Origin of the sequence: Brevundimonas subvibrioides (genome assembly GCF_027271155.1) — a bacterium.
Taxonomy (GTDB): Bacteria; Pseudomonadota; Alphaproteobacteria; order Caulobacterales; family Caulobacteraceae; genus Brevundimonas; species Brevundimonas subvibrioides_D.
Window position 1 is genome coordinate 2,179,680 of sequence record NZ_CP114542.1, and the last position, 111,817, is coordinate 2,291,496.

The 111,817-nt window shown below is 67.6% G+C and carries 111 protein-coding genes, 3 tRNA genes and 2 pseudogenes (1 of these 116 running past the window's edge); 37 read left to right on the plus strand and 79 right to left on the minus strand.

Going from position 1 to position 111,817, the window contains the following annotated elements:
* The 9 genes from O3139_RS10945 to O3139_RS10985 form a co-directional block, all read left to right on the plus strand.
* Positions 1-1,013, plus strand: partial view of a TldD/PmbA family protein gene (locus O3139_RS10945; RefSeq protein WP_269514107.1) — the 3' portion only. Its footprint begins 319 nt before the window's first position; only the last 1,013 of its 1,332 coding nucleotides appear in the window; the start codon falls outside the window, past its left edge; its stop codon occupies positions 1,011-1,013.
* Between the two features lie 30 nt (positions 1,014-1,043).
* Entirely contained in the window at positions 1,044-1,751 is a 708-nt protein-coding gene (locus O3139_RS10950; RefSeq protein WP_420022353.1) for a DUF4159 domain-containing protein, read from the plus strand.
* A gap of 28 nt (positions 1,752-1,779) precedes the next feature.
* Complete coding sequence (locus O3139_RS10955) at positions 1,780-2,778, plus strand: AAA family ATPase (protein ID WP_269514109.1); 999 nt, start codon at positions 1,780-1,782, stop codon at positions 2,776-2,778.
* A gap of 8 nt (positions 2,779-2,786) precedes the next feature.
* Positions 2,787-3,674 (plus strand): DUF58 domain-containing protein, encoded by an 888-nt coding sequence (locus O3139_RS10960; protein ID WP_269514110.1) that lies wholly within the window; start codon positions 2,787-2,789, stop codon positions 3,672-3,674.
* Positions 3,671-4,825, plus strand: a complete 1,155-nt coding sequence (locus O3139_RS10965) for a BatA domain-containing protein (protein WP_269514111.1) — start codon at positions 3,671-3,673, stop codon at positions 4,823-4,825. Before O3139_RS10960 ends, O3139_RS10965 begins: the two co-directional genes overlap by 4 nt.
* A complete protein-coding gene (locus tag O3139_RS10970) occupies positions 4,822-6,993 on the plus strand; it encodes a DUF4175 family protein (protein WP_269514112.1) in 2,172 nt (723 codons plus the stop codon). The genes O3139_RS10965 and O3139_RS10970 overlap by 4 nt, the downstream gene beginning before the upstream one ends.
* Entirely contained in the window at positions 6,990-8,828 is a 1,839-nt protein-coding gene (locus O3139_RS10975; RefSeq protein WP_269514113.1) for a hypothetical protein, read from the plus strand. Before O3139_RS10970 ends, O3139_RS10975 begins: the two co-directional genes overlap by 4 nt.
* Positions 8,829-8,900: 72 nt before the next feature.
* Positions 8,901-9,380 carry a glycohydrolase toxin TNT-related protein gene (locus O3139_RS10980; RefSeq protein ID WP_269514114.1) on the plus strand — a complete coding sequence of 160 codons (480 nt, stop codon included), beginning with the start codon at positions 8,901-8,903 and terminating at the stop codon, positions 9,378-9,380.
* A complete protein-coding gene (locus O3139_RS10985) occupies positions 9,377-9,655 on the plus strand; it encodes a hypothetical protein (RefSeq protein WP_269514115.1) in 279 nt (92 codons plus the stop codon). Before O3139_RS10980 ends, O3139_RS10985 begins: the two co-directional genes overlap by 4 nt.
* On the opposite strand, the gene O3139_RS10990 is transcribed toward O3139_RS10985, so the two are convergent.
* Entirely contained in the window at positions 9,648-11,039 is a 1,392-nt protein-coding gene (locus tag O3139_RS10990; RefSeq protein WP_269514116.1) for an Nramp family divalent metal transporter, read from the minus strand. The genes O3139_RS10985 and O3139_RS10990 overlap by 8 nt on opposite strands.
* A gap of 76 nt (positions 11,040-11,115) precedes the next feature.
* Entirely contained in the window at positions 11,116-11,550 is a 435-nt protein-coding gene (mntR, locus tag O3139_RS10995) for a manganese-binding transcriptional regulator MntR (protein ID WP_269514117.1), read from the minus strand.
* 262 nt (positions 11,551-11,812) lie between these two features.
* Between mntR and O3139_RS11000 the strand changes: the two genes are divergently transcribed.
* On the plus strand, positions 11,813-13,180 hold the full coding sequence (locus tag O3139_RS11000) for a pectate lyase family protein (RefSeq protein ID WP_269514118.1): 1,368 nt from the start codon (positions 11,813-11,815) through the stop codon (positions 13,178-13,180).
* Here O3139_RS11000 and O3139_RS11005 read toward each other — a convergent pair.
* The 4 genes from O3139_RS11005 to O3139_RS11020 form a co-directional block, all read right to left on the minus strand.
* Positions 13,177-13,464 (minus strand): SemiSWEET family sugar transporter, encoded by a 288-nt coding sequence (locus tag O3139_RS11005; protein ID WP_269514119.1) that lies wholly within the window; start codon positions 13,462-13,464, stop codon positions 13,177-13,179. The two genes, O3139_RS11000 and O3139_RS11005, sit on opposite strands and share 4 nt — an antisense overlap.
* Positions 13,461-13,955 (minus strand): low affinity iron permease family protein, encoded by a 495-nt coding sequence (locus O3139_RS11010; RefSeq protein ID WP_269514120.1) that lies wholly within the window; start codon positions 13,953-13,955, stop codon positions 13,461-13,463. The genes O3139_RS11005 and O3139_RS11010 overlap by 4 nt, the downstream gene beginning before the upstream one ends.
* A 50-nt stretch (positions 13,956-14,005) precedes the next feature.
* Positions 14,006-15,532, minus strand: a complete 1,527-nt coding sequence (locus O3139_RS11015) for an amidase (RefSeq protein ID WP_420022354.1) — start codon at positions 15,530-15,532, stop codon at positions 14,006-14,008.
* 267 nt (positions 15,533-15,799) lie between these two features.
* Positions 15,800-18,037 carry a S9 family peptidase gene (locus tag O3139_RS11020; RefSeq protein ID WP_269514122.1) on the minus strand — a complete coding sequence of 746 codons (2,238 nt, stop codon included), beginning with the start codon at positions 18,035-18,037 and terminating at the stop codon, positions 15,800-15,802.
* Positions 18,038-18,154: 117 nt separating this feature from the next.
* On the opposite strand from O3139_RS11020, the gene O3139_RS11025 reads away from it, so the two are divergent.
* Positions 18,155-18,967 (plus strand): ferredoxin--NADP reductase, encoded by an 813-nt coding sequence (locus tag O3139_RS11025; RefSeq protein ID WP_269514123.1) that lies wholly within the window; start codon positions 18,155-18,157, stop codon positions 18,965-18,967.
* Positions 18,968-19,114: 147 nt separating this feature from the next.
* Positions 19,115-19,447, plus strand: a complete 333-nt coding sequence (locus O3139_RS11030; RefSeq protein WP_269516477.1) for a chorismate mutase — start codon at positions 19,115-19,117, stop codon at positions 19,445-19,447.
* 76 nt (positions 19,448-19,523) lie between these two features.
* Here the strand turns inward: O3139_RS11030 and O3139_RS11035 are convergent, their stop codons facing one another.
* Positions 19,524-19,877 (minus strand): Hpt domain-containing protein, encoded by a 354-nt coding sequence (locus O3139_RS11035; RefSeq protein WP_269514124.1) that lies wholly within the window; start codon positions 19,875-19,877, stop codon positions 19,524-19,526.
* Positions 19,877-21,328 (minus strand): amino acid permease, encoded by a 1,452-nt coding sequence (locus O3139_RS11040; RefSeq protein WP_269514125.1) that lies wholly within the window; start codon positions 21,326-21,328, stop codon positions 19,877-19,879. The genes O3139_RS11035 and O3139_RS11040 overlap by 1 nt, the downstream gene beginning before the upstream one ends.
* 196 nt (positions 21,329-21,524) lie before the next feature.
* Here O3139_RS11040 and O3139_RS11045 point away from each other — a divergent pair.
* A tRNA-Lys gene (locus O3139_RS11045) sits at positions 21,525-21,600 on the plus strand.
* A 156-nt stretch (positions 21,601-21,756) separates the two neighbouring features.
* Here the strand turns inward: O3139_RS11045 and O3139_RS11050 are convergent.
* The 12 genes from O3139_RS11050 to O3139_RS11105 all read right to left on the minus strand — a co-directional run bounded on the left by O3139_RS11050 (position 21,757) and on the right by O3139_RS11105 (position 31,346).
* The gene (locus O3139_RS11050) at positions 21,757-22,170 is read right to left on the minus strand and encodes an HK97-gp10 family putative phage morphogenesis protein (protein WP_269514126.1); all 414 of its coding nucleotides are present in this window, start codon (positions 22,168-22,170) and stop codon (positions 21,757-21,759) included.
* Positions 22,171-24,291 carry a hypothetical protein gene (locus tag O3139_RS11055; RefSeq protein ID WP_269514127.1) on the minus strand — a complete coding sequence of 707 codons (2,121 nt, stop codon included), beginning with the start codon at positions 24,289-24,291 and terminating at the stop codon, positions 22,171-22,173.
* 3 nt (positions 24,292-24,294) lie between these two features.
* Positions 24,295-24,723, minus strand: a complete 429-nt coding sequence (locus tag O3139_RS11060) for a GTA-gp10 family protein (protein WP_269514128.1) — start codon at positions 24,721-24,723, stop codon at positions 24,295-24,297.
* Between the two features lie 96 nt (positions 24,724-24,819).
* Positions 24,820-26,211, minus strand: coding sequence for a phage major capsid protein (locus O3139_RS11065; RefSeq protein ID WP_269514130.1), 1,392 nt, complete (start codon positions 26,209-26,211; stop codon positions 24,820-24,822).
* Positions 26,212-26,404: 193 nt separating this feature from the next.
* Positions 26,405-26,626, minus strand: a complete 222-nt coding sequence (locus O3139_RS11070; protein WP_269514131.1) for a hypothetical protein — start codon at positions 26,624-26,626, stop codon at positions 26,405-26,407.
* Positions 26,623-26,781, minus strand: a complete 159-nt coding sequence (locus O3139_RS11075; protein WP_269514132.1) for a hypothetical protein — start codon at positions 26,779-26,781, stop codon at positions 26,623-26,625. Before O3139_RS11075 ends, O3139_RS11070 begins: the two co-directional genes overlap by 4 nt.
* On the minus strand, positions 26,778-27,134 hold the full coding sequence (locus O3139_RS11080) for a hypothetical protein (protein ID WP_269514133.1): 357 nt from the start codon (positions 27,132-27,134) through the stop codon (positions 26,778-26,780). The genes O3139_RS11075 and O3139_RS11080 overlap by 4 nt, the downstream gene beginning before the upstream one ends.
* A gap of 232 nt (positions 27,135-27,366) precedes the next feature.
* The gene (locus O3139_RS11085) at positions 27,367-28,689 is read right to left on the minus strand and encodes an AAA family ATPase (RefSeq protein ID WP_269514134.1); all 1,323 of its coding nucleotides are present in this window, start codon (positions 28,687-28,689) and stop codon (positions 27,367-27,369) included.
* Positions 28,690-28,864: 175 nt separating this feature from the next.
* Positions 28,865-29,092, minus strand: coding sequence for a hypothetical protein (locus O3139_RS11090; protein WP_269514135.1), 228 nt, complete (start codon positions 29,090-29,092; stop codon positions 28,865-28,867).
* A gap of 69 nt (positions 29,093-29,161) precedes the next feature.
* Positions 29,162-29,350, minus strand: a complete 189-nt coding sequence (locus O3139_RS11095; protein ID WP_269514136.1) for a helix-turn-helix transcriptional regulator — start codon at positions 29,348-29,350, stop codon at positions 29,162-29,164.
* Between the two features lie 53 nt (positions 29,351-29,403).
* Entirely contained in the window at positions 29,404-30,090 is a 687-nt protein-coding gene (locus O3139_RS11100; RefSeq protein WP_269514137.1) for a hypothetical protein, read from the minus strand.
* A complete protein-coding gene (locus tag O3139_RS11105; RefSeq protein ID WP_269514138.1) occupies positions 30,087-31,346 on the minus strand; it encodes a tyrosine-type recombinase/integrase in 1,260 nt (419 codons plus the stop codon). The genes O3139_RS11100 and O3139_RS11105 overlap by 4 nt, the downstream gene beginning before the upstream one ends.
* A 277-nt stretch (positions 31,347-31,623) precedes the next feature.
* On the opposite strand from O3139_RS11105, the gene O3139_RS11110 reads away from it, so the two are divergent.
* Positions 31,624-31,905, plus strand: a complete 282-nt coding sequence (locus O3139_RS11110) for a hypothetical protein (protein ID WP_269514140.1) — start codon at positions 31,624-31,626, stop codon at positions 31,903-31,905.
* A gap of 18 nt (positions 31,906-31,923) precedes the next feature.
* On the opposite strand, the gene O3139_RS11115 is transcribed toward O3139_RS11110, so the two are convergent.
* The 7 genes from O3139_RS11115 to O3139_RS11145 all read right to left on the minus strand — a co-directional run bounded on the left by O3139_RS11115 (position 31,924) and on the right by O3139_RS11145 (position 38,253).
* Entirely contained in the window at positions 31,924-32,445 is a 522-nt protein-coding gene (locus O3139_RS11115) for a hypothetical protein (RefSeq protein ID WP_269514141.1), read from the minus strand.
* A 14-nt stretch (positions 32,446-32,459) separates the two neighbouring features.
* Positions 32,460-33,860 carry an MBOAT family O-acyltransferase gene (locus tag O3139_RS11120; protein WP_269514142.1) on the minus strand — a complete coding sequence of 467 codons (1,401 nt, stop codon included), beginning with the start codon at positions 33,858-33,860 and terminating at the stop codon, positions 32,460-32,462.
* A gap of 1 nt (position 33,861) precedes the next feature.
* Positions 33,862-34,629 carry a GDSL-type esterase/lipase family protein gene (locus tag O3139_RS11125; protein ID WP_269514143.1) on the minus strand — a complete coding sequence of 256 codons (768 nt, stop codon included), beginning with the start codon at positions 34,627-34,629 and terminating at the stop codon, positions 33,862-33,864.
* Between the two features lie 32 nt (positions 34,630-34,661).
* Positions 34,662-35,546: a DUF459 domain-containing protein gene (locus O3139_RS11130; RefSeq protein ID WP_269514144.1), complete on the minus strand. Its 885-nt coding sequence runs from the start codon at positions 35,544-35,546 to the stop codon at positions 34,662-34,664.
* A 93-nt stretch (positions 35,547-35,639) separates the two neighbouring features.
* Positions 35,640-36,704 (minus strand): peptidase, encoded by a 1,065-nt coding sequence (locus tag O3139_RS11135; protein WP_269514145.1) that lies wholly within the window; start codon positions 36,702-36,704, stop codon positions 35,640-35,642.
* A 91-nt stretch (positions 36,705-36,795) separates the two neighbouring features.
* Complete coding sequence (locus O3139_RS11140; protein ID WP_269514146.1) at positions 36,796-37,206, minus strand: DUF2177 family protein; 411 nt, start codon at positions 37,204-37,206, stop codon at positions 36,796-36,798.
* A gap of 12 nt (positions 37,207-37,218) precedes the next feature.
* A complete protein-coding gene (locus O3139_RS11145; RefSeq protein ID WP_269514147.1) occupies positions 37,219-38,253 on the minus strand; it encodes an SAM-dependent methyltransferase in 1,035 nt (344 codons plus the stop codon).
* A gap of 179 nt (positions 38,254-38,432) precedes the next feature.
* On the opposite strand from O3139_RS11145, the gene O3139_RS11150 reads away from it, so the two are divergent.
* The 6 genes from O3139_RS11150 to O3139_RS11175 all read left to right on the plus strand — a co-directional run bounded on the left by O3139_RS11150 (position 38,433) and on the right by O3139_RS11175 (position 43,558).
* Positions 38,433-39,794: an NAD(P)/FAD-dependent oxidoreductase gene (locus O3139_RS11150; RefSeq protein ID WP_269514148.1), complete on the plus strand. Its 1,362-nt coding sequence runs from the start codon at positions 38,433-38,435 to the stop codon at positions 39,792-39,794.
* 53 nt (positions 39,795-39,847) lie between these two features.
* Complete coding sequence (locus O3139_RS11155) at positions 39,848-40,720, plus strand: DUF1365 domain-containing protein (protein ID WP_269514149.1); 873 nt, start codon at positions 39,848-39,850, stop codon at positions 40,718-40,720.
* Between the two features lie 87 nt (positions 40,721-40,807).
* Positions 40,808-41,512 carry a CoA transferase subunit A gene (locus O3139_RS11160; RefSeq protein WP_269514150.1) on the plus strand — a complete coding sequence of 235 codons (705 nt, stop codon included), beginning with the start codon at positions 40,808-40,810 and terminating at the stop codon, positions 41,510-41,512.
* Positions 41,505-41,915 carry a carboxymuconolactone decarboxylase family protein gene (locus O3139_RS11165; RefSeq protein ID WP_269514151.1) on the plus strand — a complete coding sequence of 137 codons (411 nt, stop codon included), beginning with the start codon at positions 41,505-41,507 and terminating at the stop codon, positions 41,913-41,915. Before O3139_RS11160 ends, O3139_RS11165 begins: the two co-directional genes overlap by 8 nt.
* Positions 41,915-42,574 carry a 3-oxoacid CoA-transferase subunit B gene (locus O3139_RS11170; RefSeq protein WP_269514152.1) on the plus strand — a complete coding sequence of 220 codons (660 nt, stop codon included), beginning with the start codon at positions 41,915-41,917 and terminating at the stop codon, positions 42,572-42,574. The genes O3139_RS11165 and O3139_RS11170 overlap by 1 nt, the downstream gene beginning before the upstream one ends.
* A gap of 48 nt (positions 42,575-42,622) precedes the next feature.
* On the plus strand, positions 42,623-43,558 hold the full coding sequence (locus tag O3139_RS11175) for a toxic anion resistance protein (RefSeq protein WP_269514153.1): 936 nt from the start codon (positions 42,623-42,625) through the stop codon (positions 43,556-43,558).
* Here O3139_RS11175 and O3139_RS11180 read toward each other — a convergent pair.
* The 13 genes and pseudogenes from O3139_RS11180 to O3139_RS11235 form a co-directional block, all read right to left on the minus strand.
* A tRNA-His gene (locus tag O3139_RS11180) sits at positions 43,537-43,613 on the minus strand. The genes O3139_RS11175 and O3139_RS11180 overlap by 22 nt on opposite strands.
* Positions 43,614-43,765: 152 nt before the next feature.
* On the minus strand, positions 43,766-44,473 hold the full coding sequence (locus tag O3139_RS11185; protein WP_269514154.1) for an energy transducer TonB: 708 nt from the start codon (positions 44,471-44,473) through the stop codon (positions 43,766-43,768).
* Positions 44,474-44,487: 14 nt separating this feature from the next.
* Positions 44,488-44,925, minus strand: coding sequence for a biopolymer transporter ExbD (locus O3139_RS11190; RefSeq protein ID WP_269514155.1), 438 nt, complete (start codon positions 44,923-44,925; stop codon positions 44,488-44,490).
* Between the two features lie 5 nt (positions 44,926-44,930).
* On the minus strand, positions 44,931-45,803 hold the full coding sequence (locus O3139_RS11195; protein ID WP_269514156.1) for a MotA/TolQ/ExbB proton channel family protein: 873 nt from the start codon (positions 45,801-45,803) through the stop codon (positions 44,931-44,933).
* Positions 45,804-46,209: 406 nt separating this feature from the next.
* Positions 46,210-46,285 (minus strand) — tRNA-Phe (locus O3139_RS11200).
* Between the two features lie 61 nt (positions 46,286-46,346).
* Positions 46,347-46,514: a DNA gyrase inhibitor YacG gene (locus tag O3139_RS11205; RefSeq protein ID WP_209323072.1), complete on the minus strand. Its 168-nt coding sequence runs from the start codon at positions 46,512-46,514 to the stop codon at positions 46,347-46,349.
* 5 nt (positions 46,515-46,519) lie between these two features.
* Positions 46,520-47,548, minus strand: coding sequence for an RNA-binding protein (locus O3139_RS11210; RefSeq protein ID WP_269514157.1), 1,029 nt, complete (start codon positions 47,546-47,548; stop codon positions 46,520-46,522).
* The gene (locus O3139_RS11215) at positions 47,545-48,123 is read right to left on the minus strand and encodes a Maf family protein (protein ID WP_269514158.1); all 579 of its coding nucleotides are present in this window, start codon (positions 48,121-48,123) and stop codon (positions 47,545-47,547) included. The genes O3139_RS11210 and O3139_RS11215 overlap by 4 nt, the downstream gene beginning before the upstream one ends.
* Positions 48,124-48,130: 7 nt before the next feature.
* On the minus strand, positions 48,131-48,352 hold the full coding sequence (gene infA, locus O3139_RS11220) for a translation initiation factor IF-1 (protein WP_013269122.1): 222 nt from the start codon (positions 48,350-48,352) through the stop codon (positions 48,131-48,133).
* A gap of 148 nt (positions 48,353-48,500) precedes the next feature.
* A complete protein-coding gene (locus O3139_RS11225) occupies positions 48,501-50,327 on the minus strand; it encodes an autotransporter domain-containing protein (RefSeq protein ID WP_269514159.1) in 1,827 nt (608 codons plus the stop codon).
* 88 nt (positions 50,328-50,415) lie between these two features.
* Positions 50,416-51,672, minus strand: coding sequence for a phosphoglycerate dehydrogenase (gene serA, locus O3139_RS11230; protein WP_420022355.1), 1,257 nt, complete (start codon positions 51,670-51,672; stop codon positions 50,416-50,418).
* A gap of 108 nt (positions 51,673-51,780) precedes the next feature.
* A pseudogene (locus tag O3139_RS14735) lies at positions 51,781-52,305 on the minus strand (HAD-IB family phosphatase); the annotation flags it as partial.
* Between the two features lie 51 nt (positions 52,306-52,356).
* Complete coding sequence (locus O3139_RS11235) at positions 52,357-53,802, minus strand: SDR family oxidoreductase (protein WP_269514161.1); 1,446 nt, start codon at positions 53,800-53,802, stop codon at positions 52,357-52,359.
* 149 nt (positions 53,803-53,951) lie between these two features.
* Here O3139_RS11235 and O3139_RS11240 point away from each other — a divergent pair, with 149 nt between their 5' ends.
* On the plus strand, positions 53,952-54,893 hold the full coding sequence (locus tag O3139_RS11240; protein WP_269514162.1) for an Hsp33 family molecular chaperone: 942 nt from the start codon (positions 53,952-53,954) through the stop codon (positions 54,891-54,893).
* Here the strand turns inward: O3139_RS11240 and phoB are convergent.
* The 6 genes and pseudogenes from phoB to O3139_RS11270 form a co-directional block, all read right to left on the minus strand.
* On the minus strand, positions 54,890-55,579 hold the full coding sequence (phoB, locus tag O3139_RS11245) for a phosphate regulon transcriptional regulator PhoB (RefSeq protein WP_269514163.1): 690 nt from the start codon (positions 55,577-55,579) through the stop codon (positions 54,890-54,892). The genes O3139_RS11240 and phoB overlap by 4 nt on opposite strands.
* 11 nt (positions 55,580-55,590) lie before the next feature.
* Entirely contained in the window at positions 55,591-56,331 is a 741-nt protein-coding gene (gene phoU / locus O3139_RS11250; RefSeq protein WP_269514164.1) for a phosphate signaling complex protein PhoU, read from the minus strand.
* Positions 56,328-57,296 carry a phosphate ABC transporter ATP-binding protein PstB gene (gene pstB, locus O3139_RS11255; RefSeq protein ID WP_269514165.1) on the minus strand — a complete coding sequence of 323 codons (969 nt, stop codon included), beginning with the start codon at positions 57,294-57,296 and terminating at the stop codon, positions 56,328-56,330. Before pstB ends, phoU begins: the two co-directional genes overlap by 4 nt.
* Positions 57,297-57,300: 4 nt before the next feature.
* Positions 57,301-58,597 (minus strand): annotated as a pseudogene (pstA, locus tag O3139_RS11260) (phosphate ABC transporter permease PstA).
* Positions 58,590-60,032 carry a phosphate ABC transporter permease subunit PstC gene (pstC, locus tag O3139_RS11265; protein ID WP_269516478.1) on the minus strand — a complete coding sequence of 481 codons (1,443 nt, stop codon included), beginning with the start codon at positions 60,030-60,032 and terminating at the stop codon, positions 58,590-58,592. Before pstC ends, pstA begins: the two are co-directional and overlap by 8 nt.
* 150 nt (positions 60,033-60,182) lie before the next feature.
* Positions 60,183-61,565 (minus strand): ATP-binding protein, encoded by a 1,383-nt coding sequence (locus tag O3139_RS11270; RefSeq protein WP_269514166.1) that lies wholly within the window; start codon positions 61,563-61,565, stop codon positions 60,183-60,185.
* 203 nt (positions 61,566-61,768) lie between these two features.
* Between O3139_RS11270 and O3139_RS11275 the strand changes: the two genes are divergently transcribed.
* Positions 61,769-64,027 (plus strand): ATP-binding protein, encoded by a 2,259-nt coding sequence (locus O3139_RS11275; protein ID WP_269516479.1) that lies wholly within the window; start codon positions 61,769-61,771, stop codon positions 64,025-64,027.
* Positions 64,028-64,033: 6 nt separating this feature from the next.
* Here the strand turns inward: O3139_RS11275 and O3139_RS11280 are convergent, their stop codons facing one another.
* Positions 64,034-64,243 (minus strand): hypothetical protein, encoded by a 210-nt coding sequence (locus O3139_RS11280; RefSeq protein ID WP_209320292.1) that lies wholly within the window; start codon positions 64,241-64,243, stop codon positions 64,034-64,036.
* A gap of 20 nt (positions 64,244-64,263) precedes the next feature.
* A complete protein-coding gene (gene aceA / locus O3139_RS11285) occupies positions 64,264-65,544 on the minus strand; it encodes an isocitrate lyase (RefSeq protein ID WP_269514167.1) in 1,281 nt (426 codons plus the stop codon).
* A gap of 160 nt (positions 65,545-65,704) precedes the next feature.
* On the opposite strand from aceA, the gene O3139_RS11290 reads away from it, so the two are divergent.
* Positions 65,705-67,132 (plus strand): helix-turn-helix domain-containing protein, encoded by a 1,428-nt coding sequence (locus tag O3139_RS11290; protein WP_269514168.1) that lies wholly within the window; start codon positions 65,705-65,707, stop codon positions 67,130-67,132.
* A 109-nt stretch (positions 67,133-67,241) separates the two neighbouring features.
* Here O3139_RS11290 and O3139_RS11295 read toward each other — a convergent pair whose 3' ends face one another.
* On the minus strand, positions 67,242-68,240 hold the full coding sequence (locus O3139_RS11295; protein WP_269514169.1) for a helix-turn-helix transcriptional regulator: 999 nt from the start codon (positions 68,238-68,240) through the stop codon (positions 67,242-67,244).
* A gap of 91 nt (positions 68,241-68,331) precedes the next feature.
* Between O3139_RS11295 and O3139_RS11300 the strand changes: the two genes are divergently transcribed.
* The gene (locus tag O3139_RS11300; protein WP_269514170.1) at positions 68,332-68,556 is read left to right on the plus strand and encodes a hypothetical protein; all 225 of its coding nucleotides are present in this window, start codon (positions 68,332-68,334) and stop codon (positions 68,554-68,556) included.
* 2 nt (positions 68,557-68,558) lie between these two features.
* Here the strand turns inward: O3139_RS11300 and O3139_RS11305 are convergent, their stop codons facing one another.
* Both O3139_RS11305 and O3139_RS11310 read right to left on the minus strand, forming a co-directional pair.
* Positions 68,559-68,978, minus strand: a complete 420-nt coding sequence (locus O3139_RS11305) for a DUF1801 domain-containing protein (RefSeq protein WP_269514171.1) — start codon at positions 68,976-68,978, stop codon at positions 68,559-68,561.
* 14 nt (positions 68,979-68,992) lie between these two features.
* Positions 68,993-70,096 carry an acyltransferase family protein gene (locus tag O3139_RS11310; protein WP_269514172.1) on the minus strand — a complete coding sequence of 368 codons (1,104 nt, stop codon included), beginning with the start codon at positions 70,094-70,096 and terminating at the stop codon, positions 68,993-68,995.
* Between the two features lie 385 nt (positions 70,097-70,481).
* Between O3139_RS11310 and O3139_RS11315 the strand changes: the two genes are divergently transcribed.
* On the plus strand, positions 70,482-71,768 hold the full coding sequence (locus O3139_RS11315) for a lytic murein transglycosylase (protein ID WP_269514173.1): 1,287 nt from the start codon (positions 70,482-70,484) through the stop codon (positions 71,766-71,768).
* Between the two features lie 150 nt (positions 71,769-71,918).
* Here O3139_RS11315 and cysS read toward each other — a convergent pair whose 3' ends face one another.
* On the minus strand, positions 71,919-73,328 hold the full coding sequence (gene cysS, locus O3139_RS11320; RefSeq protein WP_269514174.1) for a cysteine--tRNA ligase: 1,410 nt from the start codon (positions 73,326-73,328) through the stop codon (positions 71,919-71,921).
* Between the two features lie 153 nt (positions 73,329-73,481).
* Here cysS and folE point away from each other — a divergent pair, with 153 nt between their 5' ends.
* Positions 73,482-74,096, plus strand: a complete 615-nt coding sequence (gene folE, locus O3139_RS11325) for a GTP cyclohydrolase I FolE (RefSeq protein ID WP_269514175.1) — start codon at positions 73,482-73,484, stop codon at positions 74,094-74,096.
* Between the two features lie 148 nt (positions 74,097-74,244).
* Positions 74,245-74,682 (plus strand): biopolymer transporter ExbD, encoded by a 438-nt coding sequence (locus tag O3139_RS11330; protein WP_269514176.1) that lies wholly within the window; start codon positions 74,245-74,247, stop codon positions 74,680-74,682.
* Positions 74,683-74,745: 63 nt separating this feature from the next.
* Here the strand turns inward: O3139_RS11330 and O3139_RS11335 are convergent, their stop codons facing one another.
* The gene (locus tag O3139_RS11335; RefSeq protein ID WP_269514177.1) at positions 74,746-76,203 is read right to left on the minus strand and encodes a mannitol dehydrogenase family protein; all 1,458 of its coding nucleotides are present in this window, start codon (positions 76,201-76,203) and stop codon (positions 74,746-74,748) included.
* Positions 76,200-77,615: a glucuronate isomerase gene (gene uxaC / locus O3139_RS11340; protein ID WP_269514178.1), complete on the minus strand. Its 1,416-nt coding sequence runs from the start codon at positions 77,613-77,615 to the stop codon at positions 76,200-76,202. The genes O3139_RS11335 and uxaC overlap by 4 nt, the downstream gene beginning before the upstream one ends.
* A 263-nt stretch (positions 77,616-77,878) precedes the next feature.
* On the opposite strand from uxaC, the gene O3139_RS11345 reads away from it, so the two are divergent.
* The gene (locus O3139_RS11345) at positions 77,879-80,329 is read left to right on the plus strand and encodes a TonB-dependent siderophore receptor (protein WP_269514179.1); all 2,451 of its coding nucleotides are present in this window, start codon (positions 77,879-77,881) and stop codon (positions 80,327-80,329) included.
* Positions 80,330-80,452: 123 nt separating this feature from the next.
* Positions 80,453-81,475 (plus strand): LacI family DNA-binding transcriptional regulator, encoded by a 1,023-nt coding sequence (locus O3139_RS11350; RefSeq protein ID WP_269514180.1) that lies wholly within the window; start codon positions 80,453-80,455, stop codon positions 81,473-81,475.
* A gap of 3 nt (positions 81,476-81,478) precedes the next feature.
* On the opposite strand, the gene O3139_RS11355 is transcribed toward O3139_RS11350, so the two are convergent.
* The 9 genes from O3139_RS11355 to guaB form a co-directional block, all read right to left on the minus strand.
* Complete coding sequence (locus tag O3139_RS11355; RefSeq protein WP_269514181.1) at positions 81,479-82,726, minus strand: MFS transporter; 1,248 nt, start codon at positions 82,724-82,726, stop codon at positions 81,479-81,481.
* Positions 82,701-83,678: an ROK family protein gene (locus O3139_RS11360; protein ID WP_269514182.1), complete on the minus strand. Its 978-nt coding sequence runs from the start codon at positions 83,676-83,678 to the stop codon at positions 82,701-82,703. The genes O3139_RS11355 and O3139_RS11360 overlap by 26 nt, the downstream gene beginning before the upstream one ends.
* The gene (locus O3139_RS11365; RefSeq protein ID WP_269514183.1) at positions 83,675-85,498 is read right to left on the minus strand and encodes an alpha-amylase family glycosyl hydrolase; all 1,824 of its coding nucleotides are present in this window, start codon (positions 85,496-85,498) and stop codon (positions 83,675-83,677) included. The genes O3139_RS11360 and O3139_RS11365 overlap by 4 nt, the downstream gene beginning before the upstream one ends.
* An 80-nt stretch (positions 85,499-85,578) precedes the next feature.
* Positions 85,579-86,685, minus strand: a complete 1,107-nt coding sequence (locus O3139_RS11370) for a CaiB/BaiF CoA transferase family protein (protein WP_269514184.1) — start codon at positions 86,683-86,685, stop codon at positions 85,579-85,581.
* 81 nt (positions 86,686-86,766) lie between these two features.
* Positions 86,767-88,320 carry a glutamine-hydrolyzing GMP synthase gene (guaA, locus tag O3139_RS11375; RefSeq protein WP_269514185.1) on the minus strand — a complete coding sequence of 518 codons (1,554 nt, stop codon included), beginning with the start codon at positions 88,318-88,320 and terminating at the stop codon, positions 86,767-86,769.
* The gene (locus O3139_RS11380; protein WP_269514186.1) at positions 88,317-88,958 is read right to left on the minus strand and encodes a 5'-methylthioadenosine/S-adenosylhomocysteine nucleosidase; all 642 of its coding nucleotides are present in this window, start codon (positions 88,956-88,958) and stop codon (positions 88,317-88,319) included. Before O3139_RS11380 ends, guaA begins: the two co-directional genes overlap by 4 nt.
* Before the next feature lie 14 nt (positions 88,959-88,972).
* Positions 88,973-90,388: an RsmB/NOP family class I SAM-dependent RNA methyltransferase gene (locus O3139_RS11385; protein ID WP_269514187.1), complete on the minus strand. Its 1,416-nt coding sequence runs from the start codon at positions 90,386-90,388 to the stop codon at positions 88,973-88,975.
* Between the two features lie 23 nt (positions 90,389-90,411).
* A complete protein-coding gene (locus O3139_RS11390) occupies positions 90,412-90,828 on the minus strand; it encodes an MAPEG family protein (RefSeq protein WP_269514188.1) in 417 nt (138 codons plus the stop codon).
* A 12-nt stretch (positions 90,829-90,840) separates the two neighbouring features.
* Positions 90,841-92,298 carry an IMP dehydrogenase gene (guaB, locus tag O3139_RS11395; RefSeq protein WP_269514189.1) on the minus strand — a complete coding sequence of 486 codons (1,458 nt, stop codon included), beginning with the start codon at positions 92,296-92,298 and terminating at the stop codon, positions 90,841-90,843.
* A 139-nt stretch (positions 92,299-92,437) separates the two neighbouring features.
* Between guaB and O3139_RS11400 the strand changes: the two genes are divergently transcribed.
* A complete protein-coding gene (locus O3139_RS11400; RefSeq protein WP_269514190.1) occupies positions 92,438-92,971 on the plus strand; it encodes a DUF2061 domain-containing protein in 534 nt (177 codons plus the stop codon).
* Between the two features lie 6 nt (positions 92,972-92,977).
* Here O3139_RS11400 and O3139_RS11405 read toward each other — a convergent pair whose 3' ends face one another.
* Entirely contained in the window at positions 92,978-93,700 is a 723-nt protein-coding gene (locus O3139_RS11405) for an RlmE family RNA methyltransferase (RefSeq protein ID WP_269514191.1), read from the minus strand.
* Positions 93,701-93,768: 68 nt separating this feature from the next.
* Here O3139_RS11405 and O3139_RS11410 point away from each other — a divergent pair, with 68 nt between their 5' ends.
* A complete protein-coding gene (locus tag O3139_RS11410) occupies positions 93,769-94,218 on the plus strand; it encodes a peptidylprolyl isomerase (protein WP_420022317.1) in 450 nt (149 codons plus the stop codon).
* A 41-nt stretch (positions 94,219-94,259) separates the two neighbouring features.
* Here O3139_RS11410 and O3139_RS11415 read toward each other — a convergent pair whose 3' ends face one another.
* The 3 genes from O3139_RS11415 to O3139_RS11425 all read right to left on the minus strand — a co-directional run bounded on the left by O3139_RS11415 (position 94,260) and on the right by O3139_RS11425 (position 96,549).
* Positions 94,260-94,805: a hypothetical protein gene (locus O3139_RS11415; RefSeq protein WP_269514193.1), complete on the minus strand. Its 546-nt coding sequence runs from the start codon at positions 94,803-94,805 to the stop codon at positions 94,260-94,262.
* A 65-nt stretch (positions 94,806-94,870) separates the two neighbouring features.
* Positions 94,871-95,500 (minus strand): methyltransferase family protein, encoded by a 630-nt coding sequence (locus O3139_RS11420; protein WP_269514194.1) that lies wholly within the window; start codon positions 95,498-95,500, stop codon positions 94,871-94,873.
* Between the two features lie 86 nt (positions 95,501-95,586).
* Positions 95,587-96,549, minus strand: a complete 963-nt coding sequence (locus O3139_RS11425) for a M20/M25/M40 family metallo-hydrolase (RefSeq protein WP_269514195.1) — start codon at positions 96,547-96,549, stop codon at positions 95,587-95,589.
* A 112-nt stretch (positions 96,550-96,661) separates the two neighbouring features.
* Between O3139_RS11425 and ligA the strand changes: the two genes are divergently transcribed.
* Positions 96,662-98,977, plus strand: a complete 2,316-nt coding sequence (gene ligA, locus O3139_RS11430; protein WP_269514196.1) for an NAD-dependent DNA ligase LigA — start codon at positions 96,662-96,664, stop codon at positions 98,975-98,977.
* On the opposite strand, the gene O3139_RS11435 is transcribed toward ligA, so the two are convergent.
* The 5 genes from O3139_RS11435 to O3139_RS11455 are packed head-to-tail and all read right to left on the minus strand — an operon-like array spanning position 98,974 to position 103,395.
* Positions 98,974-99,963: an aldo/keto reductase gene (locus tag O3139_RS11435; protein ID WP_269514197.1), complete on the minus strand. Its 990-nt coding sequence runs from the start codon at positions 99,961-99,963 to the stop codon at positions 98,974-98,976. The two genes, ligA and O3139_RS11435, sit on opposite strands and share 4 nt — an antisense overlap.
* A gap of 58 nt (positions 99,964-100,021) precedes the next feature.
* Positions 100,022-100,411 carry a type II toxin-antitoxin system VapC family toxin gene (locus O3139_RS11440; RefSeq protein WP_269514198.1) on the minus strand — a complete coding sequence of 130 codons (390 nt, stop codon included), beginning with the start codon at positions 100,409-100,411 and terminating at the stop codon, positions 100,022-100,024.
* Complete coding sequence (locus O3139_RS11445) at positions 100,408-100,662, minus strand: type II toxin-antitoxin system VapB family antitoxin (RefSeq protein ID WP_269514199.1); 255 nt, start codon at positions 100,660-100,662, stop codon at positions 100,408-100,410. Before O3139_RS11445 ends, O3139_RS11440 begins: the two co-directional genes overlap by 4 nt.
* A gap of 34 nt (positions 100,663-100,696) precedes the next feature.
* Entirely contained in the window at positions 100,697-102,508 is a 1,812-nt protein-coding gene (locus O3139_RS11450; protein WP_269514200.1) for an aminopeptidase P family protein, read from the minus strand.
* Positions 102,509-102,525: 17 nt separating this feature from the next.
* Positions 102,526-103,395 carry a 50S ribosomal protein L11 methyltransferase gene (locus tag O3139_RS11455; RefSeq protein WP_269514201.1) on the minus strand — a complete coding sequence of 290 codons (870 nt, stop codon included), beginning with the start codon at positions 103,393-103,395 and terminating at the stop codon, positions 102,526-102,528.
* Positions 103,396-103,496: 101 nt separating this feature from the next.
* Here O3139_RS11455 and O3139_RS11460 point away from each other — a divergent pair, with 101 nt between their 5' ends.
* Positions 103,497-104,087 (plus strand): hypothetical protein, encoded by a 591-nt coding sequence (locus O3139_RS11460; protein WP_269514202.1) that lies wholly within the window; start codon positions 103,497-103,499, stop codon positions 104,085-104,087.
* A gap of 73 nt (positions 104,088-104,160) precedes the next feature.
* Here O3139_RS11460 and O3139_RS11465 read toward each other — a convergent pair whose 3' ends face one another.
* The 3 genes from O3139_RS11465 to O3139_RS11475 form a co-directional block, all read right to left on the minus strand.
* Entirely contained in the window at positions 104,161-104,373 is a 213-nt protein-coding gene (locus O3139_RS11465; protein ID WP_269514203.1) for a DUF3126 family protein, read from the minus strand.
* Positions 104,374-104,444: 71 nt separating this feature from the next.
* Entirely contained in the window at positions 104,445-105,266 is an 822-nt protein-coding gene (gene cysE, locus O3139_RS11470; RefSeq protein WP_269514204.1) for a serine O-acetyltransferase, read from the minus strand.
* Between the two features lie 19 nt (positions 105,267-105,285).
* Positions 105,286-105,933: an NUDIX domain-containing protein gene (locus O3139_RS11475; protein ID WP_269514205.1), complete on the minus strand. Its 648-nt coding sequence runs from the start codon at positions 105,931-105,933 to the stop codon at positions 105,286-105,288.
* A gap of 46 nt (positions 105,934-105,979) precedes the next feature.
* Between O3139_RS11475 and O3139_RS11480 the strand changes: the two genes are divergently transcribed.
* Both O3139_RS11480 and O3139_RS11485 read left to right on the plus strand, forming a co-directional pair.
* Positions 105,980-106,588, plus strand: coding sequence for a nitroreductase family protein (locus O3139_RS11480; protein ID WP_269514206.1), 609 nt, complete (start codon positions 105,980-105,982; stop codon positions 106,586-106,588).
* Between the two features lie 99 nt (positions 106,589-106,687).
* The gene (locus O3139_RS11485) at positions 106,688-107,119 is read left to right on the plus strand and encodes a hypothetical protein (RefSeq protein WP_269514207.1); all 432 of its coding nucleotides are present in this window, start codon (positions 106,688-106,690) and stop codon (positions 107,117-107,119) included.
* Here O3139_RS11485 and O3139_RS11490 read toward each other — a convergent pair whose 3' ends face one another.
* From O3139_RS11490 to queF, 4 genes are read right to left on the minus strand one after another with little or no spacing between them, the layout of a single operon-like run.
* Positions 107,120-107,839 carry a class I SAM-dependent methyltransferase gene (locus tag O3139_RS11490; RefSeq protein WP_269514208.1) on the minus strand — a complete coding sequence of 240 codons (720 nt, stop codon included), beginning with the start codon at positions 107,837-107,839 and terminating at the stop codon, positions 107,120-107,122.
* On the minus strand, positions 107,836-108,636 hold the full coding sequence (locus O3139_RS11495) for a DUF817 domain-containing protein (protein ID WP_269516480.1): 801 nt from the start codon (positions 108,634-108,636) through the stop codon (positions 107,836-107,838). The genes O3139_RS11490 and O3139_RS11495 overlap by 4 nt, the downstream gene beginning before the upstream one ends.
* Before the next feature lie 59 nt (positions 108,637-108,695).
* Positions 108,696-109,310 carry a hypothetical protein gene (locus O3139_RS11500; RefSeq protein ID WP_269514209.1) on the minus strand — a complete coding sequence of 205 codons (615 nt, stop codon included), beginning with the start codon at positions 109,308-109,310 and terminating at the stop codon, positions 108,696-108,698.
* Positions 109,311-109,362: 52 nt separating this feature from the next.
* A complete protein-coding gene (gene queF / locus O3139_RS11505; protein WP_269514210.1) occupies positions 109,363-109,824 on the minus strand; it encodes a preQ(1) synthase in 462 nt (153 codons plus the stop codon).
* A gap of 244 nt (positions 109,825-110,068) precedes the next feature.
* Here queF and O3139_RS11510 point away from each other — a divergent pair, with 244 nt between their 5' ends.
* Positions 110,069-111,004 (plus strand): NAD(P)H-dependent flavin oxidoreductase, encoded by a 936-nt coding sequence (locus O3139_RS11510; RefSeq protein WP_269514211.1) that lies wholly within the window; start codon positions 110,069-110,071, stop codon positions 111,002-111,004.
* A gap of 151 nt (positions 111,005-111,155) precedes the next feature.
* The gene (locus O3139_RS11515) at positions 111,156-111,734 is read left to right on the plus strand and encodes a fasciclin domain-containing protein (RefSeq protein ID WP_269514212.1); all 579 of its coding nucleotides are present in this window, start codon (positions 111,156-111,158) and stop codon (positions 111,732-111,734) included.
* Positions 111,735-111,817 lie beyond the last annotated feature (83 nt).

A 111,817-nucleotide genomic window follows, 5' to 3' on the forward strand; every position in this document is an offset into this window, starting at 1 on the left:
ACACGCCGACGAACACATTCACGGCAGCGACGGCGGCCATCACGCCCGAGAACCGCGCCGAGGTCGCCCGCGCCTCGATCGAGCCCTGCAAGAGCCAGAACCTGATCGCCGCCGGCTTCCTGAACGATAATCAGAGCTTCACCGCCTTCGCCAATTCCAACGGGGCCTTCGGCTATCAGCAGTCTACCGGCATGGATTACACCTGCACGGTGCGGACCGAGGACGGGCGCGGCTCCGGCTGGGTCGGACGCAACCTGCAGGACGCCAGCCGCTTCAACGTCGACAACGACATCCAGATCGCCATGCGCAAAGCCAGCGCCTCGGCTGACGCCCAGGCACTGGAGCCAGGCAAGTACACGGTGATCCTGGAACCAGCGGCGGCCGCGGGCCTGATCTCCTTCATGTTCAACTTCTTCGACGCCCGTTCGGCCGACGAAGGGCGCAGCTTCCTGTCGAAGGCCGGCGGCGGCAACAAGATCGGCGAACAGGTCTTCGATCCGCGCGTCAACGTCTACTCCGACCCTGCCTTTGCCGAGTCCCCCGCCCTGCCCTGGGACGGCGACGGCCTGCCGCGCGGACGCGTCAACATTATCGAGAACGGTATCGTCCGCAGCCTGCAGTACTCGCGTTACTGGGCTGAAAAGCAGGGCGTGCCGCAACAGGCGCAGCCCGGCAACATCATCATGGAAGGCGGCACCAAGTCGACCTCCGACCTGGTGCGCGAGACAGAGCGCGGCGTGCTGGTCACCCGCACCTGGTACATCCGCATGGTGGACCCCCAGACCGTACTGCTGACCGGTCTGACCCGCGACGGCACCTTCTACATCGAGAACGGCGAGCTGAAGTATCCGCTGAAGAACTTCCGCTTCAACGAGTCGCCGGTCATCATGCTGAACAATATCGACGAACTGGGCCGCTCGGTCCGGGTCAAGGCCGATGAAGGCGGCTCCCTGATGATCCCGCCGATGCGCCTGCGCGACTTCACCTTCACGTCGCTGTCCGACGCCGTCTGATCCTGGAAAAGGCGCGTGTCGGGTTCGAGTATGACACGCGCCGACTGTCTCAAGCTGCTGATCGGCGGTGGCTTTGGGGCCATCCTCACGGGGCTCCCCCGATCGGCCAGCGCACAGGCGACCTACGATTTCTGGTTCACGCGTCTGCGTTACGATTCCGGCGACTGGGACGTGGATCAGCGGATGCCCGCAAATCTGCTGACCTCGCTGGTCGACTACACCAATCTTCGGGTCGATCCGGAAGAGCGGGTGATCGACCTGGCCGATCCCGCCATGCTGACCGCACCCTTCTGCTATCTGGCCGGTCACAAGCTGGTGGAGTTCAATGCGGCCGAGGCCAGGAACTTCGAACGCTATGTTCGCAATGGCGGCTTCGTCTTCGTCGATGACTGCAACCACGACATTGACGGCCTGTTCGCCACCTCGTTCGAGCGACAGATGCGCTCGATCTTCGGTGAGGACGCCCTGAAGAAACTGCCCGACGACCACGGGATCTATCGCAGCTTCTTCCGCTTCGAGGACGGCCCGCCCGCGACCAGTTTCGAACTGAACGGCTGGGGCGACGACCTGGTACACGACTATCTGAAGGGCATCGAGATCGAAGGTCGCCTCGGCCTGCTCTATTCCAACAAGGACTATGGCTGCGAGTGGGATTACGACTGGCGCAACAAGCGCTTCCTGGCCGAAGACAATACGAAGTTCGCGGTCAACATCGTCATCTATGCCCTGACCGCATGACCCGCCTCTTCTCCTCCCCGGAGCCTGTATGACCACGCCGACCCAATCCGAAATCGACGCCCGCCTGGTTGAACTCGGCAAGCTGAAGGCCGCGATCGGCCAGGCCATCGTCGGCCAGACCGAGGTCGTCGAACAACTGCTGATCGGCCTGCTCGCCGGCGGTCACTGCCTGATCGAGGGCGTGCCGGGGCTGGGCAAGACCCTGCTGGTCCGCACCCTGGGTCAGGCGCTCGCGCTCGAGTTTCGCCGCGTCCAGTTCACCCCGGACCTGATGCCGTCCGACATCCTCGGCACCGAGGTGCTGGAAGAAGACCACGGCACCGGCCACCGGTCGTTCCGTTTTCAACCCGGCCCGGTCTTCACCAACCTGTTCCTCGCCGACGAACTGAACCGCACGCCGCCCAAGACCCAGGCCGCCCTGCTGGAGGCCATGCAGGAACACACCGTCAGCTACGCCGGGGTCACCCACCGGCTGAACGAGCCGTTCTTCGTGCTGGCGACCCAGAACCCGCTGGAACAGGCCGGGACCTATCCCCTGCCCGAAGCCCAGCTGGACCGGTTCCTGCTCAACATCCGCGTCGGTTATCCGACCGCCGACGAGGAACGCGCCATCCTGGTCCAGACGACCAGCGGCGCGGGCGGTGCCGTGCCCCGGGTCATGACCGGGGCCGACGTCGTCGCCCTGCAGGGCTGGGTGCGTCAGGTCTATGTGGGTGAGGCCTTGCTGACCTGGATCACCGCTCTGGTCCGCGCGACCCGCCCGTCCGCCGACGCGCCCAAGGCCATCCAGGACTATGTCCGCTGGGGGGCCGGTCCCCGCGCCGGTCAGGCGCTGGTGCTGGCCGCCAAGGCCCGGGCCCTGCTGAACGGCCGCCTGGCGGCGACGCGGGAAGACGTCGTGGCCCTGGCCGCTCCGGTGCTTCGCCACCGCATCCTGCTGTCCTTCGCCGCCGAGGCGGAGCGCAAGACGGCCGACGACGTCGTCGCCGCCCTGCTGGCCGCCCTGCCCCCGCCCCGTCCGGACTGACGTCGGCCATGTCGCCGCTGGACCTGCCTCCCGAACTGCGGACGCGCCTTCGCGCCCTGTCCATCGTCCCGCGGCGCGCGGCGGCGCTGGCCAGTGCGGGGATGCACGACAGCCGCAACCGCGGCGGTGGCCTGGAGTTCGCCCAGTACCGGGCCTATGAGCGCGGCGACGACCTGCGCGGCATCGACTGGAAGCTCTATGCCCGGTCCGACAGATTCTTCGTCCGCGACGCCGAGCGCGAAAGCCCGATCGCCGTGTGGTTCGTCATCGATGCCAGCGCCTCCATGGGTCAGGTCGATCTGGCCCGCCCCGGCTGGTCCCGCTTCGATGCCGCCCGCCGTCTGGTCGCCAGCCTGATCGAGATCGCCCTGTATCAGGGCGACCGCTTCGGTCTGATCGTGGAGGCCGCGGATGGCCCCGTCGTCATCGCGCCCGGCGGCGGCGGGCGTCACCGCGACCGTCTGCTGTTGACCCTGGCCCCGATCCAGCCCGGGGGCGTCGCCCGGTGGGAACGGGACGTCTCCGTCTTTGGCGAACAGATAGGCCGCAACGACCTGATCCTGCTGGTCAGCGACGGCTTCGACGAGGCCTGCATCGCCACCGCCGAACGCCTGGCCGCCTCCGGCCGCGACGTCGCCCTGTTCCAGGTCCTGACCACCGACGAGCGCGATTTTCCCTTCGCTCAAGGCTATCGCTTCCACGACCCTGAGACCGGCCGGGAGATCGTGGGCGATGGCCGCGCCCTGCGTCAGGAATTCAACGCCCGCTTCGCCGACGCCCGCGCCACCCTGTCCGCCCGGCTTGAGGCGAGCGGCATACGACACGTCGAGCATTTCACCGACGAGAGCGCCGACGTCCCGATCCGCACCCTGTTCCGAAGCGCAGGCCGCGCATGAGCCCCGCCCTTCTGGCCTCCCTCGGCCTGCTGGCCCTGCTGGCCCTGGCGATTCCGGTCGTCATCCACATCGCCCGCCGGACCGAGAACCGGACGATCGACTTTGCGGCCCTGCGCTGGCTCGAGGCGCGTCCGAACCCCCGGCGCAGCGTGACCGTCGACGAGCGCTGGCTGCTGGCCGTCCGTCTGCTGCTGTTGACCCTGCTGGCCGTCTGGCTGGCCCGCCCGGTGCTGTGGAACGCCGGAGATACCCGACCCGTCGTCGCGGTCGCGCCCGGCGTCGATGCCGCCATCCTCGCCTCGCTGACGGACGATGAGGAACGACGGGTCTGGCTCGCGCCCGGCTTTCCGGCCGTCGGTGGCCCCGCGCCGCGCGCCGGTCCGGACATCGCCAGCCAGATCCGGCAGCTCGACGCAGAGCTGCCGCCCCGGACCCCGCTCGCCATCGTCGTGCCCGCAACCCTGGACGGCGTCGATGCCGAACGGCCCAGACTGTCCCGTCGTGTCGACTGGCGCCTCGGGCCGGAGGCGACCTCACCTGCGACGCCGGCACCAGTCCCGCCGCTCGCCCTGTCGGTCCGCTATGCGCCAGAGACCGAAGGGGCCGTCCGCTATTTCCGGGCCGCCGCCACGGCCTGGACGACGGCCGACGCTCAGGTGGATTTCGATGCGGTCACGACGGATCGGCCCATCGGACGTAACGCCCGTGCCCTCGTCTGGCTGAGCCCCGGTCCGGTTCCCGACCGGATCGTCGCCTGGGTTCGCGACGGCGGGACCATTCTCGCTGCACTCGACGCCGCTGTTCCGGTCGAGGGCGAAACTACGCCCGTCTGGCGAGACGAGACCGGCGCAACGCTCGCGCTCGCCGGAGCCCTCGGTCGCGGCCGCGTCGTCCGCCTGACCCGTCCCCTGGAGCCGGCCTCCATCCCGGGTCTTGTCGAGGCCACCTTCCCCGATGCCCTGATGGCGATGTTGCGCCCGGCACCCGCCCCGACCCGTGTCGCTGCCGCCGCCTGGTCGCCCCTGACCGGAGCCGTGCCCTACGAACAGCCACCGCTGGACATGCGTCCCTGGCTGGCCCTGCTGATCACCGCCGCCTTCGCCGCCGAGCGATGGATGGCCACCCGGCGGCAAAGGGCGGTCGCGCCGTGACCGCAGTGCCCGTCCTTCTGGACCGCCAGCGCGAAGCCCAGTGGCGGACCGTTGCCGACACCCTGGCCATCGGCCTGCCCGCCGTCGTGGTCGCGTCGGCGCTCGGCGGGCGGTTCCTCGGGCTCGCGGGGCTTTTCGTGCCGGGTCTTCTCGTCCTGGGCGTCCTGGCGGTCTTCGCCATCGGCCGCGCCCGGCGGCTGGACCGGGACTGGCTGATCGGCGCGCTGGACGCCCGCCTGCCAGGCTTCGAGGACAGCTCGGCCCTGCTGTTCCGCGACCGCGACGACCTGCCCGGTCTCACAGGCCTCCAGCGCGCCCGCATCGAGGGGCGTATCGACGACGCCCGCACGGTCGATCTGCGGCCAGCATGGTCCCGTCGTCGGATCGCCATAAGCTGGGCCGCGGGGGCGGTCCTGACCACGCTTATCCTGGCCTGGCCCGCGCCCGGCACGACCGCCCGCACGACGACCGATGGCCAATCCGCGCCCGGCGCTGCCGGTCCCCCCGCGATCACTGCCGTGCGCCTCAGGATCACGCCCCCCGCCTACACCGGCCTCCCGGTCCGTGAGCAGACCGCCCTGGACGCCAGCGTGCCCGAAGGCTCCCGCGTCGAATGGATCGTCGACTTCGCCCCCCAGCCGACGACGGCCAGCGTCGATGTGCCGGAAGGCCGTGCAACGCCGCTGCTGCGCGACGGCACCCGATGGACGGGCAGCCGCCCGGTCGACCGACCGACCCTGTATCGCATCGCGGCAGACGGCTTGCCCCGCCAGCGCCTGCACCGGCTCGACGCCGTCGCCGATGTCGCCCCCGTGGTCCAGCTGATCGAGCCCGATCGCCAGCTTCTGCTCGTCACCCCTGGCCAGACCCGCTGGACCCCGGTGTTCGAAGTCAGCGACGACTATGGCGTACTCGACACCGCCACCCTCAGGATCACCGTGACTAAGGGCGACGGCGAGACCATCACCTTCGAACAGCGATCGACCGCGCTGACCGGCACGGGCGAGGCGCGCCGACGCCGCTTCTCCACGACCCTGGACCTGGCCCGCGAAGGGATGGCTCCCGGCAGCGACCTGATCGTCCAGCTGGTCGTCAGCGACAACCGCGCTCCCGAACGCCATGTCGTCGAGGGACCCAGCGTGATCCTGCGCTGGCCAACCGACCTGGGTCTGGCAGACGGTCTGGACGGCATGGCCGCCCCCGTCCTGCCCGTCTATTTCGCCAGCCAGCGCCAGATCATCATCGACATGGAGGCCCTGATCGCCGAACGATCCCGGCTGGATCCGGCAAGGTTCGTCAGCCGCTCGGACGCCATCGGCAACGATCAGGCCCGTCTGCGCAACCGCTACAGCCAGTTCATGGGCGGAGAGAATGAGGTCGGCGGCTCGACCGGCGGCATCGTCCTGCCCACCAGTGACGACCCGCCTGCGCCTGCCTTGCCGACCAACGACGCCCCCGCCCCGCCCCGTTTCGAGCGTCCCGACGACCACCCCGATCACGACGGTCACCAGGAGGGCGACACGGCCCCCTCCGGCATCGGTCACGAGGAGGACGTCCTGCACGCCTTCGGCCATGCCCATGACGAGGGCGACGCCGCCACCCTGTTCGACCCCGGCACCCGCTCGACGCTCAGCCAGATGCTGGACGCGATGTGGAGCTCCGAGCGCGCCCTGCGTCAGGGCCGACCCGAGGATGCCCTGCCTTTCGCCAACATCGCGCTGGAGCTGCTGAAACAGGCGCAGCAGGCGACCCGCATCTTCCTTCGCCGGACCGGCTCGGACCTGCCGCCGGTCGATCTGTCCCGCCGCCTGAGCGGAAGGCGCGACGATATCGTCGCCGAGGATCCGCCTCCGCCCGTCCGCACGCCGGCCGACACCGTCGTCGCGGAGGCCTGGCGCGCCCTGGACGAAAGGCCGACGCCGGGACGCGCGCCATCGCTGGCCCTGGGTGCCCTGGAGCGCTGGGTGCGCGAGAACCGGGGACGGCTGTCCGATCCGCTGGCGCTGGGCGCCGCCATCGACACGGTGCGGAACGAACCCGGCTGCCTGGACTGCCGCCGCCGCCTGCGCGCGCTTCTCTGGAGCGCACTGGAACGCCCGCCCGTCGCCGTGCGCCGTCGTGAGGCCCCCGGCACACGCGGCCAGCGTTATCTGGATGCCCTACGATGACGGCCGGTGCCTTCGATGCCCGTCTGTGGGTGGCGCTGGTCCTTGGTGTCGCCGTTGCAGCAGGCCTGCTGCGCCTCCTGATCTGGCAACGTGCGTCGGTCGAGGCAGACAGGGCCCCACGCTGGCGTCTGCTGACGCTGGGGGCGCTTCAGGTCGCGGCCGGGGCGCTGGTCTGGTTCACCCTGTTTCCCCCCGCGGCCATCCTGCGCACCGGCACCCTGATCGTCGCCACCGCCGGATCGCCGACGACGATCGCCATGATGCCCGGCGATGTGCGCGTCGCCCTGCCCGAAGCGGGCGAGATCGCGGAGGCCGAGCGTGTCCCCGATCTCGCCACCGCCCTGCGCCGCCATGCCTCGGCCAGCCGAATTCGCATCGAGGGCGGTGGGCTGATCCCACGCGACCGGACGCCCTTGCCCCGACCCGTCGACTTCGACCCGCCGCCGGTCCCGGCCGGGCTGATCGACCTGACCCTGCCCGCGCCCACCGCCCCCGGAGGGACAGTCCAGGTCGGTGGACAGGTCGGCCGTCTGCCCTCCGGCGCGATCGAGCTGGTCGATCCGGCCGACACGGTCGTCGACCGCCTCCGTGTCGTCGCCAACCAGCGCTTCGTCCTGACCGCCAGCACCCGTGCGCCCGGCCTCGCCCTGTTCGACCTGCGTCTGCGCGACACGAACGGAAAGATCGTCGAGCGGATCGCCATTCCGGTCGAGACCCAGGCCCAGACGCCGCCCCGCATCCGCGTCCTGGCCGGTGCACCCGGTCCGGAAACCAAATACCTCCAGCGCTGGGCCCTCGACGCCGGGATCGATCTGGGCATCGACATGGACCTGGGTGCCGGCATCCGGCTGGGGGATGCGCCCCTGATCCTCAATGCGGCGTCGCTCGACGCCGTCGATCTGGTCGTCATCGACGACCGGCGCTGGGAAGCGCTTGGGGTCGGTGGCCGAACCGCGCTGGCCGGAGCCGTCGATCGCGGCATGGGCCTGTTGCTGCGTCCCACAGGCACATTGTCGGCCGCGACCCGCCGCGACTGGGCCAGTCTGGGCCTGACGCTGACCGGCAGTGGCGAGGTCCTGCCGCTCCGGCTCGATCGCCCGACGGCCGGATCGGCCGCCCCGGAATCCGCCGCGCCCGAGGAAGAGGCCCTGCCCGAACTCGGCCGTCTGGACACGACCCCTGCCGGCACCGACGCCGTCTCCATCATCAGGGATCCCGAGGGCCTCCCCCTCGCCAGCTGGCGCGCGCGAGGCCGGGGGCGGGTCGGCCTGTGGACGGTGACCGACAGCCATGCCCTGGTCCTGACCGGGCGGTCGGATCGATACGGAGACCTGTGGAGCGCCCTGTTTTCGGACCTCGCCCGCGCGGGCGATGCCACCCGCGCCTCGGTGTCCGGCATCCCGCACGCCGGAACGCGCTTTGCCATCTGCGGCCTTGCAGGACAGGCCAGCGTCATTGGACCTGACGGGTCTGAGCAACCCCTTCGCATCGACCCGATCACCGGCGCCCAGGCCTGCGCCGGTGTCTGGCCCGAGCGCAGTGGCTGGCATCTGGTTCGCGACGGGCGCGGACGCGAGACCAGCGTCTACGTCCAGCCGGCCGAGGCGACGCCCTCGCTCGTGGCCGCCGAGCGCAGAACCGCCACCCTGGCCCTGATGCACGCCACCTCCCGGACCGCGTCATCGGCGGCCCCGATCCGTGCAGAGGGTTCACCGTGGCCCTGGTTCATTGCGCTGCTGCTGACACTGACTGGCCTGTGGTGGCTGGAGCGCAATCGCACGTTCGCCCTGCCCATCCGGGCACAGTGGTTCCAGCGTCGACCGCCCGTGGCCTGAACAGTTCAGCGTGCGAGGTTCTTGCCCATCGGCCGAACCCGTGTAGCGTCACCGTTCGAGACGGAGGGGATCATGACAGACCGCAACAATCGCACGGCCTGGCACGCAAGGTTGCAGCGATGGCTGACCACGCCCCTGATGCTGATGTCGATGACCCTGACGCTGGGCCTCGCCGCCTGCGCCACGCCGACCGGCAACCCCACCACGCCACCGACCGCCGCCGTCATGGTCGAGGCCTGGATCGGACCGGTCGAGGAAGTCCGCACCGACCGCGTCATGACCTTCTACCGGGCCTATGGCGGTGGCGCGAACCGGCTGGGAGCCTGGCTGTCACCGACCCCGCCCGCCTCCCGCCAGTCGGTGCGCGAAAGCCTGGCCCTGCCGCCCCAGAACACGGCCGAGTTCTATTCCGTGGTCACCGTACCGGCCGGCACGCTGATGAAGGTCGGCACGGCCGCCCCCGCCTTCCACCAGCCGGGCGGTGGCCGGCAAGTGCAGCTGCTGGAGCTGATTCCACCCGAAAGCTTCTCTGACCCCATGCCCCTGCCATGAGACACCCCGATGAGGCGACCGCGATCGACCTGCCCGGTGGCGACCGGCTTGCCCTCTATGCCTTTTCCGCGAGCGCAGCGGATCGCGGCACGATCGTCCGCCTGCATCACCGGCGCCGTCTCTGGACCGCCAACCCGCCCGCCAGCGACGCCCCGGACGCCTTCGTGTCGCTGGGTTACGAGGGGAGCGTCGTGATCGCCGACACCTGGCAAGGTCTTCGCGTCCGCATCGACCCGGACACGGGCGCGATCCTGGACAGCACCTTCGTCAAATAGGCTGCGGTCCCTTGTATCCGAACCGGACCCACAGGGCGAACCCGACCATGACCGCCGCGATCAGCACCAGCCAAAGCGGCCCGATCGTGCTCCACAGCAGATAGAGGTTCAGGACCGCGATGATGCCGCAGATCGCATAGCCCACGATCTGTACCGGCAGCGGATTGGCGAAGACCCCCATCCTCGCCCTGGACGAAGTCAGCATCATCAGCGGAAAGATCGCGAACGGCAGCTGCATCGACAGCACCACCTGCGAGATGACCAGCAGCTGCACCGTATTCCGCCCGCCGGTCGCCGATACGATCACCAGGGCGGGAACGATGGCGATGGACCGCGTGATGATCCGTCGGACCCAGGGCTTGATCCGGATCTTCAGGAAACCCTCCATCACGATCTGACCCGCCAGGGTGCCGGTGATGGTCGAGGACTGGCCCGACGCCAGCAACGCGACCGCGAACAGCGTCGCCGCCGCCCCACCAAGGGCGGGCGTCAGCAGTTCATGCGCCTGGCGCAGGTCGTCGACCACGATCCCTGCCTTCCAGAATACCGCCGCCGCCAGCACCAGGATCGCCGCGTTCACGAAGAAGGCGCAGCCAAGGGCGAAGATGGTGTCGAAGGTGTTGTGCCCGATGGCGGCCTTCAGATCGGCCGCACCTCGCCCGTGTCGGCGCGTCTGCACGATCGACGAATGCAGATACAGATTATGCGGCATCACCGTCGCGCCCAGTATGCCGAGGGAAATCAACAGCGCCCCGCCTCCCGGAAGGCCCGGCACCAGCGTGCCCGCGGCGACGGCCAGCCAGTCCGGTCGGGCCAGGAAGATCGACCAGGCGAAACAGGCCGCGATGGTCGCGACCAGGGCGATGATGATCGCCTCCATCCACCGGAAGCCAAGGTTCATCAGCATCAGCAACAGGATGACGTCGAACCCGGTGATGACGACGCCCCAGACCATCGGGATGCCGAACAGCAGGTTCAACGCCACCGCCGCCCCGACCAGTTCGGCCAGATCGCAGGCGATGATGGCGATCTCGCACAGGAACCACAGCGCGATGGACGTGGGTCTGGAAAAACGGTCCCGACACGCCTGGGCCAGATCCTGTCCCGTCACCAGACCAAGCCGCGCGCACAGCACCTGCAGGAACATGGCCATCAGACTCGACGCCAGGATGACCCACAGCAGGGCGTATCCGAACTGGCTGCCCCCCGCCAGATCGGTGCCCCAGTTGCCGGGGTCCATATAGCCGACGGCGACCAGGAATCCCGGCCCGCCGAACGCCAGCATCCGGCGCCACCACGGGCGCGCGACCTCACCTTCGGACCACACGCCGACGGTCCGGTGCACTTCCGGCAGGGATCGGTCGAAATCGGTCTCGGACGGCACGGAGGCTCTCGACTCGAGGAAATTCAGCTTAGGCTGAATCTCTATACGCGCGCCGGGGCTTCGGGATGCAAGGAATTCAGCGACCGCTGCGCAGTTGCTCGGTCATCTTCTGGAACAGGGCCAGGGTTTCGGGGCTGACATGGTGCTCGATGCCCTCGGCATCGGCCTCGGCCGTCTCCCCGCTGACGCCGAGCGCTGTCAGGAATTCGTGCACGATCCGGTGCCGCTCGCGCGACGCCGCCGCCATCGTTTCTCCGGCCTCGGTCAGGGTGATGGCGCGATAGGGCTTTGTCTCGACCAGTCCATCCCGCTGCAGCCGCTGCAGTGCCTTGGCTGCTGTCGCGGGGGCCACGCCGAGGCAGTCGGCCAGATCGGTCAGCCGCGCCGAGCCGTGTTCCGCGATCAGGTCGCCGACCAGTTCGACGTAATCTTCCGCCACCTCGCTGGAGCGGGCATCCCGCATCCGTCGAAAGGCGGCGGCTCGTCTGGCGGCACCGGGAACCTGGACCACGTCTGTCACTCCACTGGCGGCAGAACCGCGAAACATCGACAGCTTTAGCCGATCCGGTCGAATTGCGAAGCCGTCGTCATTCCGGGCCCGGGCTCGTGAAAACAAGGCCGGAGGCGATCGCTCGGATCCGGCCCGGATCCGCGTTCAGGGGCGCACGACTTCCACGGCGCGCCGCTCCCCCGGGGTCGGCCGCGATTGACACCGGTATCATCGCCGCGCGAAACACTGTCTGACACCGGTATCAGAACGCGAGCCCATCCCGATGACGCAGACCGTCACCAGTCGCATCCTGTCGATGGGCCCCGGTGTGGCAGCGCTTGTGGCGATCGCGGCCTGCGCGCATGCCGGTCCCCGACCGACACCGGCACCCGAAGCCGTCGTCGCCTTTCCCGGGGCCGCGGGTGCCGGCCGCATCTCGATGGGCGGACGCGGCGGTGCCGTCGTCCGGGTCACCAACCTGAACGACTCCGGCCCGGGCAGCCTGCGTGCCGCCGTGGAGACCGAAGGGCCGCGCACTGTCGTCTTCGACATCGGCGGGACCATTCACCTGCTGACACCCCTGCGCATCCGCGAGCCGCGCATCACCCTCGCGGGCCAGACTGCGCCCGGCGGCGGTATCACCCTGCGCGGCCAGCCGCTGCTGATCTCGGCCGACGATGTCGTGGTCCGCTATATCCGCTCCCGCCTCGGTGACGCCGACCGGGTCGAGACCGACGCCGTCACCATCGACCGGGGCAGCCGCATCATCCTCGACCATGTCTCCGCCTCCTGGTCGGTGGACGAGACCCTGTCGATCGGCAGCCGGGACCGGGTCATCGACGCCGTGACCGTCCAGTGGTCGGTCATCGCCGAAAGCCTGAACCTGTCGACCCATTCCAAGGGGGACCACGGCTATGGCTCCCTCGTGCGCGGCAATCGCGGGGCGCACTTCACCTTCCACCACAATCTTTGGGCCAGCCACCGGGCGCGGATGCCCCGCCCCGGCAACTATCTGAGCCCGGATGTCGACCCCGTCGGGGCGCGGTTCGAGTTCACCAACAACGTCTTCTACAACTGGGGCCAGGGTCATGCCGGCTACAACTCCGACAAGGAACCCGCGACCGTCTCGACCTATGCCTTCGTCGCCAATGCCTATCGCCGGGGCCCGGATTCGACCGGCGCGATCATCTTCGAGGAAGAGAGCACGGCCGCCCACGCCTGGTTCGACGCCAACAGCATCGGCGGCGTCGTGCCCGGCGATCCGTGGGAAGCGGTGACCGGCGACGACACCCCCGGCTACCGCCTGACCGCCCTCCCCGACTGGGCCACCCCCGCCACCGAAACCGCCGAACAGGCCTATGCGTCCGTCCTGGCCAGGGCCGGCGCGTCCCATGTCCGTGACGCCGTCGACACCCGCATCCTGGCCGGCGTCGCGGATGGTACCGGTCGCATCATCGACAGTCAGAGCGACGTCGGCGGCTGGCCCGACCTGGCCCCCGGCACACCCTGGACCGACACCGACGGCGACGGCATGCCCGACGACTGGGAGACCGCCGAGGGTCACGATCCGCGCGCCGCCGACGGCACCGCCGACCGCGACGGCGACGGCTACACCAATCTGGAAGACTGGCTGAACAGCCTGGCCGGCTAGCGTCCGGTCGTTTCCGGATCCCCGTCCCGGAACCGCCACTTCATGCCCAGAACGCCGGCGGCCATCAGCAGGGCGCAGGCATTGGCGATCGTCACTGGCCAGGCCTCGGTCAGCACGCCATAGACCACCCACAGCACGAAACAGGTCACGGTCAGCGCATAGGTCCGCAGCGACACGGACGACGCGTCCCGCTCCTTCCAGATCTTGATCATCTGCGGCGCGAAACTGGTGATCGAGCACAGGGCCGCGGCGGTACCGAAGGCCGTCGCGATCCAGTCGCTCATGTCGAGGCCTTCGGACGCGCGCGGGTGGCGGGCTTGCGTTCGGCGGCGGGGGTCGCGGCCCTCGGCTCTGCCACCTCCACGTCCTCGGCCCGGACGGCGGGTTTGCCCTTGATGGCCCGCGCAGGCTTGCCGGCATGGACTTCCTGCGCCCGGTGCTCGACCTCTTCCAGGATCTTGTCCAGTTCGCGCTCGGTCAGGTGCTCGATACCGATGAACCGCGCGTCGGCCTTCTTCACCGCATAGACCAGCTCGTCCAGCTTGGCCTGCATCGCCGCGCCGTCGCGGTTCTGGGTGTTCTGGATCAGGAACACCATCAGGAAGGTGATGATGGTCGTGCCGGTGTTGATGACCAGCTGCCAGGTCTCGCTGAACCTGAAGATCGGCCCGGTCACCGCCCAGATCAGGACGATCATCAGGCAGGCGATGAAGGTCCAGGGCTTGCCCGCGACCTTGGCGGTCAGGGTGGCGAAGCGGATGAACAGTCTTTCCATGGCGTCCTAACTGCACCGCCTGGCGGTGGTTTTTGGGTCGGCGAGGCGACCTAACGACCGTGCGGGGCCAGCAGCGGAGCCAGGTCCGGCAGGTCGTCGGCCGAGCGCGCAAACGTCGGCGGCCGGATCGCATGGGTCGCCTGTTCATAGGCGTATCCCAGCGACAGGATCCGCGCGTCGTCCCACTTCGTGCCGATGAAGCTGATCCCGACCGGCAACCCCTGGACGAAGCCCATCGGCACGGTCAGGTGCGGATAGCCCGCCACCGCCGGCAGGGTGGACGCCGCCCCCAGATAGTGGTCGCCGTTGACCGCATCGATCGACCAGGCCGGCCCCACCGTCGGAGCCACCAGCGCCACGACATTGTTCTCGCTCAACATCTTGTCGATCCCTTCGACCCCCGCCAGCCGCAGCGAGGTCTCGCGCGCCGCGATATACTCCGGCGTGTTCAGCCCGGTCGTGGCTTCCGCCGCAATGAAGGTCTCCTGCCCGAACAAGCCCATCTCACGCGGCGTGGCGTCGTTGAAGGCGATCACGTCGGCCAGGGTCCGCGTCTTCACCTGGGTGGGATCGGTCGAGGCCAGATAGGCGTTCAGGTCGGCCTTCAGCTCGTAGTGCAGCACTGTGCCCTCGGCCTCCCCGATGGCCTCCATGTCGGGCCCCTCGGTGATCTCGACCAGCACCGCGCCCGCATCGCGCAGCGCCTGCAGATTCGCCTCGAATACCCGGTCCGTCCCGGCGGAGTAGCCCGTCAGGAAGCGCGCCACCCCGATCCGCGTGCCCCTCAGCGACCCAGCATCCAGCGCCGCCCGGAAGTCGACCTTCCGCGCATCGGCCTCCGCCGTCGCGGGGTCGGCGGGGTCGGATCCCGCGATGACCGACAGGACGATAGCTGCGTCCTCGACCGTGCGGGTCATCGGCCCGGCCGTGTCCTGCGAATGGCTGATCGGCACGATATGGGTGCGGCTGACCATGCCGACCGTGGGCTTGAAGCCGACGATGCCGTTGATCGCCGCCGGACAGACGATCGACCCGTCTGTCTCGGTTCCGATCGCCGCCGGTGCCAGCCCCGCCGCCACCGCCGCCCCGCTGCCCGAGGACGAGCCGCAGGTGTTCCGGTCCAGCGCATGCGGATTGCGCGTCTGTCCCCCCACCGCGCTCCAGCCGGACACGGAGGCCGAGGAGCGGATGTTGGCCCATTCCGACAGATTGGTCTTGCCCAGGATCACCGCCCCGGCCGCGCGGAGGCGGGCGACCAGAGGCGCGTCCCGGCCGGGGGCGTTGTCGAGCAGCGCCAGCGATCCGGCGGTGGTCGGCATGTCGCGCGTTTCGATGTTGTCCTTGAGAAGGATCGGCAAGCCCATGATCTGCCGGCTTACCGAGGAGTCGAGACCCTGCACGTCGGCCCATCTGATAACAGCGTTCGTGCCATTTTCGTCAATCGCGCAGTAGCCCCTAACGCTGACATCAATGTACCGGACACATCGCGGTGACCAACGTTCGTCAGCTTCATTCGAGGTCGAAGCGGCCGCTGCAGCGGCCGAGGCGGCCGCATCCGCTGCTGCGGCAGCGGCTATTCTCGCAGCGGCAGCAGCTTGCGAAGGGGTCGCGGGTGGGCCGTCATAATCGTCGTATAGCGCAGACGGCGTCGAAGTCTCGCATCCAGCAAGGAAGAGGACAGTCATCAGGCCAGCAAACGCCACTGCCCTCCGCTCATCCCGGCGAAAGCCAAGAGCCAGTGCTTTGGGCGATGACTGCCACTCGTTTCTCTTCGACATCGATCCCGGCCACCCTGCTTGAGCGAAAGAACTGGATCCCGGCCTGCGCCGCGATCAGCGAAACGTCTAATCGGACGTCCCGTGCGACCGCGACCCGATGGTCCGGTCGAGGAAGTCCAGATACGTCTGCCACTGCTGAAGCTGGCGCTCATTGCCGCGCACCCCGTGGCGCTGGCCTGGATAGAGCATCATCTCGAACGGGATGGACCTGGCCTGCAAGGCATCGATCACCCGGGTCGAGTTCTCCAGGATCACGTTGTCGTCCGCCATCCCGTGCATCAGCAGCATCCGGCCCGTCAGGTTGTCGAGCCGCGGAATCGCATCCGCCGCCGCATAGCCCTCCGGATTCGCTTCCGGCGTCGACATGAACCGCTCGGTGTAGTGGGTGTCGTACAGGTTCCACTGGGTCGGAGGTGCCCCCACCGCCGCCGCCGCCAGCCCCATATCCGGCTCGGTAATGGCCCGCAGGCTCATGAACCCGCCATAGGACCAGCCCATCATCGCGATGCGGGCGTCATCGACATAGGGCAGTGTTCTCAGATAGTTGGCCGCCAGAACCTGATCCTCGATCTCAGGCTGTCCCATACGCAGATGCAGGGCCTGTTTGAACCGCGCCGAGCGATAGCCCTCGCCGCGGTTGTCCAGCCGGAACACGATGTATCCGGCCTCAGTCAACAGTTGATTGGTCGCCGGCTGCCATCCCGCCCGCACCCCGCCCGCCGACGGCCCGCCATACACCTGCATGATGACGGGATAGGTCCTGCTCGGGTCGAAGCCATAGGGCTTGGTCATCATCCACTGCAGGGTCTCGCCGTGGCTTTCCAGCGTCCCGAATTCCGGGTCCATCCGCCGCTCGCGGTACGGCCAGAACGGATGATCCTCATCCAGCCTGTTCTCTTCGATCCAGCGCACGAAGGTCCCGTCGGCGCGGTAAAGCGCGGTCTGCGGTGGCGTATCGACGTCGGAATAGGTGGTGACATAGGCTGTGGCCGTGTCGTTCAGGGTGAACGATCCGCTCGTCTCCGTGACCGCGACCGGCGCCCCGCCCGAAAGGGCCACGGTGAACAGACGACGCTCCAGCGGCGCCTCGACCCCGTCGCGCATCGAGGCGGAGAAGAAGACCCGGCCGGTCTCCTCATCGACCCCGTCCAGCGTCTGGACCGGCCAGTCGCCCTCCGTCAGGGCCCGCACCTTCCGGCCCGCGGCGTCGTACAGATACAGGTGCCGCCAGCCGGTGCTCTCGTCCGACCAGATGAAGCCCCCGTCCTTCAGCGGCTTGAAGTCGTCGGTCAGCTCGACCCAGGCGTCGGAGGTCTGGGTCGCGATCACCCGCGATGTGCCCGTCGCCGGATCGACGCTCAGCAGATCCAGCGTCTTCTGGTCCCGGCTCTGGCGCTGGACGTACAGGGTCTTTCCGTCCTGCGACCAGTTCACCCGCGCCAGATAGATGTCGGTGTTGTCGCCAAGGTCGACCTTGACCCGCCGGTTGGCCGTCACGTCCTGAACATAAAGCTCGACAACCGCATTGGGTCGGCCGGCACGGGGATAGCGCTGCTCGACCACGCTGGCCCCGCCCCCGGAGATATCCAGCCGGGGCACGACGTCCACGGTCGATTCATCGGTCCTCTGCAGGGCGATGAACCGCTCGTCCGGGCTCCACCAGTAGCCGGTGTCGCGGTCCATCTCCTCCTGGGCGATGAACTCGGCGGTGGCCCAGGTGATCAGACCCTCACCGTCGCTCGTGACCGCTTGCTCGTCTCCGCTGGCCAGGTTCAGCACCACCAGGTCCTGGTCGCGCACGAAGCTGACGAAATTGCCCTTGGGGCTGACCTTGGCATCGATCTCGTCGGCCGGGGTCTCGGTCAGGCGGCGCACCTGCCCGCCCTCGCGGCTGGCCAGGAAGATGTCGCCTTCCAGCGGGGCCAGGATATAGCGCCCCTGCTCGTCCCACGAGTATTCGACCACCCCGCGCTGCGAAATCCGCATCCGCTCGCGGCGGGCCTTCTCGGCCTCCGACAGTTCGCCCGCATCGGGCACCAGGGCGCGCGCGTCGATCAGCTTGAACGGTTCGCCCGCCCCCGTCGGCGCGGCCCACAGGTCCAGCACCGAAACATCGTCCGGCCGCGCCCTCAGGAAGGCGACCAGCGCCCCGTCGGGCGACAGGCTGACCCCCTGCGCCACCGGCCCGTTCAGGCTTGGACTGGAAAACACCCGCTCCGGCGTCAGCACGGCGGGATCCGGCGTTTGAGCGAGCGCCGATCCGGCGGTCAGGACGAGGGCGGAGACGAGAAGGACTGTGCGCATGGGCGGACGCTAGAGAATGATTTTGCCGACGTCACTCCCTCTTCCCTCTCCCTCCGGGAGAGGGACGACACTTCGGCACCTTCCTTCCTCTCGCCCGACCCCTTAAACACCGGAGCGATGACCGACACCGCCTCCGCCCCGCCGCCGAAATCTTCGGCCTTCCATGAACTGGAGGTTTTGTCCGTCCGCCGCTGGACCGAGGGCCTGTTCAGCTTCCGCGTCGCCCGGCCCGAGGACTTCCGCTTCCGTTCCGGCGAGTTCGTGATGATCGGCCTGCCGGGCGAGGACGGCGGTAAGCCGATCCTGCGCGCCTATTCGATCGCCAGCCCGGCATGGGACGAGGAGTTGGAGTTCCTCTCCATCGCCGTGCCCGACGGCCCCCTGACCTCACGCCTGGTCAGGATCGAGCCGGGCGACACCGTCCTGATGGGCAAGAAGCCCACCGGCACCCTGGTGCTGGATGCCCTGACCGGCGGCCAGACCCTGTGGCTGATCGGCACGGGCACGGGCCTGGCTCCCTGGCTCAGCGTGGCGCGGGATCCCGACACCTATGCCCGGTTCGGCCGCGTCATCGTCTGCCATACAGTGCGCAATGTCGCCGACCTGGCATACCGCGACTTCTTCACCTCGGGCATCCACGACGATCCCCTGATCGGCGAGGAGGCGGCGGCCCAGCTGACCTACTATCCGACCGTGACCCGCGAGGCCTTCGAGACGCCCGGCCGCATCACGGACCGCATCACGTCCGGCGCAGTCTTCGCCGATCTGGGTCTGCCCGCCGGGTTCTCGCCGGAGCGAGACCGCGTGATGCTCTGCGGCTCCATGGCCATGATCAAGGAAACCGCCGAACTGCTGGAAGGCTTCGGCCTGAAGGAAGGCTCGAACGCCGAGCCCGGCGACTATGTCCTGGAGCGCGCGTTCGTTGGCTGAGTGTTTTTCTCCCGCTCATCCCCGCGAACGCGGGGACCCAGGGCTTTGCGCGACGAACGAGACCGATTTCGCACCGCTGCTGATCCCCGCCGCCGTGCCTCACAACAGGACTTGGTCCCCGCGTTTGCGGGAACGAGCGGAGACATGATGCACAAGCCGACTGTAGTTGCGGTCGATCCCCGAGTGGATCCAGGCGAATGCATCTCGATGGTCGAGGTCCGCCAGGGCGTCGATGCCCTCGACCGTGCCCTCGTCGCCCTGCTGGCCGAACGTCAGCGCTATATGGACGCCGCCGCCCGCATCAAGCCCAACCGCGACGCCGTCCACGACGACGCCCGGATCGAGGACGTCGTGTCAAAGGTGCTGGCCGCCGCCGAGGCCCACCATCTGTCGCGCGACATCGCCGAGCCCGTCTGGCGCCTGCTGATCGACCGCTGCATCGCCCACGAGTTCAGCGCCTACGACCGGACACGGAACTGATCCGGAATTCATGCCTGTCTTGCCGTCGGGGTCTGTTCGACGGTGTCACCCTGACCCAGGTCACCCCTTGCGGCGATCACGGCTTCAGGGATCTCAGCATCAGTTCGTGGCGCCAGGCCGCGACATCGGCCAGGGCGATGTCGAGCGCGTCGCGGACCCGATCCAGCAGCGGCGGAGCGTCGGCCTTGTCCGCGGCCTCCGCGGCTTTGCAGACAGCCGCAAGCGCCCCGGCCCCGATCCCCGCCGCCGCGCCCCGGATCGTGTGCACTGCGTCCTTCCAGCCCTCCTGACGCGCGTCCAGCATCGGCGACCACATCCCGGCCTGCTGGACGAACAGGCCCAGCACCTCCTCGGCCACGGCGTCGTCGCCGCCCGTCGTCCGGTCCAGCACCGAGAAATCGACCGCCCCGGTCAGGTCGCGCCGCGACATCAGGCGGCCTGTTCGGGGTTCTTGGCCAGACGGGCGTTCCGCGACGACCACAGGAAATAGATCACCAGCCCGAAGGCGTTCCAGTACAGGAAATACAGCTGTGTCCGCGCCTGCAGGCTGAAGAAGAAGACCACGCATCCGATGATGGTGATGGCCCCGACCAGCCACCACAGGGGTGCCCGGAACGTCCGCGGCCGGTTCGGATCGCGCAGCCGCAGCACGATCAGGCACACGCCCACCGCCGCAAAGGCTGCCAGCGTCCCGGCATTGGCCAGCGATGCCAGCTCGTCCAGCCGCATGACGCCAGCCAGGGCCGCAACCACGATGGCGGTGAACACTGTCACCACCGCCGGCACGCCCCGGCTCGAGATCCTGGCCAGCGAGGTCGGCAGCAGACCGTCCCGCGCCATGCCGAGGAAGATCCGGCTTTGTCCGAACAGGAAGGCGAGCAGAACGGTCGGCAGGGCGATGACCGCCGAGGCCGCGATCGCCTGCGCCGCTGCCCCCTGCCCCATCTCGCGCAGGATCAGCGCCAGCGGTTCCGGACTGGCCGCAAAGCTGGCTACGGGCCGCGCCCCGATCGCGGCGGCCGCCACGACCAGATACAGGGCCGTGCAGATCAGCATGGATCCCACGATGCCGATGGCCAGATCCCGCTCGGGCTTTTTGGTCTCCTCCGCCGCCGTCGAGATGGCGTCGAAGCCGTAGAAGGCAAAGAAGATGATCGCCGCCGCCGCCATGACCCCGGTCTGGACCACCGGCTGGCCCGTGATCGCCTCGGCGAACGGCAGGGCGGGCGATCCGAACCCGTTGGGCATGAAGGGCGTGAAATTGGCCGCGTCGAAGGCCGGAAGCGCGATGGCCACGAACCCGATCAGCGCCGCCACCTTGATGACCACCAGAATCGCGTTCAGCGTCGCGCTCTCCCGCGTGCCCAGCAGCAGCAGACCGGTGACCACCGCGATGATCGCCACGGCCGGCAGGTTGACCAGCCCGCCCGGAACGTGCGGCCCGACCGTCAGCGCCGTCGGCAGATCGATCCCCAGCCCGGTCAGGAATCCGACCGCATAGCCGGACCAGCCCACCGCCACGGCCGAGACGACCAGCGAATACTCCAGGATCAGCGACCAGCCCACGACCCAGGCGATCACCTCGCCCAGCACCGCATAGGAATAGGCGTAGGCGCTGCCGGCCTGCGGCATCATGGTCGACAGCTCGGCATAGGCCAGGGCCGCGCAGGCGCAGACCAGACCCGCCAGAGCGAAGCTGATCATCACCGCCGGTCCCGCCAGTCCGGCCCCGACCCCGATCAGGGTCAGGATGCCGGTGCCGACGATCGCACCGACGCCGAGCGCCAGCAGGTGCGGCCAGCTCAGCGTCGCCTTCAGGCGCGGCCCGTCCGAAGCCTGATGCATCGCATCGATGGACTTTCGCCGATTCCAGAACGCCATGCCCGATCCTCCCCACGCCCGGTCGGGGCGATTCCGCTTCGGATGCTAGCCGCTTGCGACCGGATGCGGAACCGGCGCAAAAGCCCTTGCATCTGCGAGCCATTATCTCTATCCCGCCCGTTCGCCTGCGACGTCCCATGACGCCACACGCGAAGGTGGCGTGGCGATTGCATCGTCTGCCCCGACGACATGGTACGGGTGATTAGCTCAGTTGGTAGAGCAGCTGACTCTTAATCAGCGGGTCGTAGGTTCGAACCCTACATCACCCACCATCGTTCTTGTTGAAAATGCAGATAAATTCGGGCGACACGGAATCGGCGGCCTCGGCCGTGACGCGGTGTAGGTATCGCTTTAGGTAACGGCCTTGTTATCTGTGGTCCGCAGGTGCGCACCGCTGAAATCCAGTGATGGCGGGAAGCTCCCCGGCCTTAACTGTCCTGCGCCGCCTTCTTGAGCGTGTTGCGGAGCCGGGCGTTGAACTTCTTGCGCTCCCGATCCCGGACGGGCCGAAAGAACGGCTGCGGAGGGGTGTCCGACGTCCCGTATTCGATGGCGCGGGCGTAGTCATACGGGCGGCCGCTGGCCGTCTGGCGGGTCGTGAGAGGCCCCCCGGCCGATACCCGGACGCGGAGCCAGCTTTCGGTCGAAATGTCCTCCGCACGGATCGATGCGTCGAGGGCACCCTCCCCGTCCGGTGAGCCCAGCTTCATCTGATCGACGATCCGGGCGGCGGTTTCATCGATCAGCTTTTTGGCCGCGTGACGCATCCGTTCGGGGATGGCCTCGAAGTCCTTTTTCAGCTGGGCACGGGCCGCCGGGGTCAGGGGACGAACCTTGGCCATCTAGCGGGTCCGGTAGGTCTGTTTGCGCGCCAGGTCGGTCGGCACCTGTGACCGCGAGGCATTGAACGATTGAACCCCCGCACGGGCTGCCGCAGGATCGGCCACGCGCTCGACCGCCACGTCGAAGTAGGGTGACGGCGTGACGTGAACCGCCAGGGCTCCGCCGCCCGTGGCCTGTCCCGGCTTCCTGATATCGACCATCTCGCCCGGCGTTGCCCGGAAGGCGACGGTCTGGCTATCGAGTCCGCCCGACCCGCCGACCTTGAAGCTGCCGCCCGTCTTGAAGCCCGGGAGCTTGAAGCCGCCGAAGATCGAGGAAGCCACCTTGCCCAGGCCAGAGGCCGTGTTGCCGTTGCCCTGCCGGTCGAGGAGCGAAAAGAGATCGTCGGCCAGGTTCTCCAGCAACCGATTTGCGAAGCGGTCGGCCAGGTTCTCGAAATAACCCCCCAGCTCGCCGTCCAGGGCCGCGCGCATCCCGCTCACGAACTCATTGCGGAAGTTGGCCTTCGCCTCCTCCGCAACGGCCCTGGCCGCCTCATTGGCCGCCCGGTCCTTATTCAGGGCGTCGATCAGCTGGGCACGGGCGCGCTCGATTTCGGACTGGTTCAGGGTCTGGGCAATGTTCGCTTCCCGCGCCAACCAGACGCCGCGCTCTGCCTCGATCAGGCGCTGCTTATCCGCCTCGCTGATCTGGCCGTCCGTCACCTGGCGCTCAAGATCCATGAGACGCGACTGGCGTTCCTGATCCAGTAGCAGGATGGCGATCGACGCCCGCTGCTGCGCCGTGGTGGCGAGTTGGCTTTGCGCCTGAAGGGTGTCCCGCTGGGCGCTGGCCATCTGATCGTCAAACCGGCGAGCCCGTGCCAGGGCATCGGCGGCGGCGCGGTCGGTTTCGGCCTGTGCCCGGCCGGTCGATCCCGATCTGGACCCTCTCCCTCCCGACCGCGTCGGGGCGTTCGGGGCGTCGCCGATCTCACGGGTCCGGTCGGCGGCCGAAGGGCCGGCCGAAGAAATGCTGGACCGGGCGCGGCGGGCGATTTCGGCATTGACCTCGGCAAGCCGGCGGACCCATCCCTGCTGAACCTGTGTCAGACGGCCGCCGGGCTGGCGTGGGGCCTGCTGATAGGCGCGAGTGACCATGCCCTGCAGACGGGCGCTTTGATCGGCCAGGACGCGGCCCTGGCGGTTTTCCGCCCGGTCCATCGAGTTGATGAAATCGCCGACCGCGCGGGTCAGGGTGGCGAAGCTGTTGGTCACCCAGACGAAGAATGGTGCCAGGCTGGCCTGCATCGATCGGACGTTGGCGTCGATCTGCTGTTTGTTGCGCTCCAGGGCGCGGTCGGTTTCGTCCAGACCCTTCACCACGTCGCCGGAAAGAACCAGGCCAAGGTCGCGGCTCTCGCGCGCCATGTCGTTCAGGCCAGCGGACCCCCTGCGGAGCATGGGCAGGAGCGGTTCGATCCCCAGCTTGCGGGCGATCTGGACTTGCTCGGCACGGTCGCCGATCTGCGAAATCTTGTCGGCCAGGATGGGCAGGAGCTCGGTCGCGTTATCGACGGACGCCAGGGCCTCTTTCGTGAGACCCAGGCGCTCGAACACCTTCGTCACCTTCCCGGCACCGATGCCGGTCACGAAAGCCCCCAGAGAGCCGTTCAGGGCCTCCAGACCGCCCTCCAGCTTGGCAATGTCCACGCCGGTCTCGTCTGCGGCATAGCGGAGCTCCTGAAGGGCTTCCACGCCGACGCCGATGCGGTCCGCCGAGTCGGACAGGTCCGCCGCGAACTTGGCCGCGTCCTTCACGCCCTGGAGCGCCACCACAAGCGCGCCGACCCCGACAGCCGCCCCGGCACCCGCGATGCCCAGATTGCCCATCCCGGCCCCCAGACCCGGAAGGCCCGCGCCTGCGCTGCTGATCGATGACGTGAGGTCGGCCAGGCCGGACCGGGCGGCCTGGGCCAGCCCGCCGGTCTGTTTGCGGACGTTGGAGTTGGCGGCCGTGAACCGCCGCTCCATAGCCGCCAGCTTCGTGTCGGTCTGATTCGACGCCTTCAGGAGAGCTTTCTCAAAGTCCCGGAAGTCGGCTTTGACTGTGACGCCAAAGGCTTCGGTCGCGGCCGCCATGGCCTATGCCTCCGAAGGCGGGTCGATCCCGACCAGGTATGCGGCCAGGATGCTTTCGGCCATCGCGACGCCCGTGGCGAACGGATAGTCGTCCATGATCCGGTCGACGATCGGACCGACCTTCACCGCGTCCGGCTGGCCGCGTTGTGCGCCCTTCAGCCCAGCCCGGATGACGCCCGCGATCTCGCGCGGGGTGCCCTTGCCAGTGACGACACGTTGATAGAGCTCCATCGGGCCGAAGGCGTTCAGTGCGGGCTCTTCGCAGATCTCATTGACCCGCAGCTGGAACCGATAGCGATCCGCGCCGATCGACAGGTCCACGAAGGTCACCTTGCCCTCGCCAGATGCTCTCGCCTCGTTCAGTGCCGCCATCTGACCGGCTGCGCTCTCGCGGACCGCGTCGATCAGTTTTCCGTCGTTCTCTTTCGTCATGGTCGCCTCATGTTTTGAATTGTGGATGCGCGTGTTTTTGACCCGCACCGGGCCGGCAAACGGGGGGCCTCAGAACCTTGAGACCCCCCTGACCCGTTAGGGCTTGATGCCGGTGATCTTGTGGAAGGCCGCGACGTGCTCGACGGCGAAGGTTCCACGAAGGTGGGCGACGAAGGCGAACTGGAAGTTTTCCGCGTAGCGCTCCTTGAGGATTTCGATCCGCAGGCCGTTACGGATGCCGATCAAGTATCGGCTGAAGTCGCCGGTGATGATCGACGCCTCGTTCGTTCCCACGCCGCCGTTGATCGGAACGGCCGTGGTCGTCAGCTGCTGGATAGCCGCGACCTTGGCGGCGGCCTGCAGGGGCTGGCCTTGAGCGTCCACCAGGCCCGTCAGCTTCCCATCCTCGCGGGGGTGCATGATGTAGGCCGTGGGCGTGGCGTTGGCCGTCAGAACGGCAGTCCGGGCGGTATTCAGGGGGAGATAGTTGGCCAGCACTGCGTTGTGAGCGAGCGCCCCGATGCCGGCCATATTGACCAGGCCCTCGGGCTCCGAACCCGTGCCCGAACCGAAGAGACCAGCGCGGTCAAACTCGACCGCCATTGCTGCCGTCAGGCTCCTTTGCAGGGCCTCCTCGATGTTCAGGCTGTCCTCCAGAACTTCGCGGCTGACCTTGACCAGCACGGCGAGGGATTTCGGGGCCATCGACACCCGGGTGAAGGTCGGGTCGCTTTCCGCGATCGCCGCGTTCTCAGCCCGCCAGGCCGGAACCGGGTCGGTCGCGATCTTGGCGATGTAGTTTTGATCGGAGGAGAGCGGGACCGTGCGAGCGCCAGCGCGGACCAGGACCGATTGCGCCCGCAGGCGGTCGATCAGCTGGGCCGACAGGATATCGGGAACGGTGAAGCCACCGGCCGAGTCGGTGCCTTCGGACAGGGCGCGCTTTTCTTCGTCGTTCTTCGGGCCGAGCACCATCGCGCGGAGGAGAGCCCCGGCCGAGACGCCGAACTCCTGACGGTTCTTGCCATGCTCGCGAGCCCAGTCCGCCATCCGCTGTTCGGGACGAAGGGCATAGGCAAGGTCAACGTCCGGCGCTTCATGGCCGCCACGGCCTTCGGAACGCGCGCTCTCACCATACCAGACCGAGTCACGAGGGATGGGACGCCGGGCGGCGCGGGCGGACTCAGTGCGAGCGCCGCGGTTGCCTTGCTCGATCCTGTAGTCCTTCTCTTCCGAAATCAGATCATAGACGGCCATGAGGCCGTCATGGGCTTCCGACAGCGAGCGTTCCTCGGCTTCATCTGCGCCGTCCATCTTGTCGAGCACACCGCGAGAGATATCGCCGACCGAACGCTGGGCAGCGTTCAGCTTGGACCATTCCATCAGGTGCGGCTCGAAATTCTCAGGGTCAGGGATGCCGATGCCGCGCAGCTTGAGGCCCGCGTGCTTTTTGACCGCCTGGGCGGTGCGAAGTTCCATGATGCTCATGGGGTCTGTTCCTTCTCAGATGCGGGCGCAGGGCGTATCGACGCTCGAGCGAAACCGCAGGGTTGAACCTTGGGGTTTGCCCAGCGCGCGACCCCATCAGGGCACCGTCTGGAAGGCTGCGATGCATCCGCGCCATCAGCGCGGACGATCAACCAGCCCGTCGAATGTGCCCGATTTGTTCTCTCACAGCAAGTCAATGCGCAGTGCCCTGCGAATGTCTGCGGGCGATGGCTTCGACCAGCACGTCGAAGGCCGATAGGGCGCGTGGCGCATCCCAGGCCATGCTCAGAATGTCCGCCCCGGCGGCGAGCATGGTCAGCGCGAGCTCAACGGGACTGTGGCCGGCGGCCATCTGCTCGTTGACCAGAGCCTCAACGCGGCGGGCGGCGTCCGTTCGGTTGTCTTCGCTGCTCATCCTTGTTCCTTTTCGGTGAGGGCCGCCGTGATGGCAGCGCGTGTGGATTTCCGAAGACGCTTGATCGTCCGTTCGGTGAAGCCGTTCCTGCGAAGGCCCTCCTCGGCGAGGGCCAGCACCCGGGCGATTTCGGCAGGATCTGGAGCATTGCTCATCGGCCAGGCCTCCTCATGGGTGCCCGCGCGCGCGAGAAGTCTGTGTTTGGGTTATCGTTCCAGAACCCGGCCGGTGTCCGCGTCGAACCCGCCAGAACGCTCAATGCCCCCTCTGCCCGCTCGATCATGGCCTCCGCAGTTTGAAGCTGGGTGATGAAGCCGGGCAGGCTGTCGCCGCGAATATGGAACCGACGAAACGGGCGATCAGGTGGTGTCTTCCCAATGGGAACCTCCTGAAGCTGGAGATGCAGGCTGCCGCGCATCCAGACCAGCGAGGCCAACATTGCTACGCCGGGGTTCAGATCGACGAGGCCGAGCTTCGCCTCCACGGTGCCGTGTGGTTTGACGCTCATTGCTGACGCCCCATGATCGGACAGCCCAGCTCTTCGGCCGACCAGGTCCAGAGATCGGAAGGCTCGCCGTCTATCAAGGTGGTGCATTCGATCACCCGAAGCGGTGAGGCCGTTTCCGCACCACCACCACTGCCCCCCTCTATAGGAGGTGGGGCAGGTGGTGCAGTGGTGCAGACGGGTGCAACACCGGGTTCAGATGCGTGGTGGTGCAAGGTGGTGCAGTGGTGCGCTTTCATGCTGTTTCGGCCCATTTCCCGACCTCAATCATCGGCCGTTCCTGACGTGTCTTGTCGGGTGCCATCACCCGGTTGAGCGCCCCCTCCTTCAGCCATCTGGCCAGCAAGCTCTTGACCTTGGACTTGTCGCCCGCGTCATCGAGGTTGAGCCCCAGCGTGTCGGCGACAGCGCGTCCGGCCCATTCGTTCGCCTGACTGTTCTCGCGCCACTGGCCGCCATCGATCGCCCGCTGAACAGCAAGCAGATCGGCCGCCGTGACCCCGTCGAAGGCATCGGGCCACTGCCAGGTGCGAACCGCTCCGACATTGTCGGATGGCTCATAGTCGTCGCCGTTGCCCAGATCGACGCTGGCCACCTGAAACCAGTCCGCGCCTTCGGCCGGCGGCGCGAGGTTGGCCTTGCCGTTCTCGACCCTGAAATACGCTTCGCCCGGCTTGACGCCGGCTCGCTCTCGCTCCTCTTTCGACATGGCATTCAGGACGCGGGCGGACCTGGCGGCATTGAGAAGCGACACGGCTCCCCGGCCATCCTCGACCGTGGTCTCGGCACCGTTCGTCTTGCGGGTGTGGTGCACCAGCTCGATCGCCGTGTTCGTCACGTCCGCGATCTTGCCCCAGCGTTTGGCCACCAGGTCGATCGCGTTGTTATCGTTCTCAGTGACCCGGTGCGAACTGACGAACGGATCAATGATGACGACATCGAGTCTCAGGGTGCGGATGGTGTCCAGCACGGCCTCGACGTTCGGCCCTAGGATGGTCGCGCCGGATGGACCTTGCTCGGCAATGATGACCTCATCCTCTCGACCGCTGCCCAAGTGAAGCCACCCTTCCAGATCGTCGCGATAGAGGTCGTGTAGGAGAGACGCCGCGAGGGCCCGGCGTTCGGTTTCCTCGAACGGATCTTCGCCGTTCCAGTAGCCGACCCTCAGACGCTCGCGGGGCCGGATGCCCAGGACCGGCTTGCCGCTGGCCATCGCCATTGCTTCAGAGAGAACCAGGGCGGACTTGCCGACACCGCCGGGGGCAAAGGTAGCGCTCACGAACCTGCGGATCAGATGCCGGCCATAGACCCACTGGCGACGCGGCATGGTGGCCGGGTCGCGCCAAACGAATGGTCGGACGAACTGGCCGAGCGGTCGGTCGAGATCGTCAGCAGTCGTCCCATCGAGATCGACGCCCCAGTCTTCGGCGCTCATCACGTCGGGAATGCCGGGCCTGGTCGTGGTCGTCTGGGCATCCCACCATGCCTCGACCTCTGCATCGGTCCTGCAGTCTGACAGCTTCTCAGGGTGATCGTCGGCGGCTGGATAGGCGCTCATCGCACCACCTCCAGGCCGCAGAAATGGCCGTCATCGTTGAAGCTGGACCGCAGTTTGGTGTAGTGTGTCCCTGCCTCGTCATGGTGGCGCTCCGACTGAACCGCCCCGGTTTCGCCCGCCAGCGAGCCGGGGTTTTTCGTGAATGGCCGTGTCGGGCAGTAACCTGTTGCGACCCTCAAAAGGCGACCTCCGGCTCGTCGTCCCCGGTGATCGCCCCCTCGTCTTCGCAAGCCTCCTCGGCGTCGATCCAGTCCGACCCCAGGGGTTCCGACTTAATCGCCCAGTCCTGATCCATAGCGAGCATGAACGATAGTGATGGTTCGAGGTCGTTGCCGGGCTCGAAATCGGCATCGCCATCCATCCGGTCCAGGGCGAGGATCAGCCGGTCAACGGCGGCCTCCATTTTGCTGCGAAGGCGTTGCCGGGCGACGGCGGGGTGTTCGGTTATGGGGAGGTGAAGGACAACCATGCCTCACACACCCTCGCGTTCGGCAATCCGGGCCTCGACCCACCCATTGACTTCGCTTTCAAGCCATCCGTTGGCCCGCAGGTTCAGCTTGACCGGCTTGGGGAAACTGCCGTTGCCCATCTTCTCATAGATGGTCGATCGGCGCAGGGACGTGCGCTCGATGACCTGCGGAAGCCTCAGTAACTTTTGCATTGCCGTCTCCGGTGCATTTCGGACGGCCAAGCACTTATGCGGACGCTAACGCCCTAATCACCTCGTTTAGGGCGCTTTCGCGGAGAGTAATAATCGGCCTCAATCGCCTTGGCCGTGACACCCTCCTGCTCTGCGATGATGGCAAAGGCAGCTGTTTTCTTGATCGGGGCCGGTCCATTGCAGAGAGCGTTAACGGCCGTGACGCGCTCGGCCTGGCTACGTCCCTTTCGAGAGTCCTTCCCAGCCTTATGGATCGTCTTTCCGGTGATCCAGACGCGTTCGTGCTCCAGCTTGATCCGGGACTCCGCCCTCAGGACGCCCAAGTAGTATGCGAATAGTGCAGCGCGGGCGTGGTCGCCGCGCGCCTGATTATCCCGGATCCAGTGGACTCTATCCATCATCGCGGCAGCTAAGCCGGCGGGACTATCTTTCGCAATGCCCTTAGCTTGAGCGAGCGGCTCTACCGTGTTGGCGATGCCCCATCCTGCCAACCAGTCTTCGTCTGCCCAAGGCTTCCATTCGCCCGAAGTCTTATAGGCGTAGCAGCCATGGGAGCTGGGTAAACCCGCATCTAGCAACGGCCCCCGACAGGCTCGCTCGATCGATGCAATGAGTCCATCCAGGCCTGCGGCTTCTAGAGCGGAAACGACCTCCGGGTTTTCTCGGTCCTCGTTCAGGTCCCAGCGGAGGGTCGCCTTTTCCGTTAGGCCGCTACCGGTTGTTCCTCTTCGCAGTGTCATCGTAGCGCCACCACGTTACCCCGCTCTGTAGCCGTCACGATCCGCTTGACCTCGGCTGCCCATGCGTCCAGTGCGTGCCGCTTTTCCTCCAGGAAGTCGTGGCGCTGATAGACGCCGACCAGGCCGCCGCGTGTCCCTGCGACGTGGTTCAGCACCGCCTCAGTGACCTCTAGCCGGATAGCCAAGCGTTGAAGGCCGGTCGCCATCGTTCGCCGAAGATCGTGCAGCGTCCAATGCTCAACCGGCCCCCCTAGCTCCTTGGCCATGTTTCCGATGATCCTCGCCAGCGCCTTGCTGAAGCCTGACGCGCCACGTTCAGGGTCAGTGCGCGAGGGAAATAGCTTCGCGCTCCCGTCGATCGTCGGCAGGGCCTTTACGATTGTCACCGCCGCCGGAGATAGCGGAACAAGGTGCGCCTTACCGTTCTTCGCCCGGTCGCCTGGGATGGTCCACAAGCCCGCCTCTAGGTCGAACTCATCACGATCGGCGCTAAACACTTCATCGCGGCGCTGCCCGGTCAGGATCAGCAGTCGGACGGCAGGGCCCCAAGGGTGCCCCTCCTCCTCCAGCACCGTCCACAAGGCTTTGATTTCATCGATGGTCAGCACCCGCTCGCGGGCCTTCGGCCTGTCCGGCTTTCCCGCGTCTCGGCACGGGTTGACCTCCAGGCGGTGAAGACGAGGCATGGCCCAGGAATAGAACGCCGACAGCTGGGCAGCGACAGCGCGGGCCATGACGGGGGTAGGCTTGCCGCCGGCAGTCGCCACCCCGTCGACCAGCCGGGTTATGTCGGCGCGGGTGATGCTGTCCGCCAAGCGGTCCCCGATTGCCGGCAGGACATACCGCTCGAATATCCGTTCGATTTCGCCGATCGAACGCTTGCCCGCCTTCGCCTTCTTGTAGTTGGCAAACAGTGCGCGGATCGTGCCCGAGCCCGCGCCGCTCGCCTTGCGGGTTTCACCTCTCGGGTCGGCACCACCCTCGATGTCGTTCAGCAGGGACCGCGCTTTCTTGCGAGCGTCTGACAGAGTGAAGCGCCGGTCATGGAAGCGGCCGACGGTGAGGTTGGCAATGCGCCCGCCGATGCGCTTTCGGATGATGAACGTCCGGACACCGGATGCTCCGATGCGGATCCGAAGGCCAGGAACAACCTTGTCGCTGTATTCGGCCTGTCCCTTCTCTGGAACGTCCAGCCCCTTGATCTTCGCGTCCGTCAGACCGACTGCGCCCGCCATCGTGACCTCCTGCATCTGCATCAGCGGGTCTTGGGGTCCGTTACCTAAAGTAACAGGTTGAGACACATACCCTCGGAAACCGCCGGACGAACATGGACGGCAAATGCCTATTTTACAAGGGTTTTGGGACGGTCGCGGACCCGATCGGACGGTCGCGAAAATAACTCTTAATCAGCGGGTCGCAGGTTCGAACCCTGCATCACCCACCATCGTCCCCTCTGGAACCTGATCCACGGATCGGCGGTTGTCCGGACAGGCGGCGCACAGGCCGCGTGATGTTCAGGGACAGGATCAGGCCATGAAGACCGCTTCCATACTCGTCGTCGCCGCGCTGGCGACGCTGTCGCTCTCGGCCTGCACCAGGGCTGAGGATACACCGGCGAATGTGCCGGAAACCGCCGCCACCATGGCCGAGGGTCAGAATGAGGCGACCGGGGCGATCGAACCTGGTGTTGGCTCGCCTCCCGAACCCGGCGCGGGCGTCCCCGATGCCTCCCGGCCTGACGTCACGCCGAACCCGGACGGTACCAATCCCGTTCCGCCCCAGCCACGGGACCCGGTTCAGGCCCCGCCTGCCTGAGGCTGTTTCAACCGTCAATTATCGCGGCTCGTTCACCAGCCACTCGGCGTCACGCCCCGCCTCATAGCCGTCTCTCAGCGCTTGTCGCGGCTGGTCGGCCCCCAGTTGCGAGATCTGCTCGACCCAGACATCGGCCAGGCGGCGCACCGTCGTCGTGACCCATCCCGGCGCCTGCTGGCGCGACCAATTCTGGATCGAGACGGCGTTGAAGATCAGCAGAAAGGCCCCCGCGATGACGATCGTGCGGCTGGCCCAGCGCCGGTCACGGGCGGCGACGCCTTCATCGTCGGGCGGCAGTCCCGGCGGAAAGGCGAACTGGCCCAGCGCGATCAGCGGCGTCAACGCCGATGCGACGGCAGGCGCTGCCGTCGACAGATCGTGGGCGTCGGCGGTTTCGATCCAGTCGCTGTCAGGGTCGGCCGCGACGCTGTCCAGATAGGGCTCGGCGCGCTCACCGTCCAAAGGCGGAAAAGGCGACACCGTATTGGCCACGGGAAACGGGCCCAGCGGTATCTCGGGCTCGTCGGGATGATCGGTCATCGGCCTGCCCCCCCTCAGAACTGGAAATAGATGAAGGGGGCCACGCCGTCCGGACGCACGGCCTCGACCATCAGGATCGCAGCGCCGAGCAGCAGCCCCATGGTCAGGGACGGTGCAGGCTTCAGCCAGCCCGCCACGCCCTCCGCCGCGCGCGGGGGCAGCCAGTGCATGGCCAGTCCGCCGACGATCAATACCAGCAGGAAGGGCGTGACCATTGTCGCCGGCGACCAGCGGCCGAGTCCTGACACAACCTCCATCGCCATCGGGAAGCTCTCGGCCCTGAACAGGATCCACCCCAGACACACGATGTGGAAGGTGATGAGCCCGCCCAGCCAGGCGGGCGGCCCCCTGCCCGGCCCAAGGATGGACCGACCGAGCCGCTCGACCACCTGGACCCCGCCGTGCAGGGCGCCCCATGCGACGAAGGTCCAGGCCGCCCCGTGCCACAGCCCGCCCAGCAGCATGGTGAGGAAGACGTTCAGGCAGGATCGCACCAGCCCCTTCCTGCCGCCCCCCAGGGGCACATAGAGGTAGTCCCTCAGCCAGCTGGACAGGCTGATGTGCCAGCGCCGCCAGAACTCCTGCATGGAACTGGCCCGGTACGGCTGGTCGAAATTCCTCGGGAAGGAATAGCCCAGAAGGGCTGCGATCCCGATCGCCATATCCGAATAGGCCGAGAAGTCGCAGTAGATCTGGACCGCATAGCCATAGACCGCCGCCATCAGGTCCAGCGTCCCATAGGCAGCCGGGTCAAAGAACACCGGATCAACCAGCCGGACCGACAGCTCGGACGCGATCACCGTCTTCTTGAACAGGCCCCAGACGATCAGCAGCAAGCCGTGCGCCGCCATCTCGCGCGTCAGCCGGGGCACGCGCTCGAACTGGGGCAAGAGGTCCGACGCCCGCACGATCGGCCCGGCAACCAGATGCGGGAAGAAGCTCATCAACAGCATCACGTCGAGCAGCGACTTCGCCAGCGGCGTCTTTCCGCGATGAACGTCCACGACATAGGAGATGCCCTGGAAGGTGAAGAAGGAGATCCCGACCGGCAGCACCACCTGCAACAGCGGCAGATCCCGCTCCCACCCGAACCGGGTCAGCAAGTCGCCCGCCTGTTCGACGAAGAAACCGTAATACTTGAAGAAGCCCAGGATCAGCAGATTGCCTGCGACGCCCAGCCCGACCAGCCAGACGCGCCGGTCGGCCGGCCTGCGCGCGATCAGGACCGCCACGCCCCAGTTCAGCACCGCCGAACCGATCAGCAGGCCGACGAAGCGCCAGTCCCACTGGGCATAGAAGAACCAGCTGGCCAGCAGCAGGAACAGCTTTCTGCGTCCATTCTCGCGGTCCAGCGACCAGGCGGTGAAATAGACGAACAGGAAGAACACGCCGAAGGCCAGCGTCGGGAACAGCACCTCAGAACCCCCGCCGGTCGTACGCCGTCATCAGGTCGGCGAACAGCAGGGCACCGATCCAGTCGCCGCCGGCCCGGGTGAAATGCACATGATCGCCACGCATCAGGGGCGCGTCCCCCAGCGTCAGGGCGAAGGCCGAACAGTCTCCCCCCATACGGCCCTTCCAGTCCCAGAACGCGACGCCCGTCGATGCCGCCACCCTGTGCTGCACGTCTCGCACCACCGAAAGCATGGCGGGCGCCTTCCAGCGCTGCTCCGTGTCGCCAGGACAGGTCCCGCCGCCGTCCCCGCGCATCGCCTCGGGTGCCCCCAGGATGAGGATGGATGCGCCGGGTGCCGCGCGCCTGACCCGGTCGATCTTGTCCCGCAGCAAGGCCTCATAGGCGGCCGGGTCCAGCAGCTCGTCGAACCCCTCGTTGGTGCCATAGGCGATGACGACCAGGTCCGGCGTCCCGTCGGGGCCCGGCAGCGGTTCGGTCGCGGCCATGGCGTTCAGGGTCGCGCCGACCCGTCCATGGGCGTCCATGATGATCTCACGCCCTTCGAACCGCCCTTTCAGCCGCCACAGCAGCGAGGCCTCGATGTCGCCGCCCGCCGTGTGACTGTCGCCGAACTGGACGATGCGCACGATCCGTCCCGGCTGTTGCAGGGCGCGAAAGAAAGATGCCAATGCCCCGGGCTGGCAGAGTCCTTCCGGACAGGTCGCACTGACCGGCGACGGCAGGGCCACATAGGGCCGTTCCTGCGCCTGACCTGCCCCGGCGAGCATCGACAGGCTCCCTGCGATCAGCGCCGCGCGGATCACGCTCCGGCGGCGGGTGCCGGGGGCACCGCGGCGTCCAGGCCCGCGTCATGCTTCAACCGCGCGGCGACCGGCTCGGCGATCCGCAGATAGCCCGCCATCGACATGTGGATTCCATCGTTGGCCCGCATCAGGCGCCGCCGCCCGGTGCCCGTCTCGGGCAGATAGGCGTCGTAGTCGCCGTCCGCGTTCTCGGTGAGGCTTTCAGTCTCGATAAAGGGCACGCCCAGCGCCGCCATCCGGGCGGACACCACCTGGTTGATCAGGGTCATCTTCTCGTCGAACCCGGCTCGCTTCATCCGGGGCAGGCCGACCCAGTAGACCGCGATGTCCCGGCCCCGCAGCATCCCCACCAGGTCATCGACCCGTTTGGCATAGGCGACTTTCCAGCCCTCGGTGCCGAAATCATGAATCTCGCCGTCCATGCTGATGCCCTGGGCATCGTTGGTGCCAAACAGGATCACGGCGACATCGACCGGCTGTTCCGCGATCTGGCGCGCCGTCTTGGCCTGGATATCGACATAGTCGTAGCGGCTGAGGCCCGTGGAGACCTCGCTGAACTTGGTGACACTGACGCCCGGCCGGGATCGCAGATCGCGATAGAGCGCGGTCCACAGCCCGTCGCCCATGGAATCGCCGAACACCCCGATGCGAAGATGTCCGCGCGCGGCCTTCTCCTGCAGCGGGGTCAAGGTCGGCAGCACGGGCACGGCGACCGGCAGGGCGGCCGGCTCGCCGGGTCCCGGCCCTGCGGAGGCACTGGCGGCTCCACCCGGCATCAGGGTGGGATGGCGCAGCCAGGCACGGCCGTCCGGCGTCAGGACCAGCCCGATGCCGATGCCCACGAGCAGAGCGGCCGTCACGGCATTGATGCCCGCCTTCACCCCGATACGCCCCCAAACGCAAACGACCCGGCTTCTATAGCCGGGCCGTCCAGCGCCGCGCCATGGCGCACGCGTCACGCACGAGCGAAAAGGTTAACGCAGCTCGGTGAAGAACAGCTCGGCCGGGAGGCTGTCGCCGCCGTAGGATCCAACCCAGATGTCATAGACACCCGACTGGGGCCGCCGGAAGGTCAGCTCGGCATCGTTGCTGCCGCCCGAGTCGTCGTCGCAGTACCACTGGCCATCCGGCCCGTTGACGACCAGGGTCACGTCACCGTTCGAGGTCGCCCCGATGGTCAGCGGCAGACTGCCCGCATCGTAGGTGATCTGGAAATCCGGAGCCGAGGCGATCCGGCCCGCGCAGCTGTCATCGACGGTCGAGGCATCGATACTGCCGCCCGCCAGCACCGACACGGTGTAGGGATCGCCGCGGAAGCCCGAGCTCAGATCGATCTCGCCATAGGCGGCCGTCGCCGAGCTGTCGGGATAGGTGCTGCCATAGTCGGCGTTGCGACCGTTGTTGCGGTTGTCGTTGTCGTAGAAATCATTCCGGCGGTCGTCGTCGCGCCGGCCGTTTCCACGGTCGTAGCTGTCGTTGTCGCCATAGTTGTTGCTGCGACCATAATCGCTGCCCAGCTCGGTCACGAACAGTTCGGCCGAACCGCTGTCGCCGCCGAACGCGCCGACCCAGACGTCATAGGTGCCGGACTGCGGGCGCGAATAGGTGATTTCCGGATCGGTCCCGCCACCCGAATCATCGTCGCAGGTCCAGCGCCCGTCGGGGCCGTTGATGACAAGGGTCGTATCGACCTCACCGTTGACGCCGAACGTCAGAGGCAGGCCGCCGGCGTCATAGGTCAGCTGGAAATCGGGGGCCCGTGCGACCATGCCGGTGCAGCCGCTGGCGATCTCCGAAGCATCGATGCTGCCCCCCGAGGTCACCGACACCCGGTAGGGATCCTCGTCGAAACCGGAGTCCAGATAGACCTCGCCATAGGTCGCCGTGGCGCTGGCATCCACGCCGGTGCCATACGACTGGCCGTAGCCACTGTTGCCATACTGACCATAGGGTGCGGTGGTCCCCGTGGTGTATGGATCGACCGCACAGCCCGACAGGCCGATCGCAGCCGCCCCGCCCAGTACCAACCAAAGTTTCATGACCCGTCTCTCCCGGACTTCTCGTCCCCGGGTGCAACAGATATCATTGCCCGGCACAAGACAATGCCTCCGGCCAAGCTGTCTGAATCCGTCAGGTGCGGCCAGCCACCGCGCGGGTCGCCAGGTAACCCAGGGTCGCCGCCGCCGTGGTCAGGAAGGTGCCCCAGCACAGGTCTATGATCGTCAGCTTCCACTGCCAGACCGCCAGCGTCGCCTGATTGGTCAGGTCATAGGTGGCATAGGCCACGAACCCCAGGGCCGCGCCATTGATCGCCGCCCGCGTCCAGGTCCCCTCCTTCAGCGCCGGGGCGACCGCCAGGAAGACCACGCCGCCGATATAGATCAGATAGAAGGCAACCGCCGCCACCATGTCCGGCTGGGGCGTCATGATCGGTCCGATGATCGGCTTGTACAGCCTGTCGGTCATGGTGGTCAGCCAGCCGTAGTCGACGGCCGCCATCGCCACGCCGGTGGCCACATAGGCCACGATCCATTTCAGCATTGAGTCAGGTCCTCAGGCGGGTTTCAGGCGATAGTGGGTGACGGCCCAGGTGTTGCCGCCGTCGTTTCCGAACAGGCCCGCCGTCGCCAGATAGAAGCGGCGCCAGCGACGGACCCACAGCCTGGCATTCTCGCGGCCATAGGTCTGCTGCATCAACTCCAGAACGCGGTCCGGGTTCGCATCCATCCTGGCCAGCCAGTCCTCGGCCGTGCGGGCATAGTTCATCCCGTTCCAGGTCCACTGCTGCTCGACTGTGAACAGGTCGGGAAACTGCCGCATCAGGTCCTGGCTCGGCATCACGCCGCCGGTGAAGAAATGCTGGGCGATGAAGTCGCCGCTGTCGGTGTGATCGAATCGATAGGGTGCGTCGCGGTGGGTGAAGATGTGGATGAACATCCGCCCGTCGGGCTTCAGCCAGCCCCTGGCCCGGGTCAGCAGGGCGCGCCAGTTGGCCATGTGCTCGAACATCTCGACCGAGACGATCCGGTCATAGGTCCCGGCCGCCGGGGCGTGAAAATCGTTCATGTCGCAGGTGATGACGTTCAGGTTCGCCAAGCCCCGCAGCCGGGCCTGCTCCTCGATATGGCCGCGCTGTCCGTGGCTGTTCGAGACCGCCGTGATCCGGCTGTTCGGATACTTTTCCGCCATCCACAGCGATAGCGATCCCCAGCCGCAGCCGAGTTCCAGCACGCCCTGCCCGTCCACCAGCTCGGCATGGGCGCAGCTTTCGGCCAGCGCCTTCTCCTCGGCCTGATCCAGTGTCTCGGCTCCGTCGCCGTACAGACAGCACGAGTATTTCAGCCGCGCGCCCAGGCAGATCCGGAAAAACTCCGGTGGCAGTTCGTAGTGCTGGTCGTTGGCGGCATCGGTGTGCTCGGCGATAGCCCGTGCCGCCATCTGGCGCGCGAACGCGGCCGAATCGTGCGGCCCTTCGCGGTCCAGCTTCTTCCGCGCTTCGGTCACCAGGCTGGCGATCGCCGGGCGGGTGACGAAGTCGGGAAAGGGCGCATCCTGCAGCTGGCGAATGGCGACGTTGGTGAGGTTCATGCGGCGATCCTGACATTGCGTGGGCGCTCGCGGCCCATTACGCCTGAGATCAGGTGTAACGGCTCCGCTGCGGAAGACCACCCAGCTACGCGGCTTCAGGCGCGACGGATGATCTCATCCACGCACGGGCCCGCGCCGTAGCTTCGGGCCGAACACCCCGCCTGCTGTCCGGAGACCCCATGAGCGCCCACCTCGTCGCCTCGACCGATCACCCCGTTGCCAGAAAGCGCATCGCTGTGGTCGGGTCCGGCATCTCCGGCCTGTCCTGCGCCTGGCTGATGTCGAAGTCTCACGACGTCACCCTGTTCGAGGCCGACGACCGCATCGGCGGCCACTCCAACACGGTGGAGGCCCCCAGCCCCTCGTCGCCTGTCGCCGTCGATACCGGCTTCATCGTCTACAACGAGGACAACTATCCGAACCTGAAGGCCCTTTTCGAACACCTGTCGGTGCCGACCAAGGCCGCCCACATGTCCTTCGCTGTCAGCATGGACGACGGGGCCTTTGAATATTCCAGCCACGGCATCGCCGCCCTGTTCGCCCAGAAGCGCAACTACGCCAGCCCTCGCTTCTGGGGCATGATCGGCGACCTGCTGAGGTTCCAGAAACAGGCCCCCCGGGACCTGCCGGAGATGGAGCGGTCGGGTGAGACGCTGGTCCAGTACCTCGATCGCAACCGCTACGGCCGCCTGTTCCGCGACGCCCATCTGCTGCCCCAGGCCGCCGCCATCTGGTCCTCGACCCTGGACCAGATGACCGGCTATCCGGCGGCGTCCTTCGTCCGGTTCTATATGAACCACAACCTGCTGACCTATGACCTGAAGCCGACCTGGCGCACGGTGGATGGCGGCAGCCGGGAATACGTCCGTCGCCTGCATGCGGACTTCGCAGGCGAGACGGTGCTGGGCGCGGGGGTGGTCGGCGTGTCCCGCGACGCGCCCGGTGCCTCGGTCCGGTTCGCCGACGGACGCACCGAGCGGTTCGACGACGTCGTGCTCGCCACCCATTCCGATCAGGCCCTGCGCCTGCTGGACCAGCCGACGGCGGACGAGCGCCGCCTCCTGGGTGCGATCGGCTATCGCCCCAACCGCGCCATCCTGCACCGCGACACATCCCTGATGCCGAAACGCCGCAAGGCCTGGGCCGCCTGGACGCACAAGGGCTATTCCGACCGCGCGGGCGAAGGCGGCGTCACCTACTGGATGAACGAGCTCCAGTCCCTGTCCGGCCCGCCCCTGTTCGTCAGCCTGAACCCGGCCAAAGACCCCGACCCGGCCCTGGTGCTGGATGCGTGGGATTACGAACACCCGGTCTTCGACACCGCCGCCGTCCGCGCGCAAGGCGAGCTCTGGTCGCTGCAGGGCAAAGGCGGCGTCTGGTTCGCCGGTGCCTGGTTCGGCTCGGGTTTCCACGAGGACGGTCTGCAGGCCGGTCTGGCCGTGGCCGAGCAGCTCGGCGGCGTGCGTCGGCCCTGGTCGGTGGCCAACGAAAGCGGTCGCATCGCGCTGGCGGCACCCGCCGCCCTTTCCGAGGCGGCGTGACGACCATCCAACAATCCTCCCCCGCGCAGCGGGGGAGGGGGACCGCGCGAAGCGTGGTGGAGGGGGCGGACGCACGCACCGTCTCTGGGGTCGCCCCCTCCACCGCTTCGCGGTCCCCCTCCCCCGTTTCGCTGCGCTACTCGGGGGAGGATTTTTCGAACGCCCTCTACGTCGGCGAGGTCGTCCACCATCGCGTCTCCGGCATCCAGCACACCCTGCGCTACAGCCTCTATATGCTGCTGCTGGACCTCGACGCGGCCGAGGACGCCATCCGCCCCCTGCGCTGGCTCCGGAACGGTGCGTTCGGCCTGATGACCTGGCGCGCCCGAGACCATGGTGATCGCAGCGACACGCCCCTGCGCACCCAGGTCGAGCATCACCTGTCTGCTGCCGGCATCGACATTGCGGGCGGCCCGATCCGTCTGCTCTGCATGCCCCGCATCCTCGGCTACGGCTTCAACCCGCTGGCGGTCTATTTCTGCCATCGTCCCGACGGCACCCTGTCCGCCCTGCTCTATGAGGTGACCAACACCTTCAACGAGCGCCATTCCTATCTCGTCGCTGTGCCCGCAGAGGCCAGGCCGGGCGTGGTTCGCCAGACGACGGACAAGACCTTCTTCGTCTCGCCCTTCATGGACATGGCCTTGACCTATGACTTCACCGTCCATGCGCCGGATGAGGCGGTTTCGGTCGTCGTCGCCGTCCGTCGGGACGACACCCCGATCCTGACCGCGTCCTTCGCCGGAACGCGCCGCCCCCTGACCGACGCGGCCCTGTTGAAGGCCTGGATCACCCATCCCCTGCTGACGTGGAAGGTGATGTTCGGCATCCATTGGGAGGCCTTGCGCGGTCTGTTCAAGGGTGCGCGCTATCGGGAACGCGGCAAGCCTCCCGCCTATCCGGTGACGGTGGGCAAGGCGCGCTGATCCGGCTATCCCTTGCCCATCGGGCGTCGCCGATCTAGAGACGACCCGACGCCGCGTTATTCATCAGACGGTGAAAAAGGGGGAGCGATGCGCAAGATCTACGCCGATGCCAGAGCCGCACTGGAGGGTCTGACCTTCGACGGCATGACCGTCATGTCCGGCGGGTTCGGCCTGTGCGGCATCCCGGAGAATCTGATCGCCGCCCTGCGCGACACCGGCGTCAGGGACCTGACCGTCATCTCCAACAACGCGGGCGTCGATGGCTTCGGCCTGGGCCAACTGCTCGAAACGCGCCAGATCGCAAAGATGATCTCGTCCTACGTCGGCGAGAATAAGGAGTTCGAACGCCAATACCTGGCCGGTGAACTGCAGCTGGAGTTCAATCCCCAGGGCACCCTGGCCGAGCGCATCCGCGCGGGCGGGGCCGGCATCCCGGCCTTCTTCACCGCCACCGGCGTCGGCACCCTGGTGGCCGACGGCAAGGAGGTCCGGACCTTCGACGGCCGGGACTATGTCATGGAGACCGGCCTCGTCGCCGATCTGTCGATCGTCAAGGCCTGGAAGGCCGATGAGCGCGGCAACCTGGTGTTCCGCAAGACGGCCCGCAACTTCAATCCGATGATGGCCACCGCCGGCAAGGTCTGCGTCGTCGAGGTCGAGGAGATCGTGCCGACCGGCTCACTCGACCCCGACCACATCCACACGCCAGGCATCTACGTCGACCGCATCATCCAGGGCAGGTTCGAGAAGCGCATCGAGCAGCGCACCGTCCGCCAGCACGCCAATGCCTGACACCGACCCGCGCGCCCGACGCGGCGCGGCCTATATGGCGACGCTCGATCCCGGCCTCGAGGATGCCCTGCGCAAGGGCATGGCCCCGATCGCTCCCGACTTCGCCGACATGATGGTGCAGTTCGGCTATGGCGAGATGATGAGCCGTCCCGGCCTGGATCCTCGCGGTCGCCAGCTGGTCACCATCGGGGCCCTGACCGCGCTCGGCCACCCCGTGGATCAACTGAAGGGCCACATCAACGGAGCCCTGTCGGTCGGCGTCACGCCCGCCGAGATTGTCGAGGCGATCATGCAGGTCGCCCTCTACGCCGGCTTCCCCGCCGCCACCAATGGACTGCGCATCGCCAGGCGCGTCTTCGCCGACCGGGGCGTCAGCCCCCTGCCCGCAACCGGAGAACTCTGATGCCCCGCACCCGCGAACAGCTCGCCGAACGCGCCGCCCAGGAACTGCAGGACGGCTTCTATGTGAACCTGGGCATTGGCATCCCGACCTTGGTGGCCAACTATATTCCCGAGGGCATGGAGGTCACCCTGCAGTCCGAGAACGGCATGCTGGGGATGGGGCCCTTCCCCTATGACAACGAGGTCGATGCCGACCTTATCAATGCCGGCAAGCAGACCATCACCGAAATCCCCGAGAGCGCCTATTTCAGCTCCGCCGACAGCTTCGCCATGATCCGGGGCGGGCATATCAACCTGTCGATCCTGGGGGCCATGGAGGTGGCCGAGAACGGCGACATCGCCAACTGGATGATCCCCGGCAAGCTGGTGAAGGGTATGGGCGGGGCGATGGATCTGGTCGCGGGCGTCAAGCGCGTGGTCGTGGTGATGGAGCACGCCAACAAGCACGGCCAGTCCAAGGTGCTGAAGGCCTGCACCCTGCCCCTGACCGGAACCGGCGTGGTCAGCCGCATCATCACCGACCTGGCCGTCTTCGACGTCAAGCCGGACGGCTCGGGGCTGGAACTGATCGAACTGGCCGACGGCGTCACCCTGGACGAGGTCGCGGCCAGGACCGAGGCCAGCTACACGGTTTCGCAAACCCTGAACTCTGCGCCATAGTGAAGCCGGATATCGGACCCGCCAGAGGTCCGGGGGATGGAGGGGTCTATGGGTCGATCGAGGTCTGCCGGTTTGCCGGGCGGTGGTGCGCCTGTGCCGGACGCCGAGCGGGTCGCGGCGATCCGCTTCACCATCCTGGACGACCCTGACGCCAACGCAACCTTCGCCCAGGCCCCGCACGACGCCCTGACGGCCATCCATCAGCAGCAGGACGACGACGCCGTCGCCGGGACACTCGCGGAATGCCAGGCCGTCCTGACGCGGCTGAAGGCCGATGTCGAAGCCCTGGACGTCGCCGCCCTGGAACCTCGCAAGGGGCTTGCGGGCCTGTTCGACAGTCGGGCAAGGCGACTGAAGGCGTTCCGGGTAGCCTATGGTTCGGCTGCGTCGGCCGCGACCCGGATGGCGGATGACATCCACCGTCATGCCAGCCGCATTGCCGACCGCTCGGAAGCGCTGAACATCCTGTGGGACGAAGCGCGCGACGCCATCGTCGAACTGGATGCCCACATCGCCGCCGCCCGCGCCTGGCTGGATGACCGGGCGGACCCGGGGCTGCCTGCGCCCGAAGCGAGCGAGCCCGGACCGCTCGCGGAACCGGCTCCAGACCCGGCCGCGCCGCACCGCCTCGCCATCCGCGTCGAGGACCTGACCGCGTTGAGGCCGCCCGCCATTGCGCGGTTGGCGGACCTGCGTGCGGCCCAGAACGCCGTTCATGGCGTGCCGGCCGTGCTGACGGCGCTGCACGATCAGGTCGAGGCCTGGCGCGCGGACGGGGCGGACGTCCTGGGCCTGTCGGGCAGGAAACCCCGCAAGGTGAGACCGGCGGCGGACCGGCTGGTGGCGGCGCGGGACAGCCTCGCCCTGCGCATCTCGGCCGCCCTGGCCGAGATCGGCACCGCCATGGAGCGACGAGCAGAGATCAAGGCCCGCAGCCTAAAGCCCGGCCCGAAGGCCGAAGATGGTACCGCCTCTCAGGCTTGAACTGAGGACCTCCGGTTCCACAAACCGGCGCTCTAACCAACTGAGCTAAGGCGGCGCAGACGGCCCCGTGGGGCGACGCGAGGGGCGTTCTCTAGCGGGCCTGACGGAGCCGATCAAGACCGCATTCCCTATCCACAGCAGCGCCCAAAACAAAACGCCTCGGGGTGGCCCCCGAGGCGGTCTGTCGATTTGAAAACGTCGCCTGCCCTAGTCTGGCGCGTTGAAGCGGACGTTCCAGGTCACCCTGCCGCCAACGGCAACGCCATCAACAGATCTGGGTGAAAGCCGGGCACTCCTCGTCGAAGCCAAAGCGGCCCTTCCGAAGCCAGCACCCGCAGGCGTTTCAGAAACGACGCTACAGTTGCTGACACTGCCATTCGGATTGACGGTGCAGCTTAGCTGAACCGACCCAGAAATGCCCCGCTCCAGCGCCCGTTCGGGATAGTCCGGGATCGCCTGCCGTGACCACACAGGGTTCGTGATCACCGGCGGACGAACCGGAGCCGGCGGAGCGGGCGGAGGCGGCGGACCGGGGACGATCACCGGGGGACCCCGATACTCGACGCGGTCTTCCTTCTTCGTCGGCTCGATCGGCAGGGTGATCGGCGGCGGCGGAGCCGTGGTGTTGATCACCGGCGGACGGACCTGCAGCTTGGGCGGCGGCGGGGTGTCCGGCGGAGGTGGCGGCGGCGGAGGCGGCGGGGGCGGCGGGATCGGTTCGACGATCTCCACCTGAACCGCGTCGTCCTTGAACTCCAGCTTCTTCAGTTCGAACTTGGTCTTCTGCACCCAGAAGATCAGGACGCCGAAGAGGATGGTAACCACGCCGAGGGCGACGATCCAGACGACGGGCGACTGTTTCGTGCGCGGCGCGTCATACCGGCTGCGGTGATATTCAACGGGTGTATCTGTCATGTGATTTCCCGTTCCTACTGCGGCGCTTGGTCTTCGCCGACCAGGGCGACGCTGTAGAAGCCCGCGTCCTGGAGCGCGTTCATCGTCTGCATGAAGTCACCGTAACGCGTCTGCTGGTCCGCACGGATATAGATGCGTTCCTTGGTCGGATCGCGCCGACCGATCTGCTCGGTGAGCTCGCCTCCCAGGGTGTCGAAGCTGGTCTCATGGTCGCCGATGAAGACGCGCCCGTCGGTCTGGATCGAAATGAACACAGGCTTGGGCGGGTTTTCAGCGGGCGGCGCGAGGGCAACGGGAAGTTTCACCTCAATCGACACGGTAGCGACCGAAGACGCCACCATGAAGATGATCAGCAGAACCAGCATGATATCAACGAATGGCGTGACGTTGATATCAGCTGTTTGTTCGACGTGATACTTACCGCCGCCAGAACCTCCGAGTTTGGCGGCCATCTCGATTAAGCTCCCTTGTCGAGCTGGCGGGAAATGCCGTTCAGCAGTTCAGCGGCGAAGCCGTCCGAACGCGTGCCGTAGGCCGAGATGCGGGTGTTGAAGTAGTTGTAGAACACCACCGCCGGGATAGCGGCGAACAGGCCGATGCCGGTGGCCAGCAGAGCTTCGGCGATACCGGGGGCAACCGAGGCCAGGTTGGTGGTGTTGGATTCCACGATGCCGATGAACGAGTTCATGATGCCATAAACCGTACCGAACAGACCCACGAACGGGCCGGTCGATCCGACCGAGGCGAGGAACTGCTGTCCGCCGGAGAGACGCGAGGCCAGACCGGCCTGAACGGCGGCAACGGCCGATTGGGCACGGAACAGGGCCGAGTCGCGATGATCGCCGGTGACCGACAGGCCGGCCTGACGGGACAGTTCGACTTCTTCGGTGGCGGCGGCAGCCATATCGGCCAGCGGATTGCCGTCATATTCGTCCGAGGTGGCCACGCGGCGCATGTCGGCGATGGTGCGAGCGCCCCGGAACTCTTCCAGGAAACGGTCGGTCTTGCGGTTCAGGCCACCGTACTCGAGCAGCTTGATGATGAGCAGGGTCCAGGAGAAGACCGAGGCCAGCAGCAGGCCGATCATGACGACCTTAACGACCGGGGTCGCTTCCATGAACATGGAGACCGGGGTGATGCCGCCACCGTGTCCGCCAGCCTCTGCGGCAGGAGCTGCGGGGTCTGCGGCAGGAGCGGCCGCCGGGGCGGCTGTGGTCGCGGCGGAGGCGGCGGCGTCCGGAGCGGTCGTCGGGGCCTGGGCCAGTGCCGGCGAGCCCGCCATCAGCACGGCAGCGCCGGCCAGAGCGAGAAGAATGTTGGTCTTTTGCATGTGTCGCCAGTTCCTGCTTTTTGGTCTGACTCGTGGAACCCTGGAACCACAACGCGTCAGCACGCTGGGGCCCTTGATGAAATCGGTTTTGTCCCGCCGTCGGCCGGAATGGCCTTGACGTCGAAACGCCTTCTGTCGCGTCCGGTTGCCGAAAGGCCCCATCGGCGGGTTGGTCGGACGACCGTCAGACAAGAATCCGGCGATCGTTCGGCCGCTCACGCAAAGAAAGCGGTCAAGCTCCTTTGGCGAAGCGATACCGGAGCGTCAAGGGTTCAGAGGTGCTTTTCACCCCTCGGGCGAGCGCTTGCCCCAAATGCCTGCAATGTCACGCCACTGCTGCATTTCATCGTTAGATAAAACACCCCGTAATCCGGGATAACGGACCTGACGGATGGCGGGGGGAAGGTGGTGCCTGGGGGCGGATTCGAACCACCGACACGCGGATTTTCAATCCGCTGCTCTACCAACTGAGCTACCCAGGCGCACGCATCGAAATGCGGAGCGGGGTCTATAGGCGAGGCGAAACGGGGTGTCCAGCCGGGATCAATCGTCGTTTTCGGGATCGGCGTCGGGCAGGCCCTCGTCCGTGTCCGGCAGGACGTAGGCCCCGACCAGCCAGCGCTGCAGGTCAAGATCGGCGCACCGCCTGGAACAGAATGGTCTGTAGGCGGCGACCGTCTGGTTTTTGCGGCAGATCGGACAGAGGGGCATGGCGTTCATCCTTGTTCCACCGCCGTGTTTCCGCGCACCGCTGCTGGATCGACGACCAGCGAGGCCCGTGGACCCAGCCGCGCCACCAGCGGCCCGGCGGCCTCGGCTTCAACGGATGAGCATCGAATCCGGAGTCGCGGGCTGGCTGTGTCCAGTAGTAGCGCCAGGCGGAGCCGGCGGGTCAGATCGACGGCGCGGCTGGCGAGCGATGGGCGACCGTTCGCGTCCAGCAGCGCATCGTCGATCGGACGTCGCCGCCAGGTCAGCGACAATTGCAGCAGGCCGAAACGACTGACCGGGCCGATCGTCGCTTCACCGCCGAAAGCGGACCGGGCCATCCCGGATATCGCGCCGGGATCGAACGCCGTGCCGACCAGGTCGACGGCGACCAGCCCGGCCCACCCCTTCAGGCCGATCAGCCGGGCGGCCTGGATCAGACCCTCCCCATTGGCGCGCTCGCGGCCCCTGCGCGCGTCACGCCCCGGCAGGTGGGCATAGTCGATATCGACGGCGATCAGGGCCCGCGTCCGCTGAACGGCCAGATCGAGGGCGAAGGCGGGGAAGGCATGCACGGTGCCCAGGGCCTCTTCTTCAGCTTCCAGACTGGCCCGGATCGCCTCGACACCGGTCACGGGCGTGATACCGGGTGCCAGGGCACCGAGGGCCTCGATCACTGTAGGGCCCGGGGCAAGAAGTCGCGGTGGCCCCTCCCCTGCCCCGCGCAGGCGTAGTGCGGGCCCCTTGGCCTCCCGGGGTTCGGCGGCGACCTCGACCTCGACCGCCTGGCTCTCCGTCAGGCGAACGGTCTTCGAGAGCGGCAGAAACCCCATCGGGCCCGCGCCGCCCAGATCGACGAAGGCGGCGCGAAAGGCGGTATCGATCCTTGCGATCCGCCCGACGGACACGGCCCCCAGCCGGTGTGCGGCAGCATCCGTCTCGCGATGCACGATCAGGTGTTCGTAACGGCCATTCCGCGCGACGATGCCACGGACCTCCCCCGGCGTGTCGTCCAGAAACACCTCGACGTCGGTCATCGACGCCAGCCGGCCCCGGCCAGCAGATTCACCGTTTCCGGCAGGGGCAGCCCCATCACCGCCGGATGACTGCCGATGATCTTCAGGACGAAGGCTGCGGCGGGCCCCTGGATGCCATAGCCTCCGGCCTTGCCGCGCCAGTCTCCAGCATCGACATAGGCGTCGATCTCGGCCTGCGACAGGCGCTTGAAGGCGACGCGCGTATCGACGCAGCGATGCAGGATCCGGTCCCCGGCGGCCACGGCGACCCCGGTGAAGACGCGATGGTTGCGGCCGGAGAGACGTTGCAGGAACCGCCCGGCCTCATCGGGGCCTTCGGGCTTGCCGAGCAGGCGGCGGCCCACGGCGACAACGGTATCGGCGGCCAGGACGACGGCGTCCGGTGCCCGTGTGGCGACAACCTCGGCCTTGGAGCGTGCCAGGCGCACCGCAAGACGCGCCGGCGTTTCATCCTTCAGCGGCGTCTCGTCGATGTCCGCCGGGTCGATTCGATCGGGCGTGATCCCGATCAGCGCCAGAAGTTCGATGCGGCGCGGACTGGCCGAGGCCAGAACCAGTTCGGGGCGGGCGCGCACGAACGCCTTACTTGAAGCGGTAGGTGATGCGGCCCTTGGTCAGGTCATAGGGCGTCATTTCGACCAGCACCTTGTCGCCGGCCAGCACCCGGATGCGGTTCTTGCGCATCTTGCCGGCTGTATGGGCGATGATCTCGTGGTCGTTCCCCTCGAGCAGCACGCGGAACGTGGCGTTGGGCAGCAGTTCGCTGACCACGCCGGGAAACTCGAGCAGTTCTTCCTTAGCCATGCGGCCTCTCGCGCCCGGTGAATACGAAGAAAGGCTCGCGCCGGGCGAAAGCGCGAGCCGTAACAGGTGGGCGCTAATGCACCAAAACGTTCGGTTAGTCGAGTTCCCCTCCCCGCCGATCGTCGGCGAGGAGGGAAGGCTTCGTTCGTTACAGCGGCAGGGTGAAGGTGATCCCGCCCATGTTGCTGTCCGCGTGATCGCCGAAGCGACCGCGATAGGACAGCTCAACCTTGACCGGACCCAGGTCGCCCGACACGCCGGCCGAGGCCAGGATCTGACCGCCGAAGGGATCATCGTAGCGACGCGCCAGCGTCTGCGCCGGGTTGCCCGCGATGCCGACACGCACGTTGTTGGTGCTGTCATCGACGTTGTCGCGATAGCCGCCCTCGACATAGACGCCGAAGCCACCCACCTCGCCCTCGGCGCGAACCGAAGCCTCGGCCGTCACGGCGTGAACCGAGCGGTCGCTATAACGATAGGAGGCCGCGACACCCTGCTCGGTGTAGCCGTCCACATTGGCCGTCACATAGCTGACGGCCGCGCGGGGGGAGACGGCGATGCCGCCCAGGTCCAGCCACAGGCCACCCTGCACGCGCGCGCCGGTGCTCTGGCCGCGCGTCTCGCCCATCATGACGATCGGTGCCAGGGACGAGATGCGCTTGATGTCGTTGTAGTCGTCGCTGGCCACGCCGGCGGCGGCGTTCACGAACAGATCGCCCGACCGGTAGCCGGCATAGACGTCCAGTCCGATCGACTGCAGGTCAAAGCGATTGCGACCCGATTCGACATTGCCCTCGCGATAGGTGCCGGCCAGGCCGAACCGCATCGTCTCGGTGCCGGCTTCCAGAGCGCCGCGCACGACCGCGCCGTCGGCGGTCGCTTCCGCTACGTTGGTGCGGGCGTCGGTCTTGGTCCTGTCGTAGCCGCCGGTGAACGAAATGCTGGTCCCCGCGGTCCACGGGCCACGGCCCGACAGGCTTTCGGTCGCCGTGGCCAGGGTGTCCTCATGATGCCGGAAGGCCGTCTCGCCCTGCAGGGTGCTGCTGGAGCCCAGGTCGCCATAGTAAAGGTAGTCATTGGCCAGGGCCGCGAACAGCCGGTGACCGGCCGCCGTCGGGTGAACGGTGTCCCAGTACAGATAGGTGTCGGGCGTGGCGCAGACCGTCACGCCGTTCAGGCAGGGTGCCGTGACGTTGCTCAGGCCGAATCGCCCGGGATCGGCGGCGAGCGTGTCGCTGACCTTGGCGATGTCGAACAGGATGATGTTGGTGTTCGGGCGCGCCGCAGCGGTTGCCATCAGGCCGGCCGCGAGCGCCGAGTTGAAGGTGCTGCCCGAATAGTCGGCCAGGGCCGAGCCGGACGCGCCGACGGACGAAACCGCGAACTGCGGCGTCAGGCCGAGGCGAGGCAGGTTGGTGACCAGGATGGTGCCGGCACCCGCGCCTGCGACGGAGTTGACGATGAAGTTGATGTCCGAAGCGGCCGAGTTGGCGACGCCGGTCATGACCGTCTGCGCCGTCAGGGGATTGGTGGCCGCGCCCGGAAAGGCCTGGAAGATGTTGTTGGCGCCACCGAGAACGCTGACCAGATCACGCGGTCCGAATACGCCACCGGCCGTCGTATAGGTCGTCAGTTGCTGACGCATACCGGGCGGGAAAAGCAGGCTGTTGTCGGTGCGCGAGCCGCCGTAGGCGTAGTTGATGCTGCCCGTCACAGGCGCGCCTGCGGCCGAGACGCCGGCGGTGAAGCCGAGCAGTTCGGTGAACACAGGGCCGTTCGAGAACCGGCCCTGGAAATACGGTGGCGAGGTCGGCTGGGTGTTGCCCGACGCGCGATAAAGGTTGCCGTTGTCGCTCAGGCTGTCACCGAACACGACCAGCCGGTTGTACGACTGTGCCGAGGCCGTTCCGGCCATGCCGACGGATGCGGCGAGGGTCAGCGCAGCCAAGGCCGCACCGCGAAGAAGTCCTGACATATAATCCTCCATCGGCCGGCTGATCGCGACCGTTGACCTGTAGTCTGATGTGCTTTCGCGCGGACGCAAGATGCCGTGGGGTCAGCTTTCAGTGGAGCAGACGGAAACGAAGCGTTCCGGCAACACTTTTAAGCACACGGAGGGCCTGCGGATCATAGTCGCGATCGACATCGGTGATGACATAGCCGGTCCGTTCGTCGGTTTTCAGGTGCTGGCCCAGGATGTTCAGTCCGGCCGCCGAAAGCTCGCGGTTCAGCTCGGCCATCACCCCGGGCTGGTTCCGGTGAATGTGCAGGATGCGATGCCCGCCCGAAACGTCGGCCAGCTGTACGTTCGGCAGGTTGACGCAGAAGGTCGTGTCGCCGCGGTTGAGATAGCCCAGCAGGCGCTCGGCCGCGAACTCGGCAATGGCTTCCTGGGCCTCCTCGGTGGAACCGCCGATGTGAGGCGTCAGGATGACGTTCCTCAAGCCCCGCAGGGGACTGTCGAACGGGTCAGCGTTGGTGCGGGGTTCCTCGGGAAACACGTCCAGCGCCGCGCCACCGACCCTCCCCGATCCAATGGCCTGCGACAGGGCCCCGATGTCGACGACATGACCCCGCGACAGGTTCAGGAACAGGGTGCCTGGCCGCATCGCCTGAAACTGGGCGGCCCCGATCAGATGAGTGTTTTCCTTGCGCCCGTCGACATGCAGGGACACGACATCGGACTCGGCCAGCAGGGCGTCGAGATTTCGCATCCGCCGGGCATTGCCCAGCGCCAGACGTTCCGACAGGTCATGGAAAATGACGCGCATGCCCAGCGCCTCGGCCAGAACCGACAACTGCGATCCGATGGCGCCATAGCCGACGATACCCAGCGTCTTGCCGCGCAGTTCGCGCGAGCCGTCGGCGGACTTGTTCCATTCGCCCCTGTGCATGGCGGATGATTTGTCGGCCACGTCGCGCATCAGGGCGATGGTCAGACCGATGGCCAGTTCGACCACGCTTCGCGTGTTGGAATAGGGCGCGTTGAACACGGCGACGCCCTGCGCTGCCGCCGCGTCGAGATCGATCTGGTTGGTGCCGATGCAGAAGGCCGCGATCGCCATCAACCGGTCGGCCTCGGCCAGCACCCGCTCGGTGACATTGGTCTTGGACCGGATCCCCAGGACGTGGACCCCCTTGATCGCCGCGATCAGGTCGTCCTCGTCGAGCGCCCCCTTACGGGTCTCGACCGAATAGCCCGCCTCTTCCAGACGCTCGACCGCGGCGGGGTGGATGTTTTCCAGCAACAGCATCCGTATGCGGTTGCGAGGGTATGACCAGCGCCCGGCCAGACCCTCGGCATGGAGCAGTTCGTCCATCGAGGTCGCCTCGCCGTCCGCGACCGCGACGACCCTGTCGCGTCGTGCGATCTCGGTGAAGGCGTAGAAGCGGTCGGCGGCACCGGCCAGCTTCACCTCGGCATCGTTCCACCCGTCCCCGACCATGACGACCGGACCGGCCAGACGCAGTTGCCGGATCACGACGGGCTTGCCGTTCTCGCGCGCGAGGGGATTGGCCTCGTCGACCCCCGTCACCCGGCCCTCGGCATCATAGAGGAAGTCGTTGCAAAGCACGCGCTCGGACGCGATGCCGAGCCGTTCGGCAATAGGGGCGATGATTTCGCGGAAGCCGCCGGACAGGATGTAGATGTGGTCCGCGTGCTCGTTGAAGAAGCGCAGATTGCGCCGCACCGAGGGCGTCCCCTCGTCCAGAATGCGATCGGCCAAGGCCCGGACGTGGTCGCGCGTCAGCGGCAGCATCGCCAGACGCGCCTTCAGCGCGGCCCCGAAGTCGAGCTCGCCGGACATGGCCCTGTCGGTGATCGCCGCGATTTCCTTACGGATCGAATCGGCCCCCTCGACGCCCGCCAGCGCGATGTCCGCCAGGGCTTCCAGCGTTTCGATACGCACCAGGGTCGAGTCGAAGTCGAAGATCAGCGTCGGAGTGGCCATGGCACTCTTTCGCCGACCTTCGCTATTGCAGCAACGACTTTCGTGGGTCGATCAGAGGCCGGTGATGCGACGCACCCGGCTGTCAGGGCGCTGGCTTTCCAGCGCGGCGGCACCGATGGCGGCGGCGATGGTGGCGACGGCCAGTAGCGCCCCGCCCTCGGCGGCGTGATCCTTCGCGTAACGTCCCGCGTCGTCGGCATAACGACGGGCCGAGCGACCCGTCTGTTCCGCATAGCGCCGCGCTTCACGCACATATTTGCGGCGCTGCTTTTCCGACATGGCGCGCTGACCGCGCTTGAGCGCCTTCCTGGCTTTATGGCGCGCGTCGTCGCCCAGATCACTGACGGTCTCGCCGAACTCGCCCGCACGCTCTGTCAGGCCGCGCGAGATGTCCTCGAACCGGTGACGCAGCGCCTCGGCATCCAGCCAGCCGCGCGGATCCATCCGGGCAAGCAGCGCCTCATCGCGCACGGGGCCTGTCCGCCGGGTCAGCAGATAGGTGACCAGGGCCGCCGTCGCGACGATGGCGAGCGAACCCGCCGTGATGCCGGGGTGCTTGCGGGCCTCGGCCAGAGCGCTGAACTGTCGAACCATGGGATAATGAACCTCTTCGTCGAAGCCGTCGTCGGAGGGCTCGTAAAGCCCGTCGTCGTACGGCTGGTCGGCGGAACCCCTGTCCCGCATCGCAACAGGAGCGAACCGCGCGAAGAGTGGTTCCGCCAGGCCGGGCAGCAGGGAATAGAAAGACGCGATCAGGCGGCCGCCCCCGCCCACCGTGATCTCGCGAATCGGATGGCTGGCACACCACAGGATGGTGTCGGCCACCACGTGGGTGGCATAGACCGGCTGCGGGTTCCGCATCATCCGGCCCGTCAGGTTCCGGGCATGGCGGCTGTACGGCGTGTCCACCGCCGACGGCTTGACCAGGCTGACCGCCACCGGCGCGCCCTCGCGCATCAGTTCCATGCGGAAGGCGTTGGTGAACCCCTTCACCGCGTGCTTCGACGCCGAATAGACGCCCTGTACCGGCATCGGCGCATCGCCCAGAACCGAGCCGACATTGATGATGGTCCCGCCACCCGGTTGGGTTCTCAGATGTTCGGCGGCGACCAGGGACCCGTTCACCACGCCCCAGTAGTTCGTCTCGAACACCCGGTGCTGATCCTCCAGCGTCGTCTCGCGAATGGGGCCATGGCTCGACACCCCGGCGTTGTTGACCCAGGTATCGAAACCACCGAACAGCCGCCGGCACTTGTCGGCCGCAAGGGCCAGATCGTCGTGATCGGCCACATCGGCGACGGCATAGGCAACCCGCGCGCCCTCTCGCTGCAGTTCCTCGACCAGCGCCTTCAGGTCCTGCTCGCCCCGCGCGATCAGGAAGACGCAGGCACCCGCGGCGGCCGCGCGGCGGGCCGTCGACAGTCCGATCCCGGACGTCGCGCCCGTGATAACGATGGCCTGCTGGTCCAGGCGTTTCAGGGTCGGTCTGGTCGGCATGATCGGCTTTCAGCGGCGTCTGGATCGAAAACGAGGCGGCCCCGAGGGCGGTTCCGGTGGATAGCACGCCCTGCCCCACCCTTACCAAGTCGCTCGCGGTTTCCTATCTTGCCGCCTTCTCGATATTTCGCCCTGCCCAAGGACACGCCGTGACCGATCACGAGCCCGCTGCCGCGTTCACCTCCAGCGACCACCCCGCCGACGATCTGGCCGCCGCCTTCCAGATCGACGGCTGGCCCGTGCGCGGTCGTCTGGTCCGCCTGGGAGAGACGATCGACACCATCCTGTCGGCCCATGCCTATCCCGAGCCGGTCGCGGCCCTGCTGGGCGAGGCCTGTGCGCTCGCGGCCCTGGTCGGTTCGGCGCTGAAGTTCGAGGGTCGGCTGATCGTTCAGGCCCAGGGCGATGGCCCGGTCCGCTATGTCGTCGCCGACTATGACACCGAAGGGCACCTGCGCGGCTACTGTCGCTTCGATGAAGCCGAGGTGGCCGAAGCCTCGAAGGGTTTCGTCCGCCCGGGCGCCAGGGCTCTGCTGGGTCAGGGGGTGTTCGTCATGACCCTGGATCGCGGACCCGACTTCGAGCGCACCCAGGGCATCACCCCGATCGAGGGCGAGAGCCTGTCGCTGGCGGCCGAGCATTATTTCGTCCAGTCCGAACAGATCCCGACCAGGGTGCATCTGGCGGTCGGCTCGGTCACGAGCGGGGCCGGCACGGCCTGGCGCGCGGGCGGGGCGCTGATCCAGCTGATCGCCGCCGACGACGCGCGTGGCTCGACCGAAGAAGTCTGGGACCGCACCCGCGCCCTGTTCCAGACCCTGGGCGACGACGAGCTGATCGACCCCACGATCACGCCCGAGACCCTGCTGTTCCGCCTGTTCCACGAGGACGGCGTACGGCTGGAAGACCCGCGCGCCCTGAAGGCCATCTGCCGCTGCTCGGCCGACCGCATCCAGTCGGTCCTCGGGTCGTTCTCGGAGGCCGAGCGCGCCGACATGGTCGAGCCGGACGGCAAGATCCATGTGACATGCGAATACTGCGCCAGCGTCTACAAGCTGGATCCCGACGCCGTCGCGGCAGAAGCGGTCTAGCCTTCCAGATCCAGCGAATAGCCCGCCGATCGGACCGTCCGGATCGGGTTGGCGCTTTCATCGACGTTCAGGGCCTTTCGCAGGCGACCGACGTGGACGTCGACCGTGCGGGCCTCGACGTAGACGTCACTGCCCCAGACGGCGTCCAGCAGTTGTTCGCGGCTGAAGACCCGGCCCGGGTGGCGCATGAAGTGGTCCAGCAGCCGGAACTCGGTCGGGCCCAGATGGACCTCCTTGCCCGAGCGCTTCACCCGGTGGGCGACGCGGTCGATGATGATGTCGCCGTGACCCACGCGGTCGTCGGCCAGACCGGGCCGGATACGGCGCAGGACGGCCCGGATGCGGGCGATAAGCTCGGTCATCGAGAAGGGCTTGGTCAGATAGTCGTCGGCACCGGTGTCCAGACCGCGCACCCGATCCGATTCCTCGCCCCGCGCGGTCAGCATAATGACCGGCAGGTTGCGGGTCTCGGGGCGGCCGCGCAGGCGGCGGCAGACCTCGATCCCCGACACCTTGGGCAGCATCCAGTCCAGCAGGACCAGGTCCGGCTGGCGCTCGTCGATCTGGACCAGACCCTCCTCGCCATCGGCGGCGACGACGACGTCATAGCCCTCCTTTTCGAGGTTGTACTGAAGCAGGGTCGCCAGCGCGTCCTCGTCTTCCATCACCAGGATGTAGGGCTGCATGTCGGTCTCCGTCAGCTCGTCGTCGGCGGGGTCGGCAGGTGGCCGGTATCGGCGTCCCAGTCGCCCGGCGACGGCGTCCAGCGGGGCCGTTCGCCGGTCATCTCGTCGCCGGTGATCTCGTAGTGGATGACCTCGGCGATGTTCGTCGCATGGTCCCCGATCCGTTCCAGGTTCTTGGCCATGAACAACAGGTGGGTGCAGGCGCTGATCGTGCGCGGATCGCCCATCATGTAGGTCAGCAGTTCGCGGAACAGGGCATTGTAGTGCTCGTCCACCTCGTCGTCCGAGGCCCAGACGGCCATGGCCCGGTCGATCTCGGAGGCGGTATAGGCGTCCAGGACGTCGCGCAGCCGCATCGACACCAGCTTGCCCATCCGCTCGATCGAGCGGGTCAGGGGCTGCATCGGCTCGGTCTCGGCCAGGCTCAGCGCCCGCTTGGCGATGTTCTTGGCCAGGTCGCCGGTGCGTTCCAGGTCCGTCGAAAGCTTCATGGCCGACAGGGTCTTGCGCAGGTCCGAGGCGACCGGCTGGCGCAGGGCGATCAGACGGATGGCCTTCTTTTCGATATCCCGGTGCATGGCGTCCAGCTTGACGTCGCGGTCCACGACGGCGCGCGCCAGGGCGATATCGCGGCGGGCCACGGACTCGACGGCATCCGCCACCTGGGCCTCCGCAAGACCGCCCATGCGTGCGACCTCTGCCGTCAGCTGGTTCAGTTCGTCGCCGTAGGCCTTGACCGTATGCTGGTTCAACCGAAGCGTCCCGTAATGTAGTCCAGCGTGCGCCGTTCGCGGGGATTCGTGAAGATTTCCTCGGTATTGCCGTGCTCGACCAGCCGTCCGAGGTGGAAGAAGGCGGTGCGCTGCGACACCCGCGCGGCCTGGGCCATCGAATGGGTGACGATGACGATACAGTACTGCTCGCGCAGTTCGTCGATCAGTTCCTCGATCTTGGCCGTCGCGATCGGATCCAGGGCCGAGCAGGGTTCGTCCATCAGAATCACTTCGGGCCGCACGGCGATGGCGCGGGCAATGACCAGCCGCTGCTGCTGGCCACCGGACAGCCCCGTGCCCGCCGAGTGCAGGCGGTCGGCAACCTCGTCCCACAGACCGGCCTTCCTGAGCGCGCTCTCGACGATGGCATCCATCTCGGCCTTCGACGAGGTCAGGCCGTGAATGCGCGGACCATAGGCGACGTTTTCATAGATCGTCTTGGGGAAGGGATTGGGCTTCTGGAACACCATGCCGACCTGGGCCCGCAGCAGGACCGGATCGACCGATCTGGCGTTGATGTCCTGCGCGTCCATCAGAATCCTGCCGGTGACCCTGGCGCCCTGGATCGTGTCGTTCATCCGGTTGATGCAGCGCAGGAACGTCGACTTGCCACAGCCGGATGGGCCGATGAAGGCGGTCACGGTCTTGTCGGGGATGTCGAGGCTGACATCGAACAGGGCCTGTTTCTCGCCGTAGAAGACAGACACATCGCGCGCGGCGATCTTGGTCGGCCCGGCAGGCGTCGCCGGCGACTTCACCGACGGCACCCGTCCGGCCGCGGCACCCGCCGTGTCCGCCTCCGCCGTCAGGACGGATTCGTCGTGGTCGCTGTTCGCCGGAGCCTCTGCCGCGGGCAGGGTCTGACCCTCCGTCATCGTCACGTCGGCCGGATCGGCGGGACCGCCCTCGCGGCCATCAGGCGCACGGAAGAAAGGGAATTTCATTGACTTACCACCGGCGTTCAAAGCGCCGACGCAGAAGGATCGCGGCGGCGTTCATGACGATCATGAAGGCGAGGAGGACCAGGATGGCCGCAGCCGTCCGTTCGTGGAAGGCGCGCTCGGACGCATTTTCCCAGATGTAGACCAGCGACGGCAACGCCCCGGTCGGCGCCGTCACCGAATGGGGAATGCCCGGCACGAAGCTGACCATGCCGATCAGCAGCAGCGGCGCGGTCTCGCCGAGCGCATGGGCCATGGAGATGATGGTGCCGGTCAGGACGCCGGGCATGGCGAGCGGCAGGACGTGGTGGAACACGGTCTGGGTCCGACTGGCGCCCATGGCCAGCGCCGCCTCGCGGATCGAGGGCGGCACCGCCTTCAGGGCCGATCGGGTGGCGATGATGATGGTCGGCAGGGCCATCAGGGCCAGCACCAGGCCGCCGACCAGCGGTGAGGATCTCGGCAGATGCGCCCAGTTGATGAACAGCGCCACCCCCAGCAGGCCGTAGACGATCGACGGCACCGCCGCGAGATTGTTGATGTTGACCTCGATCAGGTCGGTGATCCGGCCCTTCCCGGAAAACTCCTCCAGATAGACCGCCGCTCCGACGCCCAGCGGGATGGCCAGAGCGGCGGTGACCATCAGCATCAGTGCCGACCCCACGACGGCGCCCAGAACCCCGGCCAGCTCCGGCTCGGTCGAGTCGCCGTTCGTGAACAGCAGGGTGTTGAAGGTCGTCGAGACCGCGCCGTCGCGTTTCAGCCCGTCCAGCCAGGCCATCTGTTCGTTGGAGACCTTGCGCTGGTCGGCCGGCGTCTCGCGGGTGACCTCGCCCTTGTAATACAGGTCCGCCTCGTCCGAGACGGGCGCGGTGACGGTCACCGTCTGGCCGATCAGGGCCGGGTTCTCGCGGATCATGGCGGCGGCGCGGAACTTCAGTTCCGAAGACAGCAGGGCACGGTAAGCCGTTGCCTTGGAGCCGCGCTCGTCGTCGGTGATGCCCAGCTTCGCCAGCGACTGCTGGGCGACCATCTGCTGGAAGTTGGTGCCCTGCGGATAGGCGCGGTCGATCCGGGCGGGGTCCATATAGACCGGCACGGTGATCTGGTTGGCATAGAAGGGCCGTGTGGCCCTGCTCGACGATGCGGCCGAGCAACAGCAGCAGGAAGCCGATCGCCACGCCGATGGCCAGCAGGCCATAAAGCTTGAACCGGCGCTCGCGGGCATAGCGCGCCTTCAGGCCCCGCTTCAGCAGGCTGTCGCGGGCGTCTCCGGCCAGAACATCTGATGTGACCTCAGTCATACTGTTCCCGATAGGTCTGGACGATGCGCTGGGCGACGATGTTGAGGACCAGGGTGACCAGGAACAGGGTCAGACCCAGGCCGAAGGCGGCGAGCGTCTTGGGACTGTCGAACTCCTGGTCGCCGGTCAGAAGGGTGACGATCTGGACGGTCACGGTGGTCACCGTGTCCAGCGGGTTCAGCGTCAGGTTGGCCGCCAGGCCCGCCGCCATGGTCACGATCATGGTCTCGCCGATCGCCCGCGACATGGCCAGCAGCAGCGCCCCCGCGATGCCCGGCAGGGCGGCGGGCAGCAGCACGCGCTTGACCGTCTCGGATTTGGTCGCGCCCATCGCATAGGAACCGTCGCGCAGGGACTGGGGCACGGCGTTGATGATGTCGTCGGACAGGGAAGACACGAACGGGATCAGCATGATGCCCATGACGGCCCCGGCCACCAGCGCCATCTGGTTCTGGACCAGCAGCAGATACTGACCGATCCCGTCCAGCGGGCCACCGACCAGCAGGGCCCCGATGCCGTTGAAGAACTCACGGAAGGCCGGGCCGACCGTCAGGGCCGCGAAGAAGCCGTAGACCACGGTCGGCACGCCGGCGAGGATTTCGAGCAGCGGCTTGACGATCCCGCGCGACAGGCTGCTGGCGTATTCCGACAGATAGATGGCCGAGAACAGGCCGACGGGTGCGGCCACGACCATGGCGATCAGCATGATCAGGAAGGTGCCCGCGAACAGGGGAACGGCTCCGAAGGCACCGGACGATCCCACCTGATCGGCGCGGATCGCGATCTGCGGGCTCCACTGGGTGCCGAACAGGAAGTCGACGACCGGCACGGCCTGGAAGAACCGAAGGCTGTCCCACAGCAGGGAGAAGACGATGCCGACGGTCGTCAGGATCGCCACGGCCGAACAGGCGAACAGCGCGCCGCCAATCCAGCCTTCGACCCGGTTTCGAGCACGCAACCCCGGCTTGATCTGGCTGTAGGCGAACAGGCCGCCCATGATCGCGGCCACGATCGCGGCGGCCACGGCACCCCAGACCAGCGTATCGTGGATGCGGCCGGCCCGGGCGCCTTCGGTCACCAGCGCCTGACCCAGGTCGCCGGGCCAGGCCTGCAGCGCGCGCCCGCCCTCGCCCACGATGCGGGCGTCGTTCATGAAGGCCTCGCGGCGGAACGGCTCGAGCGCGTTCACCGCTTCGGGCGATCCGGCCGCGACCAGACTGTGTTCGATGGCCCCCGAGAAGATGCCGGCCGCGATCACCACGACCAGCGCCGGCACCGCGACCCAGATCAGGGCGTAATAGCCGTGCTGCTGAGGCCGCGAGTGGGGGCTCTGCCCCTTCGGCACATCACGGGCGAGGCGCTGGGCACGACGGTGCCCGAGGCCATAGGCCAGCGCCGCCATCACAGCCAGCACGGGAAGCAAGAACCAGATCATCACGCCCCAGAGCACCGCATTCTGGACCCGTACGTGCCAGAATCAGACCCCGCCGGGGATCGGCGGGCGTCGGCGCGGAACCTGCCCGCGGATGGTCAGCGGATTACGACGACTGAATGACAGTTCTGCAACGGCGTCGGTCTATCGGCTTCAGGTCGTGCGCTTTTCGACCAGCAACGGGAAATAGGCGGTGAACAGCGCGCCCTCGCCCGGCGCGCTTTCGACGATCAAGCCGCCGCGGTGGCGATTGACGATGTGTTTGACGATGGCGAGGCCCAGACCCGTCCCCGCCCGCTCACCGCTCTTCTGACCCTCGACGCGATAGAACCGCTCCGTCAGACGGGGCAGATGCTCGCGTGCCATGCCGGGCCCGTGGTCCCGCACGGTGATGGCCGCATAGCGGACGCCGACCTCGCGATCCGGTGTCAGCAACGACAGCCGGGTGGCCCCGGGCATCCGCGAGGCCGTGGCGCGTTCCGCGTCCAGATCGGGCTCCAGGCCAATCTCGACGATAGACCCGGTCGTGGAATACTTGATCGCGTTGTCGGTCAGATTCTGGATCACCTGAAGGATTTCGTCCCGATCGCCGGTGATACGGGCACTGTCGGCGGCGGCCAGATGGATGGCGACGCCCTTGTCCTGCGACAGGACGCTCAAGGCGTCGACCACATCGGCGGCGGCCCCGCCCAGATCGACCCGGCCTGAGGGCGGGATGTGTTCATTCAGCTCGATCCGGCTGAGCGACAGAAGGTCGGCGACGAGGCGGCTCATGCGCTCGGCCTGGGCCGCCATGATGTCGAGGAACCGGTCCCGCGCGGCGGGATCCTCGCGGGCATGGCCCTTGAGGGTTTCGATGAAGCCGCTGAGCGAGGCCAGTGGCGTGCGCAGCTCGTGGCTGGCGTTGGCCAGGAAATCGACCCGCATCAGCTCCATGCGACGCACATCGGTCTCGTCGCGCAGCCCCAGCAGGGCCAGCGGTGAACCGCCAGGCGACGGCAGCGGTCGCACCCAGGCCTTCCAGTGGCGCGCACGCGACCCCCCGGCCGCATAGTCGATGGTCCGGCTGATGCCTCCGAACAGAGCCTCGTCGATGGCTTCCAGCACATTGGGATCCCGCATTGCCGAGACCAGCAGCATCCCCTCGCGTGGCACCCGGAGCAGGTCGCGGGCCGCGCGGTTGGCCAGCACGATGCGACGCCCCGCGATGTCGTCGGCCTCACCCCCGCTGATGATCAGAACAGGATCGTCCAGGGCCTCGAACACGGCATCCAGAAGCCGCCCATCCTCGATACTGTCGGCCGAGGTCGGCGAGTCAGCGACGGAGGTTTGCCGTTCCGTCTGTGGATTCCGGCTGCCGAGCCAGGTCACAAGGGCGACGATGGACGCGCCGCCCACCAGCCAGAGCGCGATATCCGGGCGGGCTGCGGCGATCACCAGCATCACAACCACCGCGACCCCACCCGTCGTTCCCGACGTCCACAGGCGCGAAGACGCCAGGGGCGCGACCGGGGATGGGGTGTCATCGAACGGCATGAACGGCAAAACGCTCCGAAAGTCGTCGGCGTTACGGCCCGACGGGTCTGCCTAGCATCATCCGGATACGGCGCGATGACGAACCTCCATTATCGAAACAGGGATTCGCGGCAAACCGACCCGCTTTTTTTACCTATTGCGGTCAGGCTGGTCCTTCGTGTGGGGAAGACTCGCCTTTGCCCTGGCTCCTGAACTGCTTGACGGTGACGCATGACTGGCGGCTGACGCTGCTGGCGGCGGCCGTTTGCATCACTGGACTGGCAACCTGCATCACCCTGATCGGTATGGCCCGCCGCTCGTCGCAGCGGGATCGTGCCGCCTGCGGCTCGCTGGCGGGCGTGGTCGGAGGGCTGACGGTCTGGGCGACCCATTTCCTGGCCATGCTCGGCTATCGTTCGGCCGAGACCCTGCATTACGGCGCAGGCGAGATGCTGCTTTCACTGGCGATCGTCATCGTGGGCATGGCCCTGGGCATCGCACTCACCCTGAGCAACGATTCACGGCTGACCCGCGCCCTGGTGGCCGCCCTTGGGGCCTGCAGCGTCGCCGCAATGCATTTCATCGGCATGGCCGCCCTTCGCATCGATGGGGGCGTCGCGGTCTGGGACACGACGACGGTGGCAGCGTCGGTGACGCTGAGCGTGCTCATCGCCCTGTGCACCGCGATCTGGAAGCGTCGTGACGGCAGGTGGCGGATACCGGTCCATACCGCTTTCGCCGTCGCCAGCGTCTGCGTTTTGCATTTCGGCGGCATGGCGGGCCTGACCATCGTGCCCGATCCGACCGTGGGCGTTCCGGTCTCGGCGATCGACCAGACGGGCATGATGGCGTGGGTCGTCGGCGGCGCGACGCTCGTGGTCACCATAGCCGCGCTGGTCACGGTGATGAGCCTGTGGGGCCGAAGCAGCTCGCTGAGCCAGCTGCGCGAGGCGATCGACACGATGCCCGACGGCCTGGCGTTCTACGATGCCGAGGACCGGCTGCTGATCTGGAATGCCCGCTATGCAGAGGTCAACGCCGAGCTGGCCTCGGCGCTGCAGATCGGCGTCCGGTTTCGCGACATGTTGCAGATCGGTCTGGACCAGGGCCTGTATGCTGAGGCGATCGGCCGCGAGCAGGCGTGGATCGCAGAGCGGCTTGCCGCGCGTCGGCGGCTGTCCAATACGCTGGAACAGCAGATATCCGGCGACCGCTGGCTGCGCGTTCAGGATCGCAGGACCGCCCAGGGCGGGATCGTCACCGTGGTCAACGACATCACCGATCTGAAACGCGACGCCCAGGCGCTGGCCGAGGCGCGCGATGCCTCGGAGGCGGCGAACCGGGCCAAGTCCGAGTTCCTGGCCAATATGAGCCATGAGATCCGGACCCCCCTGAACGGCGTCATCGGCCTGACGCAGGCGCTGGCCCGAACGGAGCTGTCCCACGACCAGCGCGAGATGCTGAACCTGATCCAGTCGTCGGGCGTCACGCTCCAGACCCTGTTGAGCGACATCCTCGACCTGGCCCGCGTCGAGTCCGGGCGGCTGGAGATCGCGGACGAGCCTTTCGACCTGAGGCGCGCGATCAACGAGGCTGCCCACCTTTACGGCACCCCGGCCGCCGAAAAGGGGTTGCAGTTCTTTGTCGAGATCGACCCCGCCGTCTCGGGCTGGGTGCGCGGCGACGTGGTTCGGCTCAAACAGGTGCTGACCAATCTGGTGTCGAACGCGGTCAAGTTCACGACGCAGGGGTTCGTCAGTCTGACGGCCTCCACCGGGCACGACCGGACCGGTGCAGCGATCCTGCGCTTTACCGTCGAGGATACCGGCGTGGGTTTCGACGCGGAGGCCAAGGCGCGACTGTTCACCCGTTTCGAACAGGCCGATGGCACGATCACCCGTCGGTTCGGGGGCACGGGCCTGGGTCTGGCCATCTGCCGCCAGCTGGCGGACATGATGGGAGGGCAACTGGACTGCGAAAGCGAGGCCGGGGGCGGCTCGGCGTTCATCCTGACCCTGCCCCATATCCCGGCCGAGACCCCCGCGATCCCGTCGATCGAGCCGGTGTCACCGGTCGATACGGACGCGCGCCGCGTGCGGGTCCTGATCGCCGACGACCATCCGACCAACCGCAAGGTGGTGGAGCTGATCCTGGGTCAGGCCCCGGTCGATCTGGTCACGGTCGAGGACGGGGCCCAGGCATTGGCCGCCGTCAAGGCGCAGCCCTTCGATCTGATCCTGATGGACATGCAGATGCCGGTCATGGACGGGCTGACGGCCGTCCGCGAGATCCGGCTGCATGAGGCGTCCCAGGGGGCGACACGAACGCCGATCGTCATGCTGACGGCAAACGCCCTGCCCGACCACATCGCGGCCGGCCAGGCGGCCGGCGCCGACCGGCATCTGTCCAAGCCCTTCGATGCGGCCGAGCTGGTCGCCCTCGTCAGCGAGCTCGGCGGCGAGAGACAGGCCCTCGCCGCCTGACGGGCCCTATTCGTAGCCGTGGGCGGCTTCGTTGATGACCTGTGACGGCATCCGCGAGAAGTCGACCGCGACCGGCATGGCGGCCTTGGCCTGGAAGGTCTTGATGACGTGTTCCAGGCGGCGACGGACCTCCTTTTCGGATTCCGAACCGGGGTCCAGGTCCAGGGGTGCCAGGCAGAAGTCGATAATGGCCTGGGGGCGGCTGATCGGGTCCATGGGGGTCTCTCCTGGTGTTTCTATTCGGCCGCGACGAACTGCGCGGTTTCGGTGGATTCCTTCATGGCGGTCGTGGAGGACTGCCCGTTGGAAATGACGGTGGCGACCTGGTCGAAATAGCCGGTGCCGACCTCGCGCTGGTGACGGGTCGCCGTATAGCCGATGGCCTCGTTGGCGAACTCGCGCTGCTGCAGCTCGGAATAGGCCGCCATGCCACGGTCGCGGTAGCCGTCCGCCAGCTCGAACATCGAGTTGTTCAGGGCATGGAAGCCGGCCAGGGTCACGAACTGGAACTTGTAGCCCATGGCCCCCAGCTCGCGCTGGAATTTCGCGATGGTCGCATCGTCCAGCTTGGCCTTCCAGTTGAACGACGGCGAGCAGTTGTAGGCCATCAGCTTGCCCGGATACTGCTTCTGGACCGCCTCGGCGAACCGCCTGGCATCGTCCAGATCGGGGTGGGAGGTTTCCCACCACAGCAGGTCGGCGATGTTGGCATAGGCCAGGCCGCGAGCGATGCAGTGGTCCAGGCCCGTGCCTTCCTTCAGGCGGAAGAAGCCCTCGGGCGTGCGGTTGTCGCGGTCGATGAAGGGCCGGTCGCGCTCGTCGATGTCGGAGGTGATCAGCTGGGCGCTTTCGGCGTCGGTGCGGGCGACGGTGATCGTCGGCGCGCCCATGACATCGGCGGCCAGGCGGGCGGCGATCAGGTTGCGCTCATGGGCCTGGGTCGGGATCAGGACCTTGCCGCCCAGGTGGCCGCATTTCTTCTCGGAAGCCAGCTGGTCCTCGAAGTGGACGCCGGCGGCCCCCGCCTCGATGAAGGCCTTCATGATCTCGAAGCTGTTCAGCGGACCGCCGAAGCCGGCCTCGGCGTCGGCGACGATCGGCACGAACCAGTCGCGTTTCGCTCCGCCCTCGGCATGCTCGATCTGGTCGGCGCGCTGCAGGGTGCGGTTGATGCGGCGGCACAGCTCGGGCGCGGCGTTGGCCGGGTACAGGGACTGGTCCGGATACATGGCCCCGGCGGTGTTGGCGTCGGCGGCGACCTGCCAGCCGGACAGATAGATGGCCTTCAGGCCCGCGCGGACCATCTGCATGGCCTGGTTGCCGGTCACGGCGCCCAGGGCGTTGATGTAGGGCTCGGAATGCAGCAGCTCCCACAGCCGGTTGGCACCGCGCTCGGCCAGGGTGTGGGTGATCGGCACCGAGCCGCGCAGCTTCAGAACATCCTCGGGCGTATAGGGGCGCTCGATGCCGTCGAAACGACCGGCGGGGGATGGGACGAGATCGGCGAAGGTGGTCATGGCGCGGCTCCGGAATCCGGGATGGCCGGAGCGAACGTCGCTGCGGCCCGACCATCAAACACGGGCCTGTCACTTTTGATACACGCAGCTGACCGCTTGCGAAGTCATCTTGTCATGATGTGACCCTTGAATTCTGGTCATGTTGTGACAAGCTGGGCCGATGGATGTTTCCGCTGACCGCAAACTGTTCCTCGGAGCCCGGGTCAAGCGGCTGAGGCGCGACCGGGGCCTGACCCAGACGGCCATGGCCGGGGACCTCGGCGTCTCCCCCAGCTATCTGAACCATATCGAGCGCAACCAGAGGCCGGTCTCGGCCCAGCTGCTGCTGCGGCTGGCCGATGCCTATGACGTCGACCTGCGGACACTGGGCCAGACGGGGGTGGCGGGCGAGGCGGACCTGGCGGAGGTGCTGGCCGATCCCCTGTTCAAGGGGCTGGAGGTGCCGCGCCACGAGCTGGTGCAGCTGGTCGACGACGCGCCCGGGGCCGCCGAGGCGATCGTTCGGCTGTACCGGGCCTTTGCCGAGCAGCGCGACAAGACGCGGGCCGCCCTGATCGAGGGCGGACAGGCCGCGGACGCCCCCTCCCCCGCCGACTGGGTGCGCGACCATGTGCAGTCCCGCGCCAACTATTTCCCCGAACTGGACGGGCTGGGCGAGACCCTGCACGCGGCGTTGGATCCGAACATGACCGGCGAGGGGTGCGAGGCGCTGGCACGGGTCCGGCTGGCCACGCGACACAATCTGGCGGTCAAGGTCATGCCGGCCGAGGTGATGGTGGAATGGACCCGCCGGTTCGATCCCCACCGGCGACGGCTGCTGCTGTCGGAGACCCTGGACCATTCCTCGCGCGCCTTCGCCATCGCCTACCAGCTGGCCCTGGCCGAGCATGACGCCGGGCTGAACGCCCTGGCCGACGCGGCCCGGCCGCCGGATGCGACGACGCGGGCCCTGCTGAAGGTGTCGCTGACCAACACCCTGGCCGCCGCCATCCTGATGCCCTACGCCGCCTTCCAGAGGATGGCCGAGGCGACCGGCTATGACATCGCCCGGCTGCAGACCCGGTTCGCCGTCTCGTTCGAACAGGTCGCGCATCGCCTGACGACCCTGTCGCGCCCGACCGCGCGGGGGGTGCCCTTCTTCCTGATGCGGGTCGATCAGGCGGGCAACGTGTCCAAACGCTATGCCGCCGGCGCCTTTCCGTTCGCGCGGTTCGGCGGAGCCTGTCCCCGGTGGCGGCTGCATTCGGCGTTTCGCACGCCGGAACGACTGGTCACACAGATCATCGAGACGCCGGACGGCCGACGCTGGTTCACCCTGGCCCGCACCGTCGATCGCCAGGGGCACGACGGGTTTGGCGAACGCTATGACCTGGCCATCGGCCTCGGGTGCGAGCTGAAGGACGCGCATCGGCTGGTCTATGCGCGCGGGCTGGACCTGACGGCCCCCGAGGTCACGCCTATCGGCCCCGCGTGCCGCCTGTGCCACCGCCACCCCTGCGCCGAGCGCGCCGCCCCGCCGGTGGACCGGGTTCTGGCCGTCGACGACTGGTCCAAATCGGTCAGCCCCTATCCGTTCGGGGCGGCGTAAGGCCGTTTTCCGGCGCAACCGGATGTGGTCAGGCATGGCCGGAGCGTCCTGCGTCCCGGATAATCGCTGGCGCGATTTCCGGGATGACAAGGTTGAATGGCGATTGACCCTAGTCCGGCGCGGTCGCCGTGCCCTCCAGCGCCCTCTGCGCCGCTGCCAGTTCGCCCGCCATGACGGCCTTCAGCCGGTGGGGGGCGAGGATCGTCACCTGGTCGCCCCAGGTGAACAGGTGCCAGGCCAGTTCGCGCATGCCGGAGGCGCGGAAGCGGACGATGACGGAGCCGTCGGGCTGATCTTCCAGCGACTGGGTCGGGTGCCAGCGCCAGCCCCTCGCCTCGGCCGCCCCGGCCGGGGTGACGGACAGGACCACATCCTCGATCTCGTCCTGGTAGATGCCGAAGGACTGACTGGCGAAGGCCGACAGGTCGAAGTCGGCGGGCGGCGGGGCAAAGCCGGGCTGGGCCTCGACCGCGCTCATCCGGTCAAGGCGAAAGGTCTGGACCTTGCCGCTGTCCCGGTCGGCGGCGACCAGATAGTTGGCGCGGCCGAACATGACACCGCACGGGGCCACGGTCCGCCTGCGCGCCTCCGCCCCGGGCCGGGCATAGGTGAAGGCGAGGGGCGACTGGGCCAGGATGGCACCCCGGATGGTGGCCAGCATGGTCTCGTCGGCACCCGGGCGCGGCCCGGCCTGGACGGCGATCGTCTCGGCCCGGACCAGGGCCTCCAGATCAGGGGCCAGGCGGTTCAGGGTGGTCGATCGCATCGCCGACTTCAGTTTCCGCTCCAGTCCCTCCAGCGCCGCCGCGCGGCCCGGCTCGCCCGCCGCCCGCAGGGCCTGCGCGGCCCGGTTCAGCTCGACCAGCTCGGTCGTGGTGGGGGCCTGTTCGAAAGCCGACAGCCCGCCCCGGATGCGCCAGCGCTTCTGCGGCGGATCGGACACCTCCTCTGTCGCGGGAAACAGGGCAATCACGGCGTCGCGCATACGCTCGGCGGTGCGACGGCCGACGTCCAGGTCCCGGGCCATCTCGTCCAGGCTCAGCCCCTCGGCCGAGGCGGCCAGACGGCGGGCCAGTTCCAGCACCATGGCCGCCTTGTCATGCCTCACACGCCCGCTCCCAACCGATACGTCCGATTTTGACGTATCACCGTCCTAGACCTCGATCAACGACAAGACATCGCTCACCGGAGATCGTCCCATGGTTCACGCCTTCGCCCCTCAAGCCGTCGTCAACTCCACCCGCTATCTGATCGTACCGTGCGAGGCCGACGGCTGCGCGGATCTGGCCGTCATCTGGGACCGGCTGGAGGAACAGGTGATCGACGTCATCGACGCCCGCGCCTCGGCCCGCTATTCGGACGAGGACGCCCTGTGGGACGAGGCGCGTGGCTGGCAGGACACCGAACTGCGCATGGCCGCCTGATTTCAGGCCGGATAGCGGGCCTGAAGCGTCTCGATGCTTCCCCGCGCCATCTCGACCAGAACGTCCGGGTCTATGTCGGACAGCCGGTTCACATAGACGCAGCCCTTGCCGGTCTTGTGCTTGCCCAGCCGGTTCAGGAACCCGGCGCGGGCGTCCTCGGTGGCGGCCATGTAGAAGACGAGATTGGCCTTGCGCGGCGCAAACCCGACCAGAGGCGCGTCGCCCTCGTGGCCGCTGTCATAACGATAGTGATAGCGGCCGAAGCCGATGATCGACGATCCCCACATGGTCGGGGCCAGACCGGTCGCCCGGGTCAGCAGGGCCACGACCGCCGCCGCGTCCTCGCGCCGCCGGGGGTCCTCGACCGCCGTGATGAAATCCTCGACCGACACGGCCGTCGGTCTGGTCTTTGCCTCAGCCACACCTCGCCTCCTCGTCAGAGCTCCACCTTCGGCCGCGCCGTCCAGCGGTCGATCAGGCGCTGGGCGGGGGTCTCGACCAGGCGGTGCGCGACCAGGGCCAGCAACAGGATCAGGCCGAACAGGGCCACGGCGAACAGATCATTGATCCAGACGGCGCCGAAGTCGATACGCCGCCCGCCGGGCACCCAATCGATCCTGCGCGCGACGATCATCAGCACCGTCAGCACGAACATATGGACCATGTAGATGGCGAACGACCAGCGGCCCAGGGTGACCAGGGCGGGGTGGTCCAGCCCTCTGGACAGGGCCCCCTCCTCGCCCGCGAAGACCCAGACGAGGACGAGGAAAATCAGCGTCACGGCGACGGTGATCGGCCCGGTGGCCCACCCGATGAAGAGGCAGATGGCAACGACGGCCGCCAGCTCCAGCGCCGTCGCCGCATGCCCGGTCAGACGCGGAATGCGGGTCCAGACGCCCTGCAGCAGACAGCCGAGGAAGAAGCCATAGACCGCACGCGGCACGGCGAAGTCATAGGTGGTGTTCATCCAGCGCCGGGCCCAGGCCAGGACCATGACGGCGCCGATCAGGGCCAGGATCGCCCCGATCCACCGGAACCTCCGGGGCGCGACCAGCACGAGCCCCGCGAAGATCAGATAGCAGGCGACTTCGGCGCTCAGCGTCCAGGCCGGGCCGTTCCAGGTCAGGAACGGCAGGGTGTGCCAGGCCTGAACCAGCAGCAGGTTGGCGAAGATCGCCTCCACCGACCGGTCGCGCACGAACGGCGGCGCGCCGTCGATATGGAACCACAGCCGGGCCAGCTCCAGCCCGATGAAGGCGGCCAGCATCAGCACGTGCAGCGGCCAGACCCGACCCAGCCGGCGCACCATGAACCGTCCGGCGTCGCGGGGCGTCTTCAGCCGACCGGAATAGGCGTGGGCGATGACGAAGCCGGACAGGACGAAGAAATAGTCGACGAACAGATAGCCGTGCTGGACCAGACCCCAGTCGCGCCAGTGGCTGGCGACCGGCATGTGGAATGTCACCACAAGCACGGCGCAGATGCCGCGCAGGGAATCGAGAGCCTCGAAACGGCGGGGAATGGCAGCGGCGGCGTTCACGCGGTCGTGATAGCGCCACCGTTCCGTAAACGGTAGCGCCCAAACCGCGCCCAGACAGCGAGCGACCGCGTCGCGAGCGGTAGCGCCTGTATTGGGCTCAGGCAGCGAGGCTCCGCGAGCCGAGCGGTAGCGTCCCTGAAAAGGGGATGGAGGCCTGGCCTCCGAGTTGAACGGAGGGTCTACGGGCTTGCACACCCGTTGCGTCGCCCCTCCGCCACCAGGCCGTGTCCGAGAGCCCGAACATTATGACCGGCAGGGTTTGAAAGTGTCCTTGCGAACACGGTTGACGACGCGTTCACCCTCTTGCCGCAACGGTTGGCCATAGTGGCGCGCTATTTGTATGGACCAGTGGCAGGCCGAACCGGCCGTGGAGACTCAAGATTTCATGCGTTTCGACTATCGCCTTGCCCTGATCGCCTGCGTCTCGGCCTGCGCGCCCATGCTGCCGGAGGCTCCACCCGTCGCGCCGCCCGCGCCGGTCCCCGCGAGCCAGCCGCCACGCGAAGCCGGGTCGGCCACGACGCCACCGCCCGCCCCGGCCCAGACCAGCGGCGTGGATCAGCCGGGATTCGAGGGCTGGAAGCAGGGCTTTCTGAACAGGAAGGGCGGCGCTCGGCGCGCCCAGTACGAACAGCAGCTGGCCAATCTGACGCCCGACCCCGAGGTCATCCGTCTGGACGGCAACCAGCCGGAGTTCAGCCGCCCGGCCGGAGCCTATATCTCGAACGCCGCCTCGGCCGCGCGGATCGCCGAGGCACGCCGTCGCATCGATGCCGTGCCGTGGGGCGTGACCCGGCAATATGGCGTTCCGGCCGAGATCCTGGTCGCCATCTGGGGCAATGAATCCAGCTTCGGCCAGGTCCAGGGCAACAGCGACGTGATCCGCTCGCTCGCCACCCTGGCCTTCGAGGGACGCCGCCGGGACTGGGCCGAAGGTCAGCTGAAGGACGCGCTGGACATCGTCATCGACGGCCGGCGCGAGCGCGCGGGCCTGCTGGGCAGCTGGGCCGGGGCCATGGGCCAGACCCAGTTCATGCCCGACAACTATCTGCGGCTGGGCGTCGACCAGAACGGCGACGGTCGGGTCGACATCTGGGGCACGGACGCCGATGCCCTGGCCTCAGCCGCCAACCTGCTGGCCCAGGCCGGCTGGAAACGCGGTCAGGCCTGGGGCTATGAGGTCGTGCTGCCCGCGGGCTTCGACTATTCGCTGGCCGAGGCGGACGGCCGTCCCTGGAGCGACTGGGCCCGGCGCGGCGTGACCCTGGCCCACGGCGGCGCGCCGACCGCCGAAGAGGCTGCCGAGCGGGGCACGATCCTGCTGCCGCAGGGCGCGCGCGGCGCGGCCTTCCTGGCCCTTCCCAACCATTACGTCATCCGGCGCTACAACAACTCGGCCAGCTATGCCCTGGCGATCGGACTGACCGCCGACGGCGTCGCGGGCAAGCCGGGCCTGGTCGGCACATGGCCGAACGACGGGCCAATCTCGCGCGAGCAGCGTTTCGGAGCCCAGACGGCCCTGGCACGCATGGGCTACGACCCCGGTGCCATCGACGGCGTCATCGGCTCGGGCACGCGACGGGCGCTCCGGCAATGGCAGATCGCCAACGGGCGGATCGCCGACGGCTACCTGACGGCCGCGATCGCCGACGAGCTGATGCGCGGGATGTGATGCCCTTCTCCCTCCCCCGCGGGGGAGGGTGGTCGGAGCGAAGCGGAGACCGGGTGGGGGCGGCAAGGCAGGCCTCAAGGACCTGCCTTGCCGCCCCCACCCCGTCGCTTCGCGACGACCCTCCCCATAAAGGGGAGGGAGACGGCCGCCCTACTCCTTCAACCGCCAGGTCGCCCCGGTCGGGCCGTCCATCACCACGACATTCAGCGCCGTCAGCCGGTCGCGGATGCGATCCGCCTCGGCCCAGTTCTTTTCAGCCCGCGCGGTGACGCGCTGGGCCAGCAATGCCTCGACCTCAGCCTTCAGGGCATCGTCGGCCCCACCCTCGAACCACTGGTCCGGCGTGGACAGCAGCACGCCCAGGATGCGGCCCGAAGCCAGCAGCTCGGCCTTGGCAATGCCGACCGCATGGTGATCGCCCGCCGTCATCGCGCGTTCGATCTCGCTGGACAGGGCGAACAGGGTGGCCATGGCTCCGGGCGTGTTCAGGTCGTCGGAGATGGCCGTCAGGAACTCCGGCGACGGCATGTCGCCGAGCGGCGCGACATCAGCAGCCCGCCGCAGCGCGCCGTACAGGCGGTCCAGGTTCTTTCGCGACTGGTCCAGCAGCGACTGGTTCCAGTCCAGCGGCTGGCGGTAGTGCGCGCTCAGCAGGGCCCAGCGCACCACCTCGCCCGGCATGGTCTGCACCAGGTCGTGCAGCAGCAGGACGTTGCCGACCGACTTGGACATCTTTTCCGCATCGACGGTCAGGAAACCGTTGTGCATCCAGTAGCGGCTGTATTCCGCATGGGCGTGATCGCCGTGGGCATGGCCGTGGGCGCAGACCCCTTGCGCAATCTCGTTCTCATGGTGGGGAAACACCAGGTCGATGCCGCCACCGTGGATGTCGATCGGCAGGCCCAGGACCTGTTCGATCATGGCCGAGCATTCGATGTGCCAGCCGGGCCGCCCCTCGCCCCACGGTGATGGCCACGACGGCTCGTCCGCTTTCGAGGGCTTCCACAGGACGAAGTCGTGCGGGTTCTTCTTGTAGGGGGCGACCTCGACCCGGGCACCCGCGATCATGTCGTCTAGGTTCCGGCCCGACAGCGCGCCATAGGCCGGATAGCTGGACACGTCGAACAGCACATGCCCCTCGGCCACATAGGCGCAGCCCTGGTCGACGATCTGGCCGATCTGCCGGACGATGGCGTCCATATGGTCGGTGACGTGGGGGGCGATGTCGGGCGGCGTGACGTTCAGCGCCATCATGTCGGCCAGATAGGCGGCCTCGTAGCGGGCCGTGACCTCGCCGATCGGCACCCCTTCCCTGAAGGCACGGGCGTTGATCTTGTCGTCCACGTCGGTGACGTTGCGGGCATAGACGACGCTGTCGGCTCCGTATTCGCGCCGCAGCAGCCGCACCAGCACATCGAACACCACCGGCGGCCGCGCATTTCCGATGTGGGCAAAGTCATAGACCGTCGGCCCGCAGACATAGAGGGTCACGCGCCCGGGATCGCGCGGCACGAAGGCCCGTTTCTGGCGTTGCAGGGTGTCGTGAAGGAAAAGCGTCATTTTGAAGCGTTGCAGTTCGTTTTCTTGCGGGACGGAGCCAGTGTCCCATATAGCCGTGTCTGCCCGGCGGATAGCCGCGGCCAAGAACAGGGAGAGCGACGCGCGTCAATCCGGGACCTTCGTCCCGGCGCTACTGGTCGCTGAAATCATCTTATGGACGCACACGCCTCCAGGCCGACCCTCGTCGGCAACGATCATCTGACCCGTCCGACGCGCGAGGAGGCCCTGGCGGCCGTCCGCACCCTGATCGCATGGTCCGGCGACAATCCCGATCGCGAGGGCCTGCTGGACACGCCCAAGCGCGTCGTGGACGCTTACGGCGAATGGTTCGAGGGCTATACCGCCGACCCGGCCAAGGAACTGAGCCGCACGTTCGAGGATGTGCAGGGCTATGACGACATGGTGCTGCTGCGCGACATCGAGGTCGAAAGCCATTGCGAGCACCACATGGCCCCTTTCCTCGGCAAGGCCTATGTCGCCTATCTGCCGACCGAGAAGGTCGTGGGCATCTCCAAGATCGCGCGTGTGGTGGAGATCTTCTCCAAGCGCCTGCAGACCCAGGAAACCCTGACGCAGGAGATCGCGGGCGCGCTGGAGGATCACCTGTCGCCGGCCGGGGTCGCCGTGCTGATCGATGCCGAGCACCAGTGCATGACGACGCGCGGCGTGCACCACCGCCACGTCTCGACCATCACGACGCGGTTCACCGGCCGGTTCAAGTCGGATCCGGCCCTGATCGAGCGCTTCCTGAAGCTGTCAAAGGGCTGATCTTCGCCTGATCGGCGAAAACGAAGCCGACGGAACCGACGGACGCCCGAGACCGCTTTACAAGCCGGGCGCCAGACGCCAGAAACCGTTCGAACCGTATAGCGTCGCTCGTGGCCCGTGCCCTGAGCCTGCATGGAGAAGACTTCCTATGGCTGCCAAGCTCTCAGGCTCGCAGGGTGGCAAGACCATCGAGCAGAACGCGGACATCAACGTCACGCCGTTCGTCGATATCATGCTGGTGCTGCTGATCATCTTCATGGTGGCTGCACCGTTGGCCACCGTGTCGATCCGCCTCGACCTGCCGCCGGCGACTCCGCCGGACCCCAGCGTCGAGCAAAAGGAACCGGTCTATATTTCCATCCAGGAAAGCGGCTCGATCTTCATCGCCGACAAGCAGACGGTCCTCGAGACCCTGGTCCCTGACGTGTGCGCGGCCCTGGGTGGCGGCAATCCGGGCTGCAAGGAAGAGCGGATCTTCGTGCGCGCCGAGCCGGAAGTGAAATACAACCAGTTCATGGAAGTCATGAACGCGCTGCAGGAACAGGGCTTCTACAAGGTCGGCCTGCTGAACGAAGACATCGAATAGGCGGCGTCATCATCTACCCGAACAGGGCCGCGTCTCGAAAGGGACGCGGCCTTTTTCTTGCGCTCAGCCCAGAGCGGCGCGGACGCCCCGGGATTCGATCAGGGCCAGGATGTCGCTGACACCGGCGATGAAGCGTTCGTCAGCAGCCAGCGCTGCGGGAACGATGCCGGACAGCGCTGCTATGGCCTCGACCCGTCCGCGAGGCGATGACGCACGCGCCAGCGCAACCGCCAGATCACCCGCCAGGGGATCGTCGACGGCAAAGGTCTCGCCCGTTTCGGTCACGCCGCCCTGCCAGCGGATCCATCCCGCTACGCCCGACGAAAGCGCTTCGACCCCCAGCCCTGCGGCCAGCCGGTCCGCGATCGTGGCCAGCAGGCGCTGAGGCAGCTTCTGTGACCCGTCCATGGCGATCTGGCGGGTACGGTGCTGCAATGCGGGATTGCCGAAACGCGCCATCAGGTCCCGGCGATAGTCGGCGATGTTCAGCCCGGTCGGCGGGTTCAGGGTCGTCTGCGCCTCGTCCCACAGCCGTTCGACGAAGGCGGCGAACACAGGATCGGCCACGACCTGATGCACGAACGCATGCCCGGCCAGCCCGCCCAGATAGGCGATCGACGAATGGGCCCCGTTCAGAAGCCGTAGCTTGGCATCTTCCCAGGGGGCGACAGCGCCCGTCAGCTGCACGCCCAGCCTGGCGAAGTCCGGGCGCGGACCACAGAACCGGTCTTCGATCACCCATTGGGTGAACGGCTCGGTCTTGACCATGCCCTGGTCCTCGACCCCGGTGGACGCGGCCAGGTCCGCGACGTCGTCCGACGTCGTCGCCGGCACGATCCGGTCCACCATCGTGGAAGGAAAGGCCGCCTCGGTCGCGATCCAGGCCGCCAGACCGGCATCGATCCGCCCGGCCAGATCGAGGACGGCCGCCCGCACACGCGCGCCATTGTGCGGAAGGTTGTCGCAGGAGACGACCGTGAAGGGCGCAATTCCCCGTCGCCTGCGCTCGGCCAGGGCCGCGACCAGAAAGCCGGGCGCGGTCCTCGGTGTACCGATGTCCGCGATATCGGCGGCCACGTCGGGGTCCGTATCGATCAGCGCCCCGGTCGCCGGGTCCAGCCGGTAGCCCTTCTCGGTCACGGTCAGGGTGACGATGTGGACCTCGGGCGAAGCCATGGCCTGAACCACCGCGGCGGGGTCTTCCGGCGCGACGAGGACACCCTGGACCGCGCCGATGACGCGCGCCGTCTGCCCATCGCCGTCATGCACCAGCACGCAGTACAGGCCGTCCTGCGGCTGCAACTGGTCGCGCACGCCTGCCGACCGCAGCGAGACGCCCAGCACGCCCCAGCGCAGATCCCCGGACCTCAGCGCGTCGTCGAACACCACCGACTGGTGCGCCCGGTGAAAGGCCCCGATCCCCAGATGGACCACGCCGACTCTGACCCCGGCCCGGTCGTACCCCGGGCGTTCGATCGCGCCCGGCAGACCGGCGAGCGTCGCTTCGGACAGCCGCGTCACAGCCTGTAGGCCGCCTTGACCAGGCCGTAGGTCAGGGCGTGGGCGACCTCGTGCGCCTCGTCCTCCTCCAGCCGGTGCTCGACCACCAGCTGGGCCAGATGACCGCAGTCCATGCGCCGGGCCACGTCATGGCGCGCCGGGATCGACAGGAAGGCGCGGGTGTCGTCGTTGAAGCCGACGGTGTTGTAGAAGCCGGCCGTCTCGGTGGCCTGTTCGCGGAACCGCCTCATGCCCTCGGGGCTGTCGTGGAACCACCAGGGCGGGCCCAGCCGCAGGGCCGGATAGTGACCGGCCAGAGGGGCCAGTTCGCGGCTGTAGGCCGTCTCGTCCAGGGTGAAGACGATGATGGTCAGGCCGGGCTCGGAGCCGAACCGGTCCAGCAGCGGTTTCAGCGCGCGGACATAGTCGGTCTGCGTCGGGATGTCGGCCCCCTTGTCGCGGCCGAAGCGGGCGAAGACGGCGGCGTTGTGATTCCGGAAGCTGCCGGGGTGGATCTGCATGACCAGCCCGTCGTCCAGGCTCATCGCCGCCATTTCGGTCAGCATGTGGCCGCGGAACAGCTCGGCCTCGCAGGGCGTCACCGGACCGGCCACGACCTGGGCGAACAGGGCGCGGATGTCGGCATCGGCCAGGTCGGCGGTAAAGGCCGTCGGGTGGCCGTGGTCGGTCGAGGTCGCGCCGTGGGCGGCGAAAAAGGCGCGGCGGTTGCGCAGCGCAGCGAGGTAGCCGTCCCACGTCCGGGTGTCCTCGCCGGTGATCCGGCCCAGTTCGTCCAGATTGGCGTGAAACCCTTCGAAGTCCGGATCCAGCACCGGGTCCGGTCGGAAGGCGGTGACCACCCTGCCCTTCCAGCCGGAGGCCTGGATCGCGGCATGATGGCTCAGCGGATCCAGCGGGCTCTCGGTCGTGGCGATCAGTTCGATATTGTAGCGCTCGAACAGGGCGCGGGGCCGGAAGGCGTCGGTCTTCAGCGCCGCGTCGATGACATCGAAATAGTGATCCGCCGTCTCGGCCGACAGGCGGACGTCGAGCCCGAAGGCCTGGGTGTAGACCCAGTCATGCCACATCCGCGACGGCGTGCCCCGGAACAGGTGATACCGCTCGGCGAATCGCCGCCAGATGGCGCGGGGGTCGGTCTCCACCGGGCCGCCGTCCGCGCGCGGCACGCCCAGATCCTCCAGCGGCACGCCCTGGCTGAACAGCATGCGAAAGACATAGTGGTCGGGCGTGATCAGCAGCTCCGCCGGATCAGCCCAGGGCGCATTGGTGGCGAACCAGGCGGGGTCGGTATGGCCGTGGGGGCTGACGATCGGAAGATCGGCGATTGCGGCATGCAGGCGACGCGCGACGGCGCGTGTGTCAGCATCGGCCGGAAACAGCCGATCGGGATGCAGGTGCAGAGGCTGGGGCATGGGCGAACGATCCGGTTCGGGGCGACGACGATACCGTCCCGTCGGCCAGAGGATTAGCTCGACACCGGTGTCATGGTCCAGTTGTGAAAGTCGACCAGTTCAGCCGCATGGGGATCGTCCCGTTCGAGGGCGCGCGTGCGATCCGGTCTTGCGGAACCGGCCGCAGCCCGGCGCTGCAAACGATTGTTGCAATCGATTGCATTTTGACTTAGCCATATCTTTGCGGACCCGATCGAGAGGTCCGGGCACATGGGGAAGACACGATGAAACGCACGGGAACCGTCTGCGCCGCCGCCTTGCTGGCCGCGCTGAGCACCAGCGCCTTCGCACAGAGCACGACGTCGCAGCAGACCGATCAGGAAGCGACGAACCTTGACGAGATCGTCGTCACGGCCGTCGCCGGTTCCAGCACCACGCTGCGCTCCAGCGTCTCGGTCACGACACTGAACGCCGAGGCGGTCGAGGACCTGGCCCCGCGCTCGACGGCCGAAATCTTCCGCAGCATCCCGGGCATCCGCTCGGAATCCTCGGGCGGTGAAGGCAATGCCAACATCGCCGTGCGCGGCCTGCCGATCTCGACGGGCGGTGCCAAATTCCTCCAGATCCAGGAAGACGGCCTGCCGATCCTGGAGTTCGGCGACATCGCCTTCGGCAATGCCGACATCTTCACCCGCTATGATGCCACCGTCGCCCGCGTCCAGGCGGTCCGGGGCGGCTCGGCCTCGACCTTCGCCTCCAACTCGCCGGGCGGCGTCATCAACCTGATCACGGAGACGGGCAGCCAGGAGGGCGGCTCGCTGGCCCTGACGCGCGGCATCGACTTCGACACCACCCGCGGCGACTTCCAGTACGGCGGACACATCACCGACGACCTGTACGGCTCGATCGGCGGCTTCTATCGCTCCGGCGAGGGCGCGCGCGACGCCGGCTATACGGGCGAGAGCGGCGGCCAGATCCGCGCCTCGCTGACGAAGGAGTTCACCAACGGCTATCTGCGGGTCAGCGCCAAATATCTGAACGACCGTGCGATCGGCTATCTCCCCTCCCCGATTCAGGTGACGGGCACCAACAGCGACCCGAACTGGGGTCCCCTGTCCGGCTATGATGCGTCGTCCCAGACGCTGCATTCGGCCCTGTTCCAGGTCAGCCCCGGCCTGAACGGCAACAACGGTCCGCGCGTCTCCGACATCAAGGACGGCATGCACCCCGAAGTCCTGTCGGCGGGCGTTGAAGCCAGCTTCGACGTCGGCTCGGGCTGGACCCTGACGGACCGCTTCCGCATCGCTTCTGCCTCGGGCCGGTTCGTCTCGCCCTTCACCGCAGGAACGGGCTCGGTTTCGAGCATCGCCGCCGGCATTGGCGGGGCGGGATCGACCGCGCGCTATGCCAACGGGGCCAATGCCGGACAGCTGGTTCCGGCCAATGCCAACGGCAACGGCCTGCTGGCGCAGATCGTCCTGTTCGATACCGAGATCAACGATTTCGGCAACATGGCCAATGACCTGAAGCTGGAACGCGAGTTCCAGGCGGGCGGCGGCACCCTGAAGACGACCTTCGGCTACTATCGCTCCAGCCAGAGCATCGACATGGACTGGCTGTGGAACTCGTTCCTGCTGGAAGTGAAGGGCGACAATGCCGCCCTCGTCGATGTGTTCAACTCGGCAGGGGTCAAGCAGACCCAGAACGGTCTCGTCGGCTATGGCGCGACGTTCTTCGGCAACTGCTGCCGACGGTCGTACGACACCGACTACACGATCGACGCCCCCTATGCGGCCCTGAGCTGGGAACGCGGCGACCTGATCGTCGACGGCTCGATCCGGTTCGACAACGGCAAGGCGACCGGCAGCTTCGCCGACGGCATCGTGACGACCCGCGACATCTCGGGCGACGGCGTCATCCAGCGGCCCGAAACCCTGGTCACCCAGATCGATTATGCCAACACCAAGCCGGTCGACTATGACTGGAACTACGTGTCCTATTCGATCGGGGCCAACTACCAGCTGAACGCTGACACCGCCGTGTTCGGCCGGGCCAGCCGCGGGGGCCGGGCCAATGCCGACCGCCTGCTGTTCGGACCCGCGATCCTTGCCTCGGGCGACATCCGCAGCAGCGACGCCGCCGTGGACATGGTCGATCAGTACGAGGCCGGTGTCCGTTACCGCAACGGCGCGGTCCAGCTGTTCGCCACCGCCTTCCTGGCCAAGACGGAAGAGACCAACTTCGAAGCCACCAGCCAGACCTTCACCGACGCCGAATATGAGGCCAAGGGCATCGAGGTCGAGGCCTTCTATCGTTCTAGCGGGTTCGATTTCTCGGGCGGGGTGACCTACACCAAGGCCGAGATCACGGCCGACCGCCTGAACCCCGCCAATGTGGGCAACACGCCGCGCCGTCAGGCCGACTGGGTGTTCCAGGGCACGGGCAGCTACACCTGGGGGGCCTTCCGCGTCGGGGCCAATGTCGTCGGCACCACCGATTCCTACGCCCAGTTCGACAACCAGCTGGTCCTGCCGGGCTATGTCATCGTCAATCCGTTCGCCAGCTATGACCTGACGGACGACCTGGCCCTGACGCTGAACGTCAACAACGTGTTCGACGAGTTCGCGGTCACCGAGAGCGAGGAAGGCTCGATCGTGCCGAACACGACCAACATCCTGCGCGCCCGCACCCTGAACGGACGGACCGCCAGCGTCAGCCTGCGTTACCGCTTCTAGACCTCCTGAACGCAGCCTCACGACTGCGGTCAAACTGTCGCGCGATCCGGCCCCGTCCGGATCGCGCGTTTTTCTTTGTCGATGCGGTTTGACCCCGGCCGCGCGACACCGCAAAGCGGAACGATGAACGACAAGACGGCCAAGATCGGAAGTCTGGCGGATCTGGCCAGGGTCGCAGGCCTGTCGACGTCGACGGTGTCGCGCGCCCTGGCCGGCAGTCCGCTGATCCGTCAGGAGACCCGCGACCGGATCGCCGCCCTGGCCCGCGAACACGGCTATCGGCCCAATGTGGTCGGACGCAATCTGCGGACCGGCCGGACCCAGGCCATCGCGGTCATCCTGCCGCTGGGCCACGAGATCGGGCAGCCGGTATCGGACCCCTTCTTCATCACCCTGCTGGGACATCTCGCCGATGCCCTGACGCGGCACGGCTATGACCTGCTGCTGTCGCGGGTGATTCCGTCAGACGACGACTGGCTGGCCCGGATGACCGATTCGGGGCGCGTCGACGGCGTCCTTGTCATCGGCCAGTCCGACCAGATCGAGACCATCGATGTGATCGCCGCGCGCTACCCGCCGCTGGTCGTCTGGGGCGCGTCCTTCCCGGGGCGGGTCCAGTGCACGGTCGGGACGGACAACCGCGCGGGCGGAGAGATGGCGACGCGGCACCTGCTGGACGCCGGGCGGCGGCGGCTGGCCTTTTTCGGCAATCCCGACTTCCCCGAGCTGGGCGAACGCTATGCGGGTTTCCTGGCGGCGCACCGCGCCATGGGCATCTCGCCGCCCGCCCATGTCCTGCCCGTCCATCTGACGCCCCAGACCGCCTATGAGACGATCGGCGAGTTCCTGGACGCCGGGGCGACGATCGATGGCGTGGTCGCCGCGACCGACATCATCGCCATGAGCGCGATCCGTGCCCTGACGGAACGCGGCGTGTCCGTGCCCGACGATGTGGCCGTGGTCGGCTATGACGACCTGGAGATCGCCATCCACGCCTCGCCCGCCCTGACGACGGTGCGCCAGGACCTGCACGCGGGGGCCGAGGCCATGGTCGACCTCCTGATGCGTCGGCTGGGCGGCGAGGCGGCGGCCTCGGTCGTGCTGCAGCCGGAGCTGATCGTGCGGGATTCGGCCCCGGCCGCCTGATCCCTACCCGGCGGAGGCGGCCTCATAGTCACGGTCGTCGTTGGCGGCCAGGCGCGCCGCGGACGGATCGAACAGCCGGTTCAGCAGCAGGGCCACGAACAGGACCAGGGCAAAGCCGGTCGCCAGCACGAACCCGTACTGCGCCCCGCCGAAGGTGTCGCTGACGGCCCCCATGGCCAGGGGCGACAGCACCGCGCTGACGCAGGTGAAGAACAGGATCACCCCGGCCACCGCCCCATGCTGCACCTTCGGAAAGCAGCTGATCCCCTTGGAATTCAGCGTCGGATAGATCACTGACATGAACAGGCCCGACAGGGGCAGCAGCCAGACCGCCGCCCCTCGCCCGCCCGCCAGGGCACCGGCGAAACAGATCAGGATGGCCAGGCTGGACGCGACCAGCACCGTGGTCCAGGCGAACCGACCCAGCAGCCAGGCGCCCAGGAACCGCCCGGCCGCCCGCAGCACGAAAAAGATCGACAGGGCATAGGTCGCGATCAGGATCGCCGGGCCGCTATAGTCCGCCAGCAGCGTCGGCATCCAGACATAGATGGCCGTCTCCACCCCGACATACAGCATCGTCCCCAGGCTGAAGGCCAGGGCATAGGGATTGCCCATCATGGCCAGGGTGGCCTTCAGGTCAGCGGGCTTCTGCTGGCCGACGACAGGCCTCGGATAGCGGACCGCCGTGGCCATCGCGATCAGCACAACGGCCAGACCGCCCGCGATGACATACAGCCATTTCCACGACGCGCCGGAGGCCAGCAGGGCGGCCACCACCGCCGGGCCGACGATGGCCCCGACGCCGAAGAAACCCTCGACCGTATTCATCGTCGCCGTGTGGGACCGGGTGGAGGTCGAGATGTCACCGATCAGGGCCAGGGCCGCGGTCTTGAACACCCCGATGGCCGCGCCGGACAGGAACAGCAGCATCACGAAAAAGCCGAAGCTCTGGCCCACCGCGAACAGGAAGGCCGTCACCGCGAACAGGGCGAGCCCCAGGATGATCGCGCGCTTGCGCCCCAGACTGTCGGCCAGAAACCCCAGCATCAGACCCGCCAGGGCGATGCCGCTCATGGTCGCATAGTGAAACGACCCGGCCGCCGTCATGCCCAGGTCGAACTCCTGGATCACGCGCGGGATGATCACGCCGACCGAGTCGGTCGTCATCGCGAACATCATGAACATCATATAGGTCAGGGCCTTGATGACCCCGATGTTGCCGGGTCTATCCGTCGGGCTGATGGCCGTCATGGGGGTCTTCCTCCGGGGTGCCTCGGCTCGCCGGAACATCCGGGGCCTCGGTCGTTTGGGATGGGTGATGAAGCGCCTGGGCCAGGGCGATGGCCCCGAGGACACCGGACCGGTCGCCCAGCGCGGGCGGGACCAGAAAGGCGTCGATGGCCTCGGCCGAGACCAGATGAGGCAGGTATCCGCCCAGTTCGCCACCCAGCCTCGACCGCATGGCGGCCAGGACGGTCGGGTGGCTGCCGACGCCGCCGCCGATGACGATCCGCCGGGGGGCCGCGACGAAGCACAGCGTCGCCATGGCCTGCGTCAGATAGTCGGCCACCCGGTCCCAGAGGGGGTCGTCGGCCGCCAGTGTCTCGCCCGGCCGACCCCTGCGGGCCGCCAGCGCCGGACCGCTGACCAGACCCTCCAGACAGTCGCCGTGGAATGGGCACAGGCCCGGGAACGGATCGCGCGAGGGATCGCGGCGCACCTTGATGTGACCGGCTTCGGGATGGAGCGCGCCGTGCAGGGGGGCGCCATTGACGATCAGGCCCACCCCGACCCCCGTCCCGACCGTGACATAGGCGTGGTCGCTCAGGCCCCGCGCGGCACCCCACCGCCCCTCGCCCATCGCCGCGCCCGCCACATCGGTCTCGAACGCCACCGGGACACCGAAGGCCTCTCGCAGCAGCGGACCGATCGAGGCACCACTCCACCCCGGCTTCGGCGTCGGCAGGATCGTGCCCCAGTCCGGGGCGGCGCGGTCCAGACGCGCAGGACCGAAGGTCGCCACGCCGATGGCTTGCAGATCGCCGCGTGCCGCGACGCCCGCGACCAGGCGCTCGACCTCGCCGAGGGTTTCCTCCGGCGTCGTGGTCGGAATGCGCACGGGATCGGTCAGGTCGTGGGGTCCGGTGCCAAAGGCGACCATGACCTTGGTCCCGCCCAGTTCGATGCCCGCGAACACGCTCACGGCGTCACCAGCCAGCGGACGGCATAGGGGGCCAGCCGGGTCCCATCGTCATCATCCGCCATCCCCAGAACATCCCGGGCCTCCGCATAGCCCTGAGGCACTGTCACCGGCACGCTCCGGTCGCTCATATTGGCCAGCAGCAGGAACCGCCGGGTCCCCGCCTCCCGCGCGAAGGAAAGCACCGCCGGTTCACCCGCCGGGACCGGGATGGCCCGGCCGGCGATGCCGAGATCGTTCAGCCAACGCGCGGCGTCGCCGAGGTGTCGCATCGCCCCAAACAGCCCCTGGCCGACCGACCCCTGCGCGCGGCCCAGCTGCGCCCGATTCCAGTCCATCGTCGGCCGGTGCAGCCAGCGGCCATCGACGGCGCGAAGGGGATCGTCGGCATAGGCTTCGTCATTCATCAGGCCGATCTCGTCACCCATGTAGATCAGGGGCCAGCCGTCCAGCCCGTGGATGATCGCATACAGCAGGATCAGCCGCTTCGCCGCCAGCCCGTCCGGCGTCGGGTCGTCCTCCAGCCCGACCAGCGAGGCCGCCATGCCGTTGGTCGACGGGACGCCGCCGGCCGCCGTCTGGAAGGCGCGTCCGTTGGCGAAACTGCCCCCCTGTCCGTCATAGAATCGCGACCAGCGTGCCAGGTCCTCGGGCGGCGCATAGGCGGCCAGGGCATTCCAGATCAGGTCGTCGTGACACCGGACGTAGTTCAGCCAGTTGGCCCCGTCCGGCCTGGCCGCGGCCGCGGCGATCAGCTTTGTCGCGATCGCCGCCTCGCCATCGGCCAGAGCCCCCCAGAGCGCCGTCATCACGCCGTTGCTGTAGGCCAGGTCGCAGCCGGGGGCTTCGCCGCCGAAGAACGGCAGGACGTCCTCCAGCCCCTCGATGGCCTCGGCGATCAGCACGACGGACGGCGCGACGATGGACAGGGCCGCCCGCCAGGCCTCGACGATCCAGTAGACCTCGGGCTGGTTGCGGCAGCTGGTGCCCGGCCGTTTCCAGAGGAAGGGTGCGCTGTCGAGACGAAAGCCCTGAACCCCCTTGCCGGTCAGATACAGCAGGACGTCCAGCATCTCGGCGAAGACCGCCGGGTTGGCGTAGTTCAGGTCCCACTGAAACGGATAGAAGGTCGTCCAGACATGGCCGCCCATCTCCGCATCCGGCGTGAAACTGCCCGGAGCCGTGTCGGGAAAGACGTCGATCAGATCCGTCTCCCACCGCGCGACGTCGTCCGGATCCTCGACCGTGATGTAGTAGTCGCGGTATCGGGGATCGCCCGCCCGCGCCGCCTGGGCCCAGGCGTGCTCGCGGGCCGTGTGGTTGCAGACCACGTCCAGGATCACCCCGATCCCCCGCCCGCGCATCGCCGTCGTCAGGGCCTCCAGCCCGTCCATGTCGCCAAGGCGCGGATCGATCTGGCGATAGTCCTGGACCGCAAAGCCGCCATCGCTGTCGCCCGGCCTCGGACGAAGCAGCGGCAGCGGATGCAGCCACCTCACCCCCAGGGCTTCCAGATAGTCCGCGCGCGCCGCGAGCCCGGCCAGGTCCGTGGCGAACCGGTCGACGTAGAAGGTGTAGACCGACTGTCCCGACGCCGACCGGGCCCGGGGCTGCGCCTGGATCTCCGCATCGAGCGCCAGAAGGTCGGCGCTTCGGCCCGCGCGATGGCGCGACAGGCTGGCCTCGATTCGAGCCAGGATGACCTCGCAATCCGGATGGTCGCCGTACAGGCGTCGAAAGCGGGCGCGCAGGATCCGTGCGTTCGTGTCCGCAGCGCGCGGCGTCGCGGATCGATCGGCAAGGGTCTCGGCCGTCAGGGTCATGCAAGTGTCGTTCAACATCAGGACTGGAAGATCACGCTAGCATTCCTCCCATCAAATGCAATCGATTGCAGGTCGTGATGTCAGGGCACGGCGACCGTCCAGGCCGCAAGCACCTCGGCCATGGCGCGGGCACCCGATGCCGGCGCGACATCGCCCACGCTGTCGGCAAAACGGGGTGCCGGCATCGGATGGCGCACCCCCTCCACGGTGGAAAAGACGCCGCGTTCCCGCGTGTGCGGATGGTCTGCCGCCTCGGCGAAGCCCAGCACCGGCGACACACAGGCGTCGGTGCCCTCGAAGACCTCGACCCAGGCGTCGCGGGGGCGGGTCAGGAAGGCGGCCTCGAACACGGCCGTCATCTCGGGCCAGGCCGCGCGGTCGTGCTGAAAGAAGCGGTCGCGCGCGATGCCCAGGCCATCCAGAAGCAGGCCGAAGAACTGAGGCTCCAGAGCCCCCACCGCGACATGCCCCCCGTCGGCACAGGCATAGCAGCGATAGAAGGGCGCGCTGCCGTCGATCAGGTTCGAGCCGCGCTGGTCCGACCACAGGCCGCTGGCCATCATGGCGTGGTACAGTCCGGACAGGACCGCAGTCCCCTCGACCATGGCGACATCCACCGTCTGTCCCCGCCCGGTCGCGCGGGCCTGCATGACCGCCGACAACAGGCCCACGACCGCGAACATGGCCCCGCCGCCGTAGTCGCCGAGAAGGTTCAGCGGCGGCACCGGCGGTCGATCCGCCTCGCCCATCGCGTGAAGGGCGCCGGTCAGGCCGATGTAGTTGATGTCATGCCCGGCCGTCGGGGCCAGCGGACCGGTCTGGCCCCAGCCGGTCACCCGGACGAAGGCCAGCTTCGGATTGGCTTCCAGACAGACGTCCGGCCCGAGACCCAGCCGCTCCATGACCCCGGGCCGAAAGCCCTCCATCACGGCGTCGGCCCGGCCAATCAGATCCAGGACGGCGGCCCTGTCGTCGGCGTTCTTCAGATCCATCTCGACATGGCCGCGATTGCGATGAAGCACGGTGCCGCCGATGTCGTCCCACACCTTGGCCGCGTCCGCCCGGCGCGCGACGCGGATCACCTCGCAGCCCAGGTCGGCCAGGATCATGCAGGCCAGGGGGACCGGCCCGATCGCGTCGAACTCGACGACGCGCAGACCGGCAAGAGGTCGGGACCCAGCCATCATCGCATTTGCCTCATTTCGATCGATTACCCGGTCGTCCATGGCTTCGGGGCACGCCGTCTGACAGCCCCGCCGTGGTGCGCTTTACTCCCACTCGATCGTGCCAGGCGGCTTGGACGTCACATCATAGACGACGCGGTTGACGCCGCGCACCTCGTTGACGATCCGGGTCGCGCACTTGCCCAGGACGTCCCACGGAAACTCGAAGAAGTCCGCCGTCATGCCGTCGGTCGAGGTCACGGCACGCAGGGCCAGCACCTTCTCATAGGTCCGCGCATCGCCCATCACACCGACCGTCCGGACCGGCAGCAGGACGGCGAAGGCCTGCCAGATCCTGTCGTACAGGCCGGCCTTGCGGATCTCGTCCAGATAGATGGCGTCGGCCTGCTGCAGGGTCTCGACGGCCTCGGGCGTGATCTCGCCGGGGATGCGGATGGCCAGACCCGGTCCGGGGAAAGGGTGACGGCCCACGAAGGCGTCGGTCAGGCCCAGTTCGCGGCCCAGCGCCCGGACCTCGTCCTTGAACAGCTCGCGCAGGGGCTCGACCAGCTTCAGCTTCATATAGTCGGGCAGGCCACCGACATTGTGGTGGCTCTTGATGACGTGCGCCTTGCCGCTGGAGGAGGACACGCTCTCGATCACATCGGGATACAGGGTGCCCTGCGCCAGGAATTCCGCCCCCTCGATCTTGCCGGCCTCGCGGTCGAACACTTCGATGAAGACGCGGCCGATGATCTTGCGCTTGGTCTCGGGATCCGACTGGCCCGCCAGTTCGCCGAGGAATTCCTTCGACGCATCAACGTGGATCAGGGGGATGTTGTAGTGCTCTCTGAACAGGGTCGTGACCTGGGTCGCCTCGTCCTTGCGCAGCAGGCCGGTGTCCACGAACACGCAGGTCAGCTGGTCGCCGATGGCCTCATGGATCAGGACGGCGGCCACGGACGAGTCGACGCCGCCGGACAGGCCGCAGATCACTTTGGCCGAGCCGACCTGTTCGCGGATCTGGGCGATCTTCTCGTCGCGATAGGCCGCCATGGTCCAGTCGCCCTTCAGCCCGGCGATGCCGTGGGTGAAGTTCTTCAGCATGGTCGCGCCACGCGGCGTGTGCATGACCTCAGGATGGAACTGCACGCCATAGAAGCGGCGGGTCTCGTCGGCGATCACGGCATAGGGCGACCCGGCCGAGGTGGCGACGACGTCGAAGCCCTCGGGGATGGCGACGATCTTGTCGCCGTGGCTCATCCAGACGGTCTCGTCCTCGCCGACCGGGGCCAGACCGGCCAGCAGCGGCGAGGCTTTCTGAACCGTGATCTCCGCGCGGCCGAACTCGCGGGTGTGGCCGCCCTCGACCTTGCCGCCCAGCTGTTCGCACATCGTCATCTCGCCATAGCAGATGCCCAGCACCGGCACGCCGGCTTCGAACACGGCCTGGGGCGCGCGGGGGCTGCCTTCCTCGTGCACGCTCTCGGGGCCGCCCGACAGGATGATCGCCGCCGGCTTCAGCGCGGCCAGCGCCGCCTCCGCCTTCGCATAAGGATGGATCTCGCAATAGACGCTGGCCTCGCGCAGACGCCGCGCGATCAGCTGCGTCACCTGGCTGCCGAAATCGACGATGAGAACCTTCTGGTGATCAGTCATGCGGTCTCCTCAGGCAATGGCGCGGTCAAACGTTCGAATTCGGCCTTCAGCAGGTCCAGCGCCCCCGCCAGACCCTCGTCGATCACATGCAGGGTGTCGGTCCAGTCGGACAGGCCGGTCAGGTCGGACTTGCCGTCGCTGATGCCGCGCAGACCCAGCACCGGCACGTCGAACCGGGCAGCGGCGCGGACGACGGCATAGGTTTCCATGTCCACCATGTCGGCGTCGATGGCGTCATAGGCCTCGCCCGAGACGACCGATGCTCCGGTCGCCAGTCGTGCATAGGGCTGGCCCGCCGGGCCGCTGGCCAGGGTCAGGACGGCCGACTGGTCGAGGAAGGGCGTCACGCCGGGCGGGAACCCCAGCACCGAGGCGTCCATATCGCGATAGCCGACCTCGTCCACCCAATAGATGCGTCCGTGCTCCAGCGTCTGCGACCCCGCCGAGCCCAGGCAGATGATGACATCGGGCAGCCGGCCCTGATGCGCCAGTTCGGCCAGGACCGCCGTGGTCTGGACGGCCGCCTCGACCGGACCGACGCCGGTGATCAGCGGCCTGATCCGCGCCCGCAACGCCGGGCCGTACTCCGCCTCCGCCGCCATCACGCACAGCGCCGTCAGCGGGCCGAAAGGCGTCAAGTCGTAAGCCGCGCTCACGCCCGCCGCTCGTACAGGGCGACGAAGAAGCCGTCCGTGTCCGTCGTCGCCGGCGACATCCGCAGGCGATGACCCTGGGCCAGTCCGGCCAAGGTTTCGCGGGCGGCGTCCGTCATGGCGGCGCTGTAGAGGGCACCGGCGATCTCGACCGGCGCAAACCCGGGGTGGTCCTCCTCGAAATGATCCACCGTCGCCTCGTTCTCGACCCGCAGCATCGAGCAGGTGACATAGACCAGCCGCCCGCCCGGCTTCACCAGTTTGGCGGCCCGCGCCAGGATCGCCATCTGCAGCGAATGCATCCGGTCGACGTCTTCGGGCTTCAGCCGCCAGGCGTCCTCTGGCCGACGCCGCCAGGTGCCCGACCCGGTGCAGGGCGCGTCCACGAAGACGACATCGGCGATGCCGACGATGTCCTCGACCCCGCCGCCGTTGGGCCCCAGGTGGATCAGCTCGGCCTCGACGCCCGCGCGGGCCAGCCGGGGGCGGATGTTGTCCAGCCGCTTCTGCACCACGTCGCAGGCGATCAGCCGACCTTCGGCCTGAGCGACCGTTGCCGCTTTCGGCTTCGATTTCGGTGCATCGACCCAGCCGGTCGGGGTCCAGATGCGCTCCGGCTCAGGCGGCGCGGCCTCGACGCGCGAGGCACCGTCCGCCAGCCCCTGCATCGCCAGGCCCAGGGTCTTGCCCCCGCCCCCGGCGCAATAGTCGACGACGGTCATGCCGGGTGCCACCCCCGCCAGCCAGCAGACGACCTGACTGCCCTCGTCCTGGATCTCGATCCGCCCGGCCTTGAAGGCCTCCAGCGCCTGGACGTTCGGCGGCGGCTCGGCCGACAGGCGCAGGCCCCAGGCCGACCAGGGGGTGCGTTCGGGCGACAGGCCCGCCTCGCGCAGTTCGGCCATGACCTCGTCGACCGTCGCCCTGGCCCCGTTGACCCGCAGGTCGATCGGCGCGCGCGGCACCATCAGACCGGCGGCCTCCTCGGCCCAGCGGTCGCCGAAGGTGTGCCTGAAATCCTCGACCACGAACTCGGGCAGGCCCGCCGCGACCCAGCCTGGCACCTCGTCGGCCGTCATACTGATCCGCGACCGTTCCTGTTTCGACAGGGGCTTGGGGCCATATCCGTCGCCCGAGTGCAGCGCCTCGATCGCCTCGACCGACAGGCCGTCGATCAGGCTCAGCGCCCCGATGACCAGCGCCCGCCCGTCCTCGCGCCCGCCCATGGCCCAGACCAGCCGACCGCGCGCGCGCAGCACCTTGTAGACCTGATCGGCGATGGCCCGGCGGTCCTTGGACCCGGCGTAGCGGTTCTCGGTCCCCCAGGTCTTCAGGACGGCCTCGGCCGGGGCCTTGCCCGCACTGATGCGGTCGATGATGGCGGCGGCGGAGGCGAGACGGGCGGCGGGGGTCAAATCAAGGTGTCAGTTCAGGTTGGTCAGGTGAAAAGGGCGACGAAGATGGCCACCAGGCCGCCCATGGCGATCAGCCAGACGATCGAGCGGACGAAGGGCACCCCGAAGGCATAGAGCGGAATATAGACCAGTCGCGCCCAGAAGAAGGCCTGGGTCCCCCAGAAGGTCAGCGGCCCGTCCTCGCCTGTCACATGGGCGATCAGAACCGCGCCGATGAACAGTGGCAGGGTCTCCCACATATTGGCCTGCGCCCGCTCCAGCCGCTGGGTGATGAGGCCCGGCCGGGCCGGCACGCCGTCGCGCGGCCCGGCGTTCCAGCCGAGGCCATTGGCCATGGTCCGCCCGGCGGCGGGCAGGAAGATCAATACGAAGGCCAGCACCAGCGTCGCCGCCAGCATGGTCAGCTCCGGTGTCGTCACCAGCACCCAGGCGTCATACATTCGAACCTCCGCTCACCCCTGCCTGTAATTCGGTGCCTCGCGCGTGATCATCACGTCGTGGACATGGCTTTCGCGCAGGCCCGCTCCGGTGATCCGCACGAACCGCGCGCGGTCCTGAAACTCGGCGATGGTGGGCGCTCCGACATAGCCCATGGCGGCGCGCAGGCCCCCGACCATCTGGTGCAGCACCGGGGCGATCGGTCCCTTGTAGGGGGTCTGACCCTCGATGCCCTCGGGCACCAGCTTCTGGGTGTCCTCGACTTCCTTCTGGAAATAGCGGTCGGCCGAACCGGCCCCCATGGCCCCGACGGAGCCCATGCCGCGATAGCTCTTGTAGGACCGCCCCTGGTACAGGAACACCTCGCCGGGGCTCTCGTCGGTCCCGGCGAACATCGAGCCCATCATGGCGACGGAGGCCCCCGCCGCGATGGCCTTGGCCAGGTCGCCCGAATATTTGATCCCGCCGTCGGCGATGACCGGTGCGCCCGAATCCCGGGCCGCCCGCACCGCGTCCATGATGGCCGTCAGCTGGGGCACGCCCACCCCGGCCACGATCCGGGTGGTGCAGATGCTGCCCGGTCCGATCCCGACCTTCACCGCATCCGCGCCCGCGTCGATCAGCGCCCGCGCCGCGTCATAGGTGGCGATGTTGCCGGCGATGATCTGCAGCCGGTTGTTCTCGCGCTTGATCCGTTCGACAACCCGGGAGACCTGGGCCGAGTGACCGTGGGCGGTGTCGATCACGACCACGTCGCAACCCGCGTCCGCCAGCGCCATGGCGCGCTCGAAGCCGGCATCCCCGACGGTCGAGGCCGCCCCGACCAGCAGCCGGCCCTGTTCGTCCTTGGCCGCATGGGGATGGGCCTGGGCCTTCTCGATGTCCTTCATCGTGATCAGGCCGGTGGCGCGATAGTCCTCGTCCACAACGATGACCCGTTCGATCTTCCGGGTACGGAGCAGCTCGCGCGCCTCCTCGCGTCCGGCCCCCTCGCGCACGGTGACCAGGTCGCCCGTGGTCATCAGGGCGGCGGCCCGGGTGTTCGGATCGGTGTCGAACCGCATGTCGCGGTTGGTCAGGATGCCGACCAGCCTGCCGCCCGCATCCACCACGGGAAAGCCGGAAATCTTGCGGTTGGCGACGATCTGACGAACCTCGCCCAGGGTGGTCTCCGGGCGGATCGTCACCGGATTGATGACCATGCCGCTTTCGAACCGCTTCACCGTGCGGACCTGATCGGCCTGTTCCTGCACCGTCATGTTGCGGTGGAGGATGCCCAGACCCCCGGCCTGGGCCATGGCGATGGCCAGACGGCTTTCGGTCACCGTGTCCATGGCGGACGAGGTCAGCGGGATGTTCAGTCGGATGTCGCGCGTCAGCCGGGTCGAGACGTCCGCCTCAGCAGGCATCACCTCGGACGGGCCGGGTTCGAGCAAAACATCGTCGAAGGTGAGCCCTTCGCGAATCTCCATGGGAGTCTCCGTTTTGCGGGCCGCCTATCCTCTTTCGCAGGCGCGAAGTCAACCGCGACGCAACCGGACCCGGCCATGCGCGTAAAGTCATGTCAGCCGCACTTGAAACTTTCAGCCTGTGCTAACATTCTGGGAACCGATGGTCACCGCACTCGCCAGATCCGTTCGCAGCCTTGCGCTGAAGATCGCCAGTTACGGCATGATGCATCTGGTCGTGGCCATGCTGGTGGCGTTCGCCATCACCCGCGACTGGCGCATGGCCCTGGCCATCGGCCTGGTCGAGCCCTTCTTCCAGACCATCGCCTATTCCATCCACGACCGGATCTGGCACCGGATCGAACACCGTCGTCGCCGTAGCGGCATGGAAGAGACCGCCGAGGCCTTCACGGCCCGTCTGGACCTGATGAACGCCGATGAGCAGGCGCGCGCCCACGGGCACCACGGCCACAGCCACGCCCTGCCTTCGCTGAAGAAGATCGCGGTGAAGACCGTGACCTACGGCATCATGCATTTCGTGGTGGCGGTGTCGGTGGCCTTCGCGATCACGCAGGACATCCGCGTCGCCCTGACGGTCGGGGTCATCGAGCCCCTCGTGCAGATGGTGTTCTTCGCCATCCACGACCGCATCTGGACCGGCCGCGAAGCCCGGCGGGCGACGACCCGGACGGCCTGAGGCCCGCTACTTCCGGTTCAGCGCCACCAGATAGACCTCGGACGATCCCTTCCGGCTGGCGGCGGGCTTGACGTATTTCACCTCCTGGAAGGCGGCGCGCAGCTCGGCCAGCACCCGGCCGGCATCGCCGCCCTGGAAGTTCTTGGTCACGAACGATCCGCCGGGCCGCAGCGTGCGGATGGCGAAATCCGAGGCGATCTCGATCAGGGCAATGATCTTCAGGTGATCGGTCTGGCGATGGCCAACGGTGTTGTGGGCCATGTCCGACAGCACCAGGTCGGGGGGGCCGCCGAGCGCCTCGATCAGCTGCTGGTCCACGCCGGGATCGGTGAAATCGGCCTGGATCAGGGTCGAGCCCGGGATCGGTTCGATCGGCAGCAGATCCACCCCGACCACCGCCGAGGCTCCGCGATTGACGCACACCTGGACCCAGCCGCCGGGCGCGGCCCCAAGGTCGACGACGCGCGAGCCCTTCCGGACCAGATGGAACCGGTCGTCGATCTCGCTGAACTTGAAGGCCGCCCGACTGCGCCAGCCCTCGGCGCGGGCCTTTTCCGACCAGGGATCGGCCAGCTGGCGCTTGATCCACTGAATCGAGGACATCGACTTCTTGTCGGCCGTCTTGATCTGGGTGCCCATGCCGCGTCCCTGGGCCGTGCCGCCGGTAGGCGGCTTGACCATGCGACGGCGCGCTTCGGGAGGCGGCGCGGGCTTTTCATCATCGTTCATCGCCCCCACATAGCGCCGACGGCCCTCAGGGGCTATGACCCCCCGACTTTCCCTCCATGGAGCGCCCGATGGCCGACCAGACCCTGACCCTCACTCTCGAAACCGGCGATGTCGTCATCAAGCTGCGCCCCGACCTCGCGCCCGGCCACGTGACCCGCATCACCGAGCTGGCGAGCGAAGGCTTCTACGACGGCGTGGTCTTCCACCGCGTGATCCCCGGCTTCATGGCCCAGGGCGGCGATCCGACCGGCACGGGCACCTCGGGCTCGAAAAAGCCGAACCTGAAGGCTGAGTTCTCCAGCGAGCCGCACGTCCGCGGCATCTGCTCCATGGCCCGCACGAACCAGCCGGACACCGCCAACAGCCAGTTCTTCATCGTCTTCGACGACGCCACCTTCCTCGACGGCCAGTACACCGTCTGGGGCCAGGTGATCGAGGGCATGGACCACGTCGACGCCCTGCCCAAGGGCGAACCGCCCCGCAACCCGGGCAAGATCGTCAAGGCGACGGTCAACTAGATCGAACCGGAAAGGCGGTCCCTCCGGGGCCGCCTTTTTTGTCAGTCCCCGCCGGACCAGGCGAACTTGATCCCGGTATAGCTGCGCGCGCCGATGGTGATCGCGGCCGTCATGGCGGGGGCCTCGCCCTCCCCCAGGTTCCGGCGTGCGGTCGACAGGGCCCCCTGATCCAGCCGGGCATCGAAGGTAACCCGCCCGTGCCCGGGACTGGTCCCTGTCATGCGAATCCGGCCGTCGCTGACGGCATAGCTGTCGGGCAGGACGCGCTCGGTCGTCTCGCCCGGCACCGAGAATTCCAGCATGACCGGCGCGAAGGTCGTGCTGCGCTTGCCGGCTTCCCAGTCCCCGAACTCCGCCGCCTGACCGACGAAGACGCTCGAAAGCTGGAAGTCGTCCGGCCCGACCGGGACGACCGGCAGGTAATAGCCGGACAGATCGGCGGTCTGGCTGTGGCTGAAGGCCCCGCCTCGCGGGGTGACCATTTCCACCGCAACGTCGTCATTATTCCCCTGCGGCGGCTTCGTCAGATCGCAGCCGGCGAGGGTCAGCGTCGCCAGTGCGGGCCCCAGAATGAAAAACGTGCGCATGGTCGCTCCTGAACAGGCCGCGACTGGACCACGCGACGCTGCGGGCGTCCAGCGCGATGCCGTGTTCAGGGCAGGTGGATCAGGACCGGCAGCCAGCCCTGCGCCTGGGCCCAGTCGACGCCCTCGAAGATCGGCACGGCCAGAAGAAAGACCAGGCCGTCGCGGATCGTGGTCAGGAAGAACTGGGGCCGGATGGTCAGCTCGGCGTTGTCGTGCCACTTGCCGAAATCGGGCCCGAGGCGCGGTGTGCGGGCCATATAGGCGCGATAGGGATCGCCGAACTCGGCCGTCAACCAGGCCTCTTCCTGGCGGATGGTGAAGTGGAACACCGCCACGGCGATCACCACGAACAGGACGGCCATCGTGGCGCTGCCTGTCTGGGCACCGACGCCGACCGCGCCGAAGTAGCTGAAGACGTAAAGCGGATTGCGGCTGATCGAATAGGGACCGGTGGAAACGATCTCGGCCTTCTTGCGACCGCCGATATAGAGCGAGCACCAGGCCCGCCCGACGATGCTGATGACGATGGCCCCCAGTCCGACCGATTCGATGCCCTCGGAAAGCGGCTGCCCGACCCACGGCGACGACGACACAAAGGCCAGGGCGACGGCGGCCAGCAAGGCCAGCCCCAGCACCCATTTGCGGATCAGTTGGATACGCTGAAGGTCGAAGGCGTTGGTGGTTGTCACAGTCATGTCACGTCCCGGTCACTTTGGTGACGAAAACGCCAAACCGGAGCGACACGCAAGCGCAATCTTTGCGACTGAAAGTCGCCCGCGGATCAGCGATCCAGCGACCGGTCCAGCGCCCGGAAGGCGGAAACCGACAGTTCGGTCGAACTGATGAAGACCGCCGGCGTGATTCGCTCGAAATCGTCCGACGGCCGGTGGTAGTCGGGGTGGTAGTCGACGCCCAGATAGAGGAAGGGCACACCCGCCGTGAAGAACGGGCCCTGATCCGAGGCCTGGACCCAGTTGTTCTCGCCCGTGTCCTGGGGCGTGTCCTTGCCGAACGCCAGCGACACAGTGCCATTGGCCGGGATGCCTTCCAGAATCGGACGGAAGGTCGGGTTCTGATAGGTGCCGGTGACCCACAGATGGCCATCGGTCTCGGCGCGCGCGGTCATGTCGAAATTCAGGTTCATGGCGATCGACGACAGCGGCACCGGCGGGGCCTCGACGAAATGCTTGGCCCCCAGCAGGCCATGTTCCTCGCCGTCGAAGGCCACGAAGATCACGCTGTGCTCGGGCGGCGCATCCTTCAGACGCGCGGCGATCTCCAGCAGGGTCGCGACACCCGAGGCGTTGTCGTCGGCCCCGTTGTAGATCTGGCCCTCGTTGACGCCGACGTGGTCGTAATGGGCCGTGACGACGATGTAGCGGTCCGGCACCCGCGTCCCCTGGACCATCCCCAGCACATTGACGCCGTTGTAGGTCCTGGGACCCGCGCGGGTCCGTCCCTGGGCCGTCCAGGGCTGCAGGCGACCGACCGGCGGCGCGGCGATCCCCAGGGCCTCGAGCCGCGACACGATATAGGCCCGTGCCCGCTCGCCGCCCGCGCTGCCCGTATCGCGACCTTCCATGTCGTCGGCCGACAGGATGCGGACATCCGCCAGCAGCTGGTCATAAGGCGCGGCCGCCGACGCTACCGGGACTGCGGGTGTATCCGCGTCGGTCATGGCCGCACACGACGACAGAAGGACGGCGGCGGTCGTCAGGACCAGGGTACGGAACGAGAGGGACATGGGGTTTCCTGAAAGGGCCAGACCGCAATAGACGGCGCAGGCCGCCGCGTCAGATTAACTTCCTGTCATCCCGCCGGGCTGGCGAGGTCGGCGCGCGATGCTAAACCGGGGCATGGCCCTGACCCCCGCAGACTCCCTGACCGAAGCCGAGGCCGAGGCCGAGCTGGCCCGGCTCGCCGCCGAAATGGCCGCCCACGACGCTGCCTATGCCGAAGCGGCCCCGACGATCTCCGATGCCGACTACGACGCGCTGAAGGCCCGCAACCTGGCCATAGAGACACGCTTTCCCGCCCTGATCCGCCCGGATTCGCCCTCGCTCAGGGTGGGGGCTCCCGTCTCGACCCGGTTCGCCGAGGTTCGCCACGGCGTGCCCATGCTGTCGCTGGACAACGCCTTCGACGACGCCGACGTGGGCGACTTCGTCGCCCGCATCCGGCGCTTCCTGAACCTTCCGGCCGACGACGACGTCGCCTTTACCGCCGAGCCCAAGATCGACGGGCTCTCGGCCAATCTGCGCTATGAAAACGGCGTTCTGGTCCAGGGCGCGACGCGGGGCGACGGGCGGGCGGGCGAGGACATCACCGCCAACCTCAAGACCATCGCCGACATCCCGCACCGCCTGAAGGGCACCGGCTGGCCCGCCCGCATCGAGGTGCGCGGCGAGGTCTATGCCCCCAACGACGCCTTCGCCGCCTTCAACGCGGAGGCCGAGGCCGCCGGTCGCCGCACCTATGCCAACCCCCGCAACTTCGCCGCCGGGTCGCTGCGCCAGATCGATCCGACGGTCACCGCCGCCCGGCCCCTGCGCTTCTTCGCCTATGCCTGGGGCGAGACGTCCGAAGCGTTTGCTGAGACGCAGGAAGAGGCGCTGACGGCGTTCGAACGCTGGGGCTTTCCCGTCAATCCACGTTCGGTCCGGGTCGAAGGCGCGAACGGCCTGATCGGCGTCTATCGCGGGCTGGAGACCGACCGCGCGGGCCTCGGCTATGACATCGACGGCGTGGTCTACAAGGTCGATCGGCTGGACTGGCAGTCCCGCCTCGGCTTCGTCTCGCGCAGCCCCCGCTGGGCCATCGCCCACAAATTTCCGGCCCAGCAGGCCACGACTGTGCTGGAGGGCATCGACATCCAGGTCGGCCGCACCGGCTCCCTGACCCCCGTCGCCCGCCTGGCCCCCGTGACCGTCGGCGGCGTCGTCGTCAGGAACGCCACCCTGCACAACGAGGACGAGATCGCGCGCAAGGACGTGCGGATCGGCGACACCGTCGTCCTGCAACGCGCCGGGGACGTCATCCCCCAGATCGTCTCGGTCGTGCTCGACAGACGCCCCGACGACGCCCTCCCCTACGTCTTCCCAACCCACTGCCCGGTGTGCGGCTCGGAGGCCGTGCGCGAGGGCGACGACGTGCGCCGCCGCTGCACCGGCGGCCTGATCTGCAGCGCCCAACTGATCGAACGCCTGAAGCATTTCGTCTCCCGCCGCGCCTTTGACATCGAGGGTCTGGGGGAAAAGCAGCTGATCGCCTTTCACGAGCGCGGCTGGATCCGGGAGCCCGCCGACATCTTCCGCCTTGCCCGCGACGCGGAAAAGCTGGAGCGCCTGCGCGCCGAGGACGGGTATGGCGAGACCAGCGTCAGGAATCTGATCGCCGGTATCGATGCCCGCCGCGTCATCGCCCTGGAACGGCTGATCTTCGCCCTGGGCATCCGCGACATCGGCGACCAGACCTCCCTGCTGCTGGCCCGCCACTTCGGGGACTGGGCGGGCTTCCATGCCGCGGCGATGGAGGCGGCATCGGGCCTCCCCTCGCCCGGGTGGACCCGGCTGGCCGAGGGACATGGCGTCTCCGCCCGCACCCTGTCGGTCATGGCGGACGCCGCGCTGTCGCCGGTCGATCCCTGGCCCGAGGCCCCGATCGAGCAGAAGCTGGCCCTGGCCTTCCCCGGCATCGCCGCGCCCGCCCGCCGCGCCCTCGTCCCGCTGGCCGGCGACTGGTCCGATATCGTCTCCCTGGCGCGCATCGCCCGCGACGAGGGACCGTCGATGACGCTGGGCGAGATCGCCGGCATCGCGGGCGTCGGCCCCGTCGCCGCCCGCGCGGTCGCCGACTTCTTCCACGAGCCACACAACCAGGCGGTCGTCGCGGCCCTGCTGGCCGAGCTGACCACCGTCCAGGACGCCGAACGCCCCAAGTCCGACACCGCCGTCACCGGCAAGACGGTCGTCTTCACCGGCGCTCTGGAGCGGTTCACCCGTGACGAGGCCAGGGCGCGGGCCGAGAGCCTCGGGGCCAAGGTCTCCGGCTCGGTGTCGAAGAAGACCGACTACCTCGTCGCCGGGCCCGGTGCGGGCTCGAAGCTGGCCGAGGCCCAGAAGCACGGCGTGACCGTCCTGACCGAGGACGAATGGCTGGCCTTGATCGGCTAGCGATTCAACGCCGCCCGACCCGCCGGCGCATAACGGTCGCCCACGGCCGCGTCCTTGGGGAAGACCGCCTCGATGCGCGCCAGATCCTCGGGCGTCAGCACGATGTCGGCAGAGGCGATATTGTCCTCGAGCGTCTTCACGCGTCGCGTGCCCGGGATCGGCACCAGATGATCGCCCTGCGCCAGCACCCAGGCCAGGGCCAGCTGCGCGGCCGTCACACCCCTGTCGGTGGCGATCTGCGTCACCGCATTCACCAGGTCGATGTTCTTCTGGAAGTTCTCGCCCATGAAGCGCGGATTGGTCCGGCGGAAGTCTCCCTCCTCCAGATCGTCGATCGACTTGATGTCGCCCGACAGGAAGCCGCGGCCCAGCGGACTGTAGGGCACAAAGCCGATGCCGAGTTCCTCGCAGGTCTTCAGGATCGCGTCCTCCGGTTCGCGCGACCACAGGGAATATTCGGTCTGCAGGGCCGTGATCGGATGCGTCGCGTGCGCCTTCCTCAGCGTCTCGGGCGCGGCCTCCGACAGACCCAGGAACCGCACCTTGCCCTCGGTGACCAGCTCGGCCATCGCCCCCACCGTGTCCTCGATCGGCGTGTCGGGATCGACGCGGTGCAGATAGTAGAGATCGACGTGGTCGGTGTTCAGCCGCTTCAGGCTGCCCTCGATGGCGCGGCGCACATTGGCCGTGCTGCCATCCACCTTCAGGGCGGTCCGTTCGGCATTGTAGCCGATGCCGAATTTGGTCGCGAGGAACACCTTGTCCCGCTTGCCGGCAAAGGCCCGACCCAGCAGTTCTTCGTTGGTATAGGGGCCATACATCTCGGCCGTGTCGAACAGGGTGACGCCCAGCTCCAGCGCCCGGGCCAGCACCCCCTGCGCCGTCGCCTCGTCGGAGGGCGCGCCATAGAAGGCGCTCATCCCCATACAGCCGAGGCCCACGGCGGAGACTTCGGGACCATTCGGTCCGAGACGACGGGTCTTCATGGGGCGGTCTCCATATTCTGAAAGCCTGAGATCGGGGTCGGCCCCGCCGGACGCAAGGTCAGAGCGCGCGGACCACATCGGTGCGAGCGAAATCGTCGCCCTTGAACAGCAGGGGTTCGCCGGTCCGCCTGGCCAGCACATAGGCGAAGCAGTCCCCGAAATTCAGGCGCGCCTCATGATAGCCCTTGCCGAACCTGCGATACGCCATCCGCGCTTCATCGGCCTGCTCGCGGGTCACGTCCACGATGTCCAGACGCGTCGTCGCAACCAGGGTGTCGAAGGCCTGGCGAGGGATTTCATCCCTGGTCTTGCGATCCACAACCATACCGGCCTCGAAGTAGTTTGCCGCAGAAATCCTGCATGGTTCCCGCATCATCAGACGCGCGAACTCCGCCGCTTCAGGCTCGTTGAACAGGATGGCGACAAGCGCCGAACTGTCGACGATCAACCCGGTAGCCCCGTCTCGTCATCGTAGAGAAACGCGGTCGGATCCTCTCCGGGCTCCAGAGGGGTCAGATGCGGCTGAATCGACCGCACCAGCGCCATGATATCTTCCACCGTCGCACTGGGTGGCTCGACCGGCTCGCGCGCCAGCTGTTCCCGCAAGGCCACGGTGACCGCCGTAGTCAGGCTTTCGCCGCGCCGCGCCGCCAGCTCCCTGGCCAGCCTGTGTGTCTCGGGGTTCTTGATGTTCAGCATGGTAGACCGTCTTCTACCATGCGTCCGACAGCCCTCAAAGCGGCGCGCACTGGCGCTCCAGCCAGCCCCGGACCTCGCCGTCCAGCAGCGGACCGACCCTGGCCAGGGTCTCGGCATGATAGGCGTCGACATAGGCCCGTTCGCCGGCCGTCAGCAGATCGACGTCGATCAGCCGCCGGTCCAGCGGCGCGAAGGTCAGTTGTTCGAACCCGTGCATCGGCCGCTCGCCTCCGGGGACCGGCTCGGGCGGCGTGACCACCTGCAGGGTCTCGATGCGGATGCCCCAGTGCCCTTCGCGGTAGTAGCCCGGTTCATTCGACAGGATCATGCCGGTCAGCAGCGGTTGGCTGTTGACCGCCTTGGCGATCCGCTGCGGCCCCTCGTGGACCCCCAGATAGCTGCCGACGCCGTGACCGGTGCCGTGGTCGTAATCCAGCCCTGCCATCCACATCGGCGCGCGGGCCAGGGCGTCGAGCTGATGGCCGCTGGTGCCCGCCGGGAAGCGGATCACGGCCATGGCGATATGCGCCCTGAGCACCAGGGTGAACATGCGCCGCTGATCGGCCGAGGGCTCGCCGATGGCCAGGGTCCGGGTCACGTCGGTCGTCCCGTCCAGATACTGTCCGCCGCCGTCGACCAGCAGCAGCGACCCCGGCTCCATCTTGCGGATCGTCCGCGTCACGGGCTTGTAGTGGGGCAAGGCCGCGTTCGGGCCGACGCCTGCGATGGTGTCGAAGCTCAGGTCCTTCAGCGCCCCGGTCTCCTCGCGGAACCGCTCCAGCGCCTCGACCACGCCGCGCTCGTCCGGCAGCTCGACCTGGGCGACCGTATCGACCCAGTGCAGAAACCGGGCGAGAGCCGCGCCGTCGCGGATATGGGCCTGGCGGCTGCCCTCGATCTCGACCGGGTTCTTGGCCGCGCGCGGCAGGGCGCAGGGGTCCATGCCCTTGACCACCGTCGCCCCGACCAGGGCCAGCCGGTCGAAATACCAGGCCGACGACTGGGCCGGATCGATCAGGACCCGCACACCCTTCATGCCCTCGAGCGCCTGCGCCAGCTCGCCGGGGTTCATCAGGGTGACGTCATCGCCCAGCCAGCCGGGCAGTTCATTGGTCACCTTGGCGGGATCGAGAAACAGCATCGCCGTCCCGTTGGCCGCCACGATGGCCTGGGCCAGAGGCAGGGGCGACCGGATCACATCCCCGCCGCGCACATTGAACAGCCAGGCGATCGACGCCGGCGCCGTCAGGACGCAGGCCTCGGCCCCTGCGGCCACGATCGCCGCGCCGATGCGGGCGCGCTTCGAGGCACTGGCTTCCCCCGAATACCGGTCCTCGTGGGGGACCACGGGTGCCGAGGGCTGGGCCGGCCGGGCTTCGGCCCAGGCCTCGTCCACGGGGTTCTGATCCACCGGCTTCAGCGTCGCCCCCGCCTTGGCCGTGGCGCGCTTCAGACGGGCGAGAGCGTCCGGGCTGTGCAAACGCGGATCGTAGCCGATCACCGCCCCGCCGGGCGCGCGCTCCAGATAGGCCGGGACGCCCCCCTCGACGAGGTCGAGAATCTCGAACTGCCCGGCATCGACCTGGGCCCGGACCTGGACCGTGTACCGACCATCGGCGAACACCGCCGCCCGGTCCTTCATCACCACGCCCGCGCCCGCCGATCCCGTGAAGCCGGTCAGCCAGGCCAGCCTGTCGTTGGCGGCCGGCAGATATTCGTTCTGATGCTCGTCCTCGTGCGGGACCAGAAATCCGTCCAGCCCCTGCCGGGCCATCGCGGCCCGCACGAGCGGAAGGTGTTTCGCCCCGAAGGACGGATCGGTGGTTTCGTCGAAGGTCTGGCGCATGACCGTTCGATACGCCGTCAGCCCATCCGCCTCAACACCAGGGCGCTCCAGGCGTCGCGGTGGATGCGCCGCTCCAGCCGGAAGCCGCGCGACAGATAGGCCGCCGACACGCGCCGCTCCTGCGTCCGCAACAGGCCCGACAGGATCGCCACGCCGCCGATGCGCAGGCTCATCTTGATATCCTGCGACAGGGCGACCAGCGGCGGGGCCAGGATGTTGGCGAACACCAGGTCATAGGGTGCGCCCGCCCGAACCCTGATGTCGTTCAGACCGGAGGCATGGACGAAGCGGGCGTGGGCCTGATTCAGCTTCGCGTTCTCGTTGGCGATCCGCACGGAGGGCGCGTCGATGTCGGTGCCGACCGCCAGGGCCGCCCCCGTCCGCGCCGCCGCGATCGCCAGCACGCCCGTGCCGCACCCGACGTCCAGCACCTTTTCGAACCGCTCGCGCTTCAGCAGTTCGTCATAGGCGACCAGACACCCGACGGTCGTCCCGTGATGCCCGGTGCCGAAGGCCGCGCCGGCGTCGATCTTCAGGTTCACGGCATTGGGCGGCACCCGGCCCTGGTCGTGCGCGCCATAGACGAAGAACCGCCCCGCCCGCACCGGCGGCAGGCCTGACAGGGACATGGCCAGCCAGTCGGCATCGGCCAGGGGCTCCACCTTGACCGTCACGCCGGGGTGCGCGGCCAGGCGCGCGGTCAGGGCCTCGACTTCCTCTTCGGACGTCGGAAAGGCGTCGATGCGCCAGACGTCCCGGTCCTCGTCTTCCTCCAGGATGGAATAGGTCGCGCCTTCCAGCAGGACGTCGGAATCGATGTCTGCGGCCGCGGCCTCGGCGGCGGCGCGAGAGCCACGGGCGATAATCTGGACGGGGTTATGGGACATTTATTCAAACACCGGTATCATTGCGAATCGATACTATTGAGTTCGCGGCCGTGCTCTCCCGCACCGGTCGCGTTCGTTCCAACCGAGGGGTCGGGGAATACATGGCCAAGTCACCGTCTACTGCGTCGCCCAAGGCGTCCGCCGCTTCCAAGCCTAAACCGGCACCGAAGTCGAGCGCCGCGAAGACCGCTACCGCCGCCAAGGCAGCCGCTCCGGTCAAGACGACCGCCGCGAAGCCGGCCAAGGCCCCTGCGGTGAAGGCCGCCGCCGCCAAGGCCCCGGCACCCAAGGCACCAGCAAAGACAACCGCTGCCAAGGCTCCCGCCGCCAAGGCTGCGGCACCCAAGGCCGCGAAGACCTCGGCCCCGGCTCCGAAGACTCCGGCTCCCAAGGCCCCGGCCCCAAAGGCCGCCGCCAAGCCCGCACCGAAGGCGGCCGCAAAGGCCCCTGCCGCAAAGGCCGCGCCAAAGACGTCGGCTCCGAAGGCCGCTGCGCCGAAGCCCGCCGCCAAGCCGGCCGCAACGGCCGCGGCCAAGCCCGCCGTGGCGCCGGCATCGGCCCCCGCAAGCAAGCCTGCCGTGACGCCGGCCCCGGCCGCCGCCGCGCCGGTGACGCCCCCCGCATCCAAGGCTCCGGAGCCGAAGAAGGGCTTCTTCGACAAGCTGGCCGACGCGATCTTCGGCAAGCGCTGATCCCTTCCGGAATGCGAAACGCCGGGCGGTGCGAACCGCCCGGCGTTTTCATGTCTGGCGAACGGCGGACCGATCAGTCGGCCGGCAGGTCCTCGGCCAGGATCGCCATCTCGAACATGAAGCTGCCGTCCTCGTCCTCGTCCTCGAAGACGACGCCGATGAACTCGTCCCCGACATAGACCTCGGCCGAGTCGTTCACCTTGGCGCGGGCCTTCACGATGATGCCACCCGTGTTGAAGGTGCGCTTCAGGTGGGTCTCGATACGCTTCATGTCAGCGTCGTTCATGGCGGGCCTCGGGGGTCTGGAAATGAGCGTCGGACCCTAGAGAAGCGGCTCTCGTAAGGAAACCCCGGCCTTCAGATCACGAAGTCATAAACGACGTCGGCCAGGGTGTGATCCATGGTTCGGGCAGGTGCGGCATCGGTCGGGCAGTTGACCAGCCGCGCGGGCACACCGGCCACGGTGCAGCCCGCCGGAACGGGCTTCAGGACCACCGAGCCGGACGCGATCTTGGCATAGTCGCCGACCACGATATTGCCCAGCACCTTGGCCCCTGCGCCCAGCAGAACGCCCTTGCCGATCTTGGGGTGGCGGTCGCCGCGCTCGGCCCCGGTCCCGCCCAGGGTGACGCCGTGCAACATCGACACCTCGTCGCCGACCACCGCCGTCTCGCCGATGACGATGCCGGTTCCGTGGTCCAGAAAGATTCCGGACCCCACCCTGGCCGCCGGATGGATGTCGACCTGGAACAGCTCCGAGATCCGGCTCTGGAAGTGGAACGCCAGCGTCTCGCGCCCCTGCCCCCACAGCCAGTGCGCGACGCGCCAGGCCTGCAGCGCCTGGAATCCCTTGAAGTACAGGAATGGCTGCAGCAGCGACTTGATCGCCGGGTCCCGCTCCGCCACCGCCTGCAGATCCGCCTCGGCCGCCGCCACGATCGTCGGATCGGACCAGAAGGCGAAGGCACAGACCTCGCGCACGCTCATGGGGGCCAGTTCGGCATCGCCGATCTTGCGCGCGATCTGGAAACTCAGCGCATTGGCCAGGTCGATGTGGGACAGGATGGTCGCATTCATCAGCGACCCCAGATGGGGTTCGCGCCGCGCCGCCTCGTCGGCCGAGGCCCGCAGCTGGCTCCAGATGCCGTCCTGCGACGCGACCACTTCCAGCTTGTGCATCACCGGCTCCATGGCCCCATCATACGCGCGTCAGCATGGCGTGCGCCAGCCAGCCCGGCAGCAGGCCCTCGCGCGCCATATGGTAGGCGCGGTAGGCCGTCGCCACCGTGAAGGAATCCAGCACCGACCCGCGCTCGATTTCCTGCAGCAGTTGCGTGAACGGCACCCGCACCACGGCGATCACTTCGGTCGGATCGGGATCGACCGGTACGGGGCTCAGATCCCAGGCGATCCAGGTCAGGCCGATCTCGTCGGTGATGGAGTTCGATACCTCGATCGCCAGCGCCCGCTTCCACGATCCGGCCTTCAGACCCGCCTCCTCGGCCAGCTCGCGCATCGCACCCGCCAGTGGATCCTCCTCGAACGGCACGCCACCCTCCGGCATCTCCCAGGAATAGTTGGCCCGCGCGAACCGCGACTGACCGACCAGGGTGACCGTGCCGTCGGCATGGACTGGCAGAACCCCCGTCGCCACATTCCTGAAGCGCAGCACGCCATAGGCCGCCTGCCGCCCGGTCGGGGCCACGGCGTCATGCTGGGTCACCCTCATCCAGGGCGTCTCGTGCACGACCCGGTGACCCAGGTCCTGCCAGGACACGGGCGTGGGCAAGCCCTCGGCCCAGGCCGGAACGGGGCGGTCCTCGCCGAAGGGATCGTGATCGCTCATGGGCCAAGCTATGGCGCGAAACCCCGGCGTCGCCTAGCTAGGGGCCATGTCCCTGCCCAGACCCGTCGACCTCGGTGCCCCCCTGCCCCCGCCCGCCCGCTCGGCCGCGATGCTGGACAGGCTGGCGACCCGCCGGTCCGCCCCGACCCAGGCCCTCGGCGACCCCGGGCCGTCGTCGGCCGACATCGACATCCTGCTGACCCTCGCGGCCCGCACGCCCGACCATGGCAAGCTGTTTCCCTGGCGCTTCGTCGTCCTCGGCCGCCAGACCCGCGCCGCGATCGCCGAACGGCTGGGGGTCATGGCCCTGGAGAAGGGCCTGCCCGGCAAGGCCGTCGCCGTCCTCGCCAAACTGACCGCCGCCCCGACCACCGTCCTCGTCGTCTCCACCGCCGCACCGGCCTCCAAACCCGTGTGGGAACAGGAGCTGTCCGCCGGTGCCGTCTGCATGAACCTGGAGCACGCCGCCGGTGCGCTCGGCTTCTCCTCCAGCTGGATCACCGACTGGTACAGCTACGACCCCGACGCCCTGCCCCTGTTCGGTGTCCGCGAGGGCGAGAAGGTCGCCGGCTTCATCCACATCGGCACTGCGGCCGAACCCCCGCTGGAGCGCGAACGGCCGGACCTGAACGCGATCACCATCACCCTGCCTTAAGCCCTCGCTTCAGGAGTCGCCTTCACTTGTCGGGCGGACCATGGTCCATTGCGGTCAAGAAACGGGAGGGTGCCGGTGAGGCAGTATGGACCAATGGGGGTGCTGTTCGCCCTGCTCACTGCAACGACGGCCTTCGCCCAGGACACAGAACCGTTTGCGCCTGACGGTGTATGGATCTTCCGTACCGATGAGCTTGCAAACGGCAGCCCGGTCTGCACGGAAGCGTGGGAGTTCGGCCCGGGCGGCCGGCTGTCGGTCGAGAGCGGCGAGGAGAAGGTCGACAAACGATTCCGCATCGTGCGCGACACAGACGGCCTGTGGCTGGTCACGAAGACCCTTCACACCAATGGCCGGCCCGACTGTGTAGGCAATGAGACGGCGATCGCTGATCCCGTCGAAAGGCGCATCTATATCGTGCCGATGAACGACGGCCGGGTACTCACCTGCCCCGCACCCGGGCGGGCCCCCGACGGCGCGCCCTTCATCACAGGCTGCTACGGCTCGATCCTGCCAGCGGACAGGGTCGGTTGATCAGGCCGGCTTCGCCCACTCCATCAGCATGAACCAGGGCGCGCGATCGTAGTGGGCCGCGCGAACCGGGTCGCCCCCGGCGTCCGCGCGCGGCTCGGCGAAATGGGTCAGGGTCAGCCCCTGTTCCAGCAACAGGGTCATGTAGGTGCTCAGTGGCCGGTGCCAGTTCCGGATGCGGATGCCCTTCCAGGCGATCCAGCCCGCCTTTTCCTCCAGATACCGATCCATCGCATGGGCCCGCCGCCCGTCCGGCAGGGTCACCCACCCCAGATCGTTCGCATCGGCCGCCGAATTGTAGCCCGCCAGATTGGCGATCAGCAGCCGTCCGCCGGGCGCCAGCACCCGCGCCATCTCCGCGATGGCGGCGCGCACGTCCGGGATATCAATCAACGACAGATAACTGACCACAAGATCGAACCGCCCGTCCTCGAACCCCAGGGCCTCGGCCCCCTCGACCCGGTAGTCGCCCTCCGGATCCAGCCGACGCGCATGGTCGATCAGGGCCACGGTCGGGTCAATTCCCACCGCCGCCACCCCTTCCGCCTTCAGCATCCGGCAGAACCGCCCCTCGCCGCAGCCGACGTCCAGTGCGCGGGCGTAAGGCCGCATCCGCACGCGCTCCAGCATCGGGGCATCCATGACCCAGCGCCGTCCGAAGTCACCCTCCGCCCCTTGCGACGCCACCCAGGCGTCGGCCGAGTCCTGCCACCCGTCGCTCATCGGGGTTCCTCCTCCGGCCGGTGGACCAGCGACACCATCACCACCGATATGATCATCAGCAGGAACCAGGCCCCCAGCTTGGACACCGACACCATCTCCCACCCCGCCTCCTGCCCCGGATAGGCCCAGGCCCGCCCGAACGTCCCCAGATTCTCCGCGAACCAGATGAACAGGGCGACCAGAAAATAGCCGAGCAGCAGTGGCATCTTCAGCCGCGTCCGGTTGGCCGTGAACCAGAACCATCCTCGCCCGAACAGCAGGGCCGTCGCCACGAACAAGGCGAAGCGAATGTCCGGCAGCCAGTGGTGGGCGAAGAAGTTGACATAGATCGCGCCCGCCAGAACCCAGGTCGTCCACATCGGCGGATAGCCCCGCACCCGGATGTGAAAGATCCGCTGCACCCGCGCGATATAGGACCCCACCGCCGCATACATGAACCCCGAGAACAGCGGCACCGCCCCGATCCTCAGCACCGAGTCCTCCGGATAGACCCACGACCCGTGCGCCGTCTTGAACAGCTCCATGATCGTCCCCGCGATATGGAACAGCAGGATCACCCGCGCCTCGGCCCAGCTCTCCAGCTTCAGGACCAGCATGGCGATCTGGATCAACACCGCCCCGACGACGAGGAAATCATAGCGCGAGACCGGGCTGTCCTCCGGCCAGAACAGGAAGGTCAGAAGGATCAGGGCCAGCATCAGGCCGCCAAACAGGCAGGCATAGGCCTGTTTGATCCCGAACATCAGAAAGGCGAAGGCGAAGCGGGTGAGCGGCGTGCGGTCGGCCCAGGACTGCAGACCGTCGAGCTTGCGACGGCCCCACGATTCCCAGGGGAGGGGGCGCGTGGGCGCTTTGGTCACTGTGTAGTGACCGCGAATTCTAACGATCCAAGCGCCGCGAGATCGCGCCGCAGAGCGGAGCGCCACAGGGCATCCTTGTGTCGAAACGCCCAGCCATAACTCTCAATATCGCTGATAATCCGAGTTGCCAGTTTGGCGATGGCCGGAAATCCCGAAACCTCAATCGACCAGCCCATCGGCTCGAAATGGACGAGTTGGTTCCTGATCTCATCGTGGAAGCGATTCAGCCAACGAAGCTCATCATCGGACACCTCGATAACCACCTTGTCGTCCGCACTGCCGGCGGACTTGGGCCGGCGCGCACATTTGATGAGATCGGGCAAGGGCATCAGGCGCGTTGTCGGTGCCGGGAAGGAGGGATTGCTTCGAGACGCGTCCAGATAATCAAGCCACTCTTTAGCGTTCGCTTTGGTAACGGCTCCGATGGGCGTTGCCGTGCTTGCCAAGTGACCAACGTAGGAACCTTGAAGGGCAGAGTGCAGCGATAACGCGAACCATTTTAAGGCTTGCACATCCTCGCCAACCAATGACCAACACCGCGTTGCATGGCGAACAGAAGCGGCAACATCTTCTGCTTCATCTGTCCGAACCCAGCGCTCGCTAGTGGTCATCGGTTGTCCAATCGCCAGCTCACCAGTCGCGAAGGCGACTTGAAAACTAGTTTTACCCCCGCCCGCGATACGTCGGCACGCCCTGGTCGGGCAGCCACAGCCCCTCCGGCGGGGTCCCCGTCTGCCAGAAGACGTCGATCGGGATGCCGCCGCGCGGGTACCAGTAGCCGCCGATGCGCAGCCACTTCGGAGCCAGCAGGTCGGCGATCCGCTTGCCGATGGCGACGGTGCAGTCCTCGTGGAAGGCCCCGTGGTTGCGGAAGGCGGTCAGGTACAGCTTCAGCGACTTGGACTCGACCAACCAGTCGCCCGGCGCATAGTCGATCACCAGATGGGCGAAGTCGGGCTGGGCCGTCACGGGGCACAGGCTGGTGAACTCCGGCGCGGTGAACCGGGCCAGATACAGGGTGTCGGGATGGGGATTGGGCACGCGCTCCAGCACCGCCGTCCCGGGCGTCGTGGGCTGAAGGGTGTGCTGGCCGAGCTGGGAGAGGCCGGAGGTGTCTGTGGTCATGGGCGTCAAATAGCGTCGCCCGGCTATCCTGTCTCCTCCCTGTCGCCATAGGCGATGGGGAGGTGGCACGCAGCGTAGCGGAGTGACGGAGGGGTTCTTGCCGCACGAAGAGCCCCTCCGTGTGCTCGCAGGAGCACGCAGCCACCTCCCCATTCGCCAAGCGGCGAACGGGGAGGAGACGTTGCACATTGCCTTCCCCCACGACACCCGGTTAAGCGTCGCCAAACAAAACGGAGCGAACGCCATGGCCATTCCCGCCTCCCTGCAGAAGGGTCTGAAACTGCCGGTCATCGAGGCGCCGATGTTCCTGGTCTCCGGCCCGGATCTGGTCGTCGAATGCTGCAACAATGGCGTCATCGGCACCTTCCCCTCGCTGAACGCCCGCACGACCGAGGGCTATGCCGAGTGGCTGGTCGAGATCAAATCGCGCCTGAACCCCGATGCGGCGGCGTTTGGCGTCAACCACATCGTCCACCCCACCAATCCGCGCCTGATGGCCGACATGATGGTCTCGGTCGAGCACAAGGTGCCGCTGATCATCACCTCGCTGGGGGCCGTGCGCGACGTGGTCGATGCGGTCCACGGCTATGGCGGCGTGGTCTTCCACGACATCGCCAATGTCCGCCATGCGAGGAAGGCGGCCGAGAGCGGCGTCGACGGTCTGATCCTGGTCGCCAACGGCGCGGGCGGACACGCCGGGATCATCAACCCCTTCGCCCTGGTCAATGAGGTGCGCGAGTTCTTCAAGGGCACGATCATCCTGTCGGGCTGCCTCTCGACCGGCCAGGACGTGGCCGCCGCCCTGATGCTGGGGGCCGACTTCGCCTATATGGGCACCCGCTTCATCAACACGACCGAGGCGATGGCCCCCGAGGCCTACAAGGACATGATCATCGAGTCGGGCGCGACCGACATCGTCCACACCCCGGCCGTCTCCGGCATCCCGGCCAACTTCATGATCAAGTCGCTGGAAGCCAACGGCATCGATCCGAAACACCTGCCCGAGCACAAGCTCGACATGGGCGACGAGGCCAAGGCCTGGAAGACCGTCTGGTCCGCCGGCCAGGGCGCGGGCGCGGTGCACGACGTCGTCCCGGCCGCGGAACTGGTCGCGCGCCTGCGGTCGGAATATGCCGATGCGACCAGGGCCTTCTCGGCCAAGGTCGGGGTCGCGGACTGACACGGGGCTGACCGGGGCGCGGATCGGTTCGCGGCCCGGGGTGCGACCCATGCGGCGGCTTGCCGCGCGACCGGTTGTGACGCATCCGCAGGGCCGGTCCCGCCGTTACTGCGCCGGTCGCCCCGACGCGATCGCCTCCAGGACTCATCCCATGAAGCTCGTCACCCTCGCCGGCGCCGTCTCGGCCGCCGCCCTGCTCGCTGCTGCCCCCGCCGCCTTCGCCCAGGCCCATTCCGCCATGGGTCATGACACGGTCACCGTCGGCGGCGCGCCGATGTATGCGAACAAGACCATCGTCGAGAACGCGATCAACTCGCCGATCCACACCACCCTGGTCGCCGCCGTGAAGGCCGCCGGTCTGGTCGAGACCCTGTCGGGTCCCGGCCCCTTCACCGTCTTCGCCCCGACCGACGAAGCCTTTGCCGCCCTGCCCGCCGGCACGGTCGAGAGCCTCGTTCAACCTGAGAACAAGGCGACCCTGACCCGGATCCTGACCTATCACGTCGTCGCCGGTCGCGTGACCGCGGCCGACGTCATCGGTCTGATCGAACAGGGTGGCGGATCGGCCGCGATCACCACGGTCTCCGGAGGCACCCTGACCGCCAGCCTGCGTGACGGCTCGGTCATCCTGACCGACGAGAACGGCGGCATCGCCACCGTGACCCAGGCCGATGTGTTCCAGTCGAACGGCGTGATCCACGTCACCGATGCCGTCTCGCTGCCGAAGTAAATGTCCGGGTGCGGAGGTGTTGTAAATGCACCTCCGCATTTCTTGATCCGGGTTCCATTTTATTATTCAGAAAGGCACTTGGC

Bases quoted from the DNA above. Each gene is read 5' to 3' on its own strand.
- pstC (WP_269516478.1), bottom strand. From the start codon at position 60,032: ATGATCTGGTTCTTGCTTCCCGTGCTGGCTGTGATGGCGGCGCTGGCC.
- O3139_RS11365 (WP_269514183.1), bottom strand. From the start codon at position 85,498: ATGACCCTGACGGCCGAGACCCTTGCCGATCGATCCGCGACGCCGCGC.
- O3139_RS11415 (WP_269514193.1), bottom strand. From the start codon at position 94,805: ATGCGCACGTTTTTCATTCTGGGGCCCGCACTGGCGACGCTGACCCTC.
- O3139_RS11480 (WP_269514206.1), top strand. From the start codon at position 105,980: ATGTCCCTGCCCAGACCCGTCGACCTCGGTGCCCCCCTGCCCCCGCCC.
- O3139_RS11040 (WP_269514125.1), bottom strand. From the start codon at position 21,328: ATGGCGTTCTGGAATCGGCGAAAGTCCATCGATGCGATGCATCAGGCT.
- O3139_RS11270 (WP_269514166.1), bottom strand. From the start codon at position 61,565: ATGCCGTTCGATGACACCCCATCCCCGGTCGCGCCCCTGGCGTCTTCG.
- O3139_RS11195 (WP_269514156.1), bottom strand. From the start codon at position 45,803: ATGCAAAAGACCAACATTCTTCTCGCTCTGGCCGGCGCTGCCGTGCTG.
- O3139_RS11290 (WP_269514168.1), top strand. From the start codon at position 65,705: ATGGATGTTTCCGCTGACCGCAAACTGTTCCTCGGAGCCCGGGTCAAG.
- ligA (WP_269514196.1), top strand. From the start codon at position 96,662: ATGGCCCTGACCCCCGCAGACTCCCTGACCGAAGCCGAGGCCGAGGCC.
- O3139_RS11035 (WP_269514124.1), bottom strand. From the start codon at position 19,877: ATGTCGCGGCGCGACCTGACCGGGGCGGTCGATTTCTCGGTGCTGGAC.
- O3139_RS11095 (WP_269514136.1), bottom strand. From the start codon at position 29,350: ATGCAAAAGTTACTGAGGCTTCCGCAGGTCATCGAGCGCACGTCCCTG.
- O3139_RS11460 (WP_269514202.1), top strand. From the start codon at position 103,497: ATGGCCAAGTCACCGTCTACTGCGTCGCCCAAGGCGTCCGCCGCTTCC.
- O3139_RS11140 (WP_269514146.1), bottom strand. From the start codon at position 37,206: ATGCTGAAATGGATCGTGGCCTATGTGGCCACCGGCGTGGCGATGGCG.
- aceA (WP_269514167.1), bottom strand. From the start codon at position 65,544: ATGACCACCTTCGCCGATCTCGTCCCATCCCCCGCCGGTCGTTTCGAC.
- O3139_RS11160 (WP_269514150.1), top strand. From the start codon at position 40,808: ATGCGCAAGATCTACGCCGATGCCAGAGCCGCACTGGAGGGTCTGACC.
- O3139_RS11175 (WP_269514153.1), top strand. From the start codon at position 42,623: ATGGGTCGATCGAGGTCTGCCGGTTTGCCGGGCGGTGGTGCGCCTGTG.
- O3139_RS11000 (WP_269514118.1), top strand. From the start codon at position 11,813: ATGACGCAGACCGTCACCAGTCGCATCCTGTCGATGGGCCCCGGTGTG.
- O3139_RS11115 (WP_269514141.1), bottom strand. From the start codon at position 32,445: ATGACCGATCATCCCGACGAGCCCGAGATACCGCTGGGCCCGTTTCCC.
- O3139_RS11280 (WP_209320292.1), bottom strand. From the start codon at position 64,243: ATGGACCCGATCAGCCGCCCCCAGGCCATTATCGACTTCTGCCTGGCA.
- serA (WP_420022355.1), bottom strand. From the start codon at position 51,672: ATGGACGAACTGCTCCATGCCGAGGGTCTGGCCGGGCGCTGGTCATAC.
- O3139_RS11225 (WP_269514159.1), bottom strand. From the start codon at position 50,327: ATGTCAGGACTTCTTCGCGGTGCGGCCTTGGCTGCGCTGACCCTCGCC.
- O3139_RS11020 (WP_269514122.1), bottom strand. From the start codon at position 18,037: ATGCGCACAGTCCTTCTCGTCTCCGCCCTCGTCCTGACCGCCGGATCG.
- O3139_RS11330 (WP_269514176.1), top strand. From the start codon at position 74,245: ATGGCTGCCAAGCTCTCAGGCTCGCAGGGTGGCAAGACCATCGAGCAG.
- uxaC (WP_269514178.1), bottom strand. From the start codon at position 77,615: ATGCCCCAGCCTCTGCACCTGCATCCCGATCGGCTGTTTCCGGCCGAT.
- O3139_RS11345 (WP_269514179.1), top strand. From the start codon at position 77,879: ATGAAACGCACGGGAACCGTCTGCGCCGCCGCCTTGCTGGCCGCGCTG.
- O3139_RS11060 (WP_269514128.1), bottom strand. From the start codon at position 24,723: ATGACGAAAGAGAACGACGGAAAACTGATCGACGCGGTCCGCGAGAGC.
- O3139_RS11465 (WP_269514203.1), bottom strand. From the start codon at position 104,373: ATGAACGACGCTGACATGAAGCGTATCGAGACCCACCTGAAGCGCACC.
- O3139_RS11185 (WP_269514154.1), bottom strand. From the start codon at position 44,473: ATGACAGATACACCCGTTGAATATCACCGCAGCCGGTATGACGCGCCG.
- folE (WP_269514175.1), top strand. From the start codon at position 73,482: ATGGACGCACACGCCTCCAGGCCGACCCTCGTCGGCAACGATCATCTG.
- O3139_RS11475 (WP_269514205.1), bottom strand. From the start codon at position 105,933: ATGAGCGATCACGATCCCTTCGGCGAGGACCGCCCCGTTCCGGCCTGG.
- infA (WP_013269122.1), bottom strand. From the start codon at position 48,352: ATGGCTAAGGAAGAACTGCTCGAGTTTCCCGGCGTGGTCAGCGAACTG.
- O3139_RS11030 (WP_269516477.1), top strand. From the start codon at position 19,115: ATGCACAAGCCGACTGTAGTTGCGGTCGATCCCCGAGTGGATCCAGGC.
- O3139_RS11010 (WP_269514120.1), bottom strand. From the start codon at position 13,955: ATGGAAAGACTGTTCATCCGCTTCGCCACCCTGACCGCCAAGGTCGCG.
- O3139_RS11135 (WP_269514145.1), bottom strand. From the start codon at position 36,704: ATGAAACTTTGGTTGGTACTGGGCGGGGCGGCTGCGATCGGCCTGTCG.
- O3139_RS11370 (WP_269514184.1), bottom strand. From the start codon at position 86,685: ATGATGGCTGGGTCCCGACCTCTTGCCGGTCTGCGCGTCGTCGAGTTC.
- O3139_RS11070 (WP_269514131.1), bottom strand. From the start codon at position 26,626: ATGAGCAGCGAAGACAACCGAACGGACGCCGCCCGCCGCGTTGAGGCT.
- O3139_RS11235 (WP_269514161.1), bottom strand. From the start codon at position 53,802: ATGCCGACCAGACCGACCCTGAAACGCCTGGACCAGCAGGCCATCGTT.
- guaB (WP_269514189.1), bottom strand. From the start codon at position 92,298: ATGGAGATTCGCGAAGGGCTCACCTTCGACGATGTTTTGCTCGAACCC.
- O3139_RS11205 (WP_209323072.1), bottom strand. From the start codon at position 46,514: ATGCCCCTCTGTCCGATCTGCCGCAAAAACCAGACGGTCGCCGCCTAC.
- O3139_RS11145 (WP_269514147.1), bottom strand. From the start codon at position 38,253: ATGAACCTCACCAACGTCGCCATTCGCCAGCTGCAGGATGCGCCCTTT.
- O3139_RS11420 (WP_269514194.1), bottom strand. From the start codon at position 95,500: ATGACTGTGACAACCACCAACGCCTTCGACCTTCAGCGTATCCAACTG.
- O3139_RS11300 (WP_269514170.1), top strand. From the start codon at position 68,332: ATGGTTCACGCCTTCGCCCCTCAAGCCGTCGTCAACTCCACCCGCTAT.
- O3139_RS11190 (WP_269514155.1), bottom strand. From the start codon at position 44,925: ATGGCCGCCAAACTCGGAGGTTCTGGCGGCGGTAAGTATCACGTCGAA.
- O3139_RS11490 (WP_269514208.1), bottom strand. From the start codon at position 107,839: ATGAGCGACGGGTGGCAGGACTCGGCCGACGCCTGGGTGGCGTCGCAA.
- O3139_RS11005 (WP_269514119.1), bottom strand. From the start codon at position 13,464: ATGAGCGACTGGATCGCGACGGCCTTCGGTACCGCCGCGGCCCTGTGC.
- O3139_RS11170 (WP_269514152.1), top strand. From the start codon at position 41,915: ATGCCCCGCACCCGCGAACAGCTCGCCGAACGCGCCGCCCAGGAACTG.
- O3139_RS11050 (WP_269514126.1), bottom strand. From the start codon at position 22,170: ATGGCCAAGGTTCGTCCCCTGACCCCGGCGGCCCGTGCCCAGCTGAAA.
- cysE (WP_269514204.1), bottom strand. From the start codon at position 105,266: ATGCACAAGCTGGAAGTGGTCGCGTCGCAGGACGGCATCTGGAGCCAG.
- pstB (WP_269514165.1), bottom strand. From the start codon at position 57,296: ATGAAATTCCCTTTCTTCCGTGCGCCTGATGGCCGCGAGGGCGGTCCC.
- O3139_RS10980 (WP_269514114.1), top strand. From the start codon at position 8,901: ATGACAGACCGCAACAATCGCACGGCCTGGCACGCAAGGTTGCAGCGA.
- O3139_RS11405 (WP_269514191.1), bottom strand. From the start codon at position 93,700: ATGAACGATGATGAAAAGCCCGCGCCGCCTCCCGAAGCGCGCCGTCGC.
- O3139_RS11150 (WP_269514148.1), top strand. From the start codon at position 38,433: ATGAGCGCCCACCTCGTCGCCTCGACCGATCACCCCGTTGCCAGAAAG.
- O3139_RS11400 (WP_269514190.1), top strand. From the start codon at position 92,438: ATGGTCACCGCACTCGCCAGATCCGTTCGCAGCCTTGCGCTGAAGATC.
- O3139_RS11455 (WP_269514201.1), bottom strand. From the start codon at position 103,395: ATGTCCCATAACCCCGTCCAGATTATCGCCCGTGGCTCTCGCGCCGCC.
- O3139_RS11080 (WP_269514133.1), bottom strand. From the start codon at position 27,134: ATGAGCGTCAAACCACACGGCACCGTGGAGGCGAAGCTCGGCCTCGTC.
- O3139_RS10975 (WP_269514113.1), top strand. From the start codon at position 6,990: ATGACGGCCGGTGCCTTCGATGCCCGTCTGTGGGTGGCGCTGGTCCTT.
- O3139_RS11510 (WP_269514211.1), top strand. From the start codon at position 110,069: ATGGCCATTCCCGCCTCCCTGCAGAAGGGTCTGAAACTGCCGGTCATC.
- O3139_RS11100 (WP_269514137.1), bottom strand. From the start codon at position 30,090: ATGACACTGCGAAGAGGAACAACCGGTAGCGGCCTAACGGAAAAGGCG.
- O3139_RS11355 (WP_269514181.1), bottom strand. From the start codon at position 82,726: ATGACGGCCATCAGCCCGACGGATAGACCCGGCAACATCGGGGTCATC.
- O3139_RS11210 (WP_269514157.1), bottom strand. From the start codon at position 47,548: ATGACCGACGTCGAGGTGTTTCTGGACGACACGCCGGGGGAGGTCCGT.
- queF (WP_269514210.1), bottom strand. From the start codon at position 109,824: ATGACCACAGACACCTCCGGCCTCTCCCAGCTCGGCCAGCACACCCTT.
- O3139_RS11425 (WP_269514195.1), bottom strand. From the start codon at position 96,549: ATGTCCCTCTCGTTCCGTACCCTGGTCCTGACGACCGCCGCCGTCCTT.
- O3139_RS11445 (WP_269514199.1), bottom strand. From the start codon at position 100,662: ATGCTGAACATCAAGAACCCCGAGACACACAGGCTGGCCAGGGAGCTG.
- O3139_RS11315 (WP_269514173.1), top strand. From the start codon at position 70,482: ATGCGTTTCGACTATCGCCTTGCCCTGATCGCCTGCGTCTCGGCCTGC.
- O3139_RS11165 (WP_269514151.1), top strand. From the start codon at position 41,505: ATGCCTGACACCGACCCGCGCGCCCGACGCGGCGCGGCCTATATGGCG.
- O3139_RS11055 (WP_269514127.1), bottom strand. From the start codon at position 24,291: ATGGCGGCCGCGACCGAAGCCTTTGGCGTCACAGTCAAAGCCGACTTC.
- O3139_RS11500 (WP_269514209.1), bottom strand. From the start codon at position 109,310: ATGACCACTAGCGAGCGCTGGGTTCGGACAGATGAAGCAGAAGATGTT.
- O3139_RS11450 (WP_269514200.1), bottom strand. From the start codon at position 102,508: ATGCGCCAGACCTTCGACGAAACCACCGATCCGTCCTTCGGGGCGAAA.
- O3139_RS11390 (WP_269514188.1), bottom strand. From the start codon at position 90,828: ATGTATGACGCCTGGGTGCTGGTGACGACACCGGAGCTGACCATGCTG.
- O3139_RS10960 (WP_269514110.1), top strand. From the start codon at position 2,787: ATGTCGCCGCTGGACCTGCCTCCCGAACTGCGGACGCGCCTTCGCGCC.
- O3139_RS11105 (WP_269514138.1), bottom strand. From the start codon at position 31,346: ATGCAGATGCAGGAGGTCACGATGGCGGGCGCAGTCGGTCTGACGGAC.
- O3139_RS10985 (WP_269514115.1), top strand. From the start codon at position 9,377: ATGAGACACCCCGATGAGGCGACCGCGATCGACCTGCCCGGTGGCGAC.
- O3139_RS11350 (WP_269514180.1), top strand. From the start codon at position 80,453: ATGAACGACAAGACGGCCAAGATCGGAAGTCTGGCGGATCTGGCCAGG.
- O3139_RS11065 (WP_269514130.1), bottom strand. From the start codon at position 26,211: ATGAGCATCATGGAACTTCGCACCGCCCAGGCGGTCAAAAAGCACGCG.
- O3139_RS11075 (WP_269514132.1), bottom strand. From the start codon at position 26,781: ATGAGCAATGCTCCAGATCCTGCCGAAATCGCCCGGGTGCTGGCCCTC.
- O3139_RS11025 (WP_269514123.1), top strand. From the start codon at position 18,155: ATGACCGACACCGCCTCCGCCCCGCCGCCGAAATCTTCGGCCTTCCAT.
- O3139_RS11410 (WP_420022317.1), top strand. From the start codon at position 93,769: ATGGCCGACCAGACCCTGACCCTCACTCTCGAAACCGGCGATGTCGTC.
- cysS (WP_269514174.1), bottom strand. From the start codon at position 73,328: ATGACGCTTTTCCTTCACGACACCCTGCAACGCCAGAAACGGGCCTTC.
- O3139_RS10955 (WP_269514109.1), top strand. From the start codon at position 1,780: ATGACCACGCCGACCCAATCCGAAATCGACGCCCGCCTGGTTGAACTC.
- phoB (WP_269514163.1), bottom strand. From the start codon at position 55,579: ATGCAGCCCTACATCCTGGTGATGGAAGACGAGGACGCGCTGGCGACC.
- O3139_RS11085 (WP_269514134.1), bottom strand. From the start codon at position 28,689: ATGAGCGCCTATCCAGCCGCCGACGATCACCCTGAGAAGCTGTCAGAC.
- guaA (WP_269514185.1), bottom strand. From the start codon at position 88,320: ATGACTGATCACCAGAAGGTTCTCATCGTCGATTTCGGCAGCCAGGTG.
- O3139_RS11435 (WP_269514197.1), bottom strand. From the start codon at position 99,963: ATGAAGACCCGTCGTCTCGGACCGAATGGTCCCGAAGTCTCCGCCGTG.
- O3139_RS11515 (WP_269514212.1), top strand. From the start codon at position 111,156: ATGAAGCTCGTCACCCTCGCCGGCGCCGTCTCGGCCGCCGCCCTGCTC.
- O3139_RS10950 (WP_420022353.1), top strand. From the start codon at position 1,044: ATGACACGCGCCGACTGTCTCAAGCTGCTGATCGGCGGTGGCTTTGGG.
- O3139_RS11125 (WP_269514143.1), bottom strand. From the start codon at position 34,629: ATGCTCGCCGGGGCAGGTCAGGCGCAGGAACGGCCCTATGTGGCCCTG.
- O3139_RS10965 (WP_269514111.1), top strand. From the start codon at position 3,671: ATGAGCCCCGCCCTTCTGGCCTCCCTCGGCCTGCTGGCCCTGCTGGCC.
- O3139_RS11110 (WP_269514140.1), top strand. From the start codon at position 31,624: ATGAAGACCGCTTCCATACTCGTCGTCGCCGCGCTGGCGACGCTGTCG.
- O3139_RS11090 (WP_269514135.1), bottom strand. From the start codon at position 29,092: ATGGAGGCCGCCGTTGACCGGCTGATCCTCGCCCTGGACCGGATGGAT.